At 52.2% G+C, this 115,343-nt stretch carries 103 protein-coding genes and 5 tRNA genes (2 of these 108 cut by a window edge); 66 read left to right on the top strand and 42 right to left on the bottom strand.

Annotated elements, in window-relative coordinates; genetic code table 11:
* Positions 1 to 2,214: the 5' portion of a family 20 glycosylhydrolase gene (locus H1D31_RS10925; protein ID WP_261258512.1), read on the bottom strand. It extends 423 nt beyond the left edge of the window; 2,214 of the gene's 2,637 nt are visible here — the first part of the coding sequence; the start codon lies at positions 2,212 to 2,214; the stop codon falls past the left edge of the window.
* A gap of 205 nt (positions 2,215 to 2,419) precedes the next feature.
* Between H1D31_RS10925 and nagK the strand changes: the two genes are divergently transcribed.
* The 4 genes from nagK to H1D31_RS10905 all read left to right on the top strand — a co-directional run bounded on the left by nagK (position 2,420) and on the right by H1D31_RS10905 (position 7,035).
* On the top strand, positions 2,420 to 3,349 hold the full coding sequence (nagK, locus tag H1D31_RS10920) for an N-acetylglucosamine kinase (protein WP_261258510.1): 930 nt from the start codon (positions 2,420 to 2,422) through the stop codon (positions 3,347 to 3,349).
* Entirely contained in the window at positions 3,346 to 4,464 is a 1,119-nt protein-coding gene (nagA, locus tag H1D31_RS10915) for an N-acetylglucosamine-6-phosphate deacetylase (protein ID WP_261258509.1), read from the top strand. Before nagK ends, nagA begins: the two co-directional genes overlap by 4 nt.
* Before the next feature lie 145 nt (positions 4,465 to 4,609).
* Positions 4,610 to 5,935, top strand: a complete 1,326-nt coding sequence (locus H1D31_RS10910) for a sugar MFS transporter (RefSeq protein WP_261258507.1) — start codon at positions 4,610 to 4,612, stop codon at positions 5,933 to 5,935.
* On the top strand, positions 5,935 to 7,035 hold the full coding sequence (locus H1D31_RS10905) for an acyltransferase family protein (RefSeq protein WP_261258505.1): 1,101 nt from the start codon (positions 5,935 to 5,937) through the stop codon (positions 7,033 to 7,035). Before H1D31_RS10910 ends, H1D31_RS10905 begins: the two co-directional genes overlap by 1 nt.
* A gap of 94 nt (positions 7,036 to 7,129) precedes the next feature.
* Here H1D31_RS10905 and nagB read toward each other — a convergent pair whose 3' ends face one another.
* On the bottom strand, positions 7,130 to 7,924 hold the full coding sequence (gene nagB, locus H1D31_RS10900) for a glucosamine-6-phosphate deaminase (protein WP_261258504.1): 795 nt from the start codon (positions 7,922 to 7,924) through the stop codon (positions 7,130 to 7,132).
* 218 nt (positions 7,925 to 8,142) lie between these two features.
* On the opposite strand from nagB, the gene H1D31_RS10895 reads away from it, so the two are divergent.
* Positions 8,143 to 10,269: a hypothetical protein gene (locus tag H1D31_RS10895; RefSeq protein ID WP_261258502.1), complete on the top strand. Its 2,127-nt coding sequence runs from the start codon at positions 8,143 to 8,145 to the stop codon at positions 10,267 to 10,269.
* 88 nt (positions 10,270 to 10,357) lie between these two features.
* Here H1D31_RS10895 and H1D31_RS10890 read toward each other — a convergent pair whose 3' ends face one another.
* Complete coding sequence (locus H1D31_RS10890) at positions 10,358 to 11,305, bottom strand: carbohydrate kinase family protein (RefSeq protein WP_261258500.1); 948 nt, start codon at positions 11,303 to 11,305, stop codon at positions 10,358 to 10,360.
* Between the two features lie 169 nt (positions 11,306 to 11,474).
* Here H1D31_RS10890 and H1D31_RS10885 point away from each other — a divergent pair, with 169 nt between their 5' ends.
* Complete coding sequence (locus H1D31_RS10885) at positions 11,475 to 13,400, top strand: amylosucrase (protein ID WP_261258498.1); 1,926 nt, start codon at positions 11,475 to 11,477, stop codon at positions 13,398 to 13,400.
* Between the two features lie 36 nt (positions 13,401 to 13,436).
* Here H1D31_RS10885 and H1D31_RS10880 read toward each other — a convergent pair whose 3' ends face one another.
* The 4 genes from H1D31_RS10880 to H1D31_RS10865 all read right to left on the bottom strand — a co-directional run bounded on the left by H1D31_RS10880 (position 13,437) and on the right by H1D31_RS10865 (position 19,331).
* Positions 13,437 to 14,039, bottom strand: a complete 603-nt coding sequence (locus tag H1D31_RS10880) for a hypothetical protein (protein ID WP_261258497.1) — start codon at positions 14,037 to 14,039, stop codon at positions 13,437 to 13,439.
* A gap of 149 nt (positions 14,040 to 14,188) precedes the next feature.
* Positions 14,189 to 15,415 carry an MFS transporter gene (locus H1D31_RS10875; protein ID WP_065955178.1) on the bottom strand — a complete coding sequence of 409 codons (1,227 nt, stop codon included), beginning with the start codon at positions 15,413 to 15,415 and terminating at the stop codon, positions 14,189 to 14,191.
* Between the two features lie 239 nt (positions 15,416 to 15,654).
* Entirely contained in the window at positions 15,655 to 16,680 is a 1,026-nt protein-coding gene (locus tag H1D31_RS10870; protein ID WP_065955179.1) for a LacI family DNA-binding transcriptional regulator, read from the bottom strand.
* A 215-nt stretch (positions 16,681 to 16,895) separates the two neighbouring features.
* Positions 16,896 to 19,331 carry a TonB-dependent receptor gene (locus H1D31_RS10865; RefSeq protein ID WP_261258494.1) on the bottom strand — a complete coding sequence of 812 codons (2,436 nt, stop codon included), beginning with the start codon at positions 19,329 to 19,331 and terminating at the stop codon, positions 16,896 to 16,898.
* Positions 19,332 to 19,662: 331 nt separating this feature from the next.
* Here H1D31_RS10865 and H1D31_RS10860 point away from each other — a divergent pair, with 331 nt between their 5' ends.
* The gene (locus H1D31_RS10860; RefSeq protein WP_261258493.1) at positions 19,663 to 20,256 is read left to right on the top strand and encodes an ACP phosphodiesterase; all 594 of its coding nucleotides are present in this window, start codon (positions 19,663 to 19,665) and stop codon (positions 20,254 to 20,256) included.
* Positions 20,257 to 20,290: 34 nt separating this feature from the next.
* Here H1D31_RS10860 and H1D31_RS10855 read toward each other — a convergent pair whose 3' ends face one another.
* A complete protein-coding gene (locus H1D31_RS10855; protein WP_261258492.1) occupies positions 20,291 to 20,986 on the bottom strand; it encodes a helix-turn-helix domain-containing protein in 696 nt (231 codons plus the stop codon).
* Positions 20,987 to 21,204: 218 nt separating this feature from the next.
* Here H1D31_RS10855 and H1D31_RS10850 point away from each other — a divergent pair, with 218 nt between their 5' ends.
* The 5 genes from H1D31_RS10850 (at position 21,205) to H1D31_RS10830 (ending at position 24,943) form a co-directional block, all read left to right on the top strand.
* A complete protein-coding gene (locus H1D31_RS10850) occupies positions 21,205 to 22,146 on the top strand; it encodes a M14 family metallocarboxypeptidase (protein WP_065955184.1) in 942 nt (313 codons plus the stop codon).
* Between the two features lie 26 nt (positions 22,147 to 22,172).
* Positions 22,173 to 22,682: a GNAT family N-acetyltransferase gene (locus H1D31_RS10845; RefSeq protein WP_065955185.1), complete on the top strand. Its 510-nt coding sequence runs from the start codon at positions 22,173 to 22,175 to the stop codon at positions 22,680 to 22,682.
* A 64-nt stretch (positions 22,683 to 22,746) separates the two neighbouring features.
* Positions 22,747 to 22,908: a YhfG family protein gene (locus H1D31_RS10840; RefSeq protein ID WP_008607816.1), complete on the top strand. Its 162-nt coding sequence runs from the start codon at positions 22,747 to 22,749 to the stop codon at positions 22,906 to 22,908.
* Complete coding sequence (locus H1D31_RS10835) at positions 22,901 to 23,497, top strand: putative adenosine monophosphate-protein transferase Fic (protein WP_261258491.1); 597 nt, start codon at positions 22,901 to 22,903, stop codon at positions 23,495 to 23,497. Before H1D31_RS10840 ends, H1D31_RS10835 begins: the two co-directional genes overlap by 8 nt.
* Before the next feature lie 105 nt (positions 23,498 to 23,602).
* Positions 23,603 to 24,943, top strand: coding sequence for an esterase/lipase family protein (locus tag H1D31_RS10830; RefSeq protein WP_065955187.1), 1,341 nt, complete (start codon positions 23,603 to 23,605; stop codon positions 24,941 to 24,943).
* On the opposite strand, the gene pelA is transcribed toward H1D31_RS10830, so the two are convergent.
* Positions 24,924 to 26,108: a pectate lyase gene (gene pelA, locus H1D31_RS10825; protein ID WP_261258489.1), complete on the bottom strand. Its 1,185-nt coding sequence runs from the start codon at positions 26,106 to 26,108 to the stop codon at positions 24,924 to 24,926. The two genes, H1D31_RS10830 and pelA, sit on opposite strands and share 20 nt — an antisense overlap.
* Before the next feature lie 225 nt (positions 26,109 to 26,333).
* Here pelA and H1D31_RS10820 point away from each other — a divergent pair, with 225 nt between their 5' ends.
* The 10 genes from H1D31_RS10820 to chrA all read left to right on the top strand — a co-directional run bounded on the left by H1D31_RS10820 (position 26,334) and on the right by chrA (position 39,448).
* Positions 26,334 to 27,476, top strand: a complete 1,143-nt coding sequence (locus H1D31_RS10820) for a dienelactone hydrolase family protein (RefSeq protein WP_261258487.1) — start codon at positions 26,334 to 26,336, stop codon at positions 27,474 to 27,476.
* Between the two features lie 977 nt (positions 27,477 to 28,453).
* Entirely contained in the window at positions 28,454 to 29,506 is a 1,053-nt protein-coding gene (locus tag H1D31_RS10815) for an aldo/keto reductase (protein ID WP_261258485.1), read from the top strand.
* Between the two features lie 118 nt (positions 29,507 to 29,624).
* Positions 29,625 to 30,473 (top strand): cation transporter, encoded by an 849-nt coding sequence (locus tag H1D31_RS10810; protein ID WP_409976792.1) that lies wholly within the window; start codon positions 29,625 to 29,627, stop codon positions 30,471 to 30,473.
* Positions 30,474 to 30,574: 101 nt separating this feature from the next.
* Positions 30,575 to 31,345, top strand: a complete 771-nt coding sequence (locus H1D31_RS10805; RefSeq protein WP_057787468.1) for a metalloregulator ArsR/SmtB family transcription factor — start codon at positions 30,575 to 30,577, stop codon at positions 31,343 to 31,345.
* A gap of 22 nt (positions 31,346 to 31,367) precedes the next feature.
* Positions 31,368 to 32,384 carry an ACR3 family arsenite efflux transporter gene (arsB, locus tag H1D31_RS10800; protein WP_261258479.1) on the top strand — a complete coding sequence of 339 codons (1,017 nt, stop codon included), beginning with the start codon at positions 31,368 to 31,370 and terminating at the stop codon, positions 32,382 to 32,384.
* Between the two features lie 23 nt (positions 32,385 to 32,407).
* Positions 32,408 to 32,899 (top strand): protein phosphatase, encoded by a 492-nt coding sequence (locus H1D31_RS10795; RefSeq protein ID WP_261258477.1) that lies wholly within the window; start codon positions 32,408 to 32,410, stop codon positions 32,897 to 32,899.
* Between the two features lie 15 nt (positions 32,900 to 32,914).
* Positions 32,915 to 33,919, top strand: coding sequence for an ArsJ-associated glyceraldehyde-3-phosphate dehydrogenase (locus H1D31_RS10790; RefSeq protein WP_261258475.1), 1,005 nt, complete (start codon positions 32,915 to 32,917; stop codon positions 33,917 to 33,919).
* Between the two features lie 8 nt (positions 33,920 to 33,927).
* Positions 33,928 to 35,151, top strand: coding sequence for an organoarsenical effux MFS transporter ArsJ (gene arsJ / locus H1D31_RS10785; RefSeq protein WP_261258473.1), 1,224 nt, complete (start codon positions 33,928 to 33,930; stop codon positions 35,149 to 35,151).
* Between the two features lie 80 nt (positions 35,152 to 35,231).
* Positions 35,232 to 37,154 (top strand): alpha/beta hydrolase family protein, encoded by a 1,923-nt coding sequence (locus H1D31_RS10780; RefSeq protein ID WP_261258471.1) that lies wholly within the window; start codon positions 35,232 to 35,234, stop codon positions 37,152 to 37,154.
* Between the two features lie 1,088 nt (positions 37,155 to 38,242).
* Positions 38,243 to 39,448, top strand: a complete 1,206-nt coding sequence (gene chrA / locus H1D31_RS10775) for a chromate efflux transporter (protein ID WP_314732998.1) — start codon at positions 38,243 to 38,245, stop codon at positions 39,446 to 39,448.
* A gap of 10 nt (positions 39,449 to 39,458) precedes the next feature.
* Here the strand turns inward: chrA and H1D31_RS10770 are convergent, their stop codons facing one another.
* Positions 39,459 to 41,336 carry a M1 family metallopeptidase gene (locus H1D31_RS10770; protein ID WP_261258468.1) on the bottom strand — a complete coding sequence of 626 codons (1,878 nt, stop codon included), beginning with the start codon at positions 41,334 to 41,336 and terminating at the stop codon, positions 39,459 to 39,461.
* Between the two features lie 80 nt (positions 41,337 to 41,416).
* Between H1D31_RS10770 and H1D31_RS10765 the strand changes: the two genes are divergently transcribed.
* The 6 genes from H1D31_RS10765 (at position 41,417) to H1D31_RS10740 (ending at position 45,900) form a co-directional block, all read left to right on the top strand.
* Complete coding sequence (locus tag H1D31_RS10765; protein ID WP_057785828.1) at positions 41,417 to 42,142, top strand: SIMPL domain-containing protein; 726 nt, start codon at positions 41,417 to 41,419, stop codon at positions 42,140 to 42,142.
* 73 nt (positions 42,143 to 42,215) lie between these two features.
* Positions 42,216 to 42,635: a hypothetical protein gene (locus H1D31_RS10760; protein WP_261258465.1), complete on the top strand. Its 420-nt coding sequence runs from the start codon at positions 42,216 to 42,218 to the stop codon at positions 42,633 to 42,635.
* 189 nt (positions 42,636 to 42,824) lie between these two features.
* Positions 42,825 to 43,409: a hypothetical protein gene (locus tag H1D31_RS10755; protein WP_261258463.1), complete on the top strand. Its 585-nt coding sequence runs from the start codon at positions 42,825 to 42,827 to the stop codon at positions 43,407 to 43,409.
* A gap of 18 nt (positions 43,410 to 43,427) precedes the next feature.
* Complete coding sequence (locus H1D31_RS10750) at positions 43,428 to 44,177, top strand: hypothetical protein (protein ID WP_261258461.1); 750 nt, start codon at positions 43,428 to 43,430, stop codon at positions 44,175 to 44,177.
* Entirely contained in the window at positions 44,174 to 44,824 is a 651-nt protein-coding gene (locus tag H1D31_RS10745; RefSeq protein WP_261258458.1) for a hypothetical protein, read from the top strand. Before H1D31_RS10750 ends, H1D31_RS10745 begins: the two co-directional genes overlap by 4 nt.
* Positions 44,825 to 45,027: 203 nt before the next feature.
* Positions 45,028 to 45,900 (top strand): DMT family transporter, encoded by an 873-nt coding sequence (locus H1D31_RS10740; protein WP_008951659.1) that lies wholly within the window; start codon positions 45,028 to 45,030, stop codon positions 45,898 to 45,900.
* Positions 45,901 to 45,910: 10 nt separating this feature from the next.
* On the opposite strand, the gene H1D31_RS10735 is transcribed toward H1D31_RS10740, so the two are convergent.
* From H1D31_RS10735 to H1D31_RS10710, 6 genes are all read right to left on the bottom strand, one after another.
* Complete coding sequence (locus H1D31_RS10735; protein ID WP_261258454.1) at positions 45,911 to 46,468, bottom strand: TetR/AcrR family transcriptional regulator; 558 nt, start codon at positions 46,466 to 46,468, stop codon at positions 45,911 to 45,913.
* A gap of 130 nt (positions 46,469 to 46,598) precedes the next feature.
* Positions 46,599 to 49,847, bottom strand: coding sequence for a S41 family peptidase (locus H1D31_RS10730; RefSeq protein ID WP_261258451.1), 3,249 nt, complete (start codon positions 49,845 to 49,847; stop codon positions 46,599 to 46,601).
* A 41-nt stretch (positions 49,848 to 49,888) separates the two neighbouring features.
* Positions 49,889 to 50,230: a hypothetical protein gene (locus tag H1D31_RS10725; protein ID WP_261258450.1), complete on the bottom strand. Its 342-nt coding sequence runs from the start codon at positions 50,228 to 50,230 to the stop codon at positions 49,889 to 49,891.
* A gap of 40 nt (positions 50,231 to 50,270) precedes the next feature.
* Positions 50,271 to 50,657 (bottom strand): thiol-disulfide oxidoreductase DCC family protein, encoded by a 387-nt coding sequence (locus tag H1D31_RS10720; RefSeq protein WP_261258447.1) that lies wholly within the window; start codon positions 50,655 to 50,657, stop codon positions 50,271 to 50,273.
* Positions 50,644 to 51,057, bottom strand: coding sequence for a DUF3429 family protein (locus H1D31_RS10715; protein ID WP_065955204.1), 414 nt, complete (start codon positions 51,055 to 51,057; stop codon positions 50,644 to 50,646). The genes H1D31_RS10720 and H1D31_RS10715 overlap by 14 nt, the downstream gene beginning before the upstream one ends.
* 50 nt (positions 51,058 to 51,107) lie before the next feature.
* Positions 51,108 to 51,524, bottom strand: a complete 417-nt coding sequence (locus H1D31_RS10710) for a YccF domain-containing protein (RefSeq protein ID WP_261260087.1) — start codon at positions 51,522 to 51,524, stop codon at positions 51,108 to 51,110.
* Positions 51,525 to 51,834: 310 nt separating this feature from the next.
* Between H1D31_RS10710 and H1D31_RS10705 the strand changes: the two genes are divergently transcribed.
* Genes H1D31_RS10705 through H1D31_RS10695 form a run of 3 tightly spaced genes read left to right on the top strand, consistent with a single transcriptional unit; the run spans position 51,835 to position 56,485 of the window.
* Complete coding sequence (locus H1D31_RS10705; RefSeq protein ID WP_065955205.1) at positions 51,835 to 52,377, top strand: TetR/AcrR family transcriptional regulator; 543 nt, start codon at positions 51,835 to 51,837, stop codon at positions 52,375 to 52,377.
* Positions 52,374 to 53,426: an efflux RND transporter periplasmic adaptor subunit gene (locus H1D31_RS10700; RefSeq protein ID WP_261258444.1), complete on the top strand. Its 1,053-nt coding sequence runs from the start codon at positions 52,374 to 52,376 to the stop codon at positions 53,424 to 53,426. The genes H1D31_RS10705 and H1D31_RS10700 overlap by 4 nt, the downstream gene beginning before the upstream one ends.
* A gap of 11 nt (positions 53,427 to 53,437) precedes the next feature.
* Complete coding sequence (locus H1D31_RS10695) at positions 53,438 to 56,485, top strand: efflux RND transporter permease subunit (RefSeq protein WP_261258441.1); 3,048 nt, start codon at positions 53,438 to 53,440, stop codon at positions 56,483 to 56,485.
* 96 nt (positions 56,486 to 56,581) lie between these two features.
* Here H1D31_RS10695 and H1D31_RS10690 read toward each other — a convergent pair whose 3' ends face one another.
* The 3 genes from H1D31_RS10690 to H1D31_RS10680 form a co-directional block, all read right to left on the bottom strand.
* A complete protein-coding gene (locus H1D31_RS10690; protein WP_008607872.1) occupies positions 56,582 to 56,896 on the bottom strand; it encodes a TraR/DksA family transcriptional regulator in 315 nt (104 codons plus the stop codon).
* 118 nt (positions 56,897 to 57,014) lie between these two features.
* Positions 57,015 to 58,820, bottom strand: a complete 1,806-nt coding sequence (locus H1D31_RS10685; RefSeq protein ID WP_261258438.1) for an ABCB family ABC transporter ATP-binding protein/permease — start codon at positions 58,818 to 58,820, stop codon at positions 57,015 to 57,017.
* 20 nt (positions 58,821 to 58,840) lie between these two features.
* The gene (locus tag H1D31_RS10680; RefSeq protein WP_008607874.1) at positions 58,841 to 59,122 is read right to left on the bottom strand and encodes a pyrimidine/purine nucleoside phosphorylase; all 282 of its coding nucleotides are present in this window, start codon (positions 59,120 to 59,122) and stop codon (positions 58,841 to 58,843) included.
* Between the two features lie 242 nt (positions 59,123 to 59,364).
* Here H1D31_RS10680 and H1D31_RS10675 point away from each other — a divergent pair, with 242 nt between their 5' ends.
* Both H1D31_RS10675 and H1D31_RS10670 read left to right on the top strand, forming a co-directional pair.
* Positions 59,365 to 62,475: an ExeM/NucH family extracellular endonuclease gene (locus H1D31_RS10675; RefSeq protein ID WP_261258436.1), complete on the top strand. Its 3,111-nt coding sequence runs from the start codon at positions 59,365 to 59,367 to the stop codon at positions 62,473 to 62,475.
* A 20-nt stretch (positions 62,476 to 62,495) separates the two neighbouring features.
* On the top strand, positions 62,496 to 63,056 hold the full coding sequence (locus tag H1D31_RS10670; RefSeq protein WP_065955209.1) for a hypothetical protein: 561 nt from the start codon (positions 62,496 to 62,498) through the stop codon (positions 63,054 to 63,056).
* A gap of 198 nt (positions 63,057 to 63,254) precedes the next feature.
* Here the strand turns inward: H1D31_RS10670 and fadE are convergent, their stop codons facing one another.
* Positions 63,255 to 65,741, bottom strand: coding sequence for an acyl-CoA dehydrogenase FadE (gene fadE / locus H1D31_RS10665; RefSeq protein WP_261258433.1), 2,487 nt, complete (start codon positions 65,739 to 65,741; stop codon positions 63,255 to 63,257).
* A 213-nt stretch (positions 65,742 to 65,954) separates the two neighbouring features.
* On the opposite strand from fadE, the gene H1D31_RS10660 reads away from it, so the two are divergent.
* Complete coding sequence (locus H1D31_RS10660; protein ID WP_261258431.1) at positions 65,955 to 66,725, top strand: class II glutamine amidotransferase; 771 nt, start codon at positions 65,955 to 65,957, stop codon at positions 66,723 to 66,725.
* Here the strand turns inward: H1D31_RS10660 and H1D31_RS10655 are convergent.
* The 7 genes from H1D31_RS10655 to cmoA form a co-directional block, all read right to left on the bottom strand.
* Positions 66,693 to 67,463 (bottom strand): DUF3108 domain-containing protein, encoded by a 771-nt coding sequence (locus H1D31_RS10655; protein ID WP_261258429.1) that lies wholly within the window; start codon positions 67,461 to 67,463, stop codon positions 66,693 to 66,695. The genes H1D31_RS10660 and H1D31_RS10655 overlap by 33 nt on opposite strands.
* A complete protein-coding gene (gene purN / locus H1D31_RS10650; protein ID WP_065955211.1) occupies positions 67,441 to 68,103 on the bottom strand; it encodes a phosphoribosylglycinamide formyltransferase in 663 nt (220 codons plus the stop codon). Before purN ends, H1D31_RS10655 begins: the two co-directional genes overlap by 23 nt.
* A gap of 9 nt (positions 68,104 to 68,112) precedes the next feature.
* Entirely contained in the window at positions 68,113 to 69,156 is a 1,044-nt protein-coding gene (purM, locus tag H1D31_RS10645) for a phosphoribosylformylglycinamidine cyclo-ligase (RefSeq protein ID WP_261258425.1), read from the bottom strand.
* A 74-nt stretch (positions 69,157 to 69,230) separates the two neighbouring features.
* On the bottom strand, positions 69,231 to 69,638 hold the full coding sequence (locus H1D31_RS10640) for a DUF6278 family protein (RefSeq protein ID WP_008607889.1): 408 nt from the start codon (positions 69,636 to 69,638) through the stop codon (positions 69,231 to 69,233).
* Positions 69,639 to 69,650: 12 nt separating this feature from the next.
* On the bottom strand, positions 69,651 to 70,538 hold the full coding sequence (locus tag H1D31_RS10635; protein WP_261258422.1) for a LysR family transcriptional regulator: 888 nt from the start codon (positions 70,536 to 70,538) through the stop codon (positions 69,651 to 69,653).
* Positions 70,539 to 70,594: 56 nt separating this feature from the next.
* Positions 70,595 to 71,560, bottom strand: coding sequence for a tRNA 5-methoxyuridine(34)/uridine 5-oxyacetic acid(34) synthase CmoB (cmoB, locus tag H1D31_RS10630; RefSeq protein ID WP_261258420.1), 966 nt, complete (start codon positions 71,558 to 71,560; stop codon positions 70,595 to 70,597).
* A 2-nt stretch (positions 71,561 to 71,562) separates the two neighbouring features.
* Positions 71,563 to 72,291, bottom strand: coding sequence for a carboxy-S-adenosyl-L-methionine synthase CmoA (cmoA, locus tag H1D31_RS10625; protein WP_008607893.1), 729 nt, complete (start codon positions 72,289 to 72,291; stop codon positions 71,563 to 71,565).
* Positions 72,292 to 72,542: 251 nt separating this feature from the next.
* Between cmoA and aspS the strand changes: the two genes are divergently transcribed.
* The 17 genes from aspS (at position 72,543) to H1D31_RS10540 (ending at position 84,889) form a co-directional block, all read left to right on the top strand.
* On the top strand, positions 72,543 to 74,318 hold the full coding sequence (aspS, locus tag H1D31_RS10620) for an aspartate--tRNA ligase (protein WP_261258416.1): 1,776 nt from the start codon (positions 72,543 to 72,545) through the stop codon (positions 74,316 to 74,318).
* A 90-nt stretch (positions 74,319 to 74,408) separates the two neighbouring features.
* The gene (locus H1D31_RS10615) at positions 74,409 to 75,152 is read left to right on the top strand and encodes a YebC/PmpR family DNA-binding transcriptional regulator (RefSeq protein ID WP_261258414.1); all 744 of its coding nucleotides are present in this window, start codon (positions 74,409 to 74,411) and stop codon (positions 75,150 to 75,152) included.
* Positions 75,153 to 75,154: 2 nt separating this feature from the next.
* Positions 75,155 to 75,679 (top strand): crossover junction endodeoxyribonuclease RuvC, encoded by a 525-nt coding sequence (gene ruvC / locus H1D31_RS10610; RefSeq protein WP_008951678.1) that lies wholly within the window; start codon positions 75,155 to 75,157, stop codon positions 75,677 to 75,679.
* A gap of 9 nt (positions 75,680 to 75,688) precedes the next feature.
* Positions 75,689 to 76,309, top strand: coding sequence for a Holliday junction branch migration protein RuvA (ruvA, locus tag H1D31_RS10605; protein ID WP_261258411.1), 621 nt, complete (start codon positions 75,689 to 75,691; stop codon positions 76,307 to 76,309).
* Positions 76,310 to 76,312: 3 nt separating this feature from the next.
* Positions 76,313 to 77,323 (top strand): Holliday junction branch migration DNA helicase RuvB, encoded by a 1,011-nt coding sequence (gene ruvB / locus H1D31_RS10600; RefSeq protein ID WP_065955218.1) that lies wholly within the window; start codon positions 76,313 to 76,315, stop codon positions 77,321 to 77,323.
* A gap of 884 nt (positions 77,324 to 78,207) precedes the next feature.
* A complete protein-coding gene (tolQ, locus tag H1D31_RS10595) occupies positions 78,208 to 78,897 on the top strand; it encodes a protein TolQ (protein WP_008607902.1) in 690 nt (229 codons plus the stop codon).
* A complete protein-coding gene (tolR, locus tag H1D31_RS10590) occupies positions 78,897 to 79,322 on the top strand; it encodes a protein TolR (protein ID WP_261258407.1) in 426 nt (141 codons plus the stop codon). The genes tolQ and tolR overlap by 1 nt, the downstream gene beginning before the upstream one ends.
* On the top strand, positions 79,312 to 80,277 hold the full coding sequence (tolA, locus tag H1D31_RS10585) for a cell envelope integrity protein TolA (protein WP_261258405.1): 966 nt from the start codon (positions 79,312 to 79,314) through the stop codon (positions 80,275 to 80,277). Before tolR ends, tolA begins: the two co-directional genes overlap by 11 nt.
* Entirely contained in the window at positions 80,277 to 81,626 is a 1,350-nt protein-coding gene (gene tolB, locus H1D31_RS10580) for a Tol-Pal system beta propeller repeat protein TolB (protein ID WP_261260086.1), read from the top strand. Before tolA ends, tolB begins: the two co-directional genes overlap by 1 nt.
* A 47-nt stretch (positions 81,627 to 81,673) precedes the next feature.
* Positions 81,674 to 82,192, top strand: a complete 519-nt coding sequence (gene pal, locus H1D31_RS10575) for a peptidoglycan-associated lipoprotein Pal (RefSeq protein ID WP_261258403.1) — start codon at positions 81,674 to 81,676, stop codon at positions 82,190 to 82,192.
* Between the two features lie 20 nt (positions 82,193 to 82,212).
* Positions 82,213 to 83,004: a tol-pal system protein YbgF gene (gene ybgF / locus H1D31_RS10570; protein WP_261258401.1), complete on the top strand. Its 792-nt coding sequence runs from the start codon at positions 82,213 to 82,215 to the stop codon at positions 83,002 to 83,004.
* 189 nt (positions 83,005 to 83,193) lie between these two features.
* Positions 83,194 to 83,269: transfer RNA gene (locus H1D31_RS10565), tRNA-Lys, on the top strand.
* 27 nt (positions 83,270 to 83,296) lie between these two features.
* Positions 83,297 to 83,372: transfer RNA gene (locus H1D31_RS10560), tRNA-Lys, on the top strand.
* Positions 83,373 to 83,390: 18 nt separating this feature from the next.
* Positions 83,391 to 83,466 (top strand) — tRNA-Lys (locus H1D31_RS10555).
* Between the two features lie 20 nt (positions 83,467 to 83,486).
* A tRNA-Lys gene (locus tag H1D31_RS10550) sits at positions 83,487 to 83,562 on the top strand.
* Between the two features lie 74 nt (positions 83,563 to 83,636).
* Positions 83,637 to 84,695 carry a quinolinate synthase NadA gene (gene nadA, locus H1D31_RS10545; protein WP_261258399.1) on the top strand — a complete coding sequence of 353 codons (1,059 nt, stop codon included), beginning with the start codon at positions 83,637 to 83,639 and terminating at the stop codon, positions 84,693 to 84,695.
* Positions 84,696 to 84,799: 104 nt separating this feature from the next.
* Positions 84,800 to 84,889 (top strand) — tRNA-Ser (locus tag H1D31_RS10540).
* Positions 84,890 to 85,203: 314 nt separating this feature from the next.
* On the opposite strand, the gene H1D31_RS10535 is transcribed toward H1D31_RS10540, so the two are convergent.
* On the bottom strand, positions 85,204 to 85,563 hold the full coding sequence (locus H1D31_RS10535; protein WP_261258397.1) for a hypothetical protein: 360 nt from the start codon (positions 85,561 to 85,563) through the stop codon (positions 85,204 to 85,206).
* Positions 85,564 to 85,671: 108 nt separating this feature from the next.
* On the opposite strand from H1D31_RS10535, the gene H1D31_RS10530 reads away from it, so the two are divergent.
* Positions 85,672 to 86,175 (top strand): YgjP-like metallopeptidase domain-containing protein, encoded by a 504-nt coding sequence (locus H1D31_RS10530; RefSeq protein WP_261258395.1) that lies wholly within the window; start codon positions 85,672 to 85,674, stop codon positions 86,173 to 86,175.
* 50 nt (positions 86,176 to 86,225) lie between these two features.
* Here H1D31_RS10530 and H1D31_RS10525 read toward each other — a convergent pair whose 3' ends face one another.
* Positions 86,226 to 88,805: a TonB-dependent receptor gene (locus H1D31_RS10525; RefSeq protein WP_261258393.1), complete on the bottom strand. Its 2,580-nt coding sequence runs from the start codon at positions 88,803 to 88,805 to the stop codon at positions 86,226 to 86,228.
* 471 nt (positions 88,806 to 89,276) lie between these two features.
* Between H1D31_RS10525 and H1D31_RS10520 the strand changes: the two genes are divergently transcribed.
* The 4 genes from H1D31_RS10520 to H1D31_RS10505 all read left to right on the top strand — a co-directional run bounded on the left by H1D31_RS10520 (position 89,277) and on the right by H1D31_RS10505 (position 91,922).
* Positions 89,277 to 90,782, top strand: a complete 1,506-nt coding sequence (locus tag H1D31_RS10520; RefSeq protein ID WP_261258391.1) for a hypothetical protein — start codon at positions 89,277 to 89,279, stop codon at positions 90,780 to 90,782.
* Between the two features lie 100 nt (positions 90,783 to 90,882).
* Positions 90,883 to 91,080 carry a hypothetical protein gene (locus tag H1D31_RS10515; RefSeq protein ID WP_008607926.1) on the top strand — a complete coding sequence of 66 codons (198 nt, stop codon included), beginning with the start codon at positions 90,883 to 90,885 and terminating at the stop codon, positions 91,078 to 91,080.
* A 150-nt stretch (positions 91,081 to 91,230) separates the two neighbouring features.
* Positions 91,231 to 91,662: a cytochrome b562 gene (locus H1D31_RS10510; protein ID WP_261258388.1), complete on the top strand. Its 432-nt coding sequence runs from the start codon at positions 91,231 to 91,233 to the stop codon at positions 91,660 to 91,662.
* Positions 91,663 to 91,739: 77 nt separating this feature from the next.
* Positions 91,740 to 91,922 (top strand): hypothetical protein, encoded by a 183-nt coding sequence (locus tag H1D31_RS10505; protein WP_261258387.1) that lies wholly within the window; start codon positions 91,740 to 91,742, stop codon positions 91,920 to 91,922.
* A 49-nt stretch (positions 91,923 to 91,971) separates the two neighbouring features.
* On the opposite strand, the gene H1D31_RS10500 is transcribed toward H1D31_RS10505, so the two are convergent.
* Entirely contained in the window at positions 91,972 to 92,670 is a 699-nt protein-coding gene (locus H1D31_RS10500) for a YebC/PmpR family DNA-binding transcriptional regulator (protein WP_261258385.1), read from the bottom strand.
* 142 nt (positions 92,671 to 92,812) lie between these two features.
* On the opposite strand from H1D31_RS10500, the gene H1D31_RS10495 reads away from it, so the two are divergent.
* A complete protein-coding gene (locus H1D31_RS10495) occupies positions 92,813 to 93,394 on the top strand; it encodes an HAD family hydrolase (protein ID WP_261258383.1) in 582 nt (193 codons plus the stop codon).
* 93 nt (positions 93,395 to 93,487) lie between these two features.
* Positions 93,488 to 94,477 (top strand): GGDEF domain-containing protein, encoded by a 990-nt coding sequence (locus tag H1D31_RS10490; protein ID WP_008607931.1) that lies wholly within the window; start codon positions 93,488 to 93,490, stop codon positions 94,475 to 94,477.
* A gap of 5 nt (positions 94,478 to 94,482) precedes the next feature.
* Here the strand turns inward: H1D31_RS10490 and H1D31_RS10485 are convergent, their stop codons facing one another.
* On the bottom strand, positions 94,483 to 97,602 hold the full coding sequence (locus tag H1D31_RS10485) for a transglycosylase domain-containing protein (RefSeq protein ID WP_261258381.1): 3,120 nt from the start codon (positions 97,600 to 97,602) through the stop codon (positions 94,483 to 94,485).
* Positions 97,603 to 97,610: 8 nt separating this feature from the next.
* Complete coding sequence (gene hemH / locus H1D31_RS10480; RefSeq protein WP_261258379.1) at positions 97,611 to 98,693, bottom strand: ferrochelatase; 1,083 nt, start codon at positions 98,691 to 98,693, stop codon at positions 97,611 to 97,613.
* 205 nt (positions 98,694 to 98,898) lie between these two features.
* Here hemH and H1D31_RS10475 point away from each other — a divergent pair, with 205 nt between their 5' ends.
* Complete coding sequence (locus H1D31_RS10475; RefSeq protein WP_261258377.1) at positions 98,899 to 99,336, top strand: hypothetical protein; 438 nt, start codon at positions 98,899 to 98,901, stop codon at positions 99,334 to 99,336.
* A complete protein-coding gene (locus H1D31_RS10470; RefSeq protein WP_261258375.1) occupies positions 99,333 to 100,460 on the top strand; it encodes a PQQ-dependent sugar dehydrogenase in 1,128 nt (375 codons plus the stop codon). The genes H1D31_RS10475 and H1D31_RS10470 overlap by 4 nt, the downstream gene beginning before the upstream one ends.
* Before the next feature lie 68 nt (positions 100,461 to 100,528).
* Here the strand turns inward: H1D31_RS10470 and H1D31_RS10465 are convergent, their stop codons facing one another.
* The 8 genes from H1D31_RS10465 to H1D31_RS10430 all read right to left on the bottom strand — a co-directional run bounded on the left by H1D31_RS10465 (position 100,529) and on the right by H1D31_RS10430 (position 108,364).
* Positions 100,529 to 101,008 carry a peptidylprolyl isomerase gene (locus H1D31_RS10465; protein ID WP_237709384.1) on the bottom strand — a complete coding sequence of 160 codons (480 nt, stop codon included), beginning with the start codon at positions 101,006 to 101,008 and terminating at the stop codon, positions 100,529 to 100,531.
* Between the two features lie 162 nt (positions 101,009 to 101,170).
* A complete protein-coding gene (gene trpA, locus H1D31_RS10460; RefSeq protein WP_065955233.1) occupies positions 101,171 to 101,971 on the bottom strand; it encodes a tryptophan synthase subunit alpha in 801 nt (266 codons plus the stop codon).
* 1 nt (position 101,972) lies between these two features.
* The gene (gene trpB / locus H1D31_RS10455) at positions 101,973 to 103,169 is read right to left on the bottom strand and encodes a tryptophan synthase subunit beta (RefSeq protein ID WP_261258372.1); all 1,197 of its coding nucleotides are present in this window, start codon (positions 103,167 to 103,169) and stop codon (positions 101,973 to 101,975) included.
* Positions 103,169 to 104,608: a bifunctional indole-3-glycerol-phosphate synthase TrpC/phosphoribosylanthranilate isomerase TrpF gene (gene trpCF / locus H1D31_RS10450; protein ID WP_261258369.1), complete on the bottom strand. Its 1,440-nt coding sequence runs from the start codon at positions 104,606 to 104,608 to the stop codon at positions 103,169 to 103,171. Before trpCF ends, trpB begins: the two co-directional genes overlap by 1 nt.
* Complete coding sequence (gene trpD / locus H1D31_RS10445; RefSeq protein ID WP_261258367.1) at positions 104,601 to 105,638, bottom strand: anthranilate phosphoribosyltransferase; 1,038 nt, start codon at positions 105,636 to 105,638, stop codon at positions 104,601 to 104,603. The genes trpCF and trpD overlap by 8 nt, the downstream gene beginning before the upstream one ends.
* Positions 105,639 to 105,642: 4 nt before the next feature.
* Positions 105,643 to 106,242 carry an aminodeoxychorismate/anthranilate synthase component II gene (locus H1D31_RS10440; RefSeq protein WP_261258365.1) on the bottom strand — a complete coding sequence of 200 codons (600 nt, stop codon included), beginning with the start codon at positions 106,240 to 106,242 and terminating at the stop codon, positions 105,643 to 105,645.
* A gap of 1 nt (position 106,243) precedes the next feature.
* Positions 106,244 to 107,866 carry an anthranilate synthase component 1 gene (locus H1D31_RS10435; protein WP_261258364.1) on the bottom strand — a complete coding sequence of 541 codons (1,623 nt, stop codon included), beginning with the start codon at positions 107,864 to 107,866 and terminating at the stop codon, positions 106,244 to 106,246.
* Positions 107,867 to 108,178: 312 nt separating this feature from the next.
* Entirely contained in the window at positions 108,179 to 108,364 is a 186-nt protein-coding gene (locus H1D31_RS10430) for a DUF6435 family protein (protein ID WP_261260085.1), read from the bottom strand.
* Between the two features lie 111 nt (positions 108,365 to 108,475).
* Between H1D31_RS10430 and rnm the strand changes: the two genes are divergently transcribed.
* Genes rnm through rluB form a run of 5 tightly spaced genes read left to right on the top strand, consistent with a single transcriptional unit; the run spans position 108,476 to position 112,457 of the window.
* On the top strand, positions 108,476 to 109,426 hold the full coding sequence (gene rnm / locus H1D31_RS10425; protein WP_261258360.1) for an RNase RNM: 951 nt from the start codon (positions 108,476 to 108,478) through the stop codon (positions 109,424 to 109,426).
* Positions 109,423 to 110,043 carry an L-threonylcarbamoyladenylate synthase gene (locus H1D31_RS10420; protein WP_261258358.1) on the top strand — a complete coding sequence of 207 codons (621 nt, stop codon included), beginning with the start codon at positions 109,423 to 109,425 and terminating at the stop codon, positions 110,041 to 110,043. Before rnm ends, H1D31_RS10420 begins: the two co-directional genes overlap by 4 nt.
* Before the next feature lie 13 nt (positions 110,044 to 110,056).
* On the top strand, positions 110,057 to 110,878 hold the full coding sequence (locus H1D31_RS10415; RefSeq protein WP_065955240.1) for a segregation and condensation protein A: 822 nt from the start codon (positions 110,057 to 110,059) through the stop codon (positions 110,876 to 110,878).
* Complete coding sequence (scpB, locus tag H1D31_RS10410; protein WP_008951751.1) at positions 110,878 to 111,471, top strand: SMC-Scp complex subunit ScpB; 594 nt, start codon at positions 110,878 to 110,880, stop codon at positions 111,469 to 111,471. The genes H1D31_RS10415 and scpB overlap by 1 nt, the downstream gene beginning before the upstream one ends.
* Positions 111,471 to 112,457 (top strand): 23S rRNA pseudouridine(2605) synthase RluB, encoded by a 987-nt coding sequence (gene rluB, locus H1D31_RS10405; protein WP_261258353.1) that lies wholly within the window; start codon positions 111,471 to 111,473, stop codon positions 112,455 to 112,457. Before scpB ends, rluB begins: the two co-directional genes overlap by 1 nt.
* A gap of 52 nt (positions 112,458 to 112,509) precedes the next feature.
* Here the strand turns inward: rluB and H1D31_RS10400 are convergent, their stop codons facing one another.
* On the bottom strand, positions 112,510 to 113,310 hold the full coding sequence (locus H1D31_RS10400) for an SDR family oxidoreductase (RefSeq protein ID WP_008607956.1): 801 nt from the start codon (positions 113,308 to 113,310) through the stop codon (positions 112,510 to 112,512).
* A 111-nt stretch (positions 113,311 to 113,421) separates the two neighbouring features.
* Positions 113,422 to 114,165 carry a hypothetical protein gene (locus tag H1D31_RS10395; RefSeq protein WP_261258351.1) on the bottom strand — a complete coding sequence of 248 codons (744 nt, stop codon included), beginning with the start codon at positions 114,163 to 114,165 and terminating at the stop codon, positions 113,422 to 113,424.
* 133 nt (positions 114,166 to 114,298) lie between these two features.
* Here H1D31_RS10395 and H1D31_RS10390 point away from each other — a divergent pair, with 133 nt between their 5' ends.
* Positions 114,299 to 115,343 carry the 5' portion of a sensor histidine kinase gene (locus H1D31_RS10390; protein ID WP_261258349.1) on the top strand. It continues 98 nt past the right edge of the window, so only the first 1,045 of its 1,143 coding nucleotides appear in the window; its start codon is at positions 114,299 to 114,301; its stop codon lies beyond the right edge, outside the window.

Below are 115,343 nucleotides of genomic sequence, written 5' to 3'. Positions count from 1 at the left end.
CATATTTTGCGGCTGTGTCAACTCAGGTAAAGGCCGGCCTAACAAGGCGGCTAGATCGCGGATCGGCGCACCGTCACGGGTAAATTCGGCGTTGTGATACAGATGATCCGGCCGGTAGAAAAACACTTTTTCGGTATCGGTATAGCGGGTAGCCCAGTAGTAGCCGCGCTCTTCGGGGTGAGCTTCCTGCGGGTGGTCAAAATACAAATTGGTGCCGGCGGATTGCACAACGAGATAGCCGGCATTGGCAAATTTATAGGCCCGATCGCCATAACCCCATTCCCAGATATTGTCCCAGGCGTTTACCAGCACCTGCTCGTTTTGAAACTGATCACGGGTAAAAGGCTGCTCTGGATCTGCCATTAAACCATCTTCCCAGGCCGCCAGTTTTAAACCTCGCGCGGCAGTCAATTGTGCTACCCGGTTAATAAAGTAGGGTTTCAGATCCGCCACACTGTTTACCAGCGGGTCGCTGTCGATCAGGGCCAGACAAGATGGCGCCTGCTCCCAAGCTCCTTTGGCGACTTCATCACCCCCCATATGAAAAATGCGCAGTTCAACACCGGCATCCTGATACATCAGCTGTAGTTCAGAGATCACCTTATCGATAAAGCGATAGCTGGATTCGAGGCAAACGTTAACCGCATTGTCGTTATAATTCTGTACCGTCAGATAGCGGGAGGTATCGTTGTCTTCGGTCAGGCGATAAGCCAGCGCTTGCTCAGGCTTACCCGCTTGCATCAGGCGCTGATAACGGGCTTCCATTGCTTTAATTGCGGCCCGGGCATGGCCGGGCAGGTCAATTTCCGGGATCACTTCGATATGGTGCGCTTTGGCATGCTGGAGTAAGCGGACAAAGTCAGCGCGGCTATAGTAGCCATTACCTGAGCCCGTTTTCGCTGGCCCGGTACCAAGCTGGGTTAATAAGCAGTTTTGTTCGCTGAGATCAAAACAGCGGAAAGCGCCAATGCTGGTCAGTTCCTCCAAGCCGGGGATCTGCAGCCGCCAGCCCTCATCTTCAGTCAGATGCAGATGCAGTTTATTCAGCTTGTAGCGACCCATTTGCTCAATCAGTCTTAGGGTAGCATCAAGACCATGAAAATTGCGCGCCATATCATAATGCATACCGCGCCAGCGATAGCGTGGGGCATCGCTGATCTGCAGCGTCGGCAGTGTTAATGCCTGAGAGCCCTGAGTGAGCTCAGGTAACGGCAACAGGGCTAACAGACTTTGAATACCATAGAACACACCAGCGGCATCCGCACCGCTAATATTGACTTGTGCATCCCGGATCTTCAGCTGGTAGCTCTCTGGCGTGGTTGCCTTGTCGGCTAACGTCAGAGCAATGCTGTTGGCGCTGCGATGCTTGCTATCGGTCAGCGAAAGCTTTAAACCGTAAAGTTGCTGTAGTTGTTGCTGCAGATAGCGGGCCTCGCTTTGTACCGCTGCATCGGCACGGATCTGCCAGCGCGATTCCAGACTGAGCTCACCGCCAAAGGATTCAAGCTGCTGAACTTTTGGGATCAGGCGCTGCTGGAGATTGCTACTGCCCGGCGTCGCTTTGGCCTTTGGCGTGGAGGTCAGATGTTGAGATTGTTGATTTTCAGCATGCCTATTTTCAGAATGATAGTAGCGCTGCTCCGCTGTCACCGGCGGAATTTTATCGCCATCCGCGATATTGCGCAGCAGCTGCTCCGGGCGCACCAGCGGCCTGACAAAGTGCTGTAGCTGTTCGGTATCGGTATTGGCAAACACCGCCGGCGGCAAGCCATCGACGACAATAAAAGCCCGTGGCATAAAGTCGCTATAGCTGATGATCCAGGGCGCGGATTGAAAGGGTAAGGTCAGTTGTTGACCTGGCGCCAACCCGGCAAAGTTGGCGGTGGCGCTGATGCGGTGCAGATCACCTTGCACATGAGTTAAGCGAAGTCCGGCATGCTCTGTGGTTTCGATTTTGCGGATCAGATGAAAGTAGATAGCCCAGTTACCTTCACCGGCCGGTAACGCCACGGCTGAGTCATTGTGTAAATTGATACTGCCACTAAAGGTGGCGGCGTCTGGCAATAAATTCGATTCAATGGCGAACCAGAGCGCGGTATTACGGCTAAACTCAGCCAGTTTTGTTTCGCTATCGATCCTTGCCGCGCTGTCGATCCTTGCCTGCAACAGGCCGCTGCTCAGACACAGCAGCAATAGCAGTATTGGCTTGCCCATGGTCATACCCTCCGTAGGATGCCTTATCCGACCGGTTTAAAAAAATGCCGTTTGTTTTAAACATGGCTCTTGTTATTTATTACAATTGCGTTATGCTGAAAATGACAACGCTGTCAATTTGGCAAAGTCGGGTCCTAATGTCAAGTTATAATCCGGCTAAAAGTTGTGCAGACAGCAAACAGCAACACAGGGGAGAGCAGGGCGGATGAATCAGACTGTGCCGGGCGGGCAACGCCTGTATTTAGGTATCGATGGCGGTGGCAGTAAATGCCGGGTGGTATTAACTGACGCCAACCTTAAGATACTGGGCGAAGGCCTGGCCGGGCCGGCAAATCCGTTGCGCGGCATGGATGTCGCCACCCAGTCTATTCTGAATGCCAGCTATCAGGCACTGGAGATGGCAGGCCTGAGCTGTGATGATTTTAGCCGGCTGCATGTTGGAGCTGGTCTGGCCGGTGTTAACGTGCCTTATTACTATCAGTTGTTTCAAAAATGGCAGCATCCGTTTGCGGCGCTGTATCTAACCAGCGATTTGCATGCCGCCTGCTTTGGCGCGCATCAGGGGCAGGATGGCGCGGTAATTATTTGCGGCACTGGCTCCTGTGGCCTGGCCGCCGTCGCAGAGCAGGTGCTGGAAGTCGGCGGCCATGGTTTTCCGCATGGTGATAATGGCAGTGGCGCCTGGTTTGGTTTGCAATTGCTGCAAACCGTATTACGCAGTAAGGATGGTCTGACTGCAGCCACCCTGATGACAGAATTGCTGCAACAGCAAACTGGCTTGCAGGACACGCTGGCGTTGGCGCTGCACTTTATGTCGGCGTCAGCGACCGACTATGCCCGGCTGGCGCCCCTGGTATTTCAGGCAGCAGAACAACAGGATGAGCTGGCACAGCAAATTATTGTCGCCGGCGCGGCTCATATTAATGCCATCGCCGCGCGTTTAATGACCTTAAAACCACCGGCGATCTCGCTGATCGGCGGGCTTTGCGATAAGCTCAGGCCTTATCTCGCCCCTGCCGTGCAGGCGTTACTGGTCGACGCCAGTCAAACGCCGGAGCTGGGGGCTATCTGGTATGCCAAAAGCTGTGAGAATGCCAAGTTCTCTGGCGACATAAAGGTGAAGGGATCCGTATGAAAGAGTCAATCGCCGTAGCACGCCTGTTCGATGGTAAGCAATGGTTCGATAATGTGCAGCTGGAATGGGCCGATGGCGTGATCCACAGTATTCAACCGGCCAAAGGCGCGGTCGTCGCTGGCAGCCTGGTACCGGGCTTTATTGATTTGCAGGTTAACGGCGGTGGCGGTGCGCTGTTTAATACGGCTCCCACGCTCGATACCCTGCAGACGATGTTACAAGCTCATCGCCAGTTTGGTACCACCGCTATGTTGCCGACGCTGATTACTGATGAGCTGACCGTGATGCAGCAAAGCGCCGCGGTGATTGCTCAGGCTATCGCGGCCAAAATGCCGGGCATCCTCGGCGTGCATTTTGAAGGGCCGCATTTGTCAGTACCGAAGCGCGGCGTGCATCCAACGGCACATATCCGGGAATTATCGGCAGCGGAAATGGCGCTTTATCTGCGTGAAGATTTGGGGATCCGCTTGTTAACGGTAGCGCCGGAAAATGTGTCGCCGGCGCAAATCACGGAACTCAGTGCGGCCGGGGTAAGGGTATGGCTTGGTCACTCCAATGCCACTGCAGATATTGTCCAGGCCGCGCTGGCTGCCGGTGCCTCGGGCTTTACTCATCTTTATAACGCTATGTCACCACTGACCTCACGTGAGCCGGGAATGGTTGGGGTGGCACTAACTGACGCCGACAGCTGGTGTGGCCTGATCCTGGATGGTTTGCATCTGCATCCGCTGGCGGCAAAGCTGGCGCTATTGGCAAAGCCGCGCGGCAAGGTGCTACTGGTTACCGATGCGATGTCGCCGGTTGGTACAGCTGAGACGGAATTTGCGTTTTTTAATGGCAAGGTGACCCGGCAGGGTAATAAGTTAACCGATGAGGCCGGAGCCCTGGCTGGCTCAGTGCTGGATATGGCCGCTGCGGTGCGTTATGCCGTTAGCGAACTTGCCGTGGAGCTGGGGGAGGCCTGCCGGATGGCGGCACTTTATCCGGCCGAGGCGCTGGGGATTGAGGACAAATCCGGACGCCTGCAAGCGGGCTATCAGGCTGATATGGTGTTGCTGGATCAGCAGTACCAGGTTACGCAGTGCTGGCAGGGCGGTATTGCCGGCCTGCCTTAAGAAACACTGGCTGCAGGCTATACCAGTTGCTGCCGTTATTACGGCACTACAGTTGATTAAACAAGATACATTAAATGCATACTTAATACGGCAAGGCTCGATAAAACAGGGCTCGATATAACAACAATAAACGACAGGAAACAGTATGGAAAAGGTGCTAACGCAACAAAGCCGGCCCTCGACACTCGGGCCAATGCTGATTATCGGAACCTTGTTTTTTATCTTTGGTTTCGTGACCTGGTTAAACGGGGCCCTGATCCCGTTCTTGCAAATTGTCTGCGAACTGAATGAGTTTCAGGCACTGCTGGTCACCTTCGCTTTCTATATTGCCTACACGGTAATGGCATTACCGATGTCGTTTTTATTGAATATTCTCGGTTACAAAAAAGGCATGGTGGCAGGCTTGTTGATTATGGCGGTCGGCGCTTTGCTGTTTATTCCGGCGGCACAGAGCGCCTGGTATCCGCTATTTCTGGCTGCCCTATTTTTACTGGGCTCCGGTTTGACTATCCTGCAAACGGCGACCAACCCCTATATCGTTTGTATTGGCCCGCATGAAAGCGCCGCGATGCGGATCAGTATTATGGGGCTGGTGAATAAGGCGGCTGGTATTATTGTGCCACTGGTATTTGCCGCCTTGGTACTGAGTGATATCGCCCAGTTTTCCGCCGAGGCGCTGGCGGCACTGAGTGAAGCCGAGCGGCAAGTGCAGTTAGCTGAGCTCTCGGCACGCCTGGTATTACCTTATTTGTATATGACTGCCGCCTTGCTGGTGTTAGCCGTCTTTATCTGGTTTGCGCCCTTACCGGAGTTACCGCAACAAGCAGGTGAAAAAGGCGCCAAAGGTCAGGTTAAAGCCGCACTGGCTTATCCGCAATTGGTGCTGGGTGTGGTGGCGCTGTTCTGTTACGTTGGCGTTGAGGTAATTGCTGGCGATACCATCGGGTTGTATGGCAGTCAGCTTGGCGTCAGTCATTTTGGCATTCTGACCTCTTATACCATGAGTTTTATGGTGCTAGGTTATATTCTTGGTGTGGCCCTGATCCCAAGGTTGCTGTCGCAAACCCTGGCGTTACAGTTATCGGCTATCTTTGGCATCGTATTTAGTCTGGGGGTGCTGTTGGCATCGCGTGACAGTAATACCTTGTCTGCACTGCTGTTTGGCTGGGCTGGCGTACCCCTGGTGCCGGATACGGTACTCTTCGTCGCCTTATTGGGATTAGCAAATGCGCTGGTATGGCCGGCTGTCTGGCCATTGGCGTTACAAGGCCTGGGCCGGCTGACGGCAACTGGCTCGGCAATGCTGATTATGGGTATTGCCGGCGGGGCGGTACTACCGCTGTTATATGGCTATCTGGCGGAAAGTTCGGGCAATAGTCAGGGCGCTTACTGGATCCTGTTGCCGTGTTATGCTTTTATCCTGTTCTACGCCTTTAAAGGCCATAAACTGACGGCCTGGCGGCGCCAGTGATGCCGGCGGTACGATTGCCCGCGCTGGATGCGCTGCGCGGGTTGGCTGTGGCGTTGATGATTCTGGTCAATACGCCCGGCTCGTGGCAGCATGTTTATCCGCTACTGCTGCATGCTCCCTGGCATGGCTTTACGCTGGCGGACTGGGTGTTTCCACTGTTCTTATTTGCTGTTGGTTCGGCGCTGGCCTTGGGGCAGCAGCCGGCCAGCAGACTGGACGCTTATCACAAGATTGCCCGCCGCACCTTACTGCTATTGGTTATTGGCTTAATGCTACATGCCTTTCCCTTTGACCGCTCGCTCGCCGAATTGCGCCTTCCCGGCGTATTGCAACGTATTGCGCTTTGCTATTGTGTGGTTGCCTTGTTAGTACAGCATCTGTCACAGCGTAGCCTGTGGTTAGTCGCGTTCCTGTTATTGCCGGGCTATTGGTTGTTGCTGTGGGGCTTTTCTGCCGATCCTGATTTGCTGACTGCTAATGCGGTACAGCGCCTTGATCTATGGTTGTTCGGGCCAGAGCATTTATATGCCGGCTTTGGTGAACCCTTTGATCCTGAAGGGCTCTTAAGCAGCCTGAGCGCCTGTAGCTCGGTATTATTTGGCTATCTCTTTACGCGGCGTCTTAAGCAACTGCCTGCCATAGTACAAGGACGCTATTTATGGCGCATGGCCGGGCTTTTTATGGTGCTGGGTGGACTGTGGCAGTTCGTCTGGCCGTTAAATAAACCGCTATGGACCGGCAGTTATGTGCTATTTAGCACCGGGCTGTGCTTGTTGTTACTACGTCTGTTAACTTACAGCCTGGCTGAGCCATTAAGTCGCTGGCGTCACACCTTACTGCAGCCCTTGCTGGCCTTTGGCGCTAACCCGCTGTTTATTTATGTGCTGTCCTGGATATGGGCGGTGAGTGCCGCCAAATTAATCTGGTTGCCCGCGACCACAGCTGAGGGGCGGATTAGTCTGTACGACTGGGGGTTTAACCTGCTGCAGCTTGGCTTATCTGCGCAGGCAGCGTCCTTAGTGTTTGCGCTGCTGCATGTCGCGCTGTTTGCGGTCTTGGCGCTGTGGCTAAAACAGCGGCGGATTTTTATTAAACTCTGAGATACAGACCGCAGATAGGTAGACCCAAGAGCGCAAAACAAGCACCAGGGCGCTGGCCTAGTGCGCTTTGTCGTCTCAAGCCGATTAAGCGGGCTTAACTGCGCCCTAATCGTGCCAGTAAGCTGGCGTTTTCCCGCTCAATATGGCGGTAAAATTCCAATTGACTCAGCTCACTGGCTGCTTCTTCATCTAATACCACCAGCGCCTGTTGGTGTAATTGCAACGCCGATGCCGGGCAGCTGGCACTAAGCGGCCCCTCGATCATCGCTTTAACGGCCTGAGCCTTGGCTTTTCCTGTAGCCAGTAAGATCACCTTGCGGGCATCCAGAATAGTCCCGATACCCATGGTCAGGGATAAATGAGGTTGGTATTCGCCGGGTTGAAAAAAGCGCGCGTTATCTTTGATGGTATCCTGGGTCAGCGTTTTGATGCGGGTGCGCGAGCGCAGGCCCGACGACGGTTCATTAAAGCCGATATGGCCATTACGCCCCAACCCCAGTAGCTGCAAATCGATGCCACCGGCGGCGGCAATTTGCTGTTCATAGTGCTCGCAGGCGGCGATAGGATCGGCCGCCATGCCATCGGGCACCGCCGTGGCAGTGGCGGGAATATCGATATGCTTAAACAGTTGCTGTTGCATAAAGTAGCGGTAACTTTGCGGATGGCTGCCAGATAACCCCAGATATTCATCCAGATTAAAGGTTTTCACCTGCCGAAAAGAAATCTCGCCTTGCTGATAGGCGCGGATCAGCCGCTGATACAAGGCCACCGGTGTCGAGCCGGTAGCCAGTCCCAACACCGAAGCCGGTTGCTGCTGTAACTGACGGATAAAAACCGCTGCGCCATGTTCAGCAACGGCGGCGGCATCGGCTTGAATCACTATTTGCATCTGTTACTCCGGCTCTGGCTAGGTTCAGTTTAATCTAGCAGATCCTGACATAAATGACAACGCTGTCATTGACGCTGTGATGATTGCGGGAATTAAGGCGTCGAATCAGAATATTGCGCGTCGCAACAGCTTTTTTGCAGTTTGTGCGCGCGAAGATGGCAAGCTTAGCCTGACTGCATTATGCTAAGCCTAAGTATTCTAATTCACGGAGAGAAACCTTGACTGCTTCCACTTCTTCCCATCAATGGCGTTTCTTCCGCTCCGGCGGTTTTGACCAGGTTGCAATTGACAGCGCAGCCGATTTACAGCATCTGCATGAGCTCGACCCGAAACTCTGGACTGTCTTAAATTGCCCGACTACGGGCCTGGAATTTGACGACCGTACGCTGGCGTTAATGGACGGCGATGGCGACGGGCAAATCCGGGTGCCGGAGATCCTGTCGGCAGTGCGTTGGAGTTGTCAGCGCCTGACGGATGCCAGCGTGATGTTTGCTGAACCTGGTTTGCCGCTGGCGGCTATTGCCGATCAGGACGCCGAAGGTGCCGGCATTAAGCATGCCGCCGAACTGGTACTGCGCTACAGCGAGAAAACGGCGGGGCAGAGCCTGCAGGTAGCCGATGTTCTGGATAGTACCCGCTTGTTCTCTGCTGATCATTTTAACGGCGACGGCGTGATTATGCCGGAGCTAACAAGCGATGAGACCTTAAAGCAGGTACTGCTGCAGATTGTTGAGACCCAGGGTGGGGTAGCCGATCGCAGTGGCGGTTTAGGTGTAACGCAGGATACGTTAAACGCGTTTTTTAGCCAGGCCGAAGCCGTTGTTAGCTGGCATGCTGCCTTTGCTGCCGAGCAAAACCAGTTGTGCCCGCTAGCCGATTCTACTGCCGATGCTGTTGCTGCCTTTGAAGCGGTACAAGCCAAAGTCGATGATTACTTTGTCCGCTGTCAGCTGGCTGCCTTTGATAACAGGGCGACCGATAGCCTTAATCCTGCTCCGGCAGTCTATGAGGTGTTGGCGAACCGGGTCGTGGCCGGTGCGGATCAGGATATTGCCGCTCTGCCGTTATCCGTGATTGTCGCTGAGCGGCCACTGGATCTGATGCTGGGTATTAACCCAGCCTGGGCTGGCGCTATCGCCAGTTTAAAAGAGAAAGTACTGACGCCGTTATTGGGGGCAGACTATGAGGTATTAACCGCCGCCGACTGGCAGCAGGTTTCAAGCAAACTGGCCGCCTGGCGCAGCTGGCAGGCTGCTAAGCCCGCTACGGCATTACATGCCTTAGAACTGGCGTATTTGCAGCAACTCCTTGCCAGTGATACTAAAGCACGGCTGGAGGCCTTAATTCAGGACGATCTGGCGGCCAGTACCTTTGCCGATAATCTGTTAGCACTGGAAAAATTGCTACGTTATCAGCGGGATCTGGTGACCTTGCTACGTAACTTTGTCAGCCTCAGTGATTTTTATCAGGGCGAACACAAAGCCATTTTCCAGGCTGGTACCCTGTATCTGGATCAGCGCAGCTGTGAGCTGGTGATGCAGGTTGCCGATCAAGGCCGGCACGCCACTATGGCCCCCTTTAGTGGTTGCTACCTGGTATATTGTAGCTGTATGCGTCAGGGCGAAGCGCCGATTAATATCGTCGCGGCGCTAACCGGTGGCGATGTCGATGAGCTGATGGTTGCCGGGCGTAACGGCATCTTCTATGACCGCAAGGGCCGTGACTGGCGAGCAACAGTGACTAAAGTGGTGGCGCAACCGGTTAGTATCCGCCAGGCATTCTGGTCGCCCTATAAGCGGGTTGCTGCCTTTATCGAAGGTCAGATCCAGAAATTTGCCGCTTCCCGCGATAAGGATATCGAAACCCAAACTACCAGTGGCGTGGCTGATGCGGCTGCGGCACCGGCAACGGCGCCAAGCAGCTTTGATATTGCCAAATTCGCCGGTATTTTTGCCGCCTTTGGTCTGGCGTTAGGCGCCCTAGGTACTGCATTGGCCGCGATAGTGGCGGGCTTGTTTTCGCTTAGCTGGTGGCAAGTCCCGCTGGTACTACTCGGGGTAATGCTGCTGATCTCAACACCGTCGATGCTACTGGCCTATCTGACACTACGCCGGCGCAATATCGGCCCCTTATTGGATGCTAATGGCTGGGCGGTAAATGCCCGGGCGAAAATTAACGTGCCTTTTGGAGCTTCCTTGACCGGACTGGCGCATTTGCCGAAGGGCGCTAAACGTTCACTCAAGGATCCCTTTGCCGAGAAAAAACGGCCCTGGGGCCAATATCTGATAATACTGATTGTTTGTATTATCGCCGCTTGGTACGGCTATCAGCACGGTTTGAGCTAACCGCATTAGCTGATAGCAGTGAAAAAGGGCTGTCATTAACAGCCCTTTTTTTGTTGGTGTTTTGACCGGTACGGCTGACTAGCGAAGGCTAGCTGGCATCCCATTCAAAGCGGGTAGGCAGGGCAGTAAAGGCACCAAAATGCTGACAGGTAAGGGAGCCGGCTTTAATGGCTTTTTGTAATATCAGGTTCTGTAACACCTGATCGGCCAATAGACTTTGCCAGTCTTGATAGATAAGACTTTGGCTAAGCTGATATAACCAGGCACCGACAAAGGCGTCGCCGGCGGCAGTAGTATCGACCACTTTTACCGGCGGCACCGGGATGCTCAGATTAAACTTGCTATAACTCTGCACGGCGGCGCTACCGGCGGTAACCACGATCCAGCGCTGCTTGTGCGCATTTAACGCGCTTAACCAGCTTTGCTCATCGCCAGCCCCGGCCAGATAACGCAGTTCATCGTCACTGAGTTTAATAATATCGGCCTGTTGTAGCAGCTGTTGCACCAGCTCGCGGTTGGCTTGCCCGGTTGGCCAGAGGTTATGCCGCAAATTGGCGTCGATAGAAATTAACCAGCCGTGGCGTTTGGCCTCGGCTATCAGTGCAAAACTGGTATCGGCAATGGCGCTATCGGTCAGGCTATTCGAGCATAAATGCAAAATAGCCTGCTGCTGCCAGAAATCCGCCGGCAAATGGCTGAGTCGATACAACAAATCTGCTGCCGGTGGCCGGTAGAATGAAAAGCTGCGATCGCCGTCGGCATTTAGCGCAACAAAGGCCAATGCGGTTTTTGCCTCTGCCGTGCGCGCACAGGCGCTGACATTAACGCCATAATGTTCAAGCTCGGCTTGCAGAAAATCCCCGAACATATCGGCCCCCAGCATGCCGACAAAGCGGCCATCGCCACCCAGTTTCGCTACGGCTACGGCGACATTTGCCGGTGCGCCGCCGGCGAAGCGGCGAAAAACACCGGCTTGTTGTGGATCCTGTAAGAAGTCAATTAACACTTCGCCAAAACAATAGACTGGTAGCGACATTAGGGTACCTGCAAAGATTTAACTTAAATGTTTAAGCTTAAGCTAGCCTATTCGCCAGCTATTGTAAATTGTACGCTGGCTAAAATTGCTTAAATTTTTAGCGAAGGCTTGCAATGCAGCAAAAATAAAGCAAAGATAGCGAATAAAACTTTGGTTTGGACCCTTGCTTATGCCACAGTATCTGACCCGCTTCATGACCGTTGATCCTGCACAGTTAGCGCATTTTTCTGATATTTTACTTAAACGTTATAGTTCGTCGCTAAAAACGCTGGCGAAGGGGCGCTGGCCGCTGCTGGCAGCGCGCTTACGACAGCAGTTACCGGCTTTGCTGGCACTATATCTGCCGCTTTATGGCGCACGCTTTGACGCCTATTATCATTTGGAGCAACTACTAAAAATTCTGGCCAAAGCGATAGCGCAGCGGCCGGATTATCTGCTGGCCGAAGATGCTGCGCCGCAAGATTGGCATCAATCGGAGCAGGCGCTTGGCTCGGCCTGTTATGTCGATCTGTTTGCCGGCGATTTTCAGGGGTTAAAGCAGCGTATTCCGTATTTACAGCAAACCGGGATTAATTATCTGCATCTGATGCCGCTGTTTAAAGCGCCCGAGCCAAATAGCGATGGCGGCTATGCGGTATCAGATTACCGCGCCACCATGCCTAAGCTGGGCACTATGACTGAGCTGGCAGATCTGATGCAGTCGCTGCATCAGCATGGCATCAGGCCGGTGCTGGATTTTGTGTTTAACCATACCTCAGATGAGCACCGCTGGGCGCAAAAAGCCAAAGCGGGCGACTCTGAGTATCAGGATTATTATTTCTTTTTTGATGAAGCCGAACGCGATCGCTATGCGCCTTATTTACGGGAAATTTTTCCGGAAATCCGCCGCGGTTGTTTTACGCGGGAAGCCAATTCCGGGCGCTGGGTCTGGACCACGTTTAACAGTTTCCAGTGGGATCTGAATTACGCGAATCCGGCGGTATTTAATGCGATGGCGGAAGAAATGTTGTTTCTGGCCAATCAGGGGGCTGCCGTATTGCGCCTGGATGCGTTAGCCTTTGTCTGGAAAGAGGCCGGCACTAACTGCGAAAATCTGCCGTTGGCACACACCTTGATCCGCGCCTTTAATCAGGTGGCACGGATAGCGGCACCGGCGCTACAGTTTAAATCAGAAGCCATAGTGCATCCGGATGAGGTGGTAAAATATATCGCCCCCGAGGAGTGTCAGCTATCATACAACCCACTGCTGATGGCCCTGCTCTGGAATAGTCTGGCGACCCGTAAAACCCGCTTGCTGACCGAGTCATTACAGCGGCGCTTTGCCATTGACCCGCATTGTAGCTGGGTTAACTATATTCGTTGCCATGATGATATCGGCTGGACCTTTGACGATAATGTCGCCTGGCAGCTGGGGATTAACCCAGAGCATCACCGGCAGTTTTTAAATCAGTTCTATACCGGGCAATTTGCCGGCAGCTTTGCCAGCGGGGTGCCGTTTCAGCAAAATCCGCAAACCGGCGATTGCCGCGTCGCTGGCATGCTGGCGTCATTAACCGGCGTTGAGCAGGCTCTGAAAACCGGTAATACGGTGCATTTACAACATGCGTTGGCCCGTATTTACCTGCTTAATAGCGTGATCCTGAGTATCGGCGGTTTGCCGCTGCTGTATATGGGCGATGAGCTGGGCCTGTTAAATGATTACAGCTATCAGCAGGATGCAGCGAAAAAAGACGACAGCCGCTGGGTGAACCGGGTGGCGGTTAACGAGCAGCAGCTTGAAAGCGCCACCGACAGTACTAAACTGTCTGGTAAAATTTACCAGCAACTGCAGCAGCTGCTGGGCGTAAGGCGGCGCTTGCCGCTACTGGGGCAGGGCAAAACCGAAATCCTGGCCAGTGCCAATCCGCATCTGTTTAGCTATCGTCGTTATCAGGATCAGCAAAGTTTGCTGTGTGTGGTCAATTTTAGCGAACACAGTCAGACGCTGGCGATGTCAGCCAGCAGCCAGTGGCGGGATGAGTTAAGTGGTAACCTATATCAGGGCGCCCGGCTTGAGCTGCAGCCTTATCAGGTACTGTGGTTAACGGCACTGTAAGTTGGGCACAAGGCTTATTCTTTTCTTACACCGCGCTTAAGGGCGCGGTGCTTGCCAGCCTTGTTCGGCTTTGCTGATGCATTTGGGGTTACCTTCTGCCACCAGCGACTCGGCAAAAAACCATTCTTTAAATAGCTGCCAATTGGCCGTGATCGGACTTTGGCACTGGCCATTGGCCGTTTCAGCAAAGCGCTCTTCACTGCAAGGCGGCACCTCGGGTAGCTGGCCGCGGTAGGCATAGGCGTAAACCGCCTGACAATGTTCGGTCAGATAGGTATTAAACACCACCAGCCAGCCTTGCTGATAGCGTACTATACTAAAGCTGGGCAGGTTATTGGCCACCGCAGTGGCAATAATCTCCGGCGCTTCGGCCTCGGCCACTAACTGCAGCTCGCCCTGTTGTTCCCCCTCTGTCAGGCGCTGGCGGATCTGAATGCGTTCGCCGCGCCGCCAGGCGAAACCATCATAGGTGGTGTTATCTGCGGCTGCGATCAACGCATCCAGGCCCCGTTCGTTACGTTTAACTTCCTGCTGAATGCTGCGCGCGATCTGCTCGGCTTCGGTCAGGGTTTTCAATTGATCGCAACCTGTAACAAACAGGCTGGCAAGTAGCAGAACAGTAGCAAAGGGTCTGGACATCATATCTACCTGATCAGAGTAATAGCGCGGCGCTACCTTACTGCAAGGCCGGGAGCCTTGCAACTTTGGTGCTGACTTTAGCAATAAAAAAGCCCCGATCAAGCGGGGCAACAGCACGAGAGAAAATCAACAATAGCGGTTATTACGCCCTAGTCGGACATCGCCTGTAATTGAGCCTCAGCCGGATTAAACAGATGATTCCACCACATAGCGACTGCCAGCAGTAGCGCAAAGCCGGTAGCCAGATAAAAGCCGTAGCGCACATCGCCAAACCAGTCGCCGACTATACCCATCAATAGTGGCCCCAGCGCGGCCGCCAGAGCGGTAAAGGCCAGGATCAGGCCTGCCGCTGCGCCATGTTGTTTGCGTGGGAAACAGCTGATGCCTTTAGAATTCAGCGTAGGGTACATCATCGACATAAACAGGCCGGATAATGGCATCAACCACAGCGCCCAGGCTACGCCATGCCACATACTAAGGACAAAACACAGCGCGATAACACTGCTAAACCACGCCAGCAGAATGGTCCAGCTAAAGCGGGTCAGTAACCATTCCGCCAGAAAGCGGCCGATAGTCCGCAAAATAAAGAATACTGTAATGGCATGTGCTGCCAGCAAGGTCCATTGACCATCATATTGCTGTAACAGGGTAGGCAACCAGACAAAGACCGCCACCTCAGTCGCGACATAGCAGGCAATGGCCAGCGAGAAGCCAAGCGCATAAGGATTTTTCACCAGAGCCAGAGTTTGCCAGATCGACGCCTTGGGCTGTGGTGAATAAACCGGATAGTCCATGCGGTAGGCAATCAGCAGTAACACCGCACAAATAAAGCCGGCCACAAAATACAGCTGCTCCCAGGCCATATCAAACATCAGCAGGATCGCAACCAGGGCCGGGCCAACTATGGCGCCCAGGCCAAAGAAACCCTCAACCCGGTTCATCAGCCGGGTATGGCTGGCAGAATTCGGGCTGATATCGCCAATCAGTGCCAGGGCGCCGGTTTTAAATAAACCGATACTCAGGCCGCACAGCCCCAATAATAAATTATAAAAGTAAAAACTTTGCCCCAGCGCAAAGGCAAAGCAGGCCAGGGTGTAGATCAGTAAGCCAAACAGAATAATCTTCTTCCGGCCAAGCTGATCAGCCAGTTGGCCCAGGAATAGACCGGATAAGCCGATAAAAATCATCGGCACATAATGAAAGGCGGCCGCTTGCGTCAGGCTAAGGTCAAACTGCTTAACCACTTCGGGAATAATCACCCCCACGGCATCCGTGGTCATGGCGAAGACGAAGAACATCAGGCAGGTCATCCATTTAACCTGGGTATAGGTGTGCGTCGGCACGGCGGTTGCCGCTGCGCTGCTGAGCTGTTGCATAGTCTAACCCTGTCTTGGCGCTGTCGTAAGTGCAGCGTTTTATTAATTTGGCAGTCTGCGCTATGCGCAGCTGGCCTTGTGCGCAGGTGAGCGTCAGTGGCTCAGGATACTGCTTATCGGCAGATACTGACCATTTACGCTAACCCTGCTGTAATCGTTGTTACGGCTTAAAATTACACCTTAAACGTTTAAGTTGCAAGCTAAGAACCCGCTTTCTGGCGAAAAATACGACGTTTTTTTTAACAGCTGTCGCGCAGTCGTAGCTCACAAGGTAAGAGCACATTTTCAGCGGTATTACCAGCCAGCAGCATTCTGGCGGCAATACGGCCTTTTTCATCGCTGTGCTGGGCGACGGTCGTCAGTGCCGGATAGCTACGCTCGGCCTCTTCAATGCCATCAAAGCCGACAATCCGCAGATCTTGCGGGATGTTAAGACCTAGTTGCCGGGCGACACTGATGGCACCAAGCGCAATCCGATCGCTCATACAAAGCAGCAGCGTTGGGCGGGGATGTTGCGTCAGAGCCTCACGGGCGGCGATTTGCGCGTAATGATGGTTATTGATTGGAATATGCCAGATTTGCTCCGCGTTTAATTCGCGTTGCTGCTGCGTGGCGGCTGCCAGATAGCCTTCCAGCCGGCGGCGGGAAATCGCCTCATTCGCATCGTATAGCTCGTGTTGTTGTAGCCGGCAGACCCGATCGGAATCTATCAACCTAAGCCCTAGTACTGCGACCTTGCCAGGCTGTTTTTGCAGCGCATACTCAGCAATATCATAGGCATATTGATAGTTGTCGATATTAACTGAGCCGATACCACTGAGGTTACAGTCGACACAGAGTAGCGGTTTTCCGCTTTGCTTTACCCGCTCCAGTTGCTCCGGATTTTTTGGGCTGCCGTAAATAATAAAGCCATCGGGCAGGGCTTCGGCGGTGCTGTGTACCGCTTTGGCACCGGATAACAGCAACATATCCTTGCCGGCGTCCTGCAGCACCTCGGCGATGCCTTTAATCAACTGATTCGCAACCGGATCGCTGACCGAATATTCCAGCGTATCCGACAGCAGAATGGCAATCATATCGGAGCGGCCGGTACGCAGGCTGCGGGCCGTGGCATTCGGGCCGCTAAAGCCGAGCTTTTCACTTTCCTGCAGAATATGTTTACGCAGCTCTGCCGAGAGCTGATCCGGGCGGTTAAAGGCGTTAGATACAGTCGCCACCGACACCCCAAGGTGTTTGGCCAGCGCTTTAAGGGTAACTTTTGGCATCAGGTTTTCCGGGTTTAATGCGTGTTAGCAGACAGAGCTGACAGATAGAACCACTCTAACTCAGTTTATCTTAAACGTTAAGATAAATTGTGCTTTGGTTTTAGGATCTAGCTTTCCGGAGTGGAGGCGGAGCACAGGTTCCGGTACCGGGCTTAAATCTCGCAGGTATAAAAAAAGGCGACCGCAGTCGCCTTAAAGTATAAAGCAGCGGTCGCTTAGAACTGATAGCGTAAGCCAACAGAGGCAGTACGACCATTGATGGTACGGGCGGTAATAATGCCATTGGCCGGCACACTGCCTTGCTCGGCTTCCGTTAAACCGACCTTATCGAACAGGTTATTGATATTCAGTGACACGGTCAGATCCTTGGCCAGCTCGTAACTGGCAAAGGCATTGACCTGGGTATAGGCACCGAATTTCAAGTCGTTATTATCCTGGGCATAGGCGGCACTGGTGCCAATTAAACTGACACCAAATTGCGCCTGATCCAGAGTATAACGGGCTAACAGGTTATAAATTACATCGGCCTGACGCCGTGGCGTATTGCCGACTAACTCAGGATTCAGCGCATCTTTGCTGATCTCGGCATCGGTCCAGGTAATGGAGCCGCGCAGGTCCAGATCGCCGATGCGGTAGCTACTTTCCAGCTCAATACCCTTGGCCTGATAAACGCGGTCAAAGAAGCGCTGGGTAGTGGCTTCAAAGTTCTGCTCATCCGTTTCGGCGAAAAACAGCGTCGCAAATAGATTCAGGTTGCCATGGCGGCTTTTGCTACCCAGTTCATATTGTTTCACCTGGTCAATCGCATCTTCGCGGGCTACTGAGCCATCGGCGTTAACCTTGCCGAACAACAGACGGTCGGCATTAGCACGGCCACCTTTACTGACGCGGCCAAACATGGCCCAATCGTTATTAAACTGATAGTTGGCGCCGACTGAGTACGAGTTGTAAGCCCAACCGTAGTTCACCAGTTGCGGATTGGCCAGATCAATACCGGAAACACTCTGCTCGATAATACTGATCACCCCGTCGCCGTTCATATCACGGCTACTTTGTACCGCGCCGGCATAGCTACCGCTGGCACTGCCAATATCGCGGCGTACACTGGCTTCCAGCGACCAGTCGCCAAAGGCCCAACTGGCTGAAGCGTAAGGTGCCTTAATGCTGTAGTCAGTATCATAATTGCGCTGACAGCAGTTGCCCCAGAACGGCACGCCATAGGCCAGCTGGCCCTGCTCGGAGAAGGCGGTGCCGTTAGCGGCAAACACATTTAGCAGCTCAGCATTATCACCTTTTAACGCCATCAGATAGGAATTCCACAGCCAGGACATGCTGATGCTCTGATCAGCGAGGTAGTAGCCAAAGCTGACATCGACCTCGCCAAAACGGCGTGACAATTTCAGATCGTTAACGATGGAGCCAAAGTCATGCAGTTCGACATCAAAGGTATGAATACGCATCGCATTGCCGTTGCCGTACAAGTTGCCAGCTTGCGGACCTACCGCATAGCGTACGGTAGCGCCACTACCAGCAATGCTATTGGCAATCGACTGGGCGCTGTCGACTTCGGCCGGAAACAGCGTAATAAAGTTGCCACTGACTTCACTGATCCGAAAGCGGTTATCCAAGGTCCAGTTATCATCGAGGTCAAACTGCGCTTCGATACCAAAGCTATTAACCTGTGGGTTCATACCATCGCGAACATCGCCGCGTGAGATCTGGTTGTCGCCGTTTAGCCGCACGGTCTGGGTTAAATAAGCCGATTGCAGCGTATCTTTTTTGGCGTTGTAGCCGGGAAGCGAACTGCCATCGGCCAACATCGGCATTGGCATATAGCTGGTTACCCGGTCATTCAGGTGCTTGGCATAAAGCCGCACATAACCGCTGTCAAAGTCTTTGGTCAGGTTGGCTTTTAGCTGATAGCCACGCTCGCCCTGATAACCCGGATCCCGCACCCCTTCACCCTGGCGGACAAAACCGCCAATATGAAAGCGCATATCGTTGTTGATATCACCGCCATATTCAAAATCGGTACGGAACTGATCGTAATTTAAGCCGGAGGTCAGCGCCACGCTTCCGCCCTGATCCTGCCCGGTTTTACTGATAAAGTTAATCACGCCACCCGGTGAGTTGCTGGCGAGGGTGCTGGCGGAACCCCCGCGGATCACTTCCAGTCGCGCCAGAGTCGCGTCAGCGCGGACAAAAATATCAGCGTTACCAAAGGCAATATCACCAAACTGGAGCACAGGCAGACCATCTTCCTGCAGGGTTAGAAATTTTGCGCCACCTGCAGCCACCGGCAAGCCGCGCACTGCGATATTGGCATTACCCTCGCCACCACTGGCTTCACTGCGCACACCAGGCAGCATGCGAAACACTTCAGCAGTAGAGCGGGGCGCTGACGCGTCGATATCTTCAAACGTCAGGGTACTGACCGAGACGCTGGATTGCATTACGGTTTGATTGCGGGATACCGCACCCGTTACCAGAATACGTTCAAAGCCGAGGCCACTGGGGGCAGCTTCAGCGGCCGTGTCAGTTTGCTCTGCAGCCGTTGGTTCAGGCGCAGTTTCCTGCGCAGTAAGTTGGTGAGAAGTTAAAGCGAGAGTAATGGCCAGCGCCAGGCTGGATAACGCAGGTTGCTGTTGCATCTTGGGTGTCTCCCTTGTCGATCTGAGATATTGTTTTTTATAAGCTGAAACGTTTAAGTTTATTGCCGTTAAAAAAATGCCAGCAGGCATTTTCAGTAGGGCGACCGACCAGTGCAGCGTGATAACAGCTCGATGACACGCCAAAGCTGCTGGCTGGTTCAGGTACAACTGTTATTATTTGGGTAAAACTTTATCAGTTAAAATTGTCTTAAACGTTTTACCCCTAATTTTTGTGGGCGTCAAGACTGTTTAATAACTACACAATAATTTTTTTATCACCAGTTAGGACTGTCAGGGTAAACTACAACAAGCCCTGGTATTGGAGTAACGAGTGAATTATCTGGCGCATGCGGCGCTGGCGCAGCCACAGCCGCAATCTTTAGTGGGCAATTTATTAGGTGACTTCTGCAAAGGCGTTGCCATTGATACGCTGGCGCAGCCAATTCAGGCCGGTTTAGCCAATCATCGGGCGGTGGATCGTTTTACCGATAGTCATCCACTGGTACGCGAAGCGCGTGCCTGTTTTAGTACTGAGCGCCGTCGTTTTGCGCCGGTGGCATTAGATGTGCTGTTCGATCATTTCTTGATCCAGCATTGGCAGCAGTTTTACGCCACGCCTTATCTGCAAGCCAAGTCAGAGCTCTACCTGCAATTGGCGACAGCGGAGCCTCTGATGCCGGAAGCGATGGCGGTGGTAATGCGTAAGGTACGCCAGCAAGACTGGTTGGCGGCCTATCAGCAGTTAGATGGTGTAGCAATGGCGCTGGACCGTATCGCACAGCGCATTCGCTTTGCTAACCGTTTTAGCGGTGCCGGACAGGATATTGAACGCCATTATCCCAGGCTGGAGCAGGCTTTTCTGAGCTTTTATCCTGAACTGCAGGCGCATGTCGCCGAACTTGCGCTCGAGGCTAAGGAGGCTTAACCAAAATGTCCCGATGCAGTTAAGGTTGGTAGCGTTAAGATTCATCTTTTAGGCTGAGCTGTATTTTAAAGATTATGGGCCTTAATAGAATTTCCGAGACAACGGCTGCATATAACCAAGGCAGACTTAATACACTGATGCCAGATTGAAGTAAGCTCTGGTCAAACTCTGCACTAAAGTGAAGCAGGCTTATTAAGCCGAGCAGGGTAATAACCAAAGCGCCGCTATAACAAAGTTGATATTGTAGTCGGTAAACTGCCAGCAGTCTGGTTCGCTCAGCCTGGTTACCGCTTGGCTCGGTAAACAATGCACCTAAGTGCCTGACACTCAATTTTAGATTTTGCTTGCCTGCGGCAAGCAGGGTGACCGTTGGCACAAATAGTATTAAAAATACTAATGATACCAAATCCAGATAGATACTGAATTGCCCACTGCTGGCCAGACTTACAAGAAACAGCAACAGTGCCACCAATAAAAGTAGTGCGCTGATTTTTACGCCCTGATGCTGAAATGACCAAGCACTTGCAGGGGGAAGTTCTTTGGTACGTAGTGCCTGTGGCGAGATATTCAAGGCTGCAGAGAGCGCTAGTAAAGACTCGGGCGAGCCACCACCTGCCTGTTCCAAACGTTGAATTGTTCTTAAACTGAGACCACTTTGCTTGGCTAACAGATCCTGGCTTAAGCCACGATCCAGTCTTAACTGCTTGAGCTTTTCTGCACTAATATCCATCTATCATCTCCTTGTTCTTTTCGGCTAGCTTAGGGGTTACCATGACCAGGCTGCAAGCGAAAAGGGTCTGTTTTGGCGGTCAAGTTAGCGCTAATAAGGCGCCAAAACCCCGCCATAGCGCTTTTTTTCGGCAACTGACGGCACAGGGCTTTACAAAATAACCAAAGCCGTTAGGCTGCCACTATTTCCGGCTCGAACAAGCATTATAGCGAGGCACTATGCAACCCTTTATCTATCATATCGGCACTCAGGGACAACCCTGGGGCGAGGCAGAAAAACAACAATGGCTCGCCGAGCAACGCATCAAGCGCAGCTATCAGAGCGATGTGTTAAGTCAGCTTAGTGCCCTGGAGTCGCAGTTTGAGGTGATCCAATACGGTGAGCTGGATTATCAGGCGCAGGGCTTTAGCCGCTATCCGCTGTTTTTATTAAAAAGCCGCAACTGGCAGGCCGATAAACCGCTGGCGCTGGTCACCGGCGGTGTGCACGGTTATGAAACCAGTGGAGTGCATGGTGCGCTGCGCTTTGCCAAAACCCATGCTGCGGCCTATGTTGCCGACTTTAACCTGTTGATTGCACCCTGTATCAGCCCCTGGGGCTATGAAACGATCAATCGCTGGAACCCATTGGCGGTCGATCCAAACCGTTCCTTTATTGCCAATAGCCCGGCCGCCGAAGCCGGTTTGTTGCGCGATTATCTGCTGGCGTTGGGGACCACGCCTTTGGTGCATATTGATCTGCATGAAACCACGGATTCAGATAACAGTGAATTTCGTCCGGCCAAAGCAGCACGCGATGGCACGGTAAATACTAACTGGAATATTCCGGATGGCTTTTATCTGGTTGGTGATAGTGAAAATCCACAGCCGGATTTTCAAAAAGCCATGATTGATGAAGTGGTAAAAGTGACGCATATCGCCCCTGCTGATGAGCAAGGCTGGTTGATTGGCGAGCCGCTGGCGCAGTTTGGCGTCGTCAATTACCCGAAAAAATCCCTGGGGCTTTGTGGCGGCATGACCGCTGCGCGCTTTGTTACCACCACCGAAGTTTATCCGGACAGCCCCAGTGCCACGCCCGAGCAGTGTATTCTGGCGCAGGTAGCGGCGGTAGTGGGTGGCTTAAACTTTGTTCGGACGCAGCTGTCAGCGAAGTCGGCATAGTCGGAACAGTCGGCATAGTAAGCAACATGAGTATTCAGATCCGCTTAATCAGCGCTGCCGATCTGGCGGCGGTGGTGGCGCTGCAGGATAGCTGTTATAGCGATAATCTGTATGAGCCACCAGAATTACTGGTAAAGCGTCTGGCCGCAGCGCCGGACAGTTGCTGGCTGGCAGAAAACCCAGCCGGTGAGCTGTTAGCTTATTTGTTTTGCTACCCCTCTTTAGCTGGCAAGGTAGTGCCACTGGGCAGTCCGTTTCAGGTTGCCAGCAAGCCGGAGCTATTGTATTTACACGATATGGCGGTGAGCGCTAAGGCCAGGGGTTTAGGCCTGGCCAGCAGTTTGCTACAGCAGGCCGAATACTTTGCCAGAGAGCAGGGATTGACCCGGTTAGCGCTGGTAGCAGTACAGGGCTCGGTAAGCTACTGGCAGCGACAGGGTTTTCTCGTACAAGATACACTCTGCCCTGATGCTGAGGCGGCACTACAGAGTTATGCCGGGGAACAGGCGCGGTATATGTTCAAAGATGGTGCTTGACAGTAACTTGTTGCAAAACCGATTAAGCGCTAGAATTACCAATAGTTTAATCAAGGGGCTAAATATGGTCAGCAAGCAGCAGTTACAAAAGCGCTTTGAAGCAATAAAGGTTAGCAATTTTGCTGAGAGCCTGCGTCTTGAGGGGTTAAAACCTACCAAAGACAAAGCTAGCTTGAACCCCAAAATTTTAGCTAGACTCAAGCAATTACAAGAGTTACATGACTGATAAGTATGGTGTTGGACAAGATCCCTACTGTTACCCAAACTCTTCTTTATTGATCAATCTGCTGGATTTAAAGTCTGAAGAAGAACTTACAGCAGCGGAAGTTGAGTTCACCTCGTACCGGTTGAGCACCTTTATCCCAGACTTCGATAATCTGAGCTTCGATTATCTTTGCCATATCCATTATCATCTATTTCAAGACTTATACCGTTGGGCCGGACAAATCAGAACTGTCGATATTGCAAAACAATCGACGCATTTTTGTAATGTTCGATTTATTTCAAAGTCAGCGGAAAAGTGTTTTGAAGTACTGCCGAGAAATAATTACTTCCGAGAGATGCCGCTCCCAGTATTTATTAATAATCTTGCGGACTTTTTCTGTGAAGTTAATGTGCTTCATCCGTTTCGAGAGGGTAATGGCAGAAGCCTAAGATTGTTTTGTGAGGTTTTAGCATTGCAGGCGGGTTATGAATTAAGTTGGCACCATATTTCGCAGGAAGACTGGTTGCTAGCAAACATTGCAGGTTATCAGGGGGACCTAATGCCATTATTCCGGCTGTTTAGGTTAGCGACAAAACCTATCGATATTTAAGTTATTCCGCTTTCTACACTTAGCGGTGACCACAACTTTGCCCTATTGCGACAGCGGCAGCTATACTGATTGCTGCTTAAAGCAGCAACTGGCAGAGGAACCGCCATGCGTAATCCCATTGTTATCCTGCACGGCTGGAGTGATAACAGCCGCTCGTTTCGTGACTTAGCCCACTTTCTGCAAACCGAGTTTGGTGCTGCGGTACAACATCTGTATCTGGCTGACTGGTTGTCATTACAGGATGAGATCAGTTATGGCGATCTGGCCGCGGCGATGCAACAAGCCTGGCTGGGTATGCAGCTGCCCACTTCGCCGCAAAGTGTTGATCTGATCGTCCACAGCACCGGTGCCCTGGTTAGCCGGCACTGGTTTACCCGTTATTATGCTGCGGCCACCAATCCGGTTAAACGTTTTCTGCAACTGGCGCCGGCCAACTTTGGTTCGCCGCTGGCGCATAAAGGCCGCAGCTTCTATGGTCGGGCCGTTAAAGGCTGGAAGCAACCGGGCTTTCAAACCGGCGCCAATTTGTTATATGGGCTGGAGCTGGCGGCCGACTATAGCCGGGAACTGGCTAAAGCCGATCTCTTTGCCGCTGAGTCCTGGTATGGTGCGGGCAGAATGCTCAGCACCATTTTTATTGGTAACCGCGGTTACAGCGGGATCAGCGCTATCGCCAACGAAGCCGGTTCAGATGGTACGGTGCGGATTGCCGGGGCAAACCTGAATTGCCGTTATCTGAAAGTGGCACTGGATGAGCAGCAAAACGTTAAGCCTGGCAGTTTGCAGCTGCGAAAAAGTCAGGGTGAAATCGCCTTTTCGGTGCTGCCAGATGAGCATCATGGCAGTATTATCGGTAATGGTAAAAAAGCCCCGCATAACCCGCTGACCTTAAAGCTGATTCGCCAGGCACTGCAAGTCGAGGATGCCGATTTTCAGGTTGGCAGCACAGGTCATTTTGCCTATCAGCAGCAGTTGGATAGCCAAAACCCGCCTGCCAACTGGCACGCGGATTTGCGCAGCCAGGTGCTTTGTAAGCTCCAGGATCAGCATGGCGATCCGGTCACTGATTACTTTTTAGAAATGTATCGCACGGCCAATGCCGATAGTCGCTTTGAACAAAGGCTGTATCAGCAGTTTTTACGGCACGTGCATCCGCATAGCCAGCAGCCACAAAACCGGGCGTTTTATTTTGATGTGGCGGCATTAAACGAGCTTAAACAAAGCCCGAACTTTCAGCAGTTGTTTTTAAGTTTCCATGCCCAGCCGCTGTTTAAGCCACCGCGGCAACCCGCAGGCTTTAGCGCGGTGCCAGCCAGCGCAGCTGCAGGGCTGCGCTTGGCGGTTGAGGAACTGGCGCAGATTTTTGCACCGCATCAAACACTGCTGTTGGATGTGGAATTAACGCGCCAGGTCGCAGAGTCGGTTTTTACTTTGCAGCGTCATTAAAGGCAGCACGCCAGCGTTGATAACGCTCAAGCGTTGGCGCCGGGCGCTCGGTATACCAGGCATAACCTTGCCGGCGTTCGAATGAGACCTGATGCACGTCATAATACAGTTCGCCATCACGATCGCCAAAGATCGGTCTGTTGGTATTAAGCTCTGCAAAGCGTGGCCACAGCGGCCCGGCGCCGGCTTTGGCTTGCAGCACCCGCAGTTGCGGATGCCAGTGTTGATCAGTGATAGCATGGCGCGCTAACCAGCCGGCTGCAGCATGGATACTCTGCTGCAGTTCAACGGATGGCTTGGGCAAGCTGAGCAAAAAATCCAGCAGGCTGGCACTTTCCATTACCGCCAGCGCCGGCATTTCGTAGGCTCTGGCCCAGGTCGGTTGCAAGGTACGGTGATGATACTGTGCCGCCCACAGGCTCAACCCTGCCTCGTCCCGCTGTTGCAACTGCAGTAACAGCTTAAGGCCACGGCTAAAAGCTTGTCCGGCTTGTTGTTGCAAGCTGGCATCGACGAAGGCAAACTCAGTTTCAGCCGTACTTACGGCATACAATAAGCTCAGTACCTCCTCAGTCACCTCATCGTTAAGCGTAATATGATCATGATAACCTCCGCGCAGCGGAAAGCTCTGTGGCCAGCCACCATTGGGGTACTGCGCCTGCAACAGCAAGGTTATACCGCGGGTAAAGGCTTGCCGGTAAAGCGGCTCAGCCGTTGCGTTATATGCCCGGGCCAGCACCCTTAATTGCGTCGTGGTGGCGCTGTTGTCAAAGGTAGGCACATAGTTTGGCTCCACGCCCCAGTGCTGACCACTTTGTCGGGCAATACGCATATCGGTTCGTTTCGACCAGCCACCGCTTGGCGTTTGCAGGCTGAGTATGGCCTGCAATAATTCGCGTCCGGCCGCGCTTTGATAAAACGCCGCCGGTAAGTCAGGCTCAAAGCCAAAGCGCCGGGTTGGCGTGGGTAAGCTAAAGTCGCTTTGGCGCAAAGCCTGCAGTTCAGCCTGTAGTGTCGCCTCATCTTGCTGCAGCAGCCTTGCAGAACGCGCGTAATATAGCTCCCAGCTGGTTGAAAGCAGCGGCTCTGACGGGCTGCTGCCGGCATGCAGTTCGCCGCAGAGCAGGGCGCCGCTCAGTAACAAAGGCCGCAATAATGAGAGCATTTTCAGTACCAAATTGATTAGTAAAAAAGCTACGCTAACCTGCGCTGGCCTCGCAGGCAAAGTCAGGTCTGGGGTTTTTGTGCTTTTGTTCGTATCTGGAATTTCCCTGTCGCGGAAAATCACTTAGTCTGTAACCAGCAACGGCCGGCAAGTCCTGGCATCGAGAACTGGTATGGCGACCTGTTATGGCGATCTGTTTTGGCCATCTGTTTTGGAGAGTACAAATTGAGAGTATTGCTAAGCATGCTGGCATTAGCTTTTGCGGCGCCGCTTTCGGCACAGATTCTGGCGCAGCAGTTACCGGGTTTTTATCAGCAGCTGAAAGCAGAGCAACAGTTTAGTGCTGCCTGGCGCCCGGATAGCGCTAAGCCAATTCAGCAGTGGCGCACTGAGGCACGGCAACTGCTGCGCGACGCACTGTTGTGGCCCGAGCAGCCACTGGATTTTGCGGCTGAACAACTGATGGTTGAGCAGCGCGATGGCTATCAGGCCGAGCGCTGGCAGCTTAATCTGACGCCAGAAAACCGGGTTACCGTTTCGGTGCTGCGCCCGGCGGGTGAGGGGCCTTTCCCGGCGGTACTGCTGCTGCATGATCACGGCGCTTATTTTTTAATTGGTAAAGCCAAGCTGATCAAACCCTTTGCCAGGGATCCGAATCTCGCCAAGGCGGAGGCCTGGACTAAACGTTATTACGATGGCCGTTTTATCGGTGATGAGTTAGCGGCTCAGGGGTATCTGGTGCTGGCAGCGGACTCCTTTGGTTTTGGTGAACGGGGACCTTTAAATGCCGATGCGCAGCAGGCACTGGCCGCGAATTTCTTTCAGCTCGGGCGCTCGCTGGCCGGTTTGGCGGCTTATGAAGACTTGCGCTTGGCAGCCTTTCTTGCCCAGCTGCCGCAGGTCGATAACACTCGCATTGCTGCATTGGGTTTTTCAATGGGCGGGTTTCGGGCCTGGCAGTTGGCGGCGCTGACGGATGATATCAAAGCCACAGCGACCATTAGCTGGATGACCACCAGTGATACTGCTATGACGCCGGGCAATAATCAATTACGCGGCCAAACGGCGTTCTGGATGTTACATCCCGGGTTGGCAGCGAAACTGGATTATCCGCATATGGCGGGCATAGCCGCACCTAAACCGGCATTGTTTATCAGTGGTGCTAAAGATCGTCTGATGCCAGCGGCCGGCACTGAGCAAGCTTTTGCCACGATGCGACAAATCTGGCAGGCGCATGGCGCCGGCGAAAAGCTGGTGACTGAGCTTTGGCCGGAGCAGGGGCATCAGTTTACGGCAGCGCAGCAGCAGCGGGTATGGCGTTGGCTGGAGGAGGTGTTTGCTAAGCCTGCTGCTGCAGATAATCATTAGCGTTGTCATCGGAGCATCCGGCGCGTTTAGCCGCCGGATGCTTGTATCTCTAATCTTCAGCGTCCAGACTAGCGCAACGCCCTTAGCAGGGTAGTAATTTTCTCCACCGGCTGTAGAGCACCATCCCGTGTAATAAGTGAGCACCAGAATACCAGAAAGAGCCTCAATCAAGGCGTGATTGCGAAGGAATAGGGTGCTCTTTCGAGCAATCAGAACGAAGAGTGAGGCTTTTTCTGGTATTCCCTTATGGGCGAACCTAAAAAACGCGCATACTGCGTTAAGCTTTCTCGATTTAGGCCCACTAAATCTTCGAAAACTTGCCTTACCTGCGCGTTTTTTAGATTCGCTGGTGTCGCTCATTACACGGGATGGTGCTCTGGGATCACATCCCTGTGCCCTTTCAGCCTCCGCAGCATCCCTGCTGCTGTTACGAAAATTCTACCGCAGCCAAGGGCTTAACAAATATCGGTTAGGTATCACGAAAATATGCTTTTGGCGGCACGGTTGTGAACGAGGCGGTAAATGCATAGTACACTTTGACCGGGGACGTCTTTCGCATGGATGCGAAAGAGACAAATTCGTCGGGAACGAATTTGAACAGCGCTTGCGCTGGCCCGCAGGGTAAACTTCAGGATGAAGTTTATAACCCCCTATGGATGGGTTCACGGCGTGCCCCAGGAAAGTTGTACGGCGCGTTTAGCCGACGGATGCACCAGGTTGGAACCTGCGTAACTTTCGATAACAGTAGCTTTTAGAACGGAGCAGCGCCCTTAGCAGGGTAGTAATTTTCTCCACCGGCTTCAAGGATCACATCCCTGTGCCCTTTCAGCCTCCGCAGCATCCCTGCTGCTGTTGCGAAAATTCTACCGCAGCTAAGGGCTTAAATAACATCGGTGGGGCATCAGCAAGAGCACTACTGATCTAAACCCCCTGCGATCTGGTATAGTCCGCTTATTTCCCTGAATACAGAGCAACATATGCAATACACCACTTTAGGCAGCAGCGGCCTGCGGGTGTCACGGGTTTGTCTGGGTACCATGACCTGGGGGCAGCAAAACACCCAGGCAGATGCCGATGCGCAACTGGCGCTGGCACTGGATGCCGGCGTGAATTTTATCGACACTGCAGAAATGTATGCGATCCCACCGCGGCCAGAAACCTATGGCGCCACCGAGCAGATTATTGGCAACTGGTTAAGCCGTAATAGCGCCAAACGAGAGCAGTTAGTGCTTGCTACCAAGATCGCCGGCAACGGCCTGGCACATATTCGCGACGGGAGCGATATTAGCCCGCAAAGTCTGGTCGCCGCGGTCGACGGCTCGCTTAAGCGGTTACAGACAGACTATATCGATGTATACCAGCTACACTGGCCAAATCGCCGTTCGCCGCACTTTGGCCGGCATGCCGTGAATCAGGTACGCTTTAGTGAAACGGATAGCATAGCGCAGCAAGCAGAGATGCTGGCGATTCTGGAGACGCTTGGCAAGCTAGTGCAGGCTGGCAAGATCCGCTATTGCGGCCTGTCGAATGAAACGCCCTGGGGGATTAGCCAGTACCTAAAGCTCAGCGCACAGCATAACCTACCGCGGATGGTCTCGATTCAAAACGAGTTTGGCCCGCTGCATACCAAAGACTGGCCCTATCTAATTGAGCAATGCCAGCACGAGAATATCGCCTATTTACCCTGGTCACCGCTGGCAGGTGGTGCCCTAACCGGTAAGTATCTGGACGGGCAACGACCGGCTGCCAGCCGCTGGACCCTGGTGCAGCGCAATGGTTTATTTCGCGACACACCAGAGTCAAATGCGGCGATCCGTGCTTTTTGTGAACTGGCTGCCGCCCATCAGCTAAGCGCGGCGCAATTGGCGCTGGCCTGGGTGAATCAGGTTGATGGTGTCAGTTCGACCATTATCGGCGCCACCAGTACCAGCCAGTTAGCAGAAAATCTGGCCGCCTTTGAGCTGACATTAAGTCAAGAGCTACTGGCTGGCGTAACCGATTTTCTGCGCCAGCACTCACTGCCGTTTTAGCCACTTTACAATGGCTGGGGGGCAGGTGTTACAGTAACAGCTAATGTGCAGCAGTTGAGGTATTACCGTGACCAGAGAGAATCAATCGGATTGCCAGCAATCAGCTTGTTGTGCAAAAGTGCAGCCTGAGCAAGAGCCTGTTACTAAAGCCGCCAGCTACGATGCTCAGTGGCACAGCCTTTATCATATTCCGAAAATGGATTGTCCATCGGAAGAGCGATTAATCCGTCTGGCATTGCAGGACCTGGATGGGATTATGCAACTCGAGTTTGATCTGGCACAGCGTCAGCTGGCGATCTTGCATCAGGGCGATGCAACGATGATCACCAAAAAGCTGCAAAGTTTGGGGTTGGGAGCACAGCTTTCCGTCTCACGTGCCGCATCCGTAGCTGATCGCCAAAGCTTTACCGCTGATCCGGCAGCTGAAAGACGTACACTTTATTGGTTGCTGGCAATCAACGCGATGATGTTCGTGCTGGAGTTTGCTGTTGGCATAGTCGCGCAGTCAATGGCGCTGCTCGCCGACTCATTAGACATGTTTGCTGATGCAGCGGTTTATTTGCTGGCCTTATTCGCCGTCGGCAAAGGATTACAGTTACAGCTTCGGGCTGCCAAAGTGGCAGGCTGGTTACAGGCGATTCTGGCGCTTGGCGTGTTAGCCGAGGTTGTACGCAGAGCACTATATGGCAGTGAGCCGCAGTCAACGCTGATGCTGGGCATGGCCAGTCTGGCGTTAGTCGCAAACGTTAGTTGCTTGGTGTTACTGGCTAAACATCGGCAGGGTGGCGTTCATATGAAAGCCAGCTGGATCTTTTCGGCTAACGATGTATTGATTAACTTTGGAGTGATTCTGGGCGCGTTGTTAGTCGCATGGACCGGCTCGGCTTATCCGGATTTGCTGGTAGGGGCTGTTGTTGGCGCTATCGTGTTGTTGGGCGCCAAACGGATATTGGCGTTAAGACGCTAGCGTTTTATGACAGTTTTATGAAGTTTAGCGCCATGACTTGATATGTGATAAAACATATATACAATGCAGTGTATATGTGTTTTTACGTACATGGGTTCAGCATGGCGTTAGCGAAAATCCTTTTTATCTGCACCGAAAATTCGGCGCGCTCCATTATGGCGGAAGCGATAGCCCGACATAAATATGCCGATCGTTTTGAAGTTTATAGCGCCGGTAGCCACCCGGGCACCGCCGATAGCCGGGCATTGGCAGTATTAAACTCGCATGGCATTAGCACCGAAGGTTTGTTTTCCAAGCCCCTGAGCGCGCACCGGCAGCAGCATTTCGATTATGCCATCGTACTGTGCAGCAAAACCGCTGCTGAGTGTGCCCATGATATTTCAGCCAAACATCTGCTGGCCTGGGATTTTAGCGATCCCAAACAACAGGGTACTCTCAAAGCCTTTGAAACGACCTTGCATGAACTGGCTGAACGGCTGAGTATGTTTGTGCTGCTGTATGACAAACAACATCAGCACGAGCCACTCACCGCACTAAATCTGTGCAAATTACTGTCTGACGACACCCGTCTTAATACCGTACTACTGATCCAGGCGGAGCAGGAGCTGTGTGTCTGTGAGCTGACGGCAGCCCTTGTCGAAACGCAGCCAAAAATATCCCGGCATTTAGCAATGCTCCGCAAAGCGGGCTTGTTACAAGACCGCCGGCAAGGGCAGTGGGTGTATTATCGCCTGGCCGAAGATTTACCGTTGTGGGCCAGCGAAAGCATTAAGCAATTTGCCACTGCCAGCGCCAGTAGCATCCAGCCGCTATTAGCTAACCTGAACGCGATGGGCGAACGGCCGGTACGTGAACAGCTTTGCTGTAGTTAATAACGCAATCTGGAGTGATCTTTTGGGCATTTTTGAACGCTATTTAACCCTTTGGGTGGCACTGGCGATGCTCGCCGGCGTGCTGGGTGGTCTGGCGGTACCTGCCGTATTTCAGCAAGTTGCCGCGCTGGAGTTTGCTCATGTCAATCTGGTGATCGCCGTCTTTATCTGGATCATGATTTATCCAATGATGGTGCAGATTGATTTTAGTGCCATTAAAGACGTCGGCAAAAAACCAGCGGGAATAGTGCTGACGCTGGTGGTCAACTGGCTGATCAAACCCTTTACGATGGCGCTGCTTGGCTGGTTATTTTTTAAAGTACTGTTTGCCGGCTGGGTTGACCCGCAAACCGCTACTGAATATATCGCCGGTATGATTCTACTTGGGGTAGCGCCCTGTACCGCTATGGTGTTCGTCTGGAGTCAATTAACTAAAGGCGACGCCAACTACACGCTGGTCCAGGTATCGGTAAATGACCTGATTCTGATCTTTGCCTTTGCGCCTTTAACGGCGCTGTTGCTGGGTGTAACGGAGATTTTTGTGCCCTGGCAAACGTTAGTGATATCAGTATTGCTGTATGTTGTCTTACCGCTGATCGCAGGTGTATTAACCCGCCAGCTGCTGGCGAAAGAGCCTGCCAGACTGGCTGCCTTTCTTGCCGGAATTAAACCCTTTTCCATTGCTGGCCTGGTTGCCACCGTGTTGCTGTTATTCGCACTACAGGCAGAGACCATTATCCGGCAACCCCTGGCGATTGGCCTGATTGCGATACCGCTGTTGATCCAAACCTATGCGATTTTTGCCTTAACCTACTTTGCCGGCTGTAAATTGCGGTTACCGCATCAAGTCGCGGCACCGGCCAGCATGATTGGCGCCAGTAATTTCTTTGAACTGGCGGTTGCAGTAGCCATTGCTCTCTTTGGTTTGCACTCGGCAGCTGCGCTGGCGACCGTGGTTGGCGTCCTGGTAGAGGTGCCGGTGATGCTATCGTTGGTATGGTTTGCCAATCGTACCCGGCACTGGTTTAAAACAAGCTGACACTCAGCCTTTTGGAGCGATTTATGTCTCACCCTTATGATGTGCTACAGGTTAATGATGTGAACTTTATTTTTACCCCTTGCCCCGGTACCAAGGGCACCTCTGTGGCTGAGGCGTTAGCGACACTTAAAGCTGAGGGTGCCAAAGCCGTGTTAACGCTAACACCGGCAACTGAGCTGGCGGCGCTTCAGGTCACGGATCTGGCTGAGCAATGCGCAGCAGCTGGCTTAACCTGGTTTCATTGCCCGATAGAAGATGACTGTGCGCCGGGTGAAGCCTTTCAGCAGGCCTGGCAAAGTGCCGGCCCCGCCATACAGCAGTTACTTAGCCAGCAGCAGAGCGTGGCGATTCATTGCAAAGGCGGCTCAGGTCGCACTTCGCTGGCGGCAGCACAACTGCTAGCCGAACGTGGTGTCGCTAAAGCACAGATCCTGAGCAGTATTAAGCAGATCCGGCCGCATGCGCTAAGCCTGCCGCCACATATTGATTATTTTAACGCGCTAGCTGGCGCCTGACAGAAGGATTTACTGATGACGATTAAAGTTGGCATTAACGGCTTTGGCCGGATTGGCCGTCTGGCCCTGCGTGCGGCCTTTGATTGGCCAGAGTTCGAGTTTGTACAGATCAATGATCCGGCGGCCGATGCCGCAACCTTTGCCCATTTACTGAACTTTGACTCAGTCCATGGCCGCTGGCAGCATCAAGCTGAGGCGGCTGACGATACCATACTTATTAATGGCAAAACCATTCAGGTCAGCGGCAATAAAGCCATTGCCGATACTGACTGGTCTGGTTGTGATCTGGTGATTGAAGCTTCGGGTAAGATGAAAACCAAAGCCGCGCTACAAGCTTATCTGGAGCAGGGCGTAAAGCGGGTGGTGGTAAGTGCACCGGTAAAAGAAGCCGGAGTGCTGAATGTGGTGATGGGCGTGAATCAGCAGTTATTTAATGCCGCCGAACATCGCATTGTTACTGCAGCCAGTTGTACCACTAACTGTTTAGCGCCGGTGGTTAAGGTGATCCACGAACAACTGGGGATTAAGCATGGCTCTATTACCACGATTCATGATTTAACCAATACGCAATCGATTTTAGATACGCCCCATAAAGACTTACGCCGGGCACGCGCCTGTGGTGCCAGTTTAATTCCGACCACCACCGGCTCAGCGACCGCTATTACCGAGATCTTCCCGGAGTTAAAGGGCCGCTTAAATGGCCATGCGGTGCGGGTGCCACTGGCTAATGCCTCGTTAACGGATTGCGTGTTTGAAGTCGAGCGCGCCACTACCGCCGAGGAAGTGAATGCCATGCTCAAGGCTGCAGCTGAAGGTGAGCTGGCAGGAATTTTGGGTTATGAAAGCCGGCCGCTGGTGTCGGTGGATTATAAAACCGACCCACGCTCCAGTGTTATCGATGCCTTATCGACTATGGTGGTCAATGGCACTCAGGTCAAAATTTATGCCTGGTACGACAACGAATGGGGCTATGCCAATCGTACGGTCGAACTGGCGAAATTAGTCGGTTTGGCAGACTAAATGACGATATGATGAATATGCGCAGCGACGTTAAACAATATCTGGTTGTCACCGGTAATTACTGGGCCTTCACGCTGACCGACGGTGCGCTGCGCATGCTGATTGTGCTGCATTTTTATCAGCTGGGTTACTCGCCGCTGGCGATTGCCTCGTTATTCTTGTTTTACGAGTTTTTCGGGATTGTGACTAACCTCACTGGCGGTTGGCTCGGCGCCCGGCTCGGCTTAAACAAGACCATGAATATCGGTTTGTTTCTGCAAATTATTGCGCTCAGTATGTTGTTAGTGCCTGCGGATATGCTAACGGTACTGTGGGTCATGGTGGCGCAAGCGATCTCAGGTATTGCCAAAGATCTGAATAAAATGAGTGCGAAAAGCGCCATCAAGCTGTTGTTACCGGATGAGGCGCAAGGGGCGCTGTATAAGTGGGTGGCGGTATTAACCGGTTCCAAAAATGCGCTAAAGGGCGTCGGTTTTTTCCTCGGTGGTCTATTGCTGGCGTTGCTAGGGTTTCAGGGCGCAATGGCCGCGATGGCGGCTACGCTGCTGCTGGTGTGGATCCTTAGTTTGTTGCTGCTGAAAAAGGATCTTGGGAAAAAAAGTTTCAAACCCAAATTTACCGAGTTGCTGTCAAAAAGTGCCAGTTTAAACTGGCTAGCGGCGGCGCGGTTTTGTTTGTTTGCCTCGCGCGATGTCTGGTTTGTCATAGCACTGCCCATTTATCTTGCCAGCAGCGCCGGTTGGTCACAGAGTGCGGTCGGGGCCTTTTTAGCCTGCTGGGTAATTGGTTATGGCATAGTGCAAGCCCTTACGCCTGCACTTACCCGCAGCAGTAAAAAAGCGCCACCGGCGGCGGGTACAGCTCTGCAATGGGCGTTGGTGCTGGCAGCCTTACCCTGGCTGATCGGCCTGGCGATGCTATTTAGCGGCGAGCCGCTGTGGGCGCTGCTGCTCGGCTTGCTGCTGTATGGTGCGGTATTTGCCATTAATTCCAGTTTGCACAGCTATTTAATTGTCGCCAGTGCCAATCGTGACGGTGTCTCGCTGGATGTCGGCTTTTATTATATGGCAAACGCGGCCGGGCGCTTAGTCGGCACTTTATTATCCGGCTGGGCGTTTCAGGCCTATGGTTTATTGGCGTGTTTGTGGATCTCAGGGTTACTGTTGCTTGGTGCTGTGCTTTGTACCTGGGCGTTACGGCGCTGTCAGACATCGACACAGGTAAAGGGGTGAGCAGATTAATTTTTTCTTTTGTTGTTTTTTTACACTAGACTGAAGCGGACTGGAACTAAAAACAGCAAGAGGAGAGTGATATGCGTTGGTCTGCTTCAATTTTAGCGTTATCTTGCGCCGCTTTATTAGTGGCCTGCTCGCCACCGGCAGAGCAGCAAACTGCTACTCCGACACCTCAGGCAGCGGTAAGTCAGACGGTGCCGCAGTATTCAGCCGAAACCTTTTTTAATACCACCACTCTCTATGGCTCTTCGCTAAGTCATGACGGTAGTGCGGTGCTGGTAACCAGCGATGCCAGTGGTATTTTTAATGTTTACCGTTATCCGGTGGATGGCAGCGCCCCAACGCAATTAACCCAGTCAACCAGCGATGCCTATAACGGTATCAGCTGGTTTCCTAAGGATGATCGCTTTTTATATACCGCCGATCAGGGTGGCAATGAGTTAAACCACGTTTATGTGCAACTACCAGATGGCAGCAGTAAAGATTTAACACCGGGCGAGAAGCTCAAGGCGCAGATGGTGGGCTGGCATCAGGACGATGTGCATTTCTTTATTATGACCAACGAGCGGGATAACCGCTTTTTCGATTTGTATCAATACAGCAGTGTGGACTACAGCCGTAGCATGTTGTTTGAAAACAATACCGGTTTTAATTTAGAAGCGGTAAGCCCGAATGGCCGCTATCTGGCGCTTAGCCGCACTAACTCTAACTCTGACTCCGATCTGTTTTTGGTCGATTTACAGGCCGATAAAGCAGAACCTAAGTTGATTACGCCTACCGATGGCAATATCCAACATGGGGCTTATACCTTTACCGTTGATAATAAGGCCCTGATTTACAGTACCAATGGTCATGGCGAATTTAATCAAGCCTGGCGTTATGATCTGGCGACGGCTGAACACAGTGCCTATATCGCCGCCGATTGGGATGTTTCTTTCCTGTATTTCTCGAAATCAGGCCGTTATCAGGTGGTGGGGGTGAATGCCGATGCCCGTACTGAGTTAACCATTACCGATCTGAGCAACGGGCAAAAACTACAAATGCCGGCTTATCCAGCCGGCGATTTACGCGGTGTCAGTTTCTCGGCCGATGAAAACACCATGGTGTTTTATGTGAACTCAGATACCTCACCGTCAAACTTATTTGTCTGGCGTCTGGGCACCGATAGCGTGGCCCAGCTAACCCAAACCCTGGCTGCGGGTATGGATGCCACGCACCTAGTGCAAAGCTCGATCGAGCGCTTTAAAAGTTTCGATGGCCTGGAAATTCCCGGCTTACTGTATAAACCTAAGCAGGCCAGTAGCAGCAACAAAGTCCCCGGTATTATCTGGATCCACGGTGGTCCGGGCGGGCAAACCCGCCAGGGCTACAGTGCGATGATGCAGCATCTGGTCAATCATGGTTATGCGGTGTTTGGTGTCAATAACCGGGGTTCGTCCGGTTACGGTAAAACTTTCTACCATCTTGATGATAAACGGCATGGTGAAGATGACTTACAAGACATCGTCTATGGTAAAAAGTACCTGCAAAGCCTGGATTGGATTGATGGCGACAAGATTGTGGTGATGGGTGGTAGCTATGGTGGCTACCTGACGATGGCGGCACTGGCCTTTACCGATGAGTTTGATGCCGGTATTAATATCTTCGGTGTTACCAACTGGGTTCGGACGCTGGAGAGCATTCCACCATGGTGGGAGAGTTTCCGTCAGTCGCTGTACGATGAGCTGGGCGATCCGGCCGTTGATGGTGAACGTTTACGCCGTATTTCGCCGCTGTTTCATGCCGGTAATATTAAAGCCCCGGTATTGGTCGTGCAGGGCGCTAACGACCCGCGGGTGTTACAGGTTGAGAGCGATGAGATGGTGGCGGCGATCCGTGCTAATAATGTGCCGGTGGAGTATGTGTTGTTCCCGGACGAAGGCCATGGGTTTGCGGTAAAAGCTAACCGGATTAAAGCGCAGGAGGCGTATTTAAGTTTCCTGCAAACGCATCTGAAGTAACGGGGTGTTGTTTGATTAAAGCGCCGCAGCGAATTACTGCGGCGTTTTTGTTGGTGACGGATGATTGAAGTAATGTTGCTGCCATAATTACAGCGTATGATATGGTGATAAGTTAGAAGCTGCAGTGGCAAGGAGCGCCGCATCCGGCGGCAAGCCACGGGTTGGAACCTGCGTAATTTTGGGTAAAAGTAGCGGCTAGAATGGGGCAACGCCCTTAGCAGGGTAGTAATTTTCTCCACCGGCTTCAAGGATCACATCCCTGTGCCCTTTCAGCCTCTGCAGCATCCCTGCTGCTGTTACGAAAATTCTACCGCAGCTAAGGGCTTAAATAGTATCTGGTAGGCATCACGAAAAATATCATAGAGAACAGCAGATAGAAGACGAGGTGGTAAGCATTCCGTGCACTTTGTAAGGGAATGTATTTTTCAGGGATGAAAAATGACACAAATTTGCCGGGAGCAAATTTGAACAGCTTTAGCTGGCCCGTAGGGCAAACTTCAGGATGAAGTTTGTAACCGTACAGGGATGTATTCACAGCGTGTCCCGTCAAAGTTGTACGGAATGATTACCGCCGGATGCACTACCTTAGACTCTACAGCGTCCAGACCAGCTCAACGCCCTTAGCTGGGTAGTAATTTTCTCCACCGGCTTCAAGGATCACATCCCTGTGCCCTTTCAGCCTCCGCAGCATCCCTGCTGCTGTTACGAAAATTCTACCGCAACTAAGGGCTTAACTAATATCGGTGAGGCGTCGCGAATAATATCTCAGAGCGTCACCTGCACAAGACTAGGCGGTAAGCATTCCGTGCACTTTGTAAGGGAATGTATTTTTCAGGGATGAAAAATGACACAAATTTGCCGGGAGCAAATTTGAACAGCTTTAGCTGGCCCGTAGGGCAAACTTCAGGATGAAGTTTGTAACCGTACAGGGATGTATTCACAGCGTGTCCCGTCAAAGTTGTACGGTGTGCTTGCCGCCGGATGCAACGGGTTTGAATCTGCGTAACTATGTGTAACGGTAGCGTTTAAAATAGAGTGGCTAAGGGCTTAAATGACATCTGCGAGCGAGCAGAATTTAGCAAGGAATAATGATTAAAAACATGACTGAGACATCGACAAATAACTTCTGGAGCATCTTCCGGATTTTCCTGGTACTGGGCCTAACCTCCTTCGGCGGGCCGGTAGCGCATCTTGGTTATTTTCGTACCGAATTTGTTGAAAAACGTAAATGGCTGACTGAACGCGACTATGCTGAACTGGTGGCGTTATGCCAGTTCTTACCCGGCCCGGCCAGTAGCCAGGTTGGTTTAGCGCTTGGGCTATTACGTGGTCGCTATCGCGGTGCGCTGGCTGCCTGGCTCGGTTTTACGCTGCCATCGGCTGGGGTTTTGATTGCGTTTAGCCTCAGTTTGGCGATTTTACAAAGCCCGCTGTTGCAGGGTGCCTTGCAGGGCTTAAAGCTGGTGGCGGTTGCTGTGGTCGCTCATGCGGTTTGGGGGATGGCAAAAAGTTTATGTAGTACGGTGCCAAAAGTCAGCATTATGGCGCTAAGTGCGGTGTTGTTGCTGTTATTTCCGGTTATCTGGTTGCAACCTGTGGTGATCCTGCTTGGTGCACTGCTCGGTTATTTTCTGTTAAAGCAGGAAGCAGCCGCTGCGGCCTCTGCCTTACCTCTTAGTGTGTCGAGTACGGCAGCCAAGGCTTACGGTCTGTTATTTCTGGTCTTGTTATTCGGTTTACCGCTCGTGGCGCAGCTCTATCCCGGTGCTGTTGTCACTATGTTCGATATTTTCTACCGTGCCGGTGCGCTGGTGTTTGGCGGGGGGCATGTGGTGTTGCCACTGTTACAGGCCGAAGTGGTGCCAACAGATCTGGTCAGTGCTGATAACTTTATTGCCGGCTATGCGGCAGCGCAGGCTGTACCCGGCCCTTTGTTTACCTTTGCCGCTTTTTTAGGTGCCGCCAGTAATGGTGAACTAAGCGGTGTTTGGGGTGGGGTAGTGGCGCTGCTGGCCATCTTTTTGCCGTCTTTTCTGGTATTGGCGGCGGTGCTGCCGTACTGGCAAACACTGCGCGCTTCTAGTAACGTCAGTCGCTTAATGGCCGGCGTAGGGGCCAGTGTCACCGGCATTTTGCTGTCAGCCTTATATCAGCCAATCTGGCAAAGTAGTGTGTTCGGAGCCACTGATTTTGCGCTGGCACTGCTGGGTTTTATTGCGCTGCAATTCTGGCGCCTGCCAGCCTGGTTACTGGTGCTGGCTGGCGCCTTGATTGGCATGGTAAGGGTGCTGTAGAGCCCTCTAGTTATTGCTTTAGAATCTCATCGACACTACCCTGCGCCAGTGGGTGATAACCTGGCCGCGCCTGTTGATAGACCTTACGGGCAAAGGCCAAACCATCCGGCGTTTTGGCCAGCTCGCGGTACAATGGCAGGATCAGTTTGCGCCGCCCGATGCTAATCAGATAGCGCTCTAATGCCGGTAGCACTTCGCGATAGCCGGTTTTTAGGGCTAACAGAAACCAGGCGTGGGCAATTTCGCTATTGGTCGATTGCGTCAGGTTAAAGCCATTATCCAGCTGCTGTAACTGGCCGGGGCTAATGCTCAGCGGCAGGTTATTGATAAAATATAGCCACTCATGCACTGTCCAGTCTGTCGTTGGCAGCTCATCCAGGGTGCGTAAACCTGATAACCAGGCATTGCTATGTTGTTGTACCCTGACAAAGGCATCTGATTGCGGGTTGGGGGCTGTCGCCGGTAAACCCCGGCCATGGATCCATTCCTGCACTTCGGCGGCACTGACTTTGCCGGGATGCTTATCCAGCAAATTCGCTGTTAAGTAAGCCTCAAAGGCGGCCGTGGTGATACTTTGAAAGGCATGGTCATCGAAGTATTTTCTAACGAAAGGATCAAAGACCTCACGGCCAAAGCGGCTTTCCAGAAACATCAGAAACAGTTGCCCCTTGGTATAGGGCACGCCACTAAAAGCATCATCCGGATCGCGGCCCTTCAGATCGAGGTAGAGCCGGCTATCGTCCGGATCCAGACTGGCCAATTCTTGCTTTAGATCCTGCACCGCCAGGGCCTGCTCCATGATGGCGCGGTCTGTGCCAAACACCTGCTCCATAATGCGGTTTTCGACATAAGAGGTAAAGCCCTCGTTTAACCACAAGTCCTGCCAGGTCGCGTTGGTGACCAGATTGCCGGACCAGGAATGCGCCAGCTCGTGGGCAATCAGATTGACCAAGCTGCCATCGCCAGCAACCACGGTCGGTGTAATAAAAGACAGCACCGGGTTTTCCATGCCGCCAAACGGAAAGCTGGGCGGTAAGATCAGTAAATCATAACGGCCCCAGCGATAGTCACCGTACAGCTGTTCAGTCACATCAATCATCTGTTGCGTGCTGGCGAACTCTTTGGCGGCGGCCTCCAGAATATAAGCTTCGGCATAAACGCCGGTTTGCGCACTCATAGCTTTAAATTCGAGATCACCGACGGCGATGGCCAGCAAATAGGGCGGGATCGCCTGCGGCATAGTAAAGCGGTAATCGCCACTGCGCACTGCGCCGGGGGCGGTTGGTGCACTCATTACCGCCAGCAGGTCTTTGTCAGTTTGAATGCGGGCACTATAAGTCAGGCGCACCGCGGGCGTATCCTGAATCGGGATCCAGCTTCTGGCATGAATCGCCTGATTCTGGCTAAACATAAAGGGTTGCGTTTTCGCCGCGGTTTGTTCTTTGCTCAGCCATTGCAAGCCTGAGGCCTGCGGTTGCGATTGATAGTGAATACGTAGCGTATCGGCCTGAAAGCCCGGCTCTATCGTCAGCTTACTACCCAGCACCGGCTCAGCGGCAGCCAGACTAAAGGGCACTTTACGCCACTGACCATCAGCGCGGCGGGCATACACCTGTTTGATGATTAAGTCCCGGGTATCCAGATAAACGGTATTGGCGCTCTGATTTTGCCAGGTTAACGTCAAATCGGCAAAACCGGTCAGGGCTTTTTGTTCAAAATCGACCGCCAAATCCAGATAGAGATGGCTGACTTTCACATCCTGTAAATTGGCGTAGGTATAGGCATCATCAGCGGCCTGAGTCAGACCCGCGCCGAGCAGCAGTGCGCACAGCGCGGAAGCGCGTGCAGCAGAGAGTACAGAAGATAGCGCAGAAAAACGCAGTAACATAGCAAACCTTATTCTTATTCAGCTAAAGTACAGTCAACAAGGTATGTAATAGTCGCACTTATGTAAAGGGAAGAACCATCATGCTGAGATTAACCACCGCTTTTAGTCTGTTAGTTGCTGCTGCCAGCGTCACGGCAAGTCCATTACCTGATTTCCCGTTTATCAATGTTACCGGTCAGGCGACGTTGGAAGTGGCCCCCGACAAAGCTCAGATCCGCTTTGTCTTGCGCCAGACGGGGGCAACTGCTGAACAGGCTACCCGGGCTGTGTATCAGCAAGGCGAAAGTTTGCTGAAGTTTTTGCAAGCGCAAGGCTTAACTGAGAAAGCACTGGATGCGGCGCAGATCAATAAAGAAGCGCTGTATAAAGACTATCAGGACAGAACCATCACCGGTTATGAAGCCAGCCAGCCTATCACCCTGACACTGACCAATTTGGAGCAGTATGTGACGGTGATGGATTATCTGTTTACCCAGCCACAGATTTTTTCTATTCACAGCAGCTTTGATCACAGCAAACGCGAGGAATTTGAATTAACGCTAAGTGAAAAAGCCGGCGCGGATGCCCGTGCCCGTGCCAACCGCTTAGCCGCGGCGCAAGGCGTTAAGCTTAGCACCGTGTTTGCCATTACCGAGAACGCCGGTTTCGGTAATCTGGCCGGTGATTTTGGCTTTGGCGGTGGCCAGGTAAGTTATGGCCGGATGGAGAAAATGAGTGCCGACAGTGGCATGGCCGGGGCCTTGTTAGCGCCGAAACAGATTACGCTGCAAAAAAGCGTGAATGTAATTTATAAGCTCAATCCTTAAGCCATATCAAGTTAGCGCTAAGCAGTACGATCCTCAGCTGCTATGCTTTAAGCAGGCAAGTAGGGGACTATTAATGGTCGAAGCAAAAGCGTTTCAGATTTGGGTTGAAAACAGGGTGGTTCTGGCTTGTATCCGTGGCTGCTGGGATCGTTTTGCGGCTGAGGATTATAGCCGGGCTTTTAAGGCTGCCGCTACCAGGCTTACCGGTCAGCCTTGGGCGCATATCGTGTATCTGGATGACTGGCAGTTGGGTACGCCCGATATTGAGCCGATAGTGCAGGAACTGGTGACCTGGTGTTTGCATAATGGCCTGGTGCTGACTGCTCAGGTGTATTGTCCGCACAGCGTAAAGCGCTACCAACTGGACAAGATGATTATTGAGAAAACCCTGACCTTTGAACGCCGCGTATATGCTGACCAACAACAAGCATTTAACTGGCTGGCCGAGCGAGGCTTCGCGGTAAATGACTCTTCATTTCAGCGCTGTTCCTGACGTTTAACTACCCTAATAACACTTTATCCCGACTCCGGTATGCTTGCCGTACCGGAGTCGTCACCTGCGATATCAAGCCTGACGCTATTTTTCAATTATTAGAAGTTAAGTTCCGAGGTTAACAATGTATTGCTTAAGTAATAACGTCGGAATATCATTTGTGCTTTTAACGATCGAAGTTAACATTTTATGCGTTTTTTTACTGTTTTTCTTCTTATACTTGTGTTGACCAATTGCGCCAGCGTAAATTCCAGAAAAGCTAATGCGAAGCTTCAGCAAACCAACAGCTGTTGTCAAAGTATCTCTGAACTGCCTTTCAAGAAAGGCGAAATGCTTCATTTTATTGAGTATGACCTAGCTAAAGCGTCTGTTTTCGACTTTCGTCAAGGTAAAAGCTATTTTATCGCTTTAGAAAAACCTGTTGACAGTCGTTTTATAGAAATTACCAGCTGGCTAAACGGCTTTTTAATTACTAATGCCGATCTGATATATCCTTTAGTGACAGTATTGAATAAAGACAAGCAGATCATAACAACCTTGCGTTCTTTAGAGGACTGGCGTCGAGGATTATCAATCACGCCGCACGTAACCCGGGCACCCTTCTACCGAATCCGTTTGACGTTGCCTGAAGATACTTATTTCGTTGTGGTTCATGCGGATCCATCGAAGTTAACAGAAACAACCCCTTACACTCACCGACCCGTTAATGGTGGTTTAATGTTTGTTGATATTGGTTTCAACGTCATTGGAAACTTAACTATAGGTTTTAACTAACTCTTACAGGGAATAAAAATGAAAAAAATATGGGTATTTCTAGCGTTAATATTACTTAGTGCATGTCAGTCGACAAAAGTTAGTTACCTAAACACAAAAGAGTTACAAAGTAATTATCCTCGGATTATGGCGTTCAACCCCAGGATGGAAAAGGGGCTTGAGATGCATGATGACATTCTTAAGACAATTATCGAGCCTAAGCTAAAAGCAGAGCTGGAAGCAAAGGGCTTTCAATTTGTTCCTGCTGAGCGTTTTTATGAGATACATACTCAGTTGCGCAAAGCGGAGACTAATTTGTTTGATCCGGTCACCGGTCAACGTGATGAAGTTCGTAGTAACGAAATATGGCAGCAAGCTCTGCAACAAGCCAAGGCCGAGCTTAACATCGATGCCTTTGTTTATTATGGTTTTAGTGTCAGAACGGCTCGTTTTTCTAATGACTTTACTAAGATGTATGTTGCGACTTGGGATGGACAGGAAGAATCTGCGTTATCAGATGGAGTGGGCGCAGGAAAGGTCTTAGGTGCTTTCTTTGTGCAAACCAATGGTACCTTACCAGGCCTATCAGTATTCGTTCAGTTCGAGAATGAGTATGGTAAAACGATCAGTTTCGGTGCTGGTGGCATAGAATTACTTGCTCAATTTAACAATAACAAAGATGTTGTCTATAAAGATGTCAATACCGTATTGCAAAACCATCAGCATATAAATATCGCATTAGAAAGAGCGTTATTGCAGATCGACAACCAAAAAGGTAAGGGAAAATGAGTCGCTTTTTTAGCGTACTTCTAGCGTTTTTAATACTTGCCGGTTGTCAGCTACCAACATTGCCAGAACGACCGACGCCGATTGATAATAGCCTCCCTCTTCAGAAACGTGCTGGTAATCAGGTTATATGGCTTTGGTTACCGCAAACCATGCAATCTGAGTTGGTCAACTATCGATTTGCCGTTGAGGCAAATCTTTCTACCCTTGTTGATGATAAGCTTTTGTTGCAACGCAGCATTGAAGCTCAAAAGCGGTTTGATCAGGCAGTGAAAGAGCATGGTGGAGTGTTTGATCCAAGTTCAGGAAAGTTGAATCAAGCGGGGTTGATGGCAGGGCTTGAGCTCGTTAAAACCTATGTCGCGGCGGAAATGCCTGAGGTTACAGATATTATTTATGTCAACCTTAAACAACAGTCTGTTAAAGTTCACGATGGGGTAGCTCGTTGGAACAATACGCAACAAAAAGTCGTAAATACGAATAGTTCTGTTCGTTACGCAACAGCTGTTTCGTTGGAGCTTCGTTACATTGGTAGTGAACAACAACCACTTACTGAGATACAAGGGCTTGATATCCAACCTGCTCCGCTGGGTAATCACAATAGATACGAGCTAATCCTAAAACGAGTATTGCAACCATACCTCCAGTAACGGCTTGCTGTAACAGCGTCGTGGCACAGTTCAGCCTCGAAAGAGGTGTCATTATTGACACCCCAGTTCGCGACTCCGGTACGACAAGCATACCGGAGTCGAACGGTGTAACGCGTCGATAAGCGCTGATGCAGTTGCCTTAGCAAGTTGGTATAATCTTCGCCCTACTATCCTGCTGCTGTGCTTGCTAAAGGTCCCGTTTAATGTCGCAACCCCTGATTGATCGTCCGCTGCGCGGCATTATCGCTATGCTGCTGGCAGTGGCGTTTTTTTCGGCGATGGATGCCGGTATGAAAGCCTTGACTGCTTATCATAGCCCGATGCAAATCACCGCACTGCGTGGTGCCTTAGCTTGGCCGCTGGTAGTCATTTGGTTATGTAGCAGTGGTGCCATTAAGCAGATCTTGCAAACCCGTTGGTCGCTGCATCTGCTGCGCGCAGCGCTCGGTATTACTATGCTTTGGGCCTTTGTGTTTAGCTTGCAAACGCTGGCACTGGCCGATGCTTATGCCATTTTCTTTGCCGCGCCCTTTATTATTACCCTGCTGTCGGCCTGGTGGCTGAAAGAGTATGTGGCACCGCGGCAGTATCTGGTGTTAGTGATTGGCCTGGCGGCGGTGTGCTATATGTTAAAACCGGATGCCGGGCAGTGGCTAAGTTTAGGTGCTTTAGCGGCACTGTTGGCGGCCTGTTGCTACGCCGTGTCGGCAATTTCGGTGCGGGTTTTGGCGCGCTCAGACAGTGCTGCCAATATGGTGTTCTGGCTGATGACCTTTTTAACTCTGGGCGCCACAGCGCTGGCTTTGCCGAACTGGCAGCCGTTACAAGCGCAGCTATGGCCGGTCTATCTGCTGATTGGTGTCTGTGGCTTTCTGGGGCAAATTACTATTACCGAAGCCTTTCGTATTGCGCCGGCGGCAATAGTCGCGCCCTTTGAGTATACAGCCCTGCTTTGGGGCATTGGCTTTGATATTGCGTTATGGCAACTGTATCCGGGGCGCAGTGTTTTGCTTGGTGCCACTGTGATTATGCTCTGTGGTTTGTATCTGCTGTGGCAACAAAGGCGCGGTCATTAGCTTGCCAACATCAGCGCCACAAGCCCAGCTTATCGCCGGCACTCAGTTTTCGTTGTAGCAGCTGCAGTGTTTGCTGTTGACCGTCTGAACGGTCATTTAACCAATACACAAAAACTCCGACAAAAAGTGCGCTGAGTGCCAGTTCCTGACCAATTCGCGTCAGGCCACTGGCACCTAGAGCTGCCGCCTCGCGTAGCCACTGCACCGTCGCGCTGATCCTAAGCAGCGCTGCTGCTTGCAGATGAAAATGACCCGGTTCCAGCTTATACAGCAACATTTGCCCGGTTTGCTGTTGATAAGGGGCCAGGGCATTAAGCCAACTGCTAATGGCCAGATATAAGCGCTCGCTTGCTGAGTGCTCCTGATAGCTGTGGCTTAGCATCTGTTGATCGGCACGGTCAAACCAGGCGTCGGCCAGCTGATCTTTGGTGCTGATCTGTTGATAGAGTGCACTGAGCGGACAGTTGAGAGCTGAGGCGATATCGCATAGCCGCAATTGTTCCCAACTGCTGGCCGCAGCCAGCTGTAAGGCGGTGTCGAGAATTTGTGCTTTAGTGGGGGCTTCCATTGGTCGCTTTGGCTCCGGCTTAAATACTCGGTTAAGTATAGTGGTGCCGGGCGAAAAAACGCCGGCAACAGCGTGAAATCTGTGCCGGCGTTTTATTAGAGCGTGCTGTGTTTGTATGCAGCACTAATGCTTACAACCCCAACTTGGTTGGCATGGCTGGTGCCTGCCGGTGGTCCTGCGGTGGGTTGGCTTTTAGCTGTTGTAGCGTATGTTCAATCGCCCGCTCCAGCTGCACATCGATGCCACGGTTGACGGCTATCGGATCCAGCTCTACCTCGATATCCGGCGCCACCCCTTCATTTTCCACCCGCCATTCGCCATCCGGCGTATAGAAGCGGAAGAAGGGTACCACATGGAAGCCGCCATCGATCATCGCTGGATTAGCCGAAATACCAATCAGCCCCCCCCAGGTACGGGTACCTATGGTTTTGCCCAATCCCAACCGTTTAAAGGCCCAGGGGAGGAAGTCGCCGCCTGAGCCGGCATCCTGGTCAATTAACATGGTTTTCGGGCCATAGATACCGGCTCCCGGCGTAGTAAAGCCGGCGCCGGCCCGATCTTTCCAGCCAGCCAGGAAGGGCCGGGCCAGGATTTCGGTGATATAGTTCGCCGCCTGACCGCCGCCATTTTTCCGCTCATCAATAATCAGCGCCGGCTTTTCGGTTTGCGCAAAGAACATCCGGTTAAAGAAGTAGAAACCGCCATCGGCCGTGTTTGGCAGGTAAACATAGGCAACCTGGCCCTGAGTCTTTTCTTCAACCCGTTTACGATTGTTTTCTACCCAATGCCAGAGTCTTAGCTGACTTTCATCGGTCACGGGCTCTACAGTAATATCGCGTTTGTTACGGCCACGCACATCGTCGGCCAGTGTCAGGCGAACTTGCTTGCCGGCCGTATTATCTAACAACTGATAGATATTTTGCGCAGCAGTGAGCTCGACACCGTTAATGGCCAGCAGGTAATCGCCGGCCTTGGCACTGGCGCCAGGCGTCGCCAGCGGCGCGCGCAGGAAGGGGCTCCAGCGATCACCCTGATAGACGGTTTTCAGGCGGTAGCGATTATTATCAATTGCAAAATCGGCGCCCAGCAAGCCTACGCCGGTGCTGGCAGCCTGGTAGATATCGCCACCGCCAATCCGGTTATGGCCAACCTGCAGCTCGGCAATCATCTCAACCAGCACTTCGTTCAGATCCTCGCGCCGCTGCACGTGCGCCAGCATTGGTTGATACTTATCGTAAATCCCTTGCCAGTTGATACCATGCAGTGCCGGATCGTAGAAATATTCCAGCTGCATCCGCCAGGCATCATTAAAGATCTGTTGCCACTCGGCGGCCGGATCGATAAAGCTGCGCACCTGACTTAAATCCAGCGCCTTGGGTTCAGGCTTGGCTACTGCATCCGCCAGTTGCAGGCGGTTTGGTAAACTGACCAACAGTAGCTTCTTGCCATCACCGCTCAGCTGATAGTCGCTGATCCCCTGCTGCACCAGGGCCGGTTTACGCTCTTTAAAATCAAAGCGATACAAGCTGGCGCTGTTGCGAGTGTCGCTGCCCGGTAGCTCATTACTGGCACCGCTTTGTGGCAGTTCCAGATAGAATAGGGCACCATCACTGGCGACGCTGAGCCGGCTGTAGTTGCGCTCGGCAACCGGTAAGCCGACAATCCGATCCTGAATGCCGATCAGGTCCAGCTGCACCGGCTTGACGGTCGCCGCCTTATCATCGGCCTCGGTTTTCGTTGCCGTCGCTTTCGGGCTCTCTTCATCACTTCGCGGTAACAACGGCGACTTACCATTCGCAGCGAGCACGGCAGCATATAGTGCAGAGCGTACCGGCCGCTCCCGCGTCGACAGATCCAGCCCCACCTGAGCCGGGCCGGTATTTACCGAGGCCGCGAAGTACAGATAATCCTGGCTAAATACCGGGCTGGTAGCATGGCTTAGACCATCCGTTAGCTGCTGGCTGCGCTGCAGCGTAAAGTCATACACTTTGATTTGGCTAAAATAATTTTCCCCCACCACCGTATAGGCCAGATAACGGCTATCCGGTGAGAAGCTGACGCTAAAGCCCTGGCGGCGCAAGGAGGTATCCAGTTTCAGCTCGCGTTTACGTTTCACATCATAGGCATATAAATTAAGATGATTATCCTGATATACCAATAGGTTAGCATCAGGTGACCAGGCGAGCAGATTGTAATAGCCCGGATTCGCTAACTCCACCAGTTGCGGCCGGCCACTGCCATCCTGGCTGGCGATCACCAGTTGGTGCTTATTACCGGCATCAGAAAGATACGCCACCTTAGTGCCATCCGGGCTCCAGTGCGCATCAAACTCGCGAATATCGGAGCTTTGCGTCAGATTGCGGGTGGAGCCTTCTTTGGCTGGCACAGTAAAAATATCACCGCGGGCACTAAGTAAAACACGTTGACCGGTGGCGGATAAACGGGCGGAGGTCAGGGTTTTACTGGCATCTTTCCATTGTGGCCGGCGCTGCTCTGATTGGGTATTCAGTTGCACTACCAGCTGCTGGCTTTGTCCGCTGCTCAGATCCAACTGATACAGATAGCCACCGGCTTCATAGACTACGGTGTTGTCAAAGCCAGCTGCTGAGCGGATATCCCTATCACGCAATTGGGTAAGTTGTTCCACTTGCTGACCACGGTAGCGGAATAAATTGACAGCCTGGTTATCGCGGTCAGATAAGAAGTACACCTCATCCTGTAACCAGAACGGGTTGAAATTATTGGCATTGGGCTGGGGGACTTTTTCCAGCTGAGCTTGTTCCAGATCGAGGATCCAGATCGGTGGCGTGCTGCCACCACGATGTAGCCGCCAGCCACTGCTGCCGCTATACGCCATATTGTTTGGGCGGTACGCCAGCTTTTTGCCATCGGCCGACAGCTGGCCTTCGAAGGCGACTGCCTGCATCAGTTTTTCTTCATAGCCGCCGGTTACGGCGACCTGATACAGCTGATTGCTGCGGCTATTAGCCACTTCGCGGTTCGAGGCGAACAAGACCTTGCGACCATCCGGGCTCCAGCCATTGACGGTATCGGCACCGGGATGCCAGGTTAGACGCTGTGCCGGACCACCGCTTACCGGCATCAGATAGACATCAGTATTGTTATCGTAACTGGCTGAAAATGCGATCCACTTGCCGTCAGGTGAGAATTTGGGCGAAAACTCTGCCGCCGGGTGATTGGTCAGTTGCCGTGGTGACGAGCCATCACGGTTCGCCAGCCACAGGTCGCCACCGTAAACAAATACCAGATGATTGGCTGAAATATCGGGTTGGCGTAATAGCCGGCTGCCTTCACTGGCCATAGCGGTACCGCACAGGGCAAGCGTGCAGCACAGCGCCAGATAGGATCGAGCGTGCATAAGCAGTTCCTTGGTGTAGTTGTTGTAGTAATTAGCTTATCTTAGCCAGAAAATTCCTGGCTTAACACCTGTTGCCGTTCGGTTTCGGTCAGAATACCGGTTAGCAGCGTTTTGCGGCGTAGCCGGCGCATACTCTCACTGTCTTCCAGCAAGGCACGACGAAACAGCTCCGGCTGATCAAGCTGGCTTAGCATACTGTACCAGCGGATATAGCCCCAATGCTTAATTAAACCGGTCTGATAGCGCAGCTCCAGTTTTTCCAGTAATGGCGCAGCCAGCTCAGGCTGAGCCAGTAGCTTATCGGCAATTAGCTGGTGCAGCGCCAATAGCTGGGCATCAGTATGAATTTGCACCCGGCTGGGCGCACGACGGGGACGATGCATTTATTTGCTCTCAGGGCTCGGGCTGTTTAGATTTGGTCGGTTAAAGGTCGCATTGGCCATCGCTACAGCCTTTGCGACGGGCCGCCCAGAAGTAATACGCCCGGTTTGCCAGCGAAGTAATAAGCGGTAAACTCAAAAGCCAGGGTAAAAAGCGCAGACCCGCTAAACGCCAGTAATAAAGTGTAGCGGGCAGGGCAGTAATAAAGCGCTCGCCATCCCACAAATGGATTTCAGCCAGCATGGCGCTGCGCTTAACCCCGGCAAAGCCGGTAAAGTCGGGCGCACTGATATCAACCAGCTCAATTTTGCCGCTGAGTTTCGGGCCCAGCCAGCTCATTTCATGCCGGCACAATTTGCAGCTGCCATCGAAAAACAGCTTTTTATCCACTTTTTTATCTACAGTGGCGCTGACCTTAGTAGGCGACATAAAACCCCAGATGACACAGTATTACGACAAAGGTGAGCTGATTGCGCAGGCTACGGTAAGGCAAAGCATAGCGCTGATTAATACCGCTGATAACCTCATAACACCTTAAGGCTGCGAATAGCAGGGCGAGCGCCAGCAGGCTATATGCGGGTAGCAGTGCTAACGCCAGGATTGCCAGTACCGGAAAGCTGACTACCCACAGGGCCCGGCTTGACGGCTCTGGCGCCTGATATAATACCGGCCATAGCACGCCAGCCATAAAACCTAAGATCAGGCAGCTGTAGAACTGAAACAACAGCATGGCCTGTGCGGGAGCAAGCAAAGGCCAGAGCAGGCTGCAAAATGGTAACAAGACAAAGGGAATTAAACCCGCATAACCCAGAGGCGCAATCATCGGCATACAACAGTGATACTCAGATGCCGCTTTTACGCCCGGGCCAGGTTCCGGGATCAGACCAGACGCTGCTTATTAATCACCGTTTTGCCAATGGGGGCTACTGCCAGGCAGGCCAGTTTCAGATGCTGCAGACCAAAGGGGATACCAATGATTGTGATAAAGCAGACAATAGCATGGAACAAATGGCCAATGGCCAGCCAGATACCAAACAGCACAAACCAGATAATATTCCCCATAGTACCAAGGGCACCAGTGCCGATGTCGTCCGCCTTATTCAGATAGCGGCGGTTGATGGTGTCCTGACCAAAGGGCCAGAATGCCAGTTCACCCATCACAAAGCAGGCGCGGCCAAATGGAATACCGATAATACTGATAAAACAAATCAGCCCAATCAGCCACCAAGCCAGCCCCATCACAAAGCCGCCTAGAATAAACCAGAAGATATTAAAAACTAACCGTAGTACGCCCATCATCCTATCCTTCTTTTTCTGTGTATAAGGCTAAACCCGCACGCTGACAGCCGCTATCTGCCAGCAGTGATTTAATTCCCTGCTATACTTGCCAATAGTATGCCAGGTATTAATGCGTTGTTTTTATTGGTTTTAATTTTTTGCTTTCCCAAGCCTATAGCGAGAATAACTAAAATATAGTCATTTTTCAGCCGGCTTATTGCAGTTTAAGCCAGTTATTCTATAATAATTTACTGTACCAACCAGTCGGTTTTTTTTGGGTGGCCTGCCAGGCCGTAATCTCAGCCCGGCGGAACACAGGAGTAGCATATTGAGCAAAAAGGCCCAGATCACCGTCAGCCAGATTATCCAGGCCGCGCTTAGCGTTGCAGCAGATAAGGGCGCCGGCAAAGTTACTCTGGACGCTGTTGCCAAAGCGGCAGGCGTCAGTAAGGGGGGCTTGATTTATCACTTTCCAAGCAAGGAGGCACTGATTAGCGCCATGGTGCAGCATTTACTGGATGAGGCCGATTGCCGGCGCGAGCAACAGACGCAACTGGAGCAATCGACGCTGGCTGCGTTGCTGCAAACCCGAGCTTCCTTTACCCGGCAAATTGCCGGCAATACTGCTATGGCCATTTTGGCCGCTGCGGCTGAGCAACCAGCCTTACTTAAACCGGTACAGCAACACAATATTGCGATGTTGCAGCAGGTGCTGGCCGAGCATCAGCAATCACCTCAGGCCTTGTTATTGTTTTTAGCCAGCGAAGCCCTGGTTTTTCATGATTTATTGCATATTTCGCCCTTCACTGAGCAGGAGCGAATCGATTTGGAACAATTATTAGTGCAACAGGCACGGGAGCTGCAAGCATGAAATTGACACTGAAATCATCATGGTGGATTGCCAGTTTAGTCGTCGGGCTAAGTGCCTGCTCGGACGCACCACAGCAGGCAACAGTGGCGGTGCCAACGGTGAAACTTTATACCGTTAATGGCGAAGATCAGGCCAGTAGCCGGCATTTTGTCGGGCGTATTGATGCCGTAAGTACAGTGGATCTGGCGTTTCAGGTTGGCGGCAGAGTAACAGAGCTACCCGTGCAGCAAGGTCAGGTGGTTCCGGCAGGGGAATTGCTGGCCGCGCTGGACCCAGCAGATTACCGGTTAGCAGTGGAACAAGCCGAAGTGCAGTTGGCGCAGGCCAGCCGTGATTTAGAGCGGGGCAAGCCGTTGCGTGAGCAGGGGATTTTAACACCGTCTGCTTTTGATCAGTTACAAACCAATTTTGAGATTGCCCGGGTCGCGCTGGAAAATGCCCGGCGTAATCTGGACTATACCCAACTGAAAGCACCCTTCGATGCGCTGGTGACCCGGCGTATTGTCGAGCGCTTTGCTACCGTAGCCGCCGGCACGCCGTTATTAAGAGTGCAAAATATTACCGAGCTGCGGGTACATATCAATGTGCCGGAGCAGATTATGCGCCAGGTGCGGGATACCAGTGATTATCTGGTTTCGGTGCGCTTGTCAGAGTCTGCCACTGAGCGCTATCCACTGGCCTACCGTGAGCATGCAACCGAGGTTGATCCGCTGACCCAGACCTATCAGGTGTCCTTTGCCATGCCACGTTTGCCGGATGTGAATTTACTGCCAGGTATGACTGTCAACGTCGTCACGGAAAAAGTGGCGGCGAACAGTGCGGTACTGATCCCGGTATCGGCGCTGGATACCGCCACACCGGACCAATTCTATGTCTGGCGCTATCAGGCCCAGACGCAAAGCGTGCAGCGGGTACCGGTGCAGGTGGGTAGTATTCGTGAGCAGCAGGTGGAGATTATCAGTGGTTTAAGCCGAGGCGAGCAGCTGGTGTCAGCCGGGATCTATCAGCTGCAACCTGAGCAGCAAGTTCAGCCCTTTGTAGCCTATTAAGGAGCGGTCTGATGCGGATTGCCAGTTATGCAATAGAAAAGCAAATCAATACCTGGTTATTGATTATGCTGTGTTTTTTAGGCGGCTTATGGGCGCTGGTCAGTATTGGCAGGTTGGAAGATCCGGCCTTTACGCTGAAAGAAGCGGTGATAATGACCTACTACCCCGGAGCGACGGCGGTAGAGGTGGAGGAAGAAGTGACAGAGCTGCTGGAGTCCGGCATTCAGCAGTTATCGCAGTTAAAACGTATTACCTCCAAGTCGATGCCTGGTAAATCGGAGATCCGGGTACAAATTCAGGATAAATACGATGGCAGTCAGATGCCGCAAATTTGGGATGAGCTCAGACGCAAAGTAAATGACGCCAGTATGCGCTTACCCGCTGGGGTGATGAAACCGATCGTCAATGACGACTTTGGCGATGTATTCGGTATCTTTTATGCGGTAACCGCCGATGGCTTTTCGGATCGCGAAATCCGTGAGCTGGCCACCTTTTTACGCCGTGAAATGTTAACAGTTAACGGCGTCGCCAAGGTGCAAACGGCCGGTGAGCCGGAAGAGCAAATCAGCGTTGAAATTTCGCAGGAACGCCTACTGGGCATCGGCTTGCCGCTACAGCTGGTGGTCAATACCTTGCAAACCGAGAATGCCGTAGCGGCCGCAGGTTCGGTGCAGGTCGGCGATAAAAGGGTACGGCTGATCAGCAAGCCGGGCTTAGATTCCATCAGTGCCATTGAGAATCTGCGTATCGGCAAACCTGGTTCTACTGAACAACTGAGTATCTTTGACGTCGCTACGGTAAGTCGTGGCGAGGTGGAGGTGCCGACACAGTTGATCCGCTTCAATGGCCAGCCGGCATTTACGCTGGCTATTTCCGGTCTGACGGACGCCAATATTGTCGATGTCGGCAAAGCGGTCGACCGGCATCTGGCCAGTCTTGCAGAGCGGATCCCATTAGGGGTTACCCTACATCCGATTTATCAGCAACATCTGGTCGTCGATAACGCCATTAACGACTTTATCGTCAATCTGGTGCTGTCCGTAGTGATCGTAATAGCGGTGCTATGTCTGACCATGGGTTGGCGTGTTGGCTTGGTCGTTGGCGGTACCCTGTTGCTGACGGTATTGGGCACGGTATTTTTTATGAAGCTAGCCCATATCGAGATGGAGCGGATTTCGCTTGGTGCCCTGATCATTGCGATGGGGATGCTGGTTGACAATGCGATTGTTGTCGCCGAAACCATGCTGATTAATATGCAGCGCGGCCAGAGTTCACGCCAGGCTGCCGGCGAAGCAGCCAGTCGGACCCAGATCCCGCTGTTGGGAGCGACGGTGATTGGTATTATGGCCTTTGCCGGCATCGGCCTGTCGCCGGACAGCACCGGTGAATTCTTATTCTCGTTATTCGCGGTGATTGCTATTTCGCTGCTGCTCAGCTGGGTGCTGGCCATCAGTGTCACGCCGTTACTGGCGCATTACCTGTTTAAAGTCAGCGCTGACAGTGCCAGTCAGGACCCTTATGCCGGTCAGTTCTACCAGCGTTATGCCGGCTTATTGCGCCTGGCACTGCGCCAGCGGGCGCTAACCCTGGGTGGTCTGGCGCTGTTAACCCTGGTTAGTGTGATTGGCTTTGGTCAGGTTAAGCAGGTATTCTTCCCGGCCTCCAACACCCCCATCTTTTATCTGAACTACTTTTTGCCGCAAGGTTCGGATATCCGGGCGACGTCACGCGATCTGGCAGAGATTGAACGCTTTGTCATGGCGCAGCCTGAGGTGGAATCGGTCAGTAGCTTTATTGGTTCGGGCGCCAGTCGCTTTATGCTGACCTATGCACCGGAGCAACCGAATGCAGCCTATGGTCAATTGATTATCCGTACCGCACACCGCGATCAGATCCCACCGCTGATGCAGCGGCTACGCACTGAACTGCCGCCGCGCTTACCACAGGCTGAAATCTACACCCAGCAACTGATGTTCGGACCGGGCAGTGGTGCCAAGCTGCAGGCCAGGGTATCAGGGCCGGATGAGCGTATTTTGCGCCAGTTGGGGCAGCAAATTACCGAGCTGATGCGCCAGGATGCCAGTATTACCGATTTACGGCAAAACTGGCGGCAGCGCGAGCTGGTGATCGTGCCGGATTTTAACGAGGAACGGGCCCGGGTCGCTGGCATTAACCGCACTGATTTGGCGCAAACGCTGGAGTTTGCCAGCACCGGGGTGCGTAGCGGTGTCTTCCGTGAACATGATAAGCAGATCCCGATCGTGGTCAGGCCGCCGGCCTCGGAGCGCTTTGATATCGACCGCCTGCATGATCGGATGATCTGGAGCTCCAGCGACAATACCTATATTCCGATCACACAGGTGATTAATGGGCTGCAAACGCAAACCGAAGAGGCAAAAATTCAGCGCCGTGACCGTTTAAGAACCTTGACCGTCGAAGCGGAGCCGGCAATGGGTTATACCGCTGACCAGGCGTTAAAGCGTATTAAAGCCAAGGTTGAGGCTCTGCCATTACCCAGCGGCTATCAGCTTAGCTGGGGCGGTGAGTATGAAAGCTCAGCTGAGGCGCAGCAGTCGTTGGCGGCACAGTTACCGCTCAGCTTTATTGTGATGCTGGTGATCAGTATTCTGCTGTTTGGCTCGCTAAAGCAACCGCTGGTGATTTGGCTGATCGTGCCGATGTCGATCTGTGGTGTGGCGGCAGGCCTGTTGGCGTCCGGCTTACCCTTTGGTTTTACCGCGCTGCTTGGGTTCCTCAGTTTATCGGGGATGCTGATGAAAAATGCCATTGTATTGGTTGACGAAATTGATCTGCAAAGCGCGCAAAAAACTGACAAGTTGCAAGCCATTATCGAAGCCAGCACCAGCCGGATCCGGCCAGTGATCCTGGCTGCGCTCACGACTATTCTGGGGATGTTACCGCTGTTGTGGGATGCCTTCTTTAATAGTATGGCGGTGACCATTATGGCCGGCCTGGCTTTTGCGACCATCCTGACGCTGATTGCGGTACCGGTATTGTACGCCCTGGTATTCAGAGTGAAAGCGCAGCAGCAGAGCTGAACAGTAAAACAGCCGGCCGTGATAGTGCGGCCGGCTGGTGTGTGTGGACGGTGTGATAACAGCGCGTTGCAACGCTAGGGTAGCGCTAAGACAGCGCTATTTAGCGCATTTAATACAACGCTCAGTAAAGGGGATAATATTCAGGCGTTCTACGTTGATATTGTCACCACAACGGGCACATTGATCATAGGTACCCTGTTCGATACGCGCCAGGGCGCGTTCAATTTGCTGCAGCTCTAACCGATCCTTTTGTTCCAGCGCATTGAGGACTTCCTCGTTTTCACGTTCCTGGGCCTGTTCACTAAAATCAGCGCTGCGGCCCATGGCAAAATCACGTTCAATTGCAGCGACCTGACGTTCCAGTTCTAATTTACGGCTAAGTAAGCGGCGTTTTAGCTCTTGAAATGGCATCTGCGGCTCCTGTTTGCTGTGCTACCCGCCTTAACTGTAGCAGACTGCAGTTGGCCTACAGTTGATCTGGCGCACAAAAATTGTGCAATCGCCGTCGGCGAGCTGTCGGTCAGGCTAACTATTCCGACTGCTGTTCAGCCTGCTGGCGCCACATTCTGGCGTAACTGCCGTTAGCGGCCAGCAGCTGTTGATGATTCCCTTGCTCAATCAACTGACCATGCTGTAACACCAGGATTTGGTCGGCATCGGTTACCGTAGATAAGCGGTGCGCAATCACTAAACTGGTATGTTGTTTTGCCACTTCGCGCATCGCACTGAGGATCGCTTGCTCTGATTGTGAGTCCAGTGACGAGGTGGCCTCATCAAAGATCAGGATCGGCGAGCCTTTCAGGATGGCTCGGGCAATCGCAATACGTTGCTTCTCACCCCCGGATACTTTTAAACCGCGTTCACCAACCTGCGTTTGATCGCCTTGCGGTAAGCTGTTAATAAAGTCCCGCAGGTGCGCCAGGTCAATGGCGCGTTCGATCTCGGCAGCACTGACATCTGGGTTGGCATAGGCAATGTTTTCGCGAATGCTGCTATTAAACAGCACCGTATCCTGCGGAACTATCGCAATAGCCCGGCGCAGTGAGTCCAGTGTCAGCTGTCGGATATCCTGGCCATCGACCAGAATTTGCCCGCTGTCCAGCTCATAAAAACGGTACAACAGGCGGGCAATGGTACTTTTACCGGCACCAGAGGCACCAACGATCGCGACCTTACTGCCACTTGGTACCTGAAAACTCAGTTGTTGTAGAATCGGCCGCTCTGCCTGATAGCGAAAACTGACCTGCTGAAAGCTGATTGCCGCTGCCTGCAGCTGCAAGGGCCGGGCATCTGGCGCATCGACGATCGCTGGCTTGCGGGTAAGCAGTCCGAGCATATTTTCCAAATCGGTCAGAGCCCTGCGGATCTCGCGATAGACAAACCCCAGAAAGTTCAGCGGCAAAAACAACTGAATTAAATAGGCATTTAACATCACCAACTCACCTAAACTCAGCTGCGCGTTGACCACATCGCGGGCCGCCAGATACATCAAAGCAGTGACTGCCAGCGCAATAAGTAGTGCCTGCCCCGAGTTTAATAGCAGTAAACTGAGACGGTTCTTTAAACGCGCCTGCTCCCAGCGGGCTAAAAAGCCGTCATAAATTTTGGCTTCATGCTGTTCATTATTAAAGTATTTAACCGTTTCATAGTTCAGCAGGCTGTCGACGGCGCGACTATTGGTGGTGTTATCGGCCTGATTGGCTTCGCGGATAAACTTATTGCGCCACTCCGTGACGTAGACGGTAAAGAAGATATAGAGCGCAACCGCGACCACGGTAATCAACGCATACAGCGGAGAGAACAACAGGCTGAAAATGACCGCCACCGCCAGGATCTCCAGCAGGGTCGGTACTATATTAAACATTAAAAAGCGCATCAGAAAACTGAGGCCATTGGTACCACGTTCGATATCGCGGCTAATACCACCGGTTTGCCGATCCAGATGGAAGCTGAGTTCCAATTGATGTAAATGCTGAAATACCTTTAAACCCAGTTGCCGCATCGCATGTTCGGTGACCCGGCCGAACAGGGCATCGCGTAGCTCACCGAAAAATACCGTGGCAAAACGCAGACCACCGTACAGCAGGATCAGCGCCAGTGGCAGCACTAACAGTGCCTGGCGGCCGGAGTCCAGCGCATCGACAATTTCTTTTAGTGCAAAAGGCACCAGCAGGGTTGCCGCTTTAGCGGCAATCAGACAAAGCAACGCCAGCAACACCCGGCCTTTAAATGCCATTAAATAAGGCCAGAGGGTTTGCACACTCTGGCCTAATGACATGGCATAGCTACGTTTTTGTGGTTCAGGTTGTTTGGCCGCGCTGCGCATGCCCCGCATAATTCACTCGTTCAGACTGCTTACTGATAGGTGCAAAGGTAAGCGGTATCGCGGGCGACTTGCAACTGAAACTTTGCATTAGCAGGCACCTGAAAGGATTGACCGCGGGAAAAGGTTTGCCAGCTGTCGCTACCGGGTAATTTTACCGTCAGCTCGCCGCTGATCACTGTCATCACCTCGTGCTGGCTGGTACCAAATTCATAGTTTCCCGCTGCCATTACGCCCACAGTAGCTGGTAATTGTTCTCCCTGAAAGGCGATAGACGCGACCTGACCGTCGAAATACTGATTTACTTTAAACATCTGGATGTCCTGTTATGGTTGAAAACAGCAGTAAAGCGGAAAAATTCATCCAATGCCAGTATTTTAGGTGTAAAGACGTCTAAAAATGGTTTTAACATGAATTTACGTTATCTGATGAAGTGTTAATGAAATTGTCATTTAGTTGCAGTAGTCTAGTTTCCCGTTTTGCCGTCGGGAACAGGTCTGTATCGTAAGTAGGTACTGACTAAGCGCATAACGCCTAACTTTGGAATCAACAAAAGATGAGAATAATAATAATCCTGCTCAGTGTGTTACTGATGCAGAGCGCACTCGCGCAGCAACCTATCGCCTATTGGGCACAAAATAACAACACTTTGCCAAGCGGCGGAGCCTTTAATCCGGCCTCATTTCCGCAGTCAGCTGATGAAGGGCAGGGACAGCTATATCTGCTTAACTTCGATCAATCGCTGGTGGCAAATGGCAGTTATCAGTATTTACAGTCCTTTGCTGGCTCGACCATCAACTCCCTGAGTGGTTATGCGGCAGGTGGCTCGCTATCTATCCAGGGTGGTAACAACCTGAGTAATAATGGTGCAAGTATTCTGATAAAGGTCAGTAGCACGGGTTTGGCAAATCTCAACATTAGTTGGGCGCAGCAAGCTACTGCAACGGGCTTTAACAGTCGCGCCTTGTCCTGGTCAGTTGATGGTGAAAATTACCAGCTTATTGCGACTGATACTAACAGCGGCGCTATGGCGATGACGCTACGGCAGTTCGATTTATCGAACATTAGCGAGCTGAACGACCAGGCTGAGGTGTTTTTTAAAATTACCCTGACAGGCGCGACTAACGCTACCGGTAATAATCGCTTTGACAATATTTTGATTAGCGGCAGCCTGATTGCCGACGCTGACCGCATTACAGTATACAACCGTGATTTTGCCACTAACCCCTTTGAAGCAGGTTGGACAGTGGTTAACCGCCAGGGTAGCACCAGCTGGAGCTGGGATAGCGGCTTCCGTAACGTGACGATCAGCGGCTTTGTGTCTGGCCAACCACAGTGTAATATCGCTGATAGCTGGTTGGTCTCTCCCGCCTTTAATCTGGAGCAGCAAAGTGCTGAGCGGTTAAATTTCGATATTGCCCGCGGTTTTAACGGCGTTAATCCGTTGGAGGTGTATTACTCGGTATCCTATGACGGTTCGGGCACGATTAACCCGGCGGACTGGCTATTACTGACCGAGATCAGTGGTGCAGACTTTACCCAGAATAACGTGCCAAAACGCTTTGGTGATTATGAGCAGTTCGCCAATTTAAGCGGGCAGCTGCATCTGGCTTATCGCTATCAGACGGAGGCCGTCGCTAATTGCAGCACCTGGCGCTTATCAAATCTGATCCTGACTGCTGATAATCCGTTACCGGCGCAAACCTTTGCCTGTTATAACCCGGCGCTGGCGATTCACCGCTTGCAGGGACAGGGCTTCCAGAGCCCGTTACAAGGCGCCCGCGTTCAGGTAGAGGCTGTGGTTACTGCGACTTTTATGGATACAGCGCCAGGTAGTCTGCGTGGTTTCTATCTGCAGGAGCCGGATTATCGTACCGACAATAATCCGCTGACCTCTGAGGGTGTCTTTGTTTATGCTGAAGGTACCGATCTGCAAGTGCAAGTAGGCGATCTGCTGCGGGTAGAAGGCACTGTTGCCGAGTATTTTGAAGAAACGCAGATCACAGCGTTAACTCAGTGGGCGAACTGTGGCACTAATCAATTATCATCGGTATCGGCATCCTCGATCACACTGCCATTTAATGATTTTATAGAGTTGGAATCTAAAGAAGGTATGTTACTGACAACCGCCACCGATCTGACGGTTTCTGATGTCTTTAACGCAGTCCGTTTTGGCGAAGTGACGCTGTCAAATGGCCGTTTATTTACCCCTACTCAGTTAGTATTACCGGGTGAGGCAGCACGGCAACTTTCGGCCGCTAATGCCCGTAACCGTTTGCTGTTGGAGAATGGCCGTACCGGTACTTTCCGCCAGCCATTTATTGTCGGCGAAGATGGTATCACTGAGGTTTCGGCAACTAACCCCATCCGCAATGGTTATACCTTAAAAGCGGGTTATCAGGGTATTCTCGGTTATGGCTTTAACGTCTACCGTTTACGCCCGGTCGGAACGCCGGTTTACGACAGCAGCAGTAATCCACGTACCGCAGCGCCGCAAACTGAGCGCGGTAATCTGCGGATTGCTAACTTTAACGTCGAGAACCTGTTTACTACCTTGAACGTCAGTGGTAACAGCTGTGGTCCTAATGCGTTAGCCTGTCGTGGTGCTACCACGGTATCTGAACTGGAGCGGCAACTGGCAAAAACCGTCTCTGCCTTACTGGCGATTGACGCCGATATGGTGGCCTTGATTGAGGTTGAAAACGACGCTGATGACAGCACGCTGCAGTTATTAGTTGAGCGTCTGAACCAGTTGGATCTGCGTGCCGACTGGGACTATGTGGCAACCGGCAGCGTTGGTACTGATGCCATTAAACCGGCCTTTATTTTCCGACGGGGCAGCGTGGTACCGCAAGGCGCTTTCGCGGTGCTGGATGAGTCGGCAGATGCTGATTTCGATACCAGCAGACAGCGTCCGGCGCTGGCGCAGAGCTTTGTGACTGCTGAGGGCGCAGCCTTTACTGCGGTCGCCGTGCACTTACGTGCCAAGTCTTGTTCCAGCTCTGCCACTGGCGCTGATGCGGATTCCGGTGATGGTCAAAGCTGCTGGAATCAATGGCGTAGCCGCGCAGCAGCGGCGCTGGGCCGTTGGTTAACCACGGATCCGACCGGTATTGCCGACCCGGACTATGTGATTATGGGCGACTTTAATGCTTATGCGAAAGAAGACCCGATGCGCATTCTGGAGAATGCCGGTTTTGTGAATGTTGCCGTACTAAACGATGAGCCTGAGTATAGCTACACCTTTATGGGTGAGGCCGGTAGTCTGGATCATGCTATGGTCAGCAGCAGCTTGCTATCACAAGTAGTCGCCGCAGCGCCCTGGCATATCAACGCAGATGAAATCGTGAACTTTAACTATAGCGAAGCCAATCTGGCGAGCAACTTGCCGAAGCCGGCCAGTTTCTATAATGCAGATCCGTTCCGCACTGCGGATCATGATCCGCTGATTATTGAGCTGAATTTACAAAAGCCGGTCAAGCGTGGTGATCTGGACCAGAACGGTGTTGTTGATAGTCGGGATATCACTGTGTTCCAACAATTGTTGCGTCAGCCAGCCTTGCTGGGCGCGGAATATGATTTTAATGGTGACGGTGTTGTCAATCAGCTGGACGTCAGAAGTATGATGTTGTTGTGTGATTTACCTCGTTGCGCCATACCACAATAATTTGATAAGGAAAGAAAATAATGAAAGCAATGCTCTTAACGATAGTTTTATTTTTCAGTAGCTTCAGTCATGCCGCTTTAGTTCAGCTGCATTCCGAGCGTAGTGTGTATCAACTGGGTGAAACCATCACGGTAACACTGAAAATTTCTGATTTTTCTGAAACACTTGGCGGTTTTACTGCAGAAATGCTGTATCCGAAGACACTGTTAACCCTGTTAGGTTGGCAGTTTGGTACCGGTTTTGATGATGGGCTGGGGGACTTTCCTTTTGATGATCACGATGCGGAAGCAGGTGCGATCTTTCTGTCTAATTATGCCGATATTTGGGCTGACGAGAGCGTGCTGGCATCAAAGCAAGGTAACAGCTTCGTACTTGCTACCTTTAGCCTGTTAGCCAGCAGTGTTGGTGAGCTGTGGTTAGGCCTTACCCCTGCTCAGCTGAGTGTATTGAGTTTTGATAATCAATTTATCGATGTAACCGGCAGTGGTTTAGCACTAACCATTAATCCGGCTCAGGTGCCAGCACCAGCGGCCTTACTGTTAATCCTGTCTGGTCTGCTGTTAATGCGTCGTCGCGCCTAATAGCGACATCTACCGGCAGCGGATCAGCTGCCGGGATACAAAGCATAAGGGGCCGCGATAGCAGGCTCCTTTTTTATTTAACAAAATCTAAGCAGCAAACACCAACACGCCCTATTTACTTAATTGGCAGGGTGGTAAATAAAAAAGCCGGTCTGTTGACCGGCCTTTTTTATTCAGCTTTGGCAGCTGAGATGGCGATTACGCGGCTTCAGCGTTCTTTGCTTCTGCTTTCAGGGCTTCAGCACCATTGGCTTGCTGCTTTAACGATTTATCCGCGGCCAGATATTCCGGCTCAAAATCATCAACGTTAATCACAAATAAGCGGCTTTCTTCCGCTTTACGCAGTAAAGCGGCTTCCTGCTGATTAATCACGCCCAGCTGTAAACCTTCTTCCGCCACTTCATGCAGCCGGAAGAAAGGTAACCGTTTACCGGACGCTTTGCTGACTTTATCAAACAATGGCTCGGCAGCCAGAATGTCCAGCAGCGCCTGCTCAACACGGCCTAACTGATTAAGTGGCTCAACTTTCAGATACAGGTGTTTACCTAAGCGGTTACGGGCTTCACAAGGTGTCATCATAATCCGCGATACCTGATGATCTAGTTTATCTGACGGTTTACGCAAGGTACGGCCAAACGGGAACACGATACGCTTTAATACCACGCCGACCACGCGGTTCGGGAAGTTATCGAACAATTCGGTTAAGGCGACCTGAGCGCGGAACAGGTTATCTTCACAGGCCCACTGCACCAGCGGTAGATCCTGCACCTGACGGCCTTCGTCCTGATAACGCTTTAACACAGATGACGTGATATACAGCATACTCAGAATATCACCCAGCCGCGCTGAAATCCGTTCACGACGTTTTAAATCACCACCCAGGGTGCCCATGGCCACATCAGACATCAGTGCCAGCGCTGCACTAAAGCGGTTCATTTGCTTATAATAGCGGGCGGTATCATCGTTGTAAGGGGCGTGACTAAAGGCGCCGCCGGTCAACGATAACCAGAAGGTGCGGAAGAAATTACTGATTGCAAAGCCGATATGGCCAAACAGTGCCTTGTCAAAAGCCGTGATAGCTGCGCCTTCGTCTGTCAGTTGTGCTGCCTGCAGTTCAGCAAGTACAAAAGGATGGCAACGGATCGCGCCCTGACCGTAAATAATCATATTCCGGGTCAGGATATTGGCACCCTCTACGGTAATGGCTACCGGTGCGCCCTGATAACCGCGTGCAAGGTAGTTGTTCGGACCCATACAGATCCCCTTACCACCATGCACGTCCATCGCATCAATAATGGCCTGACGCATACGTTCGGTCATATGGTATTTAGTAATAGCAGAGATCACCGAAGGCTTTTCGCCCAGGTCAATCGAACTTACTGACATTGCCGTTGAAGCGTCGGCCATGTAGGCATAACCGCCAATCCGCGCCATCACTTCTTCTACGCCTTCCATCTTACCAACAGGTAATTTGAACTGACGACGAATACGGGCATAGGCACCGGTCGCCAACGCCACCGCCTTGATACCACCTGTACTGTTCGATGGCAGCGTAATAGCCCGGCCCACTGATAAACATTCCACCAGCATCCGCCAGCCCTGGCCGGCCATCTTCGGACCACCGATAATATAATCCAGTGGCACAAATACCTCAGTACCCTGAGTTGGACCATTCTGGAACGGTACATTTAGCGGGAAGTGACGGCGGCCAATTTTAACACCAGGGGTATTAGCAGGGATCAGCGCACAGGTAATGCCCAGATCTTCTTTATCACCCAGCAGTTTGTCCGGATCTTGCAGCTTAAACGCCAGGCCCAGTACGGTGGCGATTGGTGCCAGCGTAATATAGCGCTTATTCCAGGTCAGGCGCATGCCGAGGATTTCCTCACCATTCCACTGACCTTTACATACCACACCAAAATCCGGAATGGCACCGGCGTCAGAGCCGGCTTCCGGACTGGTCAGGGCGAAGCAGGGCACATCGATACCCTTGGCCAGACGCGGTAAATAGTAAGCTTTTTGCTCATCAGTACCATAATGCTGCAACAGTTCACCTGGGCCTAAGGAGTTTGGCACGCCGACGATGCTGGATAACATCATGCTCTTACTGGTCAGTTTTTGCAGCACGCAAGACTGGGCAAAGGCAGAAAATTCCAGACCACCGTATTCTTTCTTGATGATCATGGCAAAGAAGCCTTTGTCTTTCAGGTACTGATACACTTCTGGTGCCAGATCTGCCCGCTCATGAGTGGCATGCCAGTCGTCGAACATTGCCAGCACTTCTTCTACCGGGCCGTCTAAAAAGGCCTGCTCTTCAGCGCTTAAACGCGGCTGCGGGTAGTTGTGCATCTTGTGCCAATCCGGATTGCCACGGAACAGATCGCCTTCCCACCAGGTGGTACCGGCGTCAATGGCTTCTTTTTCGGTGCTGGACATTTCCGGCATAATCTTGCGATACAGCTTTAACAGCGGTTTGGTCAGGTGCTGTTGACGCACGGACGCAATGTTCAGGGGTAAGGCAATGGCTAAAAAGACCAGCCAGGCGAAAACGCCTGCGACGCCACTAAAGGTACCCAGCAATAGGATAGCACCGAGTACGGCGGTAAATAATGTCAGGCTGGCGCGGTGATAGGCGAGAACGCCCGTCGCCACCAGCAGGGCAACACAAAGCAGAAACACACTCATTGTAAACTCCTGTGATAAGAGGTCTGACCACTAAAGCTTTAGCTTAGAATGCTTTAAGCCAAGTTGCAAGCAATTCGTGTTGATGCGCTGGCGGTGCAGCTGTCAACAAAAGTTGCAGACACTGTTAGTTACGTTTTAGCATAGCAAGCAGATGTGAAATGCACCGCTAAACAGTGGGGTTTTTCCGGAGTTTTCAGATGCGGAGACAGGCAGTTGTGTGAATTATTAGGCATGTCAGCTAATGTGCCAACGGATATATGCTTTAGTTTTAAAGGCTTAAAGGAACGGGGTGGCCGCACCGGGCCGCATAAAGACGGTTGGGGCGTGGCGTTTTACGAAGGGAAGGGCGTGTGTACTTTTAAGGATGCCTTACCCAGCTACCAGTCAGAAATCGCCCGCCTGGTATCCGACTATCCAATCAAAAGTACGGCCGTGGTGGCCCATGTGCGGCAGGCTAACAGCGGCCGCGTTGGCCTTGAAAATACCCATCCTTTTACCCGCGAGCTGTGGGGCCGTTATTGGACCTATGCCCACAATGGCCAGCTAAAGGATTTCCGCCAGTTAGCGGTTGAGCGCTTTCAACCGGTGGGGACCACCGACAGTGAGCGGGCCTTTTGCTATCTGCTGAGTGAGCTGGCGAAACGCTATCCGAACCGTAGTCCTGGCCCTAAAGCGGCAATGCGCTTTATCGCCCGGCTGTTACCGCGCCTGCAACAGCTGGGAGTGTTTAATATGCTGCTCACGGATGGCGAGTACGTGCTGGCATTTTGCACCACCAAGCTGCATTGGATCACCCGCCGCGCGCCCTTTGGTGTAGCGCGCTTGTCTGATGTTGATGTGGATATTGATTTTAGCCGGGAAACCACACCCAAGGATGTGGTCACCATTATTGCCACAGAGCCACTGACTAATAACGAGCAGTGGCATAAGATGCAACCGGGGGAGGCGCAGTTATTCCGTTTCGGTGAGCCGCTCGGGCGCTAAACGCTGTAGCCACTCTAATGTGTGGAGCTGCACGTCAAATTGCTCGACATTATCTTCACCGCGCCATAGACGTACCAGCATATAATCCAGCTCCGGTGCTACCCAGGCCAGCACCTGCTTATCGCTGTTTTCTTCCACCCGGGCGATCCGGAGGGCACGCAGGTTGCCATAGGGCAGGGCCAGTGGCTCTTCCAGTTCCACCCGGTAATGGTAGGTGCGGCTATTACCATCCCGGTTCAGCACCTGATAACTGAACTCCGTTTTACCGGCTTTCAGATCCGTCACCAGTTGTTGATGATAACTAAGCGGATCCAGCCAGTTATCCTGCCATGGTATCTGTTTCAGGGTGGCTCTTTTGCCAGTCAACACCTGCTGCTGCTGCCAGTCCAGCCGCCATTCATAATGCCGGTTGCTGCCGGTGCCGCTGCGTTTCATCAGATAATGTACAGGCCGGATCTGCCCTTGTTCTACCTTAAACTCTGATAATTCACTGCGTTTATCACTAAACACCAGCCAGCTGATATCACTGTTGTAGCCCATTTCATAATGCTGGCCTTTATCGTGCAGATAGCGACGGGCTTTACCATGGTTTTTACCGGCACGATAAATTAAATATTCGGCGTTAAAGGTGCTGAAGGCTGGCGCCTCGACCGTGACAGGGGCTGCAGCCTGAGCTGCAGCGCTGAGTAAACAGGTGCTAATTAATACGGCAGCGCTATGGCGCAACCTCGACATCATCCTCATCCTGGGCATAACCTTGTGCTGGAAGTACGTTACCGTCTAACCATGCCTCATTTGCCCGTTGTTGTAAACGGTCCTGACAGAACCAGCGCACCACCAGCGGATAGATCTGATGTTCCTGCGCATGAACCCGCTCTGCTACGATTGAAGCATCGTCCCCCGGGAAAATGGGTACCTTGGCCTGTAAAATTACCGGACCACCGTCCAGTTGCTCGGTAACAAAATGTACGCTGCAACCATGTTCGGTATCACCTGCGTCAATTGCCCGCTGGTGGGTAGCCAATCCCTGATACTTAGGTAGCAAAGAAGGGTGAATGTTCAATAATTTACCGGAAAAGTGCTGCACAAATTCTGCAGTCAGGATGCGCATAAAGCCAGCCAGCACAATCAAATCAGGCTTAAATTGCTCAATCGCAGCAATCAGCGCCTGATCATAGTCTTCCCGGCTGTCGAAACCTTTATGACTAAGCACTGCGGTACTGATGCCGGCAGCTTCAGCCCGCTTTAAGCCAAAGGCGTTTGCCTTGTTCGAGATCACCCCGGTGATCTTACCGGGGATAAAGCCCGCAGCACAGCTATCCAGCAGGGCTTGCAAATTGCTGCCACTGCCGGAAATCAGCACGACGATAGATTTCATGCTGCCTCGTTACTCGTTGATAATAACCAGTTGCTCGTCAGCCGCCGCAGCCTGAATTTCACCGAGGTGCCAGGCCGTTTCGCCAGCTTGCTGTAATTGTGACAGGGCATTATCGAGTTGTGCAGCTGGTACTACCACTATCATCCCCACGCCACAGTTAAAGGTGCGGTACATTTCATGGCGACTGATATTACCCTGCTGTTGCAGCCAGTCAAAAATCGCCGGCCACTGCCAGCTCTTGCCATTGATCACGGCTTTGGTATTGGCTGGTAACACCCGTGGAATATTTTCCCAGAAGCCACCGCCAGTGATATGACACAAAGCATGTACCGGTGTAGTTTTAAACAGCGCCAGCAGATTCTTAACATAAATGCGGGTTGGCTCCAGCAGATGATCAGCCAGTGACTTGCCTGCCAGTAAGGTCTCAGGTGATTGACCTGACACTTCCAGTACCTTGCGGATCAGTGAAAAACCATTGGAGTGTGGGCCAGAAGAGGCTAATGCAATCAGTTGATCGCCGGGTTGGACTTTTGAGCCATCGATAATATCGGCTTTTTCGACCACACCGACGCAGAAACCGGCGATATCATAGTCATCACCATGGTACATGCCTGGCATTTCAGCGGTTTCACCGCCAACCAGCGCACAGCCTGACTGCACACAGCCTTCTGCAATACCGGCTACCACGCGCGACGCCGTATCAACATCTAATTTACCGGTGGCGTAATAATCGAGGAAAAACAGCGGTTCGGCACCCTGTACCACCAGATCGTTCACGCACATCGCAACCAGATCGATGCCTACGCCATCGTGGCGTTTTAAATCCATCGCCAAGCGTAACTTAGTGCCGACACCGTCGGTACCTGACACCAGCACCGGTTCTTTATAACCGGCAGGGATCTGGCACAGCGCGCCAAAACCACCGAGGCCACCTATGACTTCCGGACGGGTGGTGCGCTTAACCGCGCCTTTGATCCGATCAACCAGCGCATTACCTGCGTCTATGTCTACTCCGGCGTCTTTATAGCTTAAAGATGTTTTCTGCTCGCTCACGGCTTTCCTCGAATGGCTTGGGGGTTGGCTAAAGAGGGCGCTATTTTACCTTTTTAACGGCGCCGACAAAAGCCTTACTGTGTAGCATTCTCACGTGCCTGACGCAGATAGTCCTGCAAACTGATACTGTCATGGTTCACAATTTTATGGTAACACACTGATGCAAAAGGAAATTCCTTGTCGCCAAAACCCACTGCCATATAGGGTGCACTTTCATCCGCCGTATTATTTTGCCATTGGCCGCCAACGTGGCGGATAAAGACTTCACCAATATAGGCACCAATAATGTTACAGAGGGTAAACAGCAGCTCACTGGAATGGGGTTTGCTCTGCTGATCCTGATGCAAGCGGGATAACAGCTGGTCGACTTGGTGCAGGCTATCCAGACTGTAATCTAGTGTCAGTTGGTGCTGCTCGGCAGCATAACCTACGGCATCTGCTGCAGATTGCTGCATCAGTGTACTCAGTTCCTGTGATTGCATAATGTCTCCTGATTATTTTTGATGTGCGGCCAGTAACAGTTGGCGCAATTGCCGGCTGCCAGGCCCCAGTGTTTCTTCTTGTGGTGCCAACAGGCTCATGGGTACCAGCCGCTCGGTACTTTGTTTTAGCGGTAAGCGGCAGAGTTGGCCACTATCGAGCTGTGGCTGCGCCACAAAGTCGGGTAACCAACAAAAGCCCAGACCCAGCTGCAAGATCTCGACGGCTTCGTAAAAGTTATCGACAGTCCAGCGTTGCTCTGCCTTTAACCAGCCCATATGCTCCTGCGGTTTAACCGCCGTATCCCGGATCACGATCTGCAGCTGCTGACTCAGTTCATTCTGATCCAGGCTCTCGATAGCGGCTAACGGATGCTGACAGCCCACTACCGGAATAAAGCGGGTCACATACAGCGGTTCACTGAGATAGCCTTTGGGGACCACGCCGGTAATTACCAGATCGGCTTTTTTCTGGGTGATAATTTCACTGGTGCCGGTCAGTACGGTATCAATAATTTGCACCCGGCTGCCGCGACTCAGCGGATAAAAGGCCTGTAGCGCCTGATATAAAAACTGTTTCGGGTAGGCTAATTCCGTCGCAATGCGGATCTCCGGTTCCCAGCCCTTGTCCAGGTTATCGGCCAATAACTCTAAGTCTTCAATTTGCTGGGTCAGAATACGGGAGCGGCGCAACATCACTTCACCGGCGGCAGTGAGCCGGGCTTTGCGGCCAATGACTTCCAATAATTCCACTCCAAGCTGCGATTGCAACTTTGCTACCGCATGATTGAGCGAGGATTGGCTTTTATTCAGTAATTCGGCGGCCTGGGCATAGCCGCCAGCGTCTACGACCGCCTGTAAAATACGCCATTGCTCAAGGGTAGACTTTGGTCGAAATGGCATAGAATACTTTGCTCCTGCTACGGCGTGTTGACGTTTGCTGCTTGTTGTTGCAGTCGTTACGCCCGGGCCAGCACCACGGCCCGTAATGGCGCCGGATAACCTTCAATGGTCTTACTATGATCATTCGGATCGAGAAAATCAATCAGACTTTCATTTTCCATCCAGGCTGTGGCGCGCTGCTCCTCCAGGCTGGTGGTATTTAAATCAACCACCCGTATATCTTTAAAGCCAAGCCGGTTTAACCAATGGCATAAGGCGGCGGTACTGGGAATAAACCAGACATTACGCATCTTGGCATAGCGCTCACCCGGCACTAACACTGTCTGCTCGTCGCCTTCGACGACTAAGGTTTCTAACACCAGCTCGCCGCCCGGGCGCAGTTGTTGCTTTAATTGCTGTAAAAAATCCAGCGGTGAGCGGCGATGGTATAACACCCCCATCGAAAATACCGTATCGAACTGCTTTAAGGCAGGCATCTCGTCGATACCAATTGGGATTAAATTAACCGCCGGGTCCGGATTAAAGTGTTTAATGGCCTGAAACTGCGCATAAAACAGTTGCGACGGGTCGATACCGACCACAAAACGGGCGCCGGCTCCGCGCATCCGCCATAAGTGATAGCCGCTGCCACAGCCGACATCAAGCACGGTGCGCTGGCTTAAATCACTGATATGCGGCAATACGCGCTGCCATTTCCAATCCGAGCGCCACTCGGTATCTATCTCTATACCATGAATAGAGAAGGGGCCTTTGCGCCAGGGCTTTAATTGTTGTAATAAATAGCGAATGCGTTCGGCTTCACCGGCGCTGATATCAGCGGCGGTACCGAATTTAACCTCCTGCTGCAGCTCAACGACCGAGGGCTTGGTCACAGGCAAATGCTGCAACACCTTTTGCCAGCTGGCAAAGTCACCATGTAGCGCTTCTTTGCGCCAGTTGGCCAGTTGGGCCGGTAAGGTTTCCAGCCAGGCGCTTAACTGGTTCTGCGCCAGGGCGGCATAAAAGGGAGAAAAATCCAGCATGCTTAATCCTTAATTGCCAGCATTGAGCAGAAGTTAAAACACTGAAACCATAGTGTTTGCGTGTTAAAACCAGCTTGCTGCAGTCTGCTACGGTGGGTTTGCAGGCTATCCGGACGCATCACATTTTCCAGTGCGGTACGCTTTTGGCTGATTTCCAGTTCACTGTAGCCATTGGCGCGTTTAAAGTCGTGGTGCAGGTCAATCAGCAGCTCATTGGTCAGGCTATCGTCGTTAATAAATTTCTCGGACAGGATCAGCAGGCCACCTGGCTTTAAGCCCTGATAAATTTTATTAATCAGCGCACTACGATCCTCAGGCGCTAAAAACTGCAGCGTAAAGTTCACCACGACAACGGCGGCATGTTCAATCGCCACATCGCGAATATCGGCCAGCAGGATCTCCACCGGCACCTCAGAGCGAAATGCCTGTAAGTGCAGCTGACAACGCTCGACCATCGCTGCACTGTTATCGACACCAATGATCCTGCTATTAGCGGCACTAATATTGCGGCGCATTGCCAGCGTACCAGCACCCAGCGAGCAACCGAGATCATAATAATGACTGTCCGGCTGTTGAAAGCGGGCGGTCAGTTTACCAATGGTCTGAATAATAGTCTGATAGCCGGGTACCGAGCGCTGAATCATATCCGGGAATACTTCGGCCACGGCCGCGTCAAAGCGAAAATCGGCAATATGGGCCAGCGGATCGGCATACACCTGATCTTTTTGCATCTTAATTTCTCAATAAAGGCACGATATGGCCGGCATTTTAACGCAAAGACGGGCACTTTTCTGCAGTTAATCTTTACAGCCGCGGGGCTTTAATGCTTTTCCAAAGCGGGCAGTGACATTAAAGCGCATTTCGCTATAATTAGCGCCCATTAAATAGATACACTATCAATTTCGACAGCCGCGCAGACAAAAACCGTGGTTGTCGCCAGATGACAGGTGTAGCACTTCAGCTTGAATGAAAGGAAAGGTTAATGCGTAGCCATTATTGCGGTAAGTTAACGGCAACAGAAGTTGGGCAAGACGTCACCTTAAGTGGTTGGGTCAACCGGCGGCGGGATCTGGGCGGTCTGATTTTTATTGACTTGCGTGACCGTGAAGGTCTGGTGCAGGTGGTATGTGACCCGGATTTAAAAGATTTGTTCGATGTTGCCTATACCGTGCGTAATGAATACTGCATTCAGATAAAAGGCCAGGTGCGGGCGCGCCCGGCATCGCAGGTAAACCAGGAGATGGCCACAGGCGCGGTAGAAGTTTATGCCAGTGAGCTGATTATCTTGAATAAAGCCGCGCCACTGCCGCTGGACTTTAACCATGAAAACAGTGAAGAGCAGCGCCTGAAATACCGCTACCTGGATTTACGCCGGCCGCTGATGAGCGACCGGCTGAAATTCCGCGCCAAGGTCACCAGCTTTGTGCGCAATTTTATGGACAGCCAGGGCTTTTTAGATGTTGAAACGCCGATCCTGACCAAGGCCACGCCAGAGGGCGCGCGCGATTATCTGGTACCCAGCCGCACGCACAAAGGCCAGTTCTTTGCGTTGCCACAATCACCACAGCTGTTTAAGCAGCTGTTGATGATGTCAGGTCTGGATCGCTACTACCAGATCGTAAAATGCTTCCGCGATGAAGACTTACGCGCCGATCGCCAGCCGGAATTTACCCAGATCGATATCGAAACTTCCTTTATGACGGCGCCGGAAGTCATGGCGGTGACCGAGCAGATGGTACGTGAGATGTTCCAGAGCCTGCTGAATGTTGATTTAGGCGACTTTCCACGGATGCCGTATTGGGAAGCGATGCGCTTATACGGTTCCGACAAGCCGGATTTACGCAACCCGATGCAGTTTGTCGATGTGGCTGACTTATTAAAAGACGTCGAATTTAAAGTCTTCTCAGGCCCGGCCAATGATCCAAAAGGTCGCGTCGTGGCATTAAAAGTCCCCGGCGCCGCCGAGAAAATCTCCCGCAAAGATATCGACAACTACACCAGCTTTGTTGGCATCTATGGCGCCAAGGGTTTAGCCTGGTTGAAAGTAAACGATCTGGCAGCAGGCGCTGAGGGTATCCAGTCACCGGTAGCCAAGTTCTTAAGCGCCGGGATCATTACCGAAATTCTGGCCCGTACCGGCGCGGCGAATGGCGATTTAATTTTCTTTGGTGCCGATAGCTACAAAGTTGTCTGCGAGGCCATGGGCGCACTGCGCTTAAAGCTGGGCGAAGACTTAAAACTGACGGTACCAGGCTGGAAGCCGCTGTGGGTGGTAGACTTCCCGATGTTTGAAGAAAACGATGATGGCAGCTACTCGGCAGTGCACCATCCGTTTACCTCGCCACTGGACACGGCGCATTTCCTGAATACCCCGAATAACGAGCTCAAGCTCGGTGAGCTGTTATCCAATGCCTACGACATGGTGTTAAACGGCACTGAATTAGGTGGTGGCTCAGTGCGGATCCACACCGCTGAAGTGCAGGCCAAGGTCTTTACCTTATTAGGCATTAGCGATGAAGAGGCGGCCGAGAAATTCGGATTCCTGCTCGAAGCGTTAAAATACGGCGCGCCGCCGCATGCCGGTTTGGCCTTTGGCTTGGATCGCCTGGTAATGCTGATGACCGGCGCGACCTCAATCCGTGATGTGATGGCGTTCCCGAAAACTGCCACCGCTGCTTGCCCGCTCACGGACGCACCGGGTGCCGCTAATCCAGCTCAACTAGCTGAACTGGGTATTCAGGTGGCGGTCAAAGCCTGAGTCTGAGCAGCGAAACAACCGCTAAGCTTGTGCAGTGGGCCTTGCCCACTGCGTCTTTACCCCGCAGTTTTTACAAGCACAGGAGCACCGATGGCTGGACACAGTAAATGGGCCAATATGAAGCATCGTAAGGCCCGCCAGGATGCGAAGAAAAACAAAATCTGGACCAAGATGATCCGCGAGCTGACCACCGCAGCCCGCATTAGCCCCGATGTTGCCGCCAACCCACGCTTACGTTTGGCCGTCGACAAAGCCTTAAGTGAAAATATGACCCGCGACACCATTGAGCGCGCCATTAAACGCGGCGCCGGTATGCAGGACGGTGAGCAATACGAAGAGCTGGTCTATGAAGGCTATGGGCCGGGCGGTGTCGCGGTTATCGTTGAAACCATGACCGACAATAATAAGCGCACTGTGGCTGATGTACGGCATGCCTTTAGCAAATACGGTGGTAACCTCGGTACCAGCGGTTCAGTCGCTTATATGTTTCAGCGCAAGGGCGTGTTGTTGTTTGCGCCGGGCATTGATGAAGATCAGCTATTGGAATTAGCGTTGGAAGCCGGCGCCGATGATGTGCAAAGCCATGAGGATGGCAGCCAGGAAGTGCTGACCAGCCCGGACGCCTTCAGTGCCGTAAAAGATGCGTTAGCGGCAGCCGGTTTTACTGCCGAATCAGCAGAAATCACCCTGTTACCGGATACCCGCGCTGAACTTGATGCCGATACCGCGGCCAGGTTTATTAAAATGCTCGACGCGCTGGAAGACTCTGACGATGTGCAAAACGTTTACCATAATGCCGACATTAGCGACGACATTATGGCAACTCTGGAGTAAGCTTGGCGATTATTCTGGGTATCGACCCCGGCAGCCGGCTGACCGGTTATGGCGTGATTAAGCAGCTTGGCGGTAACTTTAGTTATGTCGCCAGCGGCTGTATCCGTACCGGTACCGATGAGCTGCCGGAGCGGTTGATCCGCATTTTTAACGGCGTAAGCGAAATTATCGCCCAAACTCAGCCCACTGTGTTTGCGATTGAGCAGGTCTTTATGGCGCGTAATGCCGACTCTGCGTTAAAGCTGGGGCAGGCTCGGGGGGCGGCCATCGTCGCGGCCTGCCATGCCGGGCTGTCGGTGTTTGAGTATTCCGCCCGCCAGGTGAAACAGGCGGTGGTTGGAACGGGCGCGGCCGATAAAGCGCAGGTACAGCATATGGTGCGTTATCTGTTAAAGCTACCGGCCAACCCGCAGGCCGATGCTGCTGATGCACTGGCAGTAGCGCTGTGTCATGGTCATACCCAGCAGAGCCTGGTCAGTTTGGCCGGGCAGGCCAGTAAAACGGTACGCGGTCGTTTACGTAAATAAGGAAAGCTGATGATTGGTCGTTTACAAGGCACTATTCTGGAAAAACAACCCCCGGATCTGCTTATTGATGTTGGTGGTGTGGGTTATGAAGTGCAGCTGCCACTGACCAGCTTTTATGAATTACCGGACGTGGGCAAAACCGCTATCCTCTATACCCACTTTGTGGTGCGTGAAGATGCGCAGCTACTCTATGGTTTTAGCAATCCGACCGAGCGCAGTTTATTTCGCCAGTTGATTAAAGCCAATGGCGTCGGCCCCAAGCTGGCGCTGACTATTTTATCCGGCATGACCGCGCAACATTTTGTGCGTTGTGTGCAGTTTGACGATATCAGCACCTTAATTAAACTACCTGGTGTCGGTAAAAAGACGGCTGAGCGGCTGGTGATTGAAATGCGCGACCGCCTAAAAGATTGGGGTGTGACACCACAAACGCTGGTAACCGATAAGCTACAGCTCAGTGATGATGAAGCCATTTTCGCGCCGCCAGCCACAGCCGAGCAGGATGCGATTGGCGCTTTGCTGGCCTTGGGGTATAGTCAGGCACAGGCCGCGAAAGCGGTAAAACAGTATTTAACGCCGGGTATTAGCAGCGAGCAGCTAATCAAGGCGGCCTTAAAGAGTATGATTTAAGCCATGATTGAAGCCGATCGCCTGCTGCAGCCGGGAATATTAAAAGAAGAAGAAGTAATTGACCGTGCGATACGGCCAAAAAGTCTGGCGGATTATACCGGTCAGCAGCATGTGCGCGAACAAATGGCGATCTTTATCGAAGCCGCCCGCGGCCGCGGCGATCCACTGGATCATTTACTGATTTTCGGCCCGCCGGGTCTGGGTAAAACCACGCTGGCGATGATTGTTGCTAACGAAATGGGCGTCAATATTAAAACCACTTCTGGCCCGGTGCTGGAAAAAGCCGGGGATCTCGCCGCGCTGTTAACCAATCTGGAGCAGAATGATGTGCTCTTTATTGATGAGATCCATCGCTTAAGTCCGGTGGTGGAAGAGATCCTGTATCCGGCGATGGAAGACTATCAGCTGGATATTATGATTGGCGAAGGACCTGCCGCGCGCTCAATCAAGCTCGATCTGCCGCCTTTTACGCTGGTGGGGGCCACCACCCGGGCCGGTGCCTTAACCTCCCCCCTGCGCGACCGCTTTGGCATAGTGCAGCGGTTGGAATTTTATAAGGTCGAGGAGCTGAGTCAGATTATTCAGCGTTCAGCCCATTATCTGAATATGCAGCTGGACGTGGCAGGGGCGACCGAAATTGCCCGCCGCTCGCGCGGTACACCGCGCATTGCCAACCGGCTACTGCGCCGGGTGCGCGATTATGCGCAGGTAAAATCCAATGGTGTCGTGTCTATCGAAGTTGCCTCAGCCGCACTAAAAATGGTCGATGTCGATGCTGAAGGCTTTGATTATATGGACCGTAAGCTGCTAACGGCCATTATTGACAGCTTTATGGGGGGGCCAGTGGGGCTGGATAACCTGGCCGCAGCGATCGGCGAAGAGAAAGAAACCATTGAAGATGTGATAGAGCCGTTTTTGATTCAGCAGGGTTTTATTCAGCGTACACCGCGTGGCCGCATCGCCACAGCAAGAGCCTATCGTCATCTGGGTTTTGATTTGCCCGAGTCGAAATAAGTCGAGTTAAAAAAAAGCCCGCTCAATGAGCGGGCAAGCAACAAGTTGAAGGAAGTGCTTCAATAAATCCAGGGAACATGTTTGGAGCAAACAACAAGACCTCTCTCACAAAGTCTCATTGTTAAGTGAACTGTCTAAACAACCAAAACTCGCTACCACTTTTCCGGTTGTCTTTGCGCTAGCTCAGAACACCTGCGTATCTTAAAGATTTGGAGTAATTACTTCAAACGAGAAAAACTGGCACTTTGCCATTAAAAAAACTAATGAATATCTGAATTGCCGCCAGGGAGAATGCCATGCAATTTAGCGGGTAAATCTGTAGATTTGGCGCTTGTTCATCCAGCGTTAAGCTTGGTTGCCCAAGATAAGCTTCGTGATACTTTAAGTCGGCAAAAATGATTTATTCGATAGTCGGTTTTACTGCTAAAGCCAGAAAGCAGAGCGCGTTTTAATACAGCTGTAACACATTCTGATTTCGGGCAGAAAAACAAGTGGCGGCGCTAAAAAAATATAGTTGTGAAAAGCGATGCCAACCGATTGAGTTAAATTGCAGGCTTAATTATCATACAGGCGCGAAAAATCGTCGTTTCAGCTCATGCAGTTGCAGGCTTGTCTTCGAGTTGTTGTCACCAGCGCCTTAGCGGTGGCATACGGGCAAGTGAACCTGATTAACTCCCTGATTAATGAGGAAAAGCGCGCGCCAGTGGGTAGCGTGCCCTTGCGGGTGAGCGAATGATACAACGACGGTTTTACGCATTAGGCTAAGCCCTTAGCTGCCGGTACAAGACAACTGAACCAACTTTGGTTGACTCAGTCTTGTCATATCAGTACCTTAGCATCAAAGGCTGCAAGTAATTCATTCGTTTAAACAGAGGTGCCAACAGGTGACAGGTTCAGGTGAAATTTCGATTCTGCATTTATTGCTCGAAGCCAGTATTGTGGTGCAGGCGGTTATGTTGATCCTGGTTGGTATGTCGATCACCTCCTGGGCGATGATTTTTAAACGCAAAAAAGTATTGAAAGCCGCACTGGATGACGCGAAAAAGTTTGAAGACCGTTTCTGGTCCGGTGTTGATCTGTCAAAGCTGTACGCCGAAGTCAGTGCCCGGCAGCAGGCAGATGGTCTGGAGTCATTATTTAAAGCTGGTTTTAAAGAGTTTGCCCGTTTGCACAAAAGCAGCCGCCAGTCAGCAGCCGTCATGGACGGTACTCACCGCGCGATGCGCGTTGGCTTGTCGCGCGAAGTAGAGCGTTTAGAGCAAGACCTGCCTTTTCTGGCTACCGTTGGTTCGATCAGCCCGTACATCGGTTTGTTTGGTACGGTTTGGGGTATTATGAATTCCTTTATTGCACTGGGCTCAGTGCAACAAGCCACCTTGTCGATGGTCGCACCCGGTATCGCTGAAGCCTTGATTGCGACTGCCATTGGTTTATTTGCTGCTATCCCGGCGGTCATCGCCTACAACAAGTTTTCGCACGAAGTTGAACAAATTGAAAGTAGCTACGTCAATTTCGTGGAAGAGTTTGCCAATATCCTGCATCGTCAGGCTGTCAGTAGCGGTGAGGCAGCCTGATGTATACCCGTAAAAAGCGTCGCCCGGTAGCTGAGATTAACGTCGTACCCTATATCGACGTTATGCTGGTGCTGTTGGTGATTTTTATGGTGACCATGCCGATCATTACCCAGGGCGTAAATGTCGAACTTCCAAAATCTGCGGCTGAGCCCATTGCGCAGATGCAAGATGGTAAAACGCCGTTAATCGCTACTGTGGATGAAGATGGGCTGTATTACTTTGAAAAAGACGGTAAACAGCAAGGTCCTTTTACGTCCTCACAATTACAGGTAGAAGTCGCCAGCTGGTTAACGATTGAACCTGGCACTCAGGTTATCGTCAAAGGGGATGGCCGCGTTGATTACAATTCCGTGATCCGCCTAATTAATGTATTAAAGCAGGCCGGTGCGCCGGCTGTCGGGTTGATGACGGACAATGAAGTTTGAGCTGAGTGAAAAGTGGTGGCAAACGCCGCTGGCAAAGTCGGTGGGTTTGCATCTGGCATTGGTATTGGGTTTAGTGATCAGCGGTTTAAACTTCTGGCCTAAGCCTACACAGATTACTTTGTCTGGCGAAGCAGGCAGTGCCAGTGCTGAGCCGCCACCACCGCCGCCGGCACCGGTGCAGGCAGTGGCGATTGATCGTCAGGTGCTTGAACAACGCGTTGCGGAAATCCAGAAACAACAGGACGATGCTAAGCGCGCAGAAGAGCAAAGAATTCGTGACTTAGAGCGTCGTGCCCAGCAGGCAGAGCGCGCCCGGGCACAGGAAGAAGCTCGCTTAAAGCGGGTAGCGGAAGAGAAACGTAAGGCTGACGAAGCAGCCGCAGCGTCAAGACGTGCTGCAGCGGATGCCAAGAAGCAGCAGGAAGCCGAAGCGGCAAAAGCACGGGAAGCTGAACAGCAGCGTGCTGCGCGGGAGCAAGAGCGCAAGAAGGCCGAAGAAGCGGCTAAAGCGGCTGAAGCAAAGCGCAAAGCTGAACAGGAAGCTCTGGCTAAAGCCCAGGCTGAACGTGAGCGTCAGGCCAGAGAGCAGCGTGAGCGGGCAGAGCAGGAGCGGATGCTGCAAGAGCAACTGGCCGCTGAAGCCGAAGCCAGACGCCGTGCCCGTGCACAGCAGGCCGTAACCGAAGTACAACGTTACACGGCAATGATCAGTGATGCGATTACCCGCAATCTGATTAAAGATGAGTCTACCATGCGTGGTCGCTCGTGCCGGGTAAACATCCGTTTGGCGACTAATGGTTTTGTAACCAGCGTCAACGTCATCAGTGGCGACAGGGTAGTGTGCGACGCTGCCGTACGGGCAGTAAACCGGGCCGGAACCTTACCGATGTCTCAGGATCCGGATGTGTATAATCAGTTAAAAGATATAACCTTAACGGTGGCACCTGAATTTTGATTATGACTAGATTACTTCGAAGCGTGTTTTGCAGTGTTTTGTTACTGCTGGGGGTGCAGGCGCAAGCCTCACTGGAAATTATTATCACTGACGGTGTGGACTCAGCACGGCCTATCGCGGTGTTACCCTTCACCTTTAAAGGCACCAACCTGCCTCGTGAGAATATTGCTGAGGTGGTGGCGGCTGACTTAATGCGCAGCGGTAAGTTTAGCCCGATTCCTTTTATTAAAATGCCACAGCGGCCCTCCAAATCGGCTGAGATTAACTTCTCGGCCTGGGCGCGTGAAGGCGTTGAAGCCATTGTAATGGGTGAGATCACTGAAATTGGTATCGACCGTTATAGTGTTAGCTTTGAGCTGATTGATGTATTAAAGGGCAACAGCGGCCTGAGTTCGCAGATGTTGAATGCCGGCCAGTTGGTAGGCAGTAGTCAGTTTATTCTGGACAGTCGTGAAACGGTGATCAACGGCGGTCAGTTCCGGCAGTATGCTCACAGAATCAGCGATATTGTCTATGAAAAACTGACTGGCGAACGCGGCGCTTTCCTAACCAAAATCGCTTATGTGCTGGTTAAACCGCGCGACGAATTCCCGTATCAATTGATCGTTGCCGATTATGATGGTTATAACCCTCAGGTGTTGCTGCGTTCGAAAGAGCCGTTAATGTCACCGGATTGGTCACCTGATGGTACCAAGTTGGCTTATGTCACTTTTGAAAAGCGTCAGGCGCAGATCTATATCCAGGATATCTACACTGGCCGGCGTACCATTTTAACCGCCTTCCCGGGTATTAACAGCTCGCCACGTTGGTCGCCGGATGGCCGTCGTATGGCAATGGTGTTATCCAAAGACGGTAATGCGGAAATTTACGTGATGGATATCGCGACTAAGGCATTAACCCGGGTTACTAACCATCGTGCTATCGATACCGAGCCAAGCTGGTCACCAGATGGTAAAGAAATTGTATTTAGCTCGGAGCGTGGCGGTAATCCGCAGCTCTACACCGTAAATTTAGCAACAGGTGATACCCGTAGGTTAACGTTCCAGGGGGAAATGAACCTGGCCGGGACTTTTTCGCCTGATGGCCAATCCATAGTGATGGTAAATCGTACAAATGGACGCTATCATTTAGCACGTATGGATCGGCAGAGCCGTTTTTTACAAGTGTTAACCACGACGAATCTTGATGAGTCGCCCAGTGTTGCACCAAACGGTTCTATGATAATATACAGCACCATGCATGGTAACTCGCAGGTGTTGGCGCTAGTTTCTATGGATGGTCGTTTTAAAGCAAGACTACCGGCGACTGATGGATTGGTAAAATCGCCGGCGTGGTCACCTTTTTTATAAAACAAAAACTTGGTAAAACTTGGTAAATATAATCTAAGGACAACATTATGAACTTAAACAAAGTGTTAAAAGGTTTGTTAGTTGCAGTTCCAGTATTAACTCTGGCAGCTTGTAGCTCTAAATCTTCTACTGGTGCCGGTGATGCCGACACTTCAGCAACTACTCAAACTGTACAGGTTGAGCGCGTAGATCCAAACGCTTCTGCTGCTGAGCAAATGCGTTTAAAAATGGAAGCTCTGCGTCGTGAAAACACTGTTTACTTCGACTTCGACAAATCGACTATCCGTCCAGAGTTTGCTGAAGTATTACAAGCACACGGTGAGTTCCTGCGCGCTAACCCAAGCGTACGTGTAACTATCGAAGGTCACACTGACGAGCGTGGCACTCCAGAGTACAACATCGCCCTGGGCGAGCGTCGTGCACTGTCTGTAGTTCAGTACTTACAGAACCTAGGCGTAAGCGCTGGTCAACTGTCTACTGTTAGCTACGGTGAAGAGAAGCCAGCTGTTCGTGGTACCAACGAAGCAGCTTACGCACAAAACCGTCGCGCAGTTTTAGTATATTAATTTAAACGGTACGAGTGAGGATGACAGTGAAGAAACCGCTGCTTATTGCAATGTCCTTAGTTAGTGCTGGTGTGCTGGCCAATCCGGCCCCGGTTACTGAGATAGGCAGAAGCGGCAGAGTTGCTTCTTCCACCACTGCTGTGGCAACAGGTTCTGTTGAACAGCGGCTGGCCGCTCTGGAGCGCGTGGTTGAAGCCCGTGCCGAAGCGCAGGTAAGAATGCAGCAACAACTGCAGGTCTTGCTGGATGAAGTCAGTGAGCTGCGTGGTGTTACTGAAAACCACTCGTATCAGCTGGATGAAATCGTTCAGCGGCAACGTGATATTTACCAGGAAATCGAACGGCGGGTAAGTGCCGTGCAGGGCAGTGCTGGCAACAGCACTGCCAGTTCGGCAGCCGCAGCGAGTGGCCCGGCAGTCACGGTTTCGGGCAATGCCTCGGAAAATGACGCCTATGAGAGAGCGGTCAACTTAGTGCTGAAAGATCGGCGCTTTGATGCTGCTATTCCAGAATTTGAGAATTTTTTGCGTACCTATCCCAATTCAGTTTACGCGCCGAATGCTCACTTTTGGCTTGGTCAGTTATTGTTTAATAACAATGATAATGCAAAAGCCAAAACCTCGTTTGAGCGGGTGGTGACAAACTTCCCCGATTCGAACAAAGTAGCGGATGCGTTGTTGAAACTGGGTCAGATCGCCGAGCGGCAGAATGATAAGGCTACGGCCTTAACCCATTATCGCAAGGTGGTGTCAGCTCATGGCAGTACAACAGCTGCCAGGCTGGCGAAAGAGCGGATAGACGCGCTGAAATGATCGACCCGGCCAAGTGCCGGGTTTTTTATTTTTAGCCCCAGCGACGCATTACGTACCCAAGCGCTGCTTTATCCAACAAAGTCAGCCGCCGCCGCTGGCATTTTAAGCAAACAGCCCGCCTCAGCGCTTTTTTTCACAGTTTTTGGTTGCACAAATTCCGTAAATCAGTAAGATATGCGTCCGCGGTAGGGGTCATTAGCTCAGCTGGTAGAGCAGCGGACTTTTAATCCGTTGGTCGATGGTTCGAATCCATCATGACCCACCAAACCGCGCAAACAAGTAAATCCGAAGTGGGTCATTAGCTCAGCTGGTAGAGCAGCGGACTTTTAATCCGTTGGTCGATGGTTCGAATCCATCATGACCCACCACTTCGCATTATCCTGTTTGGGTCATTAGCTCAGCTGGTAGAGCAGCGGACTTTTAATCCGTTGGTCGATGGTTCGAATCCATCATGACCCACCACTTCTCGCGTTATCCTGTTTGGGTCATTAGCTCAGCTGGTAGAGCAGCGGACTTTTAATCCGTTGGTCGATGGTTCGAATCCATCATGACCCACCAAACTGCCTGATACTGTCTTTTTTGAATCGTCCCTTATATAATACGCGCCCTTATCAGCTGACTGAGTGAGCCTAATGGAGCAGCCGTTGTATTTTTCTGAGCAGGACTTCCGTTTCCCGAAAAAGCCTGTGCCATTAACTGACGATCAAAAGCAGGCCTACAGGGCGCGCATTAAAGCGCTGCTGGCCGCTAAAGATGCTGTGCTGGTCGCCCACTACTACACCGATCCGGAAATCCAGGCCCTGGCTGAGGAAACTGGTGGTTGTGTGTCAGATTCACTGGAAATGGCCCGTTTTGGCAATCAGCATCCGGCAAAAACCCTGTTGGTAGCCGGGGTAAAATTTATGGGTGAAACGGCGAAGATCCTGACGCCGGAAAAAACCGTGATTATGCCAACGCTGGAAGCCACCTGTTCGCTCGACTTAGGCTGTCCGGCTGCCGAGTTCTCTGCATTCTGTGATCAGCATCCTGACCGAGTGGTGGTGGTTTATGCTAATACCTCTGCGGCAGTAAAAGCCCGTGCTGATTGGGTGGTTACCTCATCAATAGCGCTGGACGTGGTGGATTACCTTGATAGCCAGGGTAAAAAGATCCTGTGGGGCCCGGACAAGCATCTGGGGGCCTACGTGCAGAAGAAAACCGGCGCCGATATGTTGCTGTGGAACGGCGCCTGTATCGTGCATGACGAGTTTAAAGCCAATGCGCTGCGTGAGCTGAAAAAGCAACACCCGGAAGCTGCCGTACTGGTGCATCCGGAGTCGCCGGATAGCGTAGTGGAGCTGGCGGATGCTGTAGGCTCCACCAGCCAACTGATTAAAGCGGCACAAACCTTACCAAACCAGCATTTTATTGTGGCTACCGACCGCGGTATCTTTTATAAGATGCAGCAGTTAATGCCAGAGAAAAGCTTTGTCGAAGCTCCAACAGGTGGTAACGGTGCAACCTGTCGCAGCTGCGCGCATTGCCCCTGGATGGCGATGAATGGCTTAAAAGCCATTGAAGAAGCGCTGCTAAGCCCAAGCGGCCATGAAATCTTTGTTGACGCCGCCTTACGCGAGCGGGCGCTGTTACCGTTAAACCGGATGCTGAATTTCGCCAAAGAGCAAAAGGTGCAGGTAAAAGGCAACGCCTGAGTTGTGATTGCTCAAAATAGCGGCAACAACAGCGGCCAACGCATTTAACCCTTGCACCGCCGCTGCTTTTTCCCTAGTATAGCGGCGCTTGCAGTGCAAGCCCCGGAGAGATGGCTGAGTGGCTGAAGGCGCACGCCTGGAAAGTGTGTTTAGGTTAACCCCTAACGAGGGTTCGAATCCCTCTCTCTCCGCCAGATTAAAACAAAAGGCCCACGCCAAAAGCGTGGGCCTTTTGTTTTAATGCGGTGAGCGAGGTCTTGGTTCGAACCCTGCGGTTCGACAAATTCGCCGGGAGCACAAAATTGTCTGGAACAATTTTGGACCGCGCGAGCGCGGGTCCGAAGGACTGAGGCAGGAAAGCCTCAGCAAATTTGGACGCACTTTAGTGCGGCCCGTAGGGCCAGCGCCAAGGATGGCGCTGGCAATCCCTCTCTTGGCCCACGCCAAAAGCGTGGGCCTTTTGTTTTAATGCGGTGAGCGAGGTCTTGGTTCGAACCCCGCAGCACTATTATCTCAACCCAAACCGCTTTAACACCTCAGCGCGCTCGGCCGCTGGCAGGGCAGCCAGTTTCTGCTCGGCTCGCTTGTTCAGTCGGATCACCGAACCGCGTTGTAATTGACGTAACTGTTGTGACAACTCCAGCTCGCCCTGTGCGGTAACTTGTGGCTGTAATAAGCTACGGCACTCATTTACGCCGGGCGCAAAACCCAGTTTGCGGGCATAGGCGTCTAACTGGCTGCTGGCAACGGCCTGACTCTGCAACTGACAGTACTCAATATTGGAGTATACATAGCTGTTATTACTGGCCAGCGCATTCAGGCTGAACAGGGCGGTCAACGACACCACAGCATTAACTAATAATTTCATCACGATCTCCGGTTAAGTTAGGTAAACTGTGCGCAGTTTAGGCCTACCTTGTGACAGCCCTATGGCGGAAACACGAGATTAATTGTGACAAAAGGATAAGAATTTCTTATGCATGACTTGCCTTATCTGCGCGGCTATCCGGACACGCTGCGCCAGCAGGTACAGCAGCTGCTGGCGGCAGGCAAGCTGGCGGCAACACTGACCCAGCGCTATCCACAAAGTAGCCACGATATTCAAACCGATAAAGCCCTGTATGATTACACTCAGGTGTTAAAGCGGCAATATATGAAAAGCAGCGAGCCAATCAGCAAAGCCGTATTCGATCCAAAAATCCATGTTATTAATAATGCCCTGGGTACCCATACGCAAATCAGCCGGGTGCAGGGTGGTAAGCTGAAAAGTAAAAACGAAATCCGCATCGCCAGTCAGTTAAAGCAGTTGCCCTTGCCGCTGTTAAGAATGGTGGTGGTACATGAACTGGCGCATCTGCGGGAAAAGGAACATAACAAGGCGTTTTATCAGCTGTGTCAGTATATGGAACCGGCTTATCACCAGCTGGAGTTTGATTTACGGCTCTATCTTACCTGGCAGGATAGTGGCAGCGCCGCATAAAAAAGGGCGCCGGGGAAAGACCAACCCCAGGCGCCCCTACCAGGGAAGTGTTAGAAGCTTACTGTGTAGCGCAGCGTCCACAAGCGGCCAATCCAGTCATGTACTGAGCTGGCATAGCCATTGGTTGGCGAAGACGCATAAGGTGGCGCCTTGTCGGTCAGATTACGAACCGCCAGGCTAATGCTCTGGTTATCGGTAATGTCGTACCCCAGGCTACCGCTTAACGTGGTCCAGGACTTCACGGTTTCATTGCCGCCAAAGCGGAAATCACCATCGCCCATAGAGCTGACGTAGTGTGCTGACAAGCTGGCTTTCCAATTGCCTGAGCGCCAATCGGTACCAAAATCCGCCACCAGATCCGGCCGGGCAATTTCGTTGGCGCCGGATAAGCGGCCCAGCAAATCTTCTTTTGGCGAGTCAGGCGTTAACTGCCGCTCATAACTAAAGGTTTTGGTGCCAGTGGCATAGAACTTAAAGCTGCCGTAATTGGTATCCAGCCGGTAGTTCAGGTTAACGTCGATACCATCAGTTTCCTGACTACCGATGTTGTAAAAGCCGGTGCGCAGGAACACCAGTTCGTTATTCACTACTACACAACCAAAGCTGTCGCCCAGCGCGGCTTCACTGCCGGTTACCGGCACGTCACCACTTAAACAACCACGCAGGGTAGTGATTGAATCGTAGTCAACGATATCGGTATGCCGGTAACGCCAGTAATCCACGGTCAGTTGCAGGCTATCGGTCAGGTTCCACGACATGCCGACGTTAAGAGCCCGCGACTTCTCAGCGTCTAACTCTTTATTACCGACCCGCTCTTCGTCATAACCAATTTCAACCGGCTGGTTACCGCAGAAGCTGAGGAACGGCTGACCAGGTAAACAGCTGATATAGTTAAAGCCCAGTGATTTACCGGCACCTATTTGCGACAACGACGGTGCTCTGAAGCCGGTACTGGCGGAAGCACGCAGGATCAGATTGTCGGTAGCGCGGTAGCGTAGTGACAGTTTGGGGTTAACATCACTGCCAAAATCGCTGTAGCTGTCGTAACGCAGAGCCGCAATGGCATCCAGTTGTTCGGTTAACGGAATATGCAGTTCTGAATACAGCGCATATTGGTTACGGTCTGCGGCAGCATCGCTGGCACCGAGCGAATAAACACCGTCGGCGGCAGCGATGGCAGAAGGCTGATCAGAAATTTTTTCACGGCGGTATTCGCCACCAAATACTGATTGCACTGAGCCTGCCGGCATGGTGAAGAGTTCACCGTTTAAGCTGAAATCGACGGATAATACCGTGGAATTGCCTTTGCGTGGTGCCAGCTCACGCATGCCATCAATGACGCTTTGTGGCGTATCCAGGCCCAGGTTGAACGGGTTAAAGCTACCATTATCAACTGCCTGGCGGACTTTGGCCCGCGAAAAATAGCCAGAAACATGACGGATTTCGCTGTCTGACTTACCGTAGCTGACGGCGGTTTCATAGCCCCAGTTACCCAGTTCACCCCGTATGCCGGCAAGCGCGCGGTATGCCTGATCGTCAAACTCCTGACTACGACGCTCCGGGAAGCGGGTACGCAGGCGGATATTATTATTCGGGTTACCGTCCAGTGCATTGATGGTTCTGGCCCAGTTCGGTACAAAGGCCGCGCTGCCAGGAACCGTAATATCTAAACCGGCAGGTGCATCATAAGTAAAACCGGTATTACGCTGGTACATGGCTTCGGCAAAGAACTCACGGTTATCACCAAGATCGTAATAGTGATTTACAGTGGTACCAAAGTTACGGGTCTCCGGCTGGATCGCCCGCTGGATCACGTAGTCATATACACAGCGACTGTTGCCATTACTGGTATCCGTTCCGCACCAGGGTTCCGGGTAGTCGCGGCCATCAATGGTGACCCGCGTATTAGACTTAAAGGTGACTTCAACATCGCGGTCTTTGTTAAACAGGGCGTTGCGGTCAAAGTAATCGATGACCACTGTGGTATTGCTGTTTGCAGTGCGAAAGCCGCCGACATAGGTTAAATTTTTGCGGTTAAAATCATGGCTGGAGGTATCATCGCCATACATCACAGACAGTTCATGGCCCTCGAAGTCTTTGCGCAGGATAAAGTTAATTACACCGGCAATGGCGTCTGAACCGTAGACTGATGAGGCGCCGTCGGTCAGGATCTCTACCCGTTCAATCGCTGACATCGGAATGGCATTAACGTTGACAAAGGTATCAGCGCCATTGGCGAAGGAGTCAACAGCGACCCGGCGACCATTTACCAGTACCAATGTTGAGCTGCTGCCCAAACCACGTAAACTGACGCCGGCCGAACCCGCTGGGGTACCATCATTACCGGCAGTACTGCCAATTTCATTAAAGGTACCGGCACTGGCCTGAGGTAAATCACGTAAAAAGCTGCTGATGCTGTCATAGCCGCGGCTGGTCAGTTCATCCCGGCTAAATACCTGCAGTGGGTTAGCGCCTTCCATATCCACGCCTTTGAGGCGTGAACCTGTGACTTCAATTTTCTCAATCTGCGGCTCTTCAGTCGCGGCTTGTTGCGCCATGGCGCTGGCAGATAACGCCATAGCCACAGCCAGACTCATCCGGGAAAACCGGATCAGGTTGCTTTGCTTCATTTTTATTCCTCTGGATAGTTTTATTGTTTTGACGTTGCCGTTAGCGACAATCGGGTTATAAAAGCTGCGTCAAAGCAAAACCAACCAAGGAAGCGCGACCATAGGCATGCTGCGGCTAAAACCGGAGACAACACTAAGGGGGAGCGTTACAGATGGACGCCTCTGCCTGACGCAGAGGGAGAACTAATTATTGAACCACTCGGACAGATAATAGGGAGCACAGTAGTAGCCGTAGCGATTGCATGCGCATTTTTGCATTAGCTGCCTCCTGTGAGAATGGGTGATGGAAAATCAAACTGTCGCTATAATTCGCCGATCTATCGCAGACTGTCAAGTAAATTTTTTCGCCAAGGGTCCAAACTACGATTTTACTGTTGCCGGATCATTGCCGGCCGCTCAGGCGATTGCTAGAATCGCAACGCTTTTCATCGCCACGGCTTTACGCCTGTTCGCTTATTAATCGGGGTTGGTATGCGTCGATTTGTCTTACCTGTGATAGTCAGCTTTAGTCTGTGTTCTGCCGCCGTGCTGGCCAAGCCTGCGACAGTGGTATTTAGCAGTGATTTTGAAAAATCGGCACTGACGCCCTGGCGACAGTTAGGCGAGTGTCAGCTTAGCAGCGAACAACCGCGCACCGGACAGCAGGCACTGCGCTGTGCCGCCGGTACCAGCAGTTTATTTAGCCGCGATGCATTAAGTGAACTGGGCTTACTGGAGTTTTGGGTGTTACCTGAAACCGAGTTTACCAGCTACCGCATCCAGGTTTTAGTGGCCGAGCGTAATACGGTCGATGCCAATTGGGCACCGGTTGCAGTGATTGAGCATCATGGAGGTAGTGTCGGTTACCAGGCGCACCGCATCTCGGTTGATGATCCGGGGCGTAAGTTTTTACGACTGGATATCGAGGCAAATCAGGGGTTTGTGCAGCTGGACGATGTGCAGGTAGAGCGCATTCTGCTGGCGACAGCCTTACATAAGAACGAACAGCGGATTATCAGCGGTATCCTCGACAAACTGCGCCGCGATCAGAATATTGAATTGCAATCTGAGTCCTTCCGCACCCTTGGCAGCAATTATGCCGCACAACTGGAGGTGCAGCGGCAGTATCTGGAATATGCCAATGCGCTGCACTCTGGGATCTCTTTGGTGCTGGCCAGCTCAGAGCGCAATAAAATGTCGAATCCGATGGCCTACGCCACCTTCCGTAATATTATCAGCGATACGCGTCGGGTCAGTTCTAAAATTCAGCAGGCACGGCTTAACTCAATGATTAAACCCTTTGGCGATCTGGTTACTGCCACGCTGAATGTGGTCAGTGCCGGTACCTATGCCGCCTTTGCTGAACCCTTTAAATCCTTTCTGGCGGCCAGTTTTGACCGCTCTAATTATCAAAATGCCGGATTAAGCCGTGCCGATCGTAAGTTTGCCGAAGAACACGGGCTGAAGATCTATCAGGATGCCGAGCGTTTTTTAACTGAACTGGAGCGCGAGTTACAACAGGTTAGCCAGTTAGATAGTGAATTAGCAACAATTCAGCGCAATATCGAACTGTTTCGCCGCGATCTGGAGAAGCAACTACGCGACACGCTGCTGCATGCCAATATCGCCAGCTCAAAAGAAAATATCAGCCGCGTCCTGAGTAAAGATGAAAAAGTGCGGCAAAGTATCAGTAGCGCCGTGGCCGGTAATATCAGTCTGAAAGCCGGCTCTTATCTGAATGACGGTAACAATACCGAGCTGATCCGCTTTGTCCTGAAAACCTCAGAGTTACTGGAGGCGATGCAAAGCTACCGCGACGGTTTTAATCAAATCACTGCGGCGATGCTAACCTACTACGAGCGCTTCGAACGCTCGATTGCTGCTGAGCAAAACCCTTTTACCGAAAAAGCCGATCGGGATGCCTGGGAAAATCATGCCAAAAAGGCCCGCGATTATCTGAAACAATCCCGCGAGTCGTTTAATAAAGCCTACCTGTAAATTGCTCAAAAAGTGAGCAGTGCTAAGATGGTCCGGCTATACTCAGAACGGACGCTGCGATGAGCGTCCGGTGTCGTCACCTTTAATGCGAGGAATGACTATGAGTGCTTACTTTGCCGAGAGTCAATGGGGCAGGGTGCGTGCCCAAGCCAAGCTGCAGTGGGACAGGATCAGCTATGCCGAATTGGAGCAGGCACGCGGCGATCCGGATTATCTTGCCGAATTAGTGCAGGAACGTTACCAGCTGGATGAGGAAGATGCCCGCCAGTGGGTGCAGGAGTTTTTTGATAGTCTCTGATCCCCAGTTGTCGATATTGTGATAACCGGCCACTGCTGCTATTAGCTGGCCGGTTTTTTTACGGCAATTCCGCTGACTGATGCTGCCATTTATCGCAAGGTCCTGGCGCTGTTGCCGGTTCGCCTCGCCTGGGTCGCCAATTTAGGTATAATGCTCGCTGATTCAGGCGATAAAGAGGGCGATACCTTGTTAAAAGCAACTCTGGCAATTGTGCTGTTATCCAGCAGTCTGCTGGCTACCGCGGCAGAACCTCGTACCATGGAAAGAACCATGAAGACCATGGGGTTTGCCTTTAAACTGGCGAATGAGGCCGCGACGCCGGTTGAAGCCTTACCTCATTTGGAGAAACTGTTTCGTTTAACTGAAGACGCTAAGCAGGTGGCTATGCCGGCCGATAAAGCCGCCGTGTTTCAGGAAGGTTTGGATAAGGTATTGGTCGAACTAACGTTAGCGAAGCAGGCTGCTGCCGCTGATGATGCCGCTAAACTGCAACAACACCTGACACAGGTGGCCCAGTTGCGTGAACGTTATCATAAAGAGCGGCGTTTTAGCTTGTGGCAACTGATATTTGGCCGTTTTTAAAAGCGCCACGGTGTTCAGCCTGGGCTCAGACTGCGGGACCTATAGTTAGGTTGAACCTGCAGCAAAGGAGCTTCGAGATGAAAGCCAAGCAAAGCAAGCAATCGCTCGCAGAGCGTTATCACTATCGGTCGCATACGGTTGACCTTAGTCAACAGGAGCGGCGGGCACTGAGTTTAGTCTGGTCAGAGCCAGATGAAGCGAGGCCTCTGCGTAATACTGAACAGGACACCGAACACTGCGCTGTGCTCGGTTATAACTGAGTTAGTCTTTAGCCCGGCTGATACCGGGCTACAGACTGACGTTTCAGGCTCAGGCCAGACCAACGTAGACGTTTTGCACGTCATCGTCGTTATCGATAGCGTCTAAAAAGGTTTCTACTTCGGCGCGGGCGGCGTCATCCAAGCTTACCGGGTTATTGGCGCGGTAAACCAGTTTGGCAGAATGTACGTCATAGCCAAATTCCGGTAAGGCTTTGGCAACGGCATCCAGATCGGTGCTTTCGGTTAAGAAAATCACTTCACCGTCTTCGCCCTGCTCAAAGTCTTGAGCGCCGGCTTCAATGGCGGCAAGCTCCATGTCGGCATCGGCTGACGTGGGCACGGCTTCAATTTGTCCCAGATGTTTAAAATCCCAGGATACTGAACCTGAACTGCCAAGTTGGCCTTTGCGGAATAAGATGCGCATACTTTGGGCACTGCGGTTTTTGTTGTCGGTTAAACACTCAACAATAACCGGCACCTGGTGCGGGGCGAAACCCTCGTAAACCACGGTTTCGTAGTTTACCGGGCCATCCAGCAGGCCCGCACCTTTTTTAATTGCCCGCTCCAGCGTATCTTTTGGCATCGACGCCTTTTTGGCTGCTTCAATGGCCGAGCGTAACTTGGCGTTCATGCTGGGATCGGCACCATTGCGCGCGGCAACCATAATTTCTTTGGCAAGTTTGGTAAAAATACGACCTCTGGCATTGGCCGCATCCATTTTATGCTTGGTTTTCCACTGGGCACCCATAACGCATTCCTGTTAAGCTGAAGAAAAATTTCGGTCGGCTAGTCTAGCGAATTGCAGCCATCGGCTGCAACCGCTGACTGGGGTTTTTTAATCCGGCTAGCCGTTGTTGCCGTAAAGCCTATTTTAATTTTTGAGAGCAGGTATGAATTTAGCGCATATCCGGGCAGTAGCCTTTGATCTGGATGGGACTCTGGTCGACTCGCGATTGGATTTTACGGCGATATGTCAGGATATTGGCTGGCCAGTAGGAACGCCTTTACTGGAGCGGCTGGCTGCTTTGGGTGATTGTGCTGAGGCCCGCCGCGCGGCGCAGATTATTTATCAGCATGAAATGCGCGGCGCGGAGCAGGCGTCCTGGATGCCGGGCGCGGCGGCATGTCTGCAGCATCTTATTGCACAGCAGCTGCCGTTAGCTATCCTCACCCGCAATATGCGTGACGCCACCCGCTTAATGCTGCAGCGGCTGCAGATCCCGGTATCGCTGGTATTAACCCGGGAAGACTGCGCGGCCAAGCCGGATCCGGCGGGCTTGTATAGCATCGCTGAATACTATGCCATCCCTTGTCAGCAGCTGTTGTACGTTGGGGATTATGTATTTGATCTGCAAACTGCCAGTAACGCCGGCGCCTGGTCTTGCTTGTATCTTAATGATACTAATCAGCATTTCAAACCACTGGCCCACTATCATATTCAGCACTTTAACGAGTTGGCCCAGGCGTTTTAGTAGGCAAATGGTTAATCAGCCAGCAACGGTTGTTATTCCTGACCGGGCGCACTATAGTGGTTGTATAAGAACAACCTGAAAAAAAGGTGCAGAGTGCTGGCGCGGTTAAAGGACAATTTCTATCTGGCAATGATTAGCCTGGTCGGCCTGATAATCACATTATTTGTTACACCTTATGCAATTTACCGGCTAAGTACCGGTAATCTGATTGTGGGTATCGCTGACTTATTGATCGTGTCGTCCGCTATTGCCGCTGTGATTTACGCCTGGCGTACCGGTGATACGGTGCGCCCCGGTAAGTTTCTGGCGGTGGTGTTTTGTGCCGGAGCCGTTATTGTCTGCCTGAACCTGGGCATCAGTGGCGTATTCTGGATTTATCCGCTACTGGTGTTTATCTTTTTTCTGGCCGCGCCACTGACCGCAGTTCTGCTGTCAATGGCGATGCTTGGGGTATTAATTGCTACCGATTTGTTATGGCCAACTACCATTTTTGAAAGCCACTATCAACTGACGGCCTTTGCGGTCACGGCCTTTATCTCCAGCTTTTTCGCCTATGTGTTTGCCTACCGTACCCAATTACAACGCAACGAACTCAAACAGCTGGCTAGCATTGATAGCCTGACTGGCGCCGGTAATCGTCATACTTTAAATGCCGAACTGGAGCTGGCGGTACAGTTAAAGCAAAAACTGGGTAGCCGCTTTGGCGTGATCCTGTTTGATTTGGACCATTTTAAGCAAATTAATGATAACTATGGCCACCGTATTGGTGACGATATGTTGATCCGTCTGGTGCCACTGATTGCCAGTACGCTAAGACAAAGTGATCGGGTCTTCCGCTATGGCGGCGAGGAGTTTCTGGTGTTACTGCGTGATATGCAAGCGGAGGATTTACCCTTGCTGGCTGAAAAAATTCGCCAGCGGGTAGAAGCGCAATTACTGCTGCCAGATGGCAAGGCAGTGACCTTGTCGGCAGGCACCGCCATGTTGCAAACGGCGGAAGATTGGGAGCAATGGTTGCACCGGGCGGATATGGCGCTGTATCAGGCCAAACATCAGGGCCGCAACCAGGTGGTTGCAGCCTGATTTTATTACGGAACCGGGCAGCCGGCCTGCGGCCTTAGCAACGGCATTAACAGCGGTGACATGCCATTAAGTACCTGCAGTGGCAGTGCTGAGGTAAAGAAATACTCTTCAGCGGCGTTACCCGGCAGATAAACCGAAATTACCCCAAAATGCCGCTCTCCCAGATAGAATGCGAAAGTAGCCGTGCGGTTTAATGCCCGCGACTGCACGGTTTCGCCGCGACTATTGACGGTACTGATCCTGTTATCACCAGTGCCGGTTTTACCGCCAATCAGCGGCAGTTGCGGTGCATTCGGTAAGCTAAAGTACTGTTGTAAACGCCGGCCCGTGCCTTGCTGTACTACCCCGGCCAGATTTTCTCTTAGGACCTGTGCCACCTCAGGCAGCATAACCCGTTCCATTTCGACTTCGGTGCGGGCCAGGCTAACGGCATAGGGCGTATCGCGGCCAAAATCCAATGATTCAACACGGAACATCGGTAAACGGCGGCCGCCGTTTTGGATAATGCCCATCAACTCCGCTAACGCGGCCGGACGATCGCCTGAGCTGCCCAGCGCAGTCGCCAGAGAGGGTACCAGGAAGTCGAACGGATAACCCAGCCGTTGCCAGCGCTGATGGATATCCCAGAAGGCTTCAATTTCCAGCATAGTGCGAATGCGGTTATCCCTGGCGCTACGCGACTGGGTGCGGAACAGCCACTGATAGGCCTGCTGGCGCACATCAGCACTTAAACTTATGGCTTCTGCCAGTGTCGGATTGGGTTGTTGCTGTAAATAACCGAGTAACCATAATTCCAGCGGGTGACTGCGGGCCAGATAAGCCTGATCCGGCAAACTGAACTCCGTTGGCGCATATTTGCGGTACAGTTGCCGCCACTGCGCAACCGTTAGCGGGTTATCGGCAAAGCGTTGTTGCATAAAGCGGATAAAGTCCGCCTCGTTGACATCCGGGTAGATAAACCGATAGCCGGCGCTTAAGCGGTCCGGGGTTTGCCGTAAGCCATTTAAGAACACTTCCAGTCGTTGCTCAGCCGTTAAGCGGTGATACTTACGCCAGAAGCGTTGTAAAAAGCTAACACCTTCCTTATCGGCAAAGCGACGCAGGTACTGATCGCGGCGCGGGTCATTATCATTTTTCAGTAGCTGATAACTGCTACTTTCACCGTGATAAATACTGTAGTTAACAATTTCCTGGGTTAAACGAACAAAGGGCAGGTTTATCGACTCATACAGTGCCTGCCGCATTGTCGGCACCATCCGATCTTCCTCGCGCCGGAAGTTGCTAAAGGTATGCAGGCCGCCACCGGTAAAGAAACTCATGCGTGGATCAGCTGAAAATTCACGGTCCATCGCCGCGTTGAGCATCGTCAGTAGACTCACACCGGGGTTTGCAATCAGATAATTAATCGCCCATTGCGATAATTGATCCTGCGGTGCAATTTCCAGTAATGCCAGCGAACTGACTGGTTGCTCAGAATAAGTCTGATGCAGCTCAGCGACGATTTCCAGATAGGTAGTCAGCATCCGTAACTTGGCGGTTGAACCCAATTCCAGCTTGCCGCCTTCGTTTAAATCAAAGGGTTGCTCAGCATGATTATCAGTTTGTACCCGCAACTTGTTGCCGGTGGGCGTGCTCTCGTACAGGGTAAAGCTGTATTTCACGCCGCGCAGCTGGTCTTCCCGTAATAAACGCGGGCCGATAATACCGGCTTGCTGTGCCGGTGCTAATTGTTCCAGCCGCTCCAGATAGCGTTTAATTTGTTGTTGCAGCGCCAGATCCAGGGTGGTTTGTACCGTTAGATCCAAACGATCGGTTTGGTACAGAGTGCGCTCCAATAAGGCTGCAATACGGTTACGCACCAGCAGTGCGGTTTTATCCAGCTGTGGCCGCGGTGTTGTGGCGGCGCTTTGGAAGCTAAGTCGCTGCGCCATCGCCTGCTCCAGCCAGTTTTGGTTGATAATATTGGCCTGGCGCAGTAAGCGTAAATGGCTGTCGACCAGCTGCTCCAACTCGGCACGGCCTTGCAACAGATAAAAACTCGGCCGGCGCTGGGCAATAATCAGCGCCATAACCTGCCGTAATGCTAAGCCATGAGCCGGCGTCGCCGTACTGTCTTTTAACAGCTGATTGACCCTGACGGGATCAGCACCAAACCAGGCGTGCAAACCATCGGCCATGCCGTGAACTTCGCCGGCTTGCGGTGTCGCTGCCAGCGGTACCGTATTGATATAGTCCAGCGCAATTTGTTTGCGCCTTTCCATGGTTTCCCGGGCTGGCTGATAAGCGCGCACCGATGCTGAGACCATCTGCTGCAATTTATCCAGGGCGTCGGCGGTGAAGCCTTGATTAGAGTGCCGGTATTTTTCAATTTGTGTTGCCAGCGTACTGCCACCCGCTGCCGCTGCATCGCGTCCGAGCAGCTTTTTGGTTTGTGCCAGCACCGCAGCACCCAGGCGCGACCAATCTACCGCAGGGTTGGCAAAGGGCGTTATCTGGAACAAATCGCGGTTCTCTACATAGAGTAGGGCTCGCAATAATAATGGCGCGACGTCGTCAAAATGTGGGTATTGAAACTCCGGCTTATGAAAGCTAAACAGTGCATCCTGACGGCAGTCAAAAATCTGCAGCCCCCATTGGCTTTTTTGAGCGTAGGGTGGATAAAAGCCCCAGTCGGCATAGCGTTGCAGTGCCGGTGAAAAGCGGCTTTGCTCTGTAATACTATAGCCTTGTTGTTGCAGGCTGCTCAGCCAGTGCGGCAGATGGCTGTAACCAGCGCGCTGGTCAAAAGGACCGCCTTGCGGATAAACCGGTGCTTCGTCTTCAGGTGCCGGCCCCTTGCCCTGACTAAAGGTCAGCTGTTGCGCCAGATAATGCCAGACTTTAGATTGCAGCACACTGGTGCGCATTTCCTGATAAGTCAGACCAGCCAGTAAAATCAGCAACAAAAGCCAAAGCAACCACTTTAATGGCCGCCAGTTAATGGGTTGCCTGGGGCCTGTCGCGGCAGGGCGGACGCGCGGCGCGGCGTTATCCCGAACATTATCGAAATTGCGCCGATTAATTAGTGGTGGCGCGTCTAACGGTGCATCACCTAGTCGGGGTTCAACCCTTTGCTGATCTGACATAATCTGACTTACTGCACTTCCTGTGGATTAAGCTGTTGGGCTCTGGCTAAGCGCTCAGGATCGGCAGTTAGCTGCCAGCCCTGTAAATTATCAATAATAAGTTGGCTTAAAGCCTGGATATGATCTGCTCGATCATTTAGTGCGCTGATATATTCATAGCGCTTACCGCCGGCATGTTCAAAGTATTCTTTATTTTCTTCGCCAATTTCTTCGATGGTTTCCAGACAATCGGCGGAGAAACCCGGGCAAAATACCTGCACCGAACTGACTCCTTGTGCCGGTAAGGCCTTTAAGGTTTCATCGGTATAGGGTTTCAGCCATTCTTCACGGCCGAAGCGTGATTGAAAGGTGGTTACATACTGCTCGGGCTTAAGCTGTAACGCTTCAGCAATCAGCCGCGAGGTTTTATAACACTCGCAGTGATAGGGATCGCCGTTCATTAAATAGCGTTTCGGGATGCCATGATAAGAAAATAGCAACTTATCGGCCTGACCATGCTGCTGCCAGTGTTCTCTGATACGGTTGGCACAGGCGGCAATATAGGCCGGATAATCATGATAATGGCTGATAAAGCGCAGATCGGGCAGCCAGCGCCGCTGCATAAAATCGCGTGCTAACTCGTCAAAGCTTGAGGCCGAGGTCGAAGCTGAATACTGTGGATACAAGGGTAGGACAATCAACTTGCGGACCCCTTGTTGCATCATCCGCTGCAGCACAGACTGAAAACTGGGGTTGCCGTAGCGCATGGCAAAGTCTACCACCAGATCCGGATAGCCGCGCGTGGCCAATTCGGCAGCCACAGCCTTAGTTTGACTGACAGTATGAAACAGTAGCGGCGAGCCTTGTTCGGTAAACACCGTTTGATAAGCTTTAGCAGAGCGCCGCGGCCGGATATTCAGAATAACGCCATTTAAAATAAACCACCACAACAGGCGCGGCACTTCAACGACCCGGGGATCGGATAGAAACTGCTTTAAATAGCGTTTTAATGCTTTTGGGTTAGCTTCATCCGGTGTACCGAGGTTGGTCAACAATACCCCGATCTTATCGGCTCTGGCGTGACTAAAATCTTTACTATTAATAAATCCCATAAGACGCTGCGCTCCTGATTATACTAAAGCCGGCATTACGGCGAAGGAGCCCCGTTAGATCGCCCGGCTTTAAAGTGATCTTAGCAGTTTCAGCTGCGTAAACCTATGACTGAAACAGAATATTTAGCATCACTGGTCAGACCGCACTCCGGTACCGGTACGAGGTCTAACCTGTTAAGGTGTAATAGATATCAGGGAGAACTGAATGCGTAGAATCCTCGTTTTTTTGCTGGCAGTGTTATTGGCGGCCAGTGCCGGCTCGGTGATCCAAAGCCTGGTGAATCTGCAGGCCATCGCCGCACTGGCAGGGCCCGTTGCCACCGCTGATCAACTGAGTACCCTCTGGTTTGATTTGCGCCACTTTATGCCAGTGCTGGCGGCGATTTTTCTGCCTATTATGCTGTTGAGTTTAATCGCTGCCCGGTTGCTGATTAAGCATATACCTGTGACCAAAGCCATAGTTGTGTTTGCTGTTACAGCAATTGCGACCTGGACAGCCTTGTACGTTATTAACCAACTCGCACCCATGCCAACCCTAATAGCATTAAACCGCACCTTAGCAGGCACCCTGATGTTGCTTGCCTGCACTGGTCTCGGTGCCATTTTTTATCATTATTTTAGTCGTAGCAGGAGTGTTGCATGAGCCTGAACCGAATGCTTTTTCTCTCTCTGATGTTAGTTATCGCGCCGGTTGCGCTGACAACTGAGCCGCTGGCTGCAGATCCGCTGCCGACCAAGCCAAAAGTACAGACACTTACCGAGGGCTTGGAATATCCCTGGTCATTAAGTTTTTTACCCTCTGGCGGCTTTTTGCTAACTGAGCGCAGCGGTCAGTTAGTCACCTTGGGTAGCGATGGTCAGGTGTTGCAAAAGTTGGATGTTAACTTACCGGATCTCTATGCCGCTTCACAGGGGGGCTTATTAGAGGTACTGCTTGCTGAGGATTTCGCGCAAAGCGGCCGCCTGTTTTTAAGCTATGTCTGCGGAACGGCTAATGCCAACAGTGTTTGTTTGGCCAGTGGTAACTGGCAGGACAATCAGCTGACTGATGTAAAACAAATTTTTCGGGCAACTCCAGATCGGCGCGGTGCCGCGCACTATGGTGGTCGTATGGTGCTGCTACCGGATCAAAGCCTGGTACTGACCTTGGGTGACGGCTTTGATTATCGTGAGCAAGCTCAGAATAAAACGAATCACCTGGGGAAAATCGTACGTTTGCAGCAGAATGGCAGCGTGCCTGCGGATAACCCCTTTGTTGGGCAAGCGGCTGTTGCCGCCGAGATTTTTACGCTCGGGCATCGAAATGTGCAGGGCATTGTCTATGATACAGCAACCGGAAAATTGTGGAGTCACGAACATGGCCCCAAAGGTGGCGATGAGCTGAACCTGCTACAAGCCGGTGTTAATTACGGCTGGCCGGTGGCGACCACAGGTATTGATTACACTGGTGCCCGGATTTCTCCCTTTACCCGCTTTACTGGAATGGCTGAGCCGGTATATCAGTGGTCACCTTCGATTGCCCCTGCCGGGATGACGCTGTATCGCGGCGAGGCTTTCCCGCAGTATCAGGGCAACATCTTGATTACGGCTTTAGCGGGCAAGGCTTTGCACCGGTTGGTACTGGACGGCGATAAGGTGGTAGAGGAAGAAAAGCTACTCACTGAACTCGACAGCCGTTTGCGTGATGTGCGTACCGGCCCGGACGGCCTGATCTATATCCTGACCGACGGCCCGGCCGGCAAGTTACTGCGCCTGACCCCGCAGTAACTTATCCACAGCACTCCGGTACCGGTCTGACCAGTTTATCCACAGCACTACGGTACCAGCCTGACCAGTTAGTGCTGATGGCCACCTTCACCATGGGCGTGGCCATGCGCGATTTCTTCTGCAGTCGCCTCACGTACGCTCAGCACTTCGAGTGCGAAGGTTAGGGTTTTGCCGGCCAGTGGGTGATTGGTATCGACTTCCGCCTTAAACATACCCACTTTGACGATAGTCACCTGACGCTCGCCCTGATCGGTGTTAACCCAGGCCACCATGCCAGGTTTCCACTTTTTAGCCCCCCGCAAATGTTTAACCTGCACGCTCTGGATCGCATCGTCGCGACGTTCACCATAGGCATCACCTGGCGCCAGCGTAATTTCAAGCGTATCGCCGGCAGTCTTACCTTCCAGCGCCGCTTCTAATTTTGGCAACATTTGATTATGGCCATGCAGATAGAGCAGGGGCGCGGCTTTGCGCGAGCTCTCCAGCTCGCCTGAGGCATCGCTTAGGGTGTAGTGGAATTGCACAACGGCATTGTTGGTAATTTGCATAATGATAAGTCTGTTAGCTGATAAAAGTGGCGCCATTATATGGCATCTGCATGCAGATAACAGCTATAGCAGTGATTCAGGCTGCAAAGTAAACTGGTATGACCGGTACCGGAGACCTGTGGATAAACAGGTCAGACCGGTACCGGAGTGGTGTGGATAAAATCAGGTGGCGGCTTTCATCTTGCTGACAAAGTCGCGAAGCTTAGTGAGCAGTAGCTCAGGCTCGTGTTGGTGTTGTTCAATCAGTTTGACGATAGCCGAACCGCTAATTGCCCCGGCAGCGCCGTTTTGGATCGCATCTTTTACCTGCTCAGGTGCGGAGATCCCGAAACCCAGCAGGGGTGGCGCTGGATTATAAGCACGAATGCGCGCGATCAGCTCCGAGGTTGGCATCGCGGCCTTGGTTTCGGCACCGGTCACGCCGGCGCGACTTAAAAGATAGGTATAGCCGCGGCCATAAGAGGCGATAGCGCGTAGGTCATCATCATCGACATTTGGTGGCACGATATAAATCGGTGCGATGTTTTGTGCCATCGCGGCTTGGCGGAACAGCTTACTCTCATGCAGCGGCACATCAGCAATCAGTACCGAGTCGACGCCGGCAGTCGCCGCTTGTTGGTAAAACTGAGTAATGCCTTTAGCCATTACCAGGTTTGAATACAGTAATAAACCAATAGGTACTGCTGGGGCATAGGCGCGGATTTTTTCAATCAGCTCAAAGCTGACTGCCGGCGTGACGCCAGCGGCCAGCGCCCGGATATTGGCATTTTGAATTGTTGGGCCGTCAGCAATAGGATCAGAGAACGGAATACCCAGCTCCAGCGCATCGGCGCCACCATCGACCAGGGCTTTTAAAATTTCAAACGACAGCGCCGGGTTCGGATCACCAAGGGTCACGAAGGGTACAAAGGCACCGCGGCCTTCGTTATTAAGCCGCTGAAACATCTGTTGATAACGCTGCATCTTATACTCCTCCCTGCTGCGCCGCTAACACGCTATGCACGTGGGCCAAATCTTTATCACCACGGCCGGATAAATTCACCAGTAACACCATTGGCTCTGTGGCGTCAGCAGCAATTTTTAACGCCTGGGCTACGGCATGCGAGCTTTCCAGCGCAGGAATAATGCCTTCGGCTTTGGCCAGATGTTGGAACGCTGCCAAAGCTTCATCATCATTAATCGCCACGTACTGCGCGCGACCACTTTGCTGCAGATAGGTATGTTGTGGCCCGACCGCCGGGTAGTCTAAACCGGCCGAAATCGAGTACGACTCTTCAATCTGACCATCACTGGTTTGCATAATGGCAGTATAGGCACCGTGCAAAATACCATAGCTGCCGGTACTTAACGCCGCGCCATGCTGATGGGTGTTAATACCCATGCCACCGGGTTCGACGCCAATCAGTTTCACACCAGCTTCATCAATAAAGTCAGCGAAAATGCCGATCGCATTAGAGCCACCACCGACACAGGCAATCACCGCATCCGGTAATTTGCCCTCGGCTTTTAAGATCTGTTGCTTGGCTTCTTCACCAATCATCCGTTGAAAGTCACGCACAATAGTGGGGAACGGATGTGGGCCAGCTGCGGTACCCAGCATATAGTGCGTGGTTTCATAGGTGGCTGACCAGTCGCGCATCGCTTCGTTTACGGCATCCTTTAGCGTACCGGAGCCAGCCGTCACCGGAATCACGGTCGCGCCCATCAGCTTCATCCGAAACACGTTCGGCTGCTGGCGTTCAATATCTTTAGCTCCCATATAGATGCGGCACTTTAAGCCCAACAGCGCACAGGCCAGCGCCGTGGCCACGCCATGCTGGCCGGCACCGGTTTCAGCGATCACTTCTTTTTTACCCATGCGTTTGGTTAGCAGCGCCTGACCTAACACCTGGTTGGTCTTATGCGCGCCGCCATGCAGCAGGTCTTCACGCTTTAAGTAAATTTTAACCAGCGGGTTAGGGGATAAGTTACGGGTCAGCGTCAGCGGCGTTGGCCGGCCGGCATATTCGGTTAGCAATTGCTGAAACTCGGCTAGAAAGGCCGGATCCTGCTGTGCTTCGACAAAGGCGGCTTCCAGCTGCTTTAACGCCGGTACCAGCAATTGTGGCACGAACATGCCGCCATATTCGCCGAAATAGGGGTTTAGTTTTAACTCACTCATCAGTTCTGCTCACCCTTAGTATTGGTTTTGCTCTGAAAATCGAAATGACGGATGGCGCTAAAGGCCGCCGCCAGTTTAGTGTGATCTTTAATGCCCGGCGCACTCTCTAATCCGGAGTTTAAATCCAGCCCCGCCACCGGTAAGGCCAGCGCCTGCGCCACGTTATCCGGCTTAAGGCCGCCGGCTAACATAATAGCTTGTGCGCTGTTAAGCGCTGACAGCAGTGTCCAGTCAAAACTCAAGCCACTGCCGCCATGCTGGCTGGCATGAAAACTGTCCAGCAAGATCCGATCGGCCAGTAGGCTAAACGCCGGTAGCTGCTGTTGCACCCGATAGGCTTTCCAAATCTGACAACCAGTAGGTAATAGCGGCCGAAGGGCAGCAAGATAAGCCTCATCTTCCTCGCCATGTAGCTGCACTGCCGCCAGCTTTAGCGCCTGAGCCAGCCCGGCCACTTCAGATAGTGGGCTATTGACAAAAACGCCAACAAAGCTAAGTTTAGCGGCCTGTATCAGCTGTTGCGCCTGCTCTGCTGTCACATAGCGCGGTGACGCCTTGGCAAAAATTAAGCCGCCGTAGTAAGCCCCGGCTTTAGCCACCGCTTTAACATCTTCAATCCGCGTTAAACCACAGACTTTATGCTCGCCGATAATCAGCCGCTGACAGGCAGCTGCCAGATCGGCTTCTGCCATCAATGAGCTGCCGACTAAAAAGGCATCAGCGACCTGCAGTAGCTCTCGTACCTGCTGATTACGATAAATGCCGGACTCCGATACCACAGTGCGATCAGCTGGGATCAGCTGCCGCAGGCGAAAGCTGGTGTTTAAGTCCGTACTCAGATCGCGCAGGTTGCGGTTATTGATCCCAATTAATCTGGCGCCAAGCTCCACCGCCTGTAAGGTTTCTTCCTCGTTACTGACTTCGGTTAGTACCGTCATATTCAGCTCGGCGGCAATAGCCGCTAATAGCTGGTACTGCTGGGGTGATAAAATCGATAGCATTAACAGTACCGCATCGGCACCGGCTGCCCGTCCGGCATAGATCTGATAGGGATCAATAATAAAGTCTTTATGCAGCAGCGGCTTGTCAGATAAGGCGCGCATCTGCTCCAGATACTGATAGCTGCCCTGAAAGAACTCGCTGTCGGTCAACACCGAGATGCAGTCGGCGTATTGGTTGTACACCTGACTAATAGCGCTAAGATCAAAATCCGCCCGAATTAAGCCTTTCGACGGTGAGGCCTTTTTACACTCCAGAATAAAACGGGCGCCAGGCTGCTGCAAAGCGGCGAGAAAATCCCGGTTGGTCGGGCTGACACTGGCGATAAAGTGCTCCATCGGCCTCTCTTCCGCCATAGCCGAGACTTCAGTTAACTTATGGCTGACGATTTTCGCCAGTACCCCGGTAATGGTTTTATTATGTAGTACCAGTTCAGCCACGGCTTAACTCCTGCATTTTTTCCAAGGTCGCCATCGCCTTACCACTGGCCAGTTGTTCCAGTACTGCTCGGGTGTTCACTTTTAAATCCTGGCCTAAACCGGCAATTTTTAGCATCGCCGCCACATTTACTGCTACTGCCTGATTATGCGCCTCTTCGCCACGGCCTTGCAAAATGGCCAGCGTCACTGCCGCATTTTGCTCCGGCTCGCCACCTGCTAAGGCACTAAGAGGAGTCATATTCAGGCCAAAATCTTCCGGCGTAAGCGTAAATTCGCGCAGTGCACCGTCTTTTAGCTCACAGACGTAAGTTGTGCCATGCAGCGCCACTTCGTCACAGCCGCTACCATGCACCACCCAGGCGCGCTCAGTACCCAGTTGCTGTAAGGCTTCGGCCATCACCCGGCACAGTGCCGGATCGTAGACGCCAAGTAGCTGAAAAGCAGGCCGCGCCGGGTTAATTAAAGGCCCGAGCAAATTAAAAATAGTTCGGCTTTTCAACGCATTGCGTACCGGCATCGCATGCTTAATGCCGCTGTGATACAAGGGCGCAAATAAGAAAGTACATTGCGAATCGGCCAGCATAGTGGCTGCCTGTTGTGGGCTTTGCTGGATGTTGAGTCCCAGATGCTCCAGTAAGTCAGCAGAGCCCGAACGTGATGACACACTGCGGTTGCCATGTTTTACCACCGGCAACCCCATACTGGCGGCGACGATGGCGGCAGTGCTGGAGATATTAATGGTATTGCTGCCATCACCGCCGGTACCACAGCAGTCGATGCTCGGTTTGGTCGTAGCCGGGAATGGTGCGGCTGCTTGCAGTAATGCACTGGCTGCACCGGTTATTTCGGCGCTGCTTTCACCACGTACTTTCAGGGCCGCTAACATGGCGGTTAGATGTAGTGGATCGACCTGACCGGTCACCACAGCACTAAAGAATTGCTCGGCTTGCTCCCGGCTAAGTGCTTTACCGGTCAGTGCTTGTTGCACCAGCGGTAAAACCCCGACCTCTGTGTTGTTAAGATCTGTCATGCTCTTAACTCCTTAATAAATATTCGATACTTTGCTTAAGCAGCGGCTTGCCCAGCGTAGTTAAAATCGACTCCGGGTGAAATTGAAAACCCAGCATCCGCTCAGTCTCGTTAATCACCGCCATCGGAATATGTCGCTCATTGGCAATCTGCTCAAGGGTGTCTGGCAGTGTCGTCGCCATTAGCGAGTGATAACGCGCCACCGGGAAAGGCCGTGGTAAACCGTTAAACACCGGATGTTCGGCCAGACTAATCGCCGAGGTTTTACCGTGTACGGTTTCACCGGCACGGCCGACCACACCGCCATAATGTTCAACGATGGCCTGATGCCCGAGGCAAATCCCCAGCACCGGATAAACTCCGGCGCAGCGCTTTAATAACGCCGGCATTGAGCCAGCATCGGCTGGCGCCCCCGGGCCGGGTGATAACACCAGCAGCACAGGGCCGGTTTCCCGCTGCATTTTTTCAAAAATATAATCGGCCGGAACGGTATTGCGATACAGCTTCAAGCTCACGCCCAGCTGTGCAAATTCATCCACCAGGTTGTAGGTAAAAGAATCGATATTATCCAGCAGATAAACTGTGCAATTAAGGTTCTGGCTCATCTTAATACCCCGCCGCCTGAATAGCGTTAATCACCGCTTGCGCTTTGTTGCGTGTCTCTTCTGCTTCGAGCTTCGCCACTGAGTCAAACACCACCCCGGCACCGGCCTGAATATAAGCCATACCATCCGTGACATAAGCTGAGCGGATCACAATGCAGCTGTCAAAATCGCCGTTACCGGCCAGATAACCAACAGCACCGCCGTAAGAACCGCGTTTTTTCCCCTCAACACCGCGAATAAGCTCAGCCGCCTTCACCTTAGGCGCACCTACCAGGGTACCCATATTCATACAGGCCTGATACGCATGCAGCGCATCGAGCTCCGGTTTTAGCTGGCCCACCACCCGGGATACCAGGTGCATCACGTAGGAATAACGGTCGACTTTTAGTAACTCTTTCACGTAACGGCTGCCGGGCGTGCTGATGCGTGCCACATCATTGCGGGCTAAATCCACCAGCATTAAATGCTCGGCTTTTTCTTTTTCATCCTGGCGCAGCTCCAGCTCAATGCGGCTATCCAGATCGCGGTCAATACTACCATCGGCGGCAAAGCCGCGGCGGCGGGTGCCGGCGATGGGGTAAATCTCCACTTCGCGGCTGGCGGCATTAAACTTCAGCGCCGACTCCGGTGAGGCGCCGAACAGGCAAAACTTAGGGTCTTGCAGATAAAACATATAGGGGCTGGGGTTCAGCTGTTTTAACTTGGCGTAAGCCTGCAGCGGCTTAGGGCAGGGCAGCGAGAAACAGCGCGACGGAACCACCTGAAAGATATCGCCGGCGACAATATGTTGCTTTAGCGTTTCGACCTGGGTTTCAAAATCGGCGTCGCTAATATCAACCGCAATCTCTTTGCTGCTGGCAGCTTGCCCCACAGCCAATGGCTGGCTATGCAGTAGCTGCTGTTTTAACTGCTCTAGCCGTTTTCCAATGGCAAAGCAGTTGGCAGGAGCCGCCTCGCCGCAAAATACATTGCCCACTAAGCGGCTTTGCTGCGCTTTATGGTCAATCACCAGTGCAGTTTCGGCCAGATAAAACAGATAATCCGGGCACTGATTTTCTTTTACCGGCACCTCGGGCAATTGCTCGATATTGGCCACCATATCATAGCCAATCACGCCGCCTAAAAAGATAGCAAAGGGTTCATCACCCTGGCTGCGCAATTGCTGCTGTATTAAACGTAGCGCACTAAACGGATTAGGCTGCGTTAAACGGCTGACTTCATCCAATAGCGGATCTGGCAGCGCAAATTCTGCTAACAGCACCGCCTCCGTACCGGAGTGCTGTGGACAACTGCTGGTCAGACCGGTACCGGAGTGCTGTGGATAAGTGAGGGTGGCGATGGGGCTAAGCAGGTCGGCTAAAAAGGGCAGCAGGGTAAGGCCGTTGCTGCTTAACGCGGTAATACTGACCTGTTGACCGTTACACTCAATACGCAGTGCGGCGTCGATCAGCATCAGACTGTTGACACTGTTTTTGCTGTCAATCTCGGCTGATTCCAGCAGCAGTGAGCAGCGGTCGGCCTGACACAGGCTGGCATAAGCCGCTAAGGCATCGCGCTGATAGGGCAACGTTAGCGCTATACTGGCCACCTCGCCTGGGGTGTCTGTGATATGGCTGAAAATCATCTTAATAATTTTCCTTAATTTTTAGTTGGTTAACCTGTTGCTATTGGTTTGTCGCCGGCTAACCCCAAAACTGCGCCCAAAAAAAAGCCCGTTTCGGGGGAAACGGGCCTGGGTTTCTAAAGCGAATACAACGCCTACACACGCCCGTTGGGAATGTGCCACCACCAGTTGATCAGTGAAAACGTTGTTAGAAATTGCATTGGCTTTAACTACCTTATTCTTGAACGTCTACATAAAACCGCGAATCGGGCTTGGCGTCAAGCCCTTAATCACAAAAACAAGAAAGAAAAACGTATAAAAGTCTGGACGGCTCTATTGGTTGGCAGCTTGTTGTTGCTGCAACTGCTCAATTTTCTGCCAAAGCTCCTCGCTTTCTGCCGTCAGGTCAGCAAATAAACGCATATCGCCATTGCGCTGGGCATGCATCGCTTGCTCCAATTTTTGATCGTACGCTTTGCGCAATTTCTTTACCGGATCGGATTTTAACCAGCCAAACATCATCGTTGCTCCATTAATTTGATGGTACAGCATACGTCAGGATGCGGAAAAAGGTTCACTGTCCTTGAATGGCCTGTTTGTGCGACAATAGCTACCTAATTAGAGGATGATATGAAAATAGATCTACATAGCCACACTAACCACTCAGACGGCCTGTTGCCGGTTGCTGAGCTGTTGGCGCGGGCAATCAGCTGCAATCTGGATGTGCTGGCCATTACCGACCACGATACGGTGAGTGCCTTGCCGCAGGCTGCGGCCTGGCTGACAGAAAATCAGGCACCGCTAACTCTGATTAACGGTGTAGAAATTTCTACCGCCTGGCATGAGTTTGAAATTCATATTGTCGGTTTAAATATCAAGCCGGACTGCCCACAGTTCCTGGCGCGGTTGGCGTCACAACAACAGCGGCGGCTGCAGCGGGCCGAGGAAATGGCTCGCCGGCTGGAAAAAGCGCAAATTCCGGGCGCATTAGAGGCAGTGTTGGCAGAGGTTGGCGACGGCGCCATTACCAGAAGTCATTTTGCGCGCTTTCTGGTGAAAACCGGCCGTGCCGATTCGATGAATGCGGTATTCAAAAAGTACCTGGCGCGCGGTAAAACCGGCTATGTACCCAATAATTGGGTCGATTTAGCCAGTGCTGTGCAATGGATCCATGATGCCGGCGGCCAGGCTGTGCTGGCGCACCCATTAAAATACAACCTGAACGGCCGCTATTTAAAGCGCCTGGTCACCGATTTCGCCGCAGCCGGCGGCGATGCGATGGAAATTATTTCCCCGCAGCAAACGCCGGTGCAGCGACGCGAGCTATGGGCGCTTTGCCAGCAACATCAGCTAACTGCTTCTGTAGGCTCGGATTTTCATCAACCAACAGCTTGGAATGAGCTTGGAAAGCATCTATATTTACCAGACGACGTCACGCCCGTTTGGGCCAGCTGGGGCCTGAGCTCAAAACGCGCAGTCTCAGAATCCAAAGCAGAACCCCAGGCAGAACCAGAGTCAGAACTAAACCGTACAGCGGCCAAGTCCGCTGCATCAACTATCAGCATGGATACGCCAACATGAGCCAGTTTTTTCATATTCACCCGGAAAATCCGCAGCAGCGTCTGTTAAAGCAAGCGGTGCAAATTATCCAGAAAGGCGGTGTGGTGATTTTCCCAACCGACAGTGGGTATGCGCTTGGCTGTCATGTGGGCGATAAAACCGCTATGGATCGCATTATGCAAATCCGTCAGGTTAGCGGCGAACACCACTTTACACTGATGTGTCGCGATCTGTCGGAATTATCGGTATATGCCAAGGTGGAAAACACCGCCTTTCGGTTAATTAAAAACAATACTCCCGGTGCCTACACCTTTATTTTACGCGGCACCAAAGAAGTGCCGCGACGGCTGTTAAATGAAAAGAAGAAGACCATCGGCCTGCGCATTCCAGAAAATAAAATCGCGCTGGCGCTCTTGGAAGAGCTGGCCGAGCCTTTATTGACCACCAGCTTGATTTTACCCGGTCTGGAATTTGCCGAGAGTGATCCGGATGAGATGCGGCATCAGCTGGAGCGGCAGGTCGACCTGATTTTGCATGGCGGCATTATCGGTGAGGACCCAACCACAGTGGTCGACTTATCGGAAGACGCACCGCAGATTATTCGTCAGGGCCGTGGCGATAGCCGGCCGTTTGAATAAGTAGCGAGTTAAGATGGCTGAGCAGCTACCGCCGTTAACGATACAGCAACCGTTACCGCTGGCCTTTGTCCGCGGTGAGGCGGTACTGGAGCGGCCGGAAGATCTCTATATCCCGCCAGATGCGCTGGAGGTGCTGCTCGATACCTTTGAAGGCCCGCTGGATTTTCTGCTGTATTTAATTCGCAAACATAAGTTTGATTTGGTCGATTTGCCGGTAAACGAAATTACCCTGCAATATATGGAATATATTGAGCTGATGCAGGAGCTGAATTTCGAGCTGGCAGCCGAATATCTGGTGATGGCCGCCATGCTGGCGGAAATTAAATCGCGCCTGCTGTTGCCGAAAATCACTAACCTGGAAGACGATGAGCACGACCCACGCGCCGAGCTGGTGCGCCGCTTACAGGAATATGAAATCTTTAAACAAGCAGCGACCGATCTGGATGCCTTACCGCGCGATGAGCGCGACTATTTTACTGCCCAGGCCAGCCTGGCTGATAACTTCAGCCCTTTATTGATTTTACCGGATGTGGATTTTACGGAGCTTATCAGTGCCTTAAATGACATAGTCAAGCGTAGCAAGGCGCTGGCGCATCATCATATTCAGCGTGAACATTTGTCGACCCGGGAGCGGATGAGCCGTATTCTGGATTTACTGCAGCAGCGGCAGGGTTATCTGGAGTTTGCTGAATGCTTTGACTTAACTGAAGGCCGGGAAGGCGTGGTAGTGACCTTTTTAGCGATCCTGGAGCTAACCAAAGAAAAGCTGGTAGAGCTGATCCAGGTGGCGCCTTATGCACAAATCCATGTCAAACTGGCGCTAAGTGAGGCATAATGGCGCAGAAAATTAACGATATCCAATTACTGCAACTTGTCGAAGCCGCGATCTTTGCTGCTGAAAAGCCCCTTAGCCGCGCCGAATTGCAAGCCACAGTGCTGGAGGGCTTTAACGTCAGCGCGAAGCGGCTGCTACAATGTCTGAAGCAACTGCAGGACGATTACAGTGCTCGTGGCATCCAGTTGATGGAAACGGCCAGTGGCTACCGGTTTCAAACCCGCCCTGAATTAAGCGAACCGCTGGCCAGACTCTGGCCCGAGCGTTCGCCGCGTTATTCGCGTGCGGTGCTGGAAACTTTAGCCTTAATTGCTTATCGCCAGCCCATTACCCGCGGTGAAATTGAGCAAATTCGTGGCGTATCGGTCAGTAGCCAGATTATGCGTACCTTGACCGAGCGCGGCTGGGTCAAGGTGGTCGGCCACAAAGAAGTACCGGGTCGGCCCGGGCTTTATGCCACTACTGAGGCCTTTTTAGATTACTTTGGCTTACGCCATTTAGACCAATTACCGCCATTAGCCGAGTTTGCAGCCTTGCAACCGGCAGAAGCGGAATTATTAACCACCGTCGGGATGACAGGAGAGCTCCACTAATGAGTGAAAAATTACAGAAAGTTTTGGCCCGGGCCGGCATCGGTTCGCGTCGCGAAATGGAAGACTACATCAGTCGTGGCCGCGTGACCGTGGATGGTAAACCGGCTAGCCTGGGTGATCGGGTTACCCCGACTCAGGCGATCCGCGTTGATGGTCATCCGGTGCAGGTGGCAAGCGAAGAGCAGCAAGTTTGTCGGGTGCTGGCTTATCACAAGCCCGAGGGCGAGATTTGTTCGCGTACCGATCCGGAAGGGCGGCCTACGGTGTTCTCGCGCTTGCCAAATATCAAGGGCGCGCGTTGGATCGCCATCGGCCGGTTGGATATCAATACCTCAGGTTTGCTGCTGTTCACCACCGACGGCGAGCTGGCTAACCGCCTGATGCACCCTAAATTTGAAGTAGAACGCGAATATGCGGTGCGGGTTTTCGGTGAGATTAACGATGCCATGATCCAGCGTCTGCGCACCGGGGTGGAGCTGGAAGACGGTAAAGCTAACTTTAAACGCATTAAAGCGCTGCCGGGCGAGGGGATTAACCGCTGGTTCCATGTGGTGCTTACTGAAGGCCGTAATCGTGAGGTACGCCGGATGTGGGAATCTCAGGGCGCGGTCGTTAGCCGGCTGATCCGGGTACGCTATGGTGATCTGTTGTTGCCTAAGCACTTACCTGCCGGTGGTTATACCGAATATCCCCTTGCTGAAGTCAACTATCTGCGTAACCTGGTCGGGTTAAAAGATGAAGTGGCCACGTTGGTAAAACCGGAAGATCGCACTGAGCGGCGCCGCCGCCTGGCCAGCATGAAGCGGGCCGTGCGTAAGCATCAAATTGCCGAGAAAACGCCTGGTAAAAAAACTGAACCCAGCGCAAAAGCCAACCGGGCAGAGCCGGCCAAAAAGCCGACTGCGACTAAAGGTCAGGCGGGTAGAGGCAATAGCGCACAGCGGCAGCCAACCGGCAAAACCCCAACCCGTGAAGGCAGAGGCTAATTATCCACAGCACTCCACAGCACTCCGGTACCGGTACGACCAGTTACCTGCCTTAACGCACCTTGCTTTTGCGGATCAGCCGGTACAGCAACTCAGGTGATAGCCGGGCGATGAAAGCCGCCAGTTTTTCTTTAAAGCCGCCGATAACAATATAACTGTTACCTTTGCGCAATGCTTTGAGTGTTGCTGTAGCAAACTCGTCGGCAGTCATGGCTTTTGCCTGGGCATCATCCATTTTACCGAGCGCTTCGCCACTGCCGGTTAGTGCATTCATTGATACCGCGGTTTTCACAAAGCCGGGGAAAACCACCGCCACGCGAATACCCTGGTTATACAGCTCGGCCCGCACGCTATTGGCCCATAAGTGCAGCGCTGCCTTAGCAGCAGAGTAGCTGCCGCGGTATTGGGTACCGACTAAACCGGCGACACTGGAGATAAACACCAGCTGGCCGGTGCCTTGTTTTAACATCACCGACAACACCCGCCGACTCAGCGCCACCTGAGCAAAGTAATCAATTTCCATAATTTTGCGATCAGTGTCGCTGCTGGTATCCATCACTAGTGCGCGCTGACTGATCCCGGCGTTATTGATCAGCCAGTCCAGCCGGCCGTAGTGATGAATAATCTTATCAAGCGCTTGCTGCTGAGCATGCTCATCGCAGATATCCAACGGTACCGTTAAATGCCGTTCCGGTTGCGGCAGACTTTGTTGCACGCGCTCAAGCTCTGTTCTACGGCGGGCGCTCAGCACCACCTTGGCGCCGGCTGCGGCAAATTGCTTTGCCAAAGCTTCACCGATGCCCCCTGACGCACCGGTGATCCAGATCACCTTGTCTTGTAGCGATATTGTCATCGTTATGGCCATCTTAAGATACAGATGGCCGATGTTAGGGGATTTGCAGTGTGACTGTCAAAGTGAAGTCACGCTGACTGGTCAGACCGGTACCGGAGTGCTGTGGATAAGTTAGCTGCCGACCCGGAATTTACGGCTAAAGTGGCGCTTAAACAGCATAATGGCACTGATACCCATCACCGGGGCGATAATCCAGCTAATCACTTGCCATTGACCAGTCAGCACTTCGGCCAGTAAGCGGCGGCCACCGGCAGCAAAAAAGGCAGTGTAAAGCGCGATACCGGTGCCAATCATTGAAGTAAAGTGCTCAATAATCCATTGCCGGGGCTGCAAAGTGGGTTGACGGATATAACGCAAAATCCCAATCACTGTCATAGCACCCACACCGCTAAAGATGATTGATAACAAATCACTGGCAGCAATACCGACTATTGCCAGCGCAACACTACCGACCAACAACGCCCATACCGGCCCCTGATAAGACCATACCCGCAGCTGTGCCAGGTCGGCTTTTACTTTCAGCACACCGTATGCATGTCGCACTGTCACCCAGGTTAATAAGCTGAGTTGCAACAGAAAGAACGAAAACAGCCGCCGCTCAGTAATAAATTTCTGCAGTTGTGCTGCGGTCCAGTTCGGGTTCTGGCCATAAACCACGGTAGGGCTATAAAGCACCATCAGGCACATCAGTACCCCGGAGCCCGCAATTAACAGCATCATCTGGTAGTAAAGCTTACCGGCTGTATTGTGTAACATACTGCCTTTGGCACTGACGACCGGCACCCAAAACAACATCAGGCAAATGCCCCCCAATAAAATGTGCAGAGCAAGTAAGCTGGTATGTAAGTAGTTCATTTAACGCCTCCTCTGGCTGAAAACAGATTCAGCTTACGCTTGCAGTTGCCCGACCGCAGGTGCCGGAAGTCAGGATTTTCGCACATGACTTTTGGCCTATTGCACTCGTTACGACAAACGTCATAATGAGCTGATGAAATACCATTTTCCGCTGGCAACCCTGGCCGGCATCCTGACCTGGCTACTGGTATCCGGTATCACTTTGATGCTGCTATTACGGCTGCCTGCACCACAGCCACTGCTGCCAGCCAGCCTGCTATTGTTACTCTATGGTATGAGCTTTATCTTTCTGACGCAGGAGCAGCATCCACTGGGTCTTGGTGGCCGCTATGGTCGCTGGCTGCTGCCGCTACCACTGATCTGCGCCTTCGCCTTACAGTGGTTGTTACCGACCGCTATTTTTGACTATCTGGCCATACTGACCATTATCTGGGTCTGTTTGCTGCCACATCTGATGTCGCAGCGTTTGGCGTTGCTACTGACCCTGGGCATAGTGGCGCTATGGTTTGGCTTACAGGCCTATCTGGAGCAGCGCAGTTTGTGGATCACCGCAGCGCTGTACGGTAGCTTTCATTTATTTGCGGTACTGATGCAGACTGCAATTAAGGCTGAAACCGAGGCGCGCGCTGAATTAACAGAAAAGCATCGTCAATTGCTGGCCGCGCAACAACTATTACAGCTGGCGTCACGCGCAGAAGAGCGTAATCGGATCGCCCGCGATCTGCATGATTTATTAGGACATCATTTGACGGCGCTGACGATACAATTGCAGGTTGCCAGTTATCAGTGTGATGGCGAGGCCAAACTTCAGGTTGAGAAAAGTCTGCAACTGGCCAGATTGCTACTTTCTGATGTGCGCGAAGCGGTATCCGCGATGCGCGACAGTTCCGAGCTGGATTTAAAGCAGTTATTTGCCCCCTTGCTGCAGCATTTACCGGATAGCTTGCAGGTTGAGCTGGATATAGCACCCAAATTAAAAGCCAGCTCCTTAAATCAGGCTCAGCATCTACAGTATCTGGTGCAGGAAGCCATCAGTAATACCCTAAAACATGCCAATGCCAGCTGCTTGTGGATCCATGCCAGGGAGGCAGAGCAGGGCATCGCCTTAGAGATTAAAGATAATGGTCAGCTAAAGGCAAACTGGCAGCCAGGTAACGGTCTGATTGGCATGCGCGAGC

It is taken from the genome of Alishewanella sp. BS5-314, from assembly GCF_025377695.1.
Classification (GTDB): Bacteria; Pseudomonadota; Gammaproteobacteria; order Enterobacterales; family Alteromonadaceae; genus Alishewanella; species Alishewanella aestuarii.
This window is presented reverse-complemented; position numbering and strand designations above follow the sequence as displayed.

What these genes read in the sequence shown, in the direction of transcription:
- nagK (WP_261258510.1), top strand. Translation starts at nt 2,420, where the DNA reads ATGAATCAGACTGTGCCGGGCGGGCAACGCCTGTATTTAGGTATCGAT.
- nagA (WP_261258509.1), top strand. Translation starts at nt 3,346, where the DNA reads ATGAAAGAGTCAATCGCCGTAGCACGCCTGTTCGATGGTAAGCAATGG.
- H1D31_RS10910 (WP_261258507.1), top strand. Translation starts at nt 4,610, where the DNA reads ATGGAAAAGGTGCTAACGCAACAAAGCCGGCCCTCGACACTCGGGCCA.
- H1D31_RS10905 (WP_261258505.1), top strand. Translation starts at nt 5,935, where the DNA reads ATGCCGGCGGTACGATTGCCCGCGCTGGATGCGCTGCGCGGGTTGGCT.
- nagB (WP_261258504.1), bottom strand. Translation starts at nt 7,924, where the DNA reads ATGCAAATAGTGATTCAAGCCGATGCCGCCGCCGTTGCTGAACATGGC.
- H1D31_RS10890 (WP_261258500.1), bottom strand. Translation starts at nt 11,305, where the DNA reads ATGTCGCTACCAGTCTATTGTTTTGGCGAAGTGTTAATTGACTTCTTA.
- H1D31_RS10885 (WP_261258498.1), top strand. Translation starts at nt 11,475, where the DNA reads ATGCCACAGTATCTGACCCGCTTCATGACCGTTGATCCTGCACAGTTA.
- H1D31_RS10880 (WP_261258497.1), bottom strand. Translation starts at nt 14,039, where the DNA reads ATGTCCAGACCCTTTGCTACTGTTCTGCTACTTGCCAGCCTGTTTGTT.
- H1D31_RS10875 (WP_065955178.1), bottom strand. Translation starts at nt 15,415, where the DNA reads ATGCAACAGCTCAGCAGCGCAGCGGCAACCGCCGTGCCGACGCACACC.
- H1D31_RS10870 (WP_065955179.1), bottom strand. Translation starts at nt 16,680, where the DNA reads ATGCCAAAAGTTACCCTTAAAGCGCTGGCCAAACACCTTGGGGTGTCG.
- H1D31_RS10865 (WP_261258494.1), bottom strand. Translation starts at nt 19,331, where the DNA reads ATGCAACAGCAACCTGCGTTATCCAGCCTGGCGCTGGCCATTACTCTC.
- H1D31_RS10855 (WP_261258492.1), bottom strand. Translation starts at nt 20,986, where the DNA reads ATGGATATTAGTGCAGAAAAGCTCAAGCAGTTAAGACTGGATCGTGGC.
- H1D31_RS10850 (WP_065955184.1), top strand. Translation starts at nt 21,205, where the DNA reads ATGCAACCCTTTATCTATCATATCGGCACTCAGGGACAACCCTGGGGC.
- H1D31_RS10845 (WP_065955185.1), top strand. Translation starts at nt 22,173, where the DNA reads ATGAGTATTCAGATCCGCTTAATCAGCGCTGCCGATCTGGCGGCGGTG.
- H1D31_RS10840 (WP_008607816.1), top strand. Translation starts at nt 22,747, where the DNA reads ATGGTCAGCAAGCAGCAGTTACAAAAGCGCTTTGAAGCAATAAAGGTT.
- H1D31_RS10835 (WP_261258491.1), top strand. Translation starts at nt 22,901, where the DNA reads ATGACTGATAAGTATGGTGTTGGACAAGATCCCTACTGTTACCCAAAC.
- H1D31_RS10830 (WP_065955187.1), top strand. Translation starts at nt 23,603, where the DNA reads ATGCGTAATCCCATTGTTATCCTGCACGGCTGGAGTGATAACAGCCGC.
- pelA (WP_261258489.1), bottom strand. Translation starts at nt 26,108, where the DNA reads ATGCTCTCATTATTGCGGCCTTTGTTACTGAGCGGCGCCCTGCTCTGC.
- H1D31_RS10815 (WP_261258485.1), top strand. Translation starts at nt 28,454, where the DNA reads ATGCAATACACCACTTTAGGCAGCAGCGGCCTGCGGGTGTCACGGGTT.
- H1D31_RS10805 (WP_057787468.1), top strand. Translation starts at nt 30,575, where the DNA reads ATGGCGTTAGCGAAAATCCTTTTTATCTGCACCGAAAATTCGGCGCGC.
- H1D31_RS10795 (WP_261258477.1), top strand. Translation starts at nt 32,408, where the DNA reads ATGTCTCACCCTTATGATGTGCTACAGGTTAATGATGTGAACTTTATT.
- H1D31_RS10790 (WP_261258475.1), top strand. Translation starts at nt 32,915, where the DNA reads ATGACGATTAAAGTTGGCATTAACGGCTTTGGCCGGATTGGCCGTCTG.
- arsJ (WP_261258473.1), top strand. Translation starts at nt 33,928, where the DNA reads ATGATGAATATGCGCAGCGACGTTAAACAATATCTGGTTGTCACCGGT.
- H1D31_RS10780 (WP_261258471.1), top strand. Translation starts at nt 35,232, where the DNA reads ATGCGTTGGTCTGCTTCAATTTTAGCGTTATCTTGCGCCGCTTTATTA.
- chrA (WP_314732998.1), top strand. Translation starts at nt 38,243, where the DNA reads ATGATTAAAAACATGACTGAGACATCGACAAATAACTTCTGGAGCATC.
- H1D31_RS10770 (WP_261258468.1), bottom strand. Translation starts at nt 41,336, where the DNA reads ATGTTACTGCGTTTTTCTGCGCTATCTTCTGTACTCTCTGCTGCACGC.
- H1D31_RS10765 (WP_057785828.1), top strand. Translation starts at nt 41,417, where the DNA reads ATGCTGAGATTAACCACCGCTTTTAGTCTGTTAGTTGCTGCTGCCAGC.
- H1D31_RS10760 (WP_261258465.1), top strand. Translation starts at nt 42,216, where the DNA reads ATGGTCGAAGCAAAAGCGTTTCAGATTTGGGTTGAAAACAGGGTGGTT.
- H1D31_RS10755 (WP_261258463.1), top strand. Translation starts at nt 42,825, where the DNA reads ATGCGTTTTTTTACTGTTTTTCTTCTTATACTTGTGTTGACCAATTGC.
- H1D31_RS10750 (WP_261258461.1), top strand. Translation starts at nt 43,428, where the DNA reads ATGAAAAAAATATGGGTATTTCTAGCGTTAATATTACTTAGTGCATGT.
- H1D31_RS10745 (WP_261258458.1), top strand. Translation starts at nt 44,174, where the DNA reads ATGAGTCGCTTTTTTAGCGTACTTCTAGCGTTTTTAATACTTGCCGGT.
- H1D31_RS10740 (WP_008951659.1), top strand. Translation starts at nt 45,028, where the DNA reads ATGTCGCAACCCCTGATTGATCGTCCGCTGCGCGGCATTATCGCTATG.
- H1D31_RS10735 (WP_261258454.1), bottom strand. Translation starts at nt 46,468, where the DNA reads ATGGAAGCCCCCACTAAAGCACAAATTCTCGACACCGCCTTACAGCTG.
- H1D31_RS10730 (WP_261258451.1), bottom strand. Translation starts at nt 49,847, where the DNA reads ATGCACGCTCGATCCTATCTGGCGCTGTGCTGCACGCTTGCCCTGTGC.
- H1D31_RS10725 (WP_261258450.1), bottom strand. Translation starts at nt 50,230, where the DNA reads ATGCATCGTCCCCGTCGTGCGCCCAGCCGGGTGCAAATTCATACTGAT.
- H1D31_RS10720 (WP_261258447.1), bottom strand. Translation starts at nt 50,657, where the DNA reads ATGTCGCCTACTAAGGTCAGCGCCACTGTAGATAAAAAAGTGGATAAA.
- H1D31_RS10715 (WP_065955204.1), bottom strand. Translation starts at nt 51,057, where the DNA reads ATGCCGATGATTGCGCCTCTGGGTTATGCGGGTTTAATTCCCTTTGTC.
- H1D31_RS10710 (WP_261260087.1), bottom strand. Translation starts at nt 51,524, where the DNA reads ATGGGCGTACTACGGTTAGTTTTTAATATCTTCTGGTTTATTCTAGGC.
- H1D31_RS10700 (WP_261258444.1), top strand. Translation starts at nt 52,374, where the DNA reads ATGAAATTGACACTGAAATCATCATGGTGGATTGCCAGTTTAGTCGTC.
- H1D31_RS10695 (WP_261258441.1), top strand. Translation starts at nt 53,438, where the DNA reads ATGCGGATTGCCAGTTATGCAATAGAAAAGCAAATCAATACCTGGTTA.
- H1D31_RS10690 (WP_008607872.1), bottom strand. Translation starts at nt 56,896, where the DNA reads ATGCCATTTCAAGAGCTAAAACGCCGCTTACTTAGCCGTAAATTAGAA.
- H1D31_RS10685 (WP_261258438.1), bottom strand. Translation starts at nt 58,820, where the DNA reads ATGCGGGGCATGCGCAGCGCGGCCAAACAACCTGAACCACAAAAACGT.
- H1D31_RS10680 (WP_008607874.1), bottom strand. Translation starts at nt 59,122, where the DNA reads ATGTTTAAAGTAAATCAGTATTTCGACGGTCAGGTCGCGTCTATCGCC.
- H1D31_RS10675 (WP_261258436.1), top strand. Translation starts at nt 59,365, where the DNA reads ATGAGAATAATAATAATCCTGCTCAGTGTGTTACTGATGCAGAGCGCA.
- H1D31_RS10670 (WP_065955209.1), top strand. Translation starts at nt 62,496, where the DNA reads ATGAAAGCAATGCTCTTAACGATAGTTTTATTTTTCAGTAGCTTCAGT.
- fadE (WP_261258433.1), bottom strand. Translation starts at nt 65,741, where the DNA reads ATGAGTGTGTTTCTGCTTTGTGTTGCCCTGCTGGTGGCGACGGGCGTT.
- H1D31_RS10655 (WP_261258429.1), bottom strand. Translation starts at nt 67,463, where the DNA reads ATGATGTCGAGGTTGCGCCATAGCGCTGCCGTATTAATTAGCACCTGT.
- purN (WP_065955211.1), bottom strand. Translation starts at nt 68,103, where the DNA reads ATGAAATCTATCGTCGTGCTGATTTCCGGCAGTGGCAGCAATTTGCAA.
- H1D31_RS10640 (WP_008607889.1), bottom strand. Translation starts at nt 69,638, where the DNA reads ATGCAATCACAGGAACTGAGTACACTGATGCAGCAATCTGCAGCAGAT.
- H1D31_RS10635 (WP_261258422.1), bottom strand. Translation starts at nt 70,538, where the DNA reads ATGCCATTTCGACCAAAGTCTACCCTTGAGCAATGGCGTATTTTACAG.
- cmoB (WP_261258420.1), bottom strand. Translation starts at nt 71,560, where the DNA reads ATGCTGGATTTTTCTCCCTTTTATGCCGCCCTGGCGCAGAACCAGTTA.
- cmoA (WP_008607893.1), bottom strand. Translation starts at nt 72,291, where the DNA reads ATGCAAAAAGATCAGGTGTATGCCGATCCGCTGGCCCATATTGCCGAT.
- aspS (WP_261258416.1), top strand. Translation starts at nt 72,543, where the DNA reads ATGCGTAGCCATTATTGCGGTAAGTTAACGGCAACAGAAGTTGGGCAA.
- H1D31_RS10615 (WP_261258414.1), top strand. Translation starts at nt 74,409, where the DNA reads ATGGCTGGACACAGTAAATGGGCCAATATGAAGCATCGTAAGGCCCGC.
- ruvA (WP_261258411.1), top strand. Translation starts at nt 75,689, where the DNA reads ATGATTGGTCGTTTACAAGGCACTATTCTGGAAAAACAACCCCCGGAT.
- ruvB (WP_065955218.1), top strand. Translation starts at nt 76,313, where the DNA reads ATGATTGAAGCCGATCGCCTGCTGCAGCCGGGAATATTAAAAGAAGAA.
- tolR (WP_261258407.1), top strand. Translation starts at nt 78,897, where the DNA reads ATGTATACCCGTAAAAAGCGTCGCCCGGTAGCTGAGATTAACGTCGTA.
- tolA (WP_261258405.1), top strand. Translation starts at nt 79,312, where the DNA reads ATGAAGTTTGAGCTGAGTGAAAAGTGGTGGCAAACGCCGCTGGCAAAG.
- pal (WP_261258403.1), top strand. Translation starts at nt 81,674, where the DNA reads ATGAACTTAAACAAAGTGTTAAAAGGTTTGTTAGTTGCAGTTCCAGTA.
- ybgF (WP_261258401.1), top strand. Translation starts at nt 82,213, where the DNA reads ATGACAGTGAAGAAACCGCTGCTTATTGCAATGTCCTTAGTTAGTGCT.
- nadA (WP_261258399.1), top strand. Translation starts at nt 83,637, where the DNA reads ATGGAGCAGCCGTTGTATTTTTCTGAGCAGGACTTCCGTTTCCCGAAA.
- H1D31_RS10535 (WP_261258397.1), bottom strand. Translation starts at nt 85,563, where the DNA reads ATGAAATTATTAGTTAATGCTGTGGTGTCGTTGACCGCCCTGTTCAGC.
- H1D31_RS10530 (WP_261258395.1), top strand. Translation starts at nt 85,672, where the DNA reads ATGCATGACTTGCCTTATCTGCGCGGCTATCCGGACACGCTGCGCCAG.
- H1D31_RS10525 (WP_261258393.1), bottom strand. Translation starts at nt 88,805, where the DNA reads ATGAAGCAAAGCAACCTGATCCGGTTTTCCCGGATGAGTCTGGCTGTG.
- H1D31_RS10520 (WP_261258391.1), top strand. Translation starts at nt 89,277, where the DNA reads ATGCGTCGATTTGTCTTACCTGTGATAGTCAGCTTTAGTCTGTGTTCT.
- H1D31_RS10515 (WP_008607926.1), top strand. Translation starts at nt 90,883, where the DNA reads ATGAGTGCTTACTTTGCCGAGAGTCAATGGGGCAGGGTGCGTGCCCAA.
- H1D31_RS10510 (WP_261258388.1), top strand. Translation starts at nt 91,231, where the DNA reads ATGCTCGCTGATTCAGGCGATAAAGAGGGCGATACCTTGTTAAAAGCA.
- H1D31_RS10505 (WP_261258387.1), top strand. Translation starts at nt 91,740, where the DNA reads ATGAAAGCCAAGCAAAGCAAGCAATCGCTCGCAGAGCGTTATCACTAT.
- H1D31_RS10500 (WP_261258385.1), bottom strand. Translation starts at nt 92,670, where the DNA reads ATGGGTGCCCAGTGGAAAACCAAGCATAAAATGGATGCGGCCAATGCC.
- H1D31_RS10495 (WP_261258383.1), top strand. Translation starts at nt 92,813, where the DNA reads ATGAATTTAGCGCATATCCGGGCAGTAGCCTTTGATCTGGATGGGACT.
- H1D31_RS10485 (WP_261258381.1), bottom strand. Translation starts at nt 97,602, where the DNA reads ATGTCAGATCAGCAAAGGGTTGAACCCCGACTAGGTGATGCACCGTTA.
- hemH (WP_261258379.1), bottom strand. Translation starts at nt 98,693, where the DNA reads ATGGGATTTATTAATAGTAAAGATTTTAGTCACGCCAGAGCCGATAAG.
- H1D31_RS10475 (WP_261258377.1), top strand. Translation starts at nt 98,899, where the DNA reads ATGCGTAGAATCCTCGTTTTTTTGCTGGCAGTGTTATTGGCGGCCAGT.
- H1D31_RS10470 (WP_261258375.1), top strand. Translation starts at nt 99,333, where the DNA reads ATGAGCCTGAACCGAATGCTTTTTCTCTCTCTGATGTTAGTTATCGCG.
- H1D31_RS10465 (WP_237709384.1), bottom strand. Translation starts at nt 101,008, where the DNA reads ATGCAAATTACCAACAATGCCGTTGTGCAATTCCACTACACCCTAAGC.
- trpA (WP_065955233.1), bottom strand. Translation starts at nt 101,971, where the DNA reads ATGCAGCGTTATCAACAGATGTTTCAGCGGCTTAATAACGAAGGCCGC.
- trpB (WP_261258372.1), bottom strand. Translation starts at nt 103,169, where the DNA reads ATGAGTGAGTTAAAACTAAACCCCTATTTCGGCGAATATGGCGGCATG.
- trpD (WP_261258367.1), bottom strand. Translation starts at nt 105,638, where the DNA reads ATGACAGATCTTAACAACACAGAGGTCGGGGTTTTACCGCTGGTGCAA.
- H1D31_RS10440 (WP_261258365.1), bottom strand. Translation starts at nt 106,242, where the DNA reads ATGAGCCAGAACCTTAATTGCACAGTTTATCTGCTGGATAATATCGAT.
- H1D31_RS10435 (WP_261258364.1), bottom strand. Translation starts at nt 107,866, where the DNA reads ATGATTTTCAGCCATATCACAGACACCCCAGGCGAGGTGGCCAGTATA.
- H1D31_RS10430 (WP_261260085.1), bottom strand. Translation starts at nt 108,364, where the DNA reads ATGTTTGGCTGGTTAAAATCCGATCCGGTAAAGAAATTGCGCAAAGCG.
- rnm (WP_261258360.1), top strand. Translation starts at nt 108,476, where the DNA reads ATGAAAATAGATCTACATAGCCACACTAACCACTCAGACGGCCTGTTG.
- H1D31_RS10420 (WP_261258358.1), top strand. Translation starts at nt 109,423, where the DNA reads ATGAGCCAGTTTTTTCATATTCACCCGGAAAATCCGCAGCAGCGTCTG.
- H1D31_RS10415 (WP_065955240.1), top strand. Translation starts at nt 110,057, where the DNA reads ATGGCTGAGCAGCTACCGCCGTTAACGATACAGCAACCGTTACCGCTG.
- scpB (WP_008951751.1), top strand. Translation starts at nt 110,878, where the DNA reads ATGGCGCAGAAAATTAACGATATCCAATTACTGCAACTTGTCGAAGCC.
- rluB (WP_261258353.1), top strand. Translation starts at nt 111,471, where the DNA reads ATGAGTGAAAAATTACAGAAAGTTTTGGCCCGGGCCGGCATCGGTTCG.
- H1D31_RS10400 (WP_008607956.1), bottom strand. Translation starts at nt 113,310, where the DNA reads ATGACAATATCGCTACAAGACAAGGTGATCTGGATCACCGGTGCGTCA.
- H1D31_RS10395 (WP_261258351.1), bottom strand. Translation starts at nt 114,165, where the DNA reads ATGAACTACTTACATACCAGCTTACTTGCTCTGCACATTTTATTGGGG.